Consider the following 113957-nt stretch of genomic DNA (forward strand, 5'->3'; position numbering starts at 1 on the left):
CGGTCGACGGCAGCGAGCCCGGCGCGGGCGCGGGAGCCGGGGCGGGTGCGGGCGGGCGGCCCGGCGGGGTGACGCCCGGGCGCGAGACCCGGCGGGCGTCGATGTCGTAGCGCCAGTTGCGGTCGCCGAGCGACCCGAGCGTGTAGTACGGGTAGAGCCCGAGGTACTCCCCGCGCGAGCGCTCCGACCAGGCCCGGCACTCCGGCGCAGCGGTCTTCCAGAAGCTCACGAGGTAGCCGGTCTCGTAGAGCCGCACGACGGTGTAGCCGCCGGGGTACTCCTTGACCGCGCCGCCCTCGAAGAACGGCACGGTGCCGGTCGTGCTCGACGTCGACCGGGTGTTGCGGTGGGTGTGGCCGGCGTAGACCGCGGCGACGTTGTCGCGCCCGGCGAGCAGCGCCCGGAAGGCGGCCGCGTCGGCGCTGTCGAGGTCGCTCGCCACCGGCGGCACGGCGTTGACCGCGCCGAAGTCGCTGGCCGGGTGGTGGAACAGCGGGATGGTCGCCTCTCCGCGGGCGAGCTCGGCCTCGAGGAAGTCGAGCTCCCCCTGGCGCAGCACCCCCGTCTCGGTCGCGTCGTTGCTGTCGAGCCCCACGAAGCGGTAGCGCGCCCGGTCGGTGCCGACCGTCACCGCGAAGTGCGTCGAGCCCGGCACGTAGCCGCCCGCGAAGGCGTCACCGAAGCAGTCCTTGGCCTCCGAACCGCTGCAGCCCTGCCACTCGGCGCCCGCGTGGAAGCGGTCGTGGTTGCCCCGGGTGACGAAGTACGCCGGGGCGTCGCCGGGCGCGACGTGCCCGGCACCCGCGAGCGCCCCGAAGGTGTCGAGGGTCGCCCGGGCCTCGAGCACCTCGGCCGGCCGTGCCTCCGCGGTGACGTCGCCGTTGGCGAGCAGCAGCGTGCAGCCGCGGGCCCTCGCCTCGGCGACAGCCGCACGGGCCATGAAGCGCCAGTAGGGGTCGTCGGGGTCGGCCGCGAAGCCGGGCGGCAGCCCGCCGGCCTCGGACGTGACGAGCCCGCTGACCGACTCCCCGAAGTGCAGGTCGTTCAGCCACGCAACCCGCCCGACCTCCCTGCCGGGCGGCGGCACGAGCGTGGTGAACGAGGGCGGCGCGGCCAGCGGTGGCTCGGCCCGCGGGAAGCCCTGGTTGGGGATCGTCGTCGGCACGGCCGGGATGCCACCGGACTCGGCGCGCCAGTAGTACGTCGTACCCGGCTTGAGTCCTGCGATCTCGACGTAGTGGTACGGCGTGGGCTCGTGGGCACCCACCTCGACCCAGGTCGTCGGGTCGGGGGTGGTTCCGAGCAGGACCCGGCCCGGGGCGGCGACGGGAGCCGGCCGCCCGAAGGAGTCCGGCGCGGTGACGTCACCGGTGAACCACGTGATGACCGCTTCGGTGTCGGTGACCGTGACGAGCTCGAGGTGCATCGGCACGGCCGGAGCGGCCGCGGAGGCGCGCTGCGAGAGCAGGACCCCGCCGGCGGGGAAGGTCGCGGCCACCAGCGCGCCGTAGCGGGCGAGCTGGCGGCGGGTCAGGAGGCTGTCGCACACGCGTCGCAGTCTGCCCGCCCGAGGTGTCTCGTGGGCGGACCCGTCGTAGCCGGGAGGTGGACGGGCCGCCCGCCCTGGCTAGCCTCTCGCGCATGGACGACGTCGAGCCCTGGGTGATTCTGCTGTCCGTCCTCACCGTGGTCGCGGTCTTCGCGGCCCTGGCCGCCCTGCAGCTGCGGGCCGTGCGCCGGATGGACGCCCCGGGGGAGGAGGGCCGGCAGGCGCGGCTCCGCTACGCGCGCCGCAGCTACGCCGCTGTCGTCGTACCCCTCGTCGAGGATCTGCAGGACCGGGTCGCGGCGCTCGAGCAGGAGGTGGACCGGCTCACCCGGAGCAAGCACTGGCCTGTCGCCTAGCCGACAGACGGACTGCGCGGTCGGGCAGCAGAGTGCGGGCACACCTCACCGACTGAAGGGCCCCCACCGATGAGCCTGCTCTCCCGCAAGCACTCCTACGACAAGCTCGCCGAGATCCCGTTCTTCGACGGGTGGACCAAGGACGAGCTCGGGCACGTCGACCGGGTGGCGGAGTGGGTGGGCTACGACCCGCTCGAGGTCCTCATCAAGCAGGGTTCCGTCGGCTACGAGTTCATCGTCATCCTGGCGGGCGAGGTCGACGTCATCATCGACGGCCAGGTCATCGCCTCGCTCGGCCCCGGCGACCACGTCGGCGAGATGGCGCTGCTCGACGGCAAGCCGCGCAACGCCAGCGTCGTCGCGAAGACCCCGGTGCGGGCGCTGCTCGTCGCGAGCCGCGAGTTCCGCGCGCTGGTCGACCAGGTCCCGTCGCTGGACCGCAAGCTGCTCGTCAGCCTCACCCGCCGCCTGCGCGGCGCGGAGTAGCTACAGCGCGTCGTCCTCGGGCAGCAGGTCCGGGTAGACCGGCGCCCGGCCCTCGGCCTTGGCGGTGAACGCCTCCGCCATGTCCGAGGGCTGGAACATGCCGGTCTGCCAGAAGCCGATCTGCTGCAGGCCGTCCTCGACGGAGTGGTCGCGGGCGAAGTTCATCGCGACCTTCGTGCCCCACACCGCGAGCGGGGACTGCGCGGCGATCTCGCGCGCGGTGGCCAGGGCCCCCTCGACGAGCGCCTCGTGGTCGGCGAAGACCTGCTGCACGAGCCCGGCCTCGTAGGCGCGCTGCGCCGGCACCCGCCGGCCGGTGTAGGCCATCTCGCGGGCGAAGCCCTCCGGGACGACCTTGCCGAGGCGCTGCAGGGTGCCGAGGTCGGCGGTCATGCCGAGGTTGGTCTCCATGACGCAGAAGAACGCGTCGGCGCTCGCGTAGCGGACGTCGCACGCCGTCACGAGGTCGACCGCGCCGCCGATGACGCCGCCCTGGCAGGCCACGATCACGGGCACGCGGGCCTGCTCGAGGGCGCTGAAGGCGTGCTGCAGGTGGCGGACCGTCGACAGCAGCGCGGCGTTGGCCCGCCCTGTCTCGGCGCCGCCGCGACCGCGGTCGGCTCCGGTGAAGACAGACAGGTCCATCCCGGCGCTGAAGTGCCGACCGGTGCTCGACAGCACGACGGCCCGGGCCTCCGCCCGTCGCGACAGACCGGTGACGATCTCGGGCAGCTCGCGGTAGAAGTCGGCCGTCATCGTGTTGAGCTCGTCCGGGCGGGAGAGCACGACGTGGGCGACGTTGTCGGTGATCGTGACGTCGAAGCAGCGGTGGGGCATCCGTCGATCCTGCCGCAGGGCGGTCTACGGTCGACAGGTGGCTGTGCTGACGATGTCCGGGGTCGCCGTTGTCCGTGAGGGCGCGACGCTGCTCGCCGATGTCGACTGGCGGGTGTCCGAGGGTGAGCGCTGGGTCGTCCTCGGCCCCAACGGTGCCGGCAAGAGCACCCTGCTGCAGGTCGCGAGCGCCTCGCTGTTCCCGAGCCGCGGCAGCGTCACGCTGCTCGGCGAGCGCTTCGGCGAGGTCGACCTCGGCGAGCTGCGCACCCGGGTCGGCCTGTCGAGCGCGCTGCTCGCCGACCGTGTCCCCCCGCACGAGCGCGCGGTCGACGTCGTCGTGACCGCCTCCTGGGGGGTCGTCGGGAGGTGGCGCGAGGCGTACGACGACGCCGACACGTCCCGCGCCGTCGACCTGCTCGGGCGGGTGGGGTTGCGGGCCTTCACCGACCGCCGGTTCGGCTCGCTGTCGGAGGGTGAGCGCAAGCGGGTGCTGCTGGCCCGCGCGCTGATGGCCGACCCGGAGCTGCTGCTGCTCGACGAGCCGGCTGCCGGGCTCGACCTCGGCGCCCGCGAGGCGCTGCTGCGGCTGCTCACCCGGCTCGGCTCGGACCCGGGGGCGGCGCCGACCGTGCTCGTCACCCACCACGTCGAGGAGGTCCCCGTCGGGACCACCCACGCCCTGCTGCTGTCACGCGGGCGGGTCGTCGCGCAGGGCCCTGTCGGGCAGGTCCTCACCGGCCCGCTGCTGTCGCAGGCGTTCGGGCTGCCGCTCGTCGTGGAGGCCCGCGACGAGCGCTACACGGCCCGCGCCGTCCTGGCCTGAGCCGGGCGGGACGCGGACAGCCGCCGTCCCGAGGGGACAGCGGCTGTCAGGGTGAAGCGGGAGAGGCCGGGATCAGGCCGGGATCGTCGCGGTCTCGTCGACCCACTCGACGGCAGCGGCGCGGACCTTGTCCTCGTGCTGCTTGGCGTGGTGGGCGCAGAACAGCAGGTCACCGGAGGCGAGGACAGCGCGGACGTAGGCCTGGGCACCGCAGCGGTCGCAGCGGTCGGCAGCGGTCAGAGTCGGGGTCAGGGCAGGGGTCACGGTGCTGGTCACGTCTGTCACAACACCACAATGCTCCGACACGTTCCCCACCGGGGGAGGATGTGCGGTGTGTCGCCCAACCGTGATGTCCCATCCGTCACTCCTGTCACAGACGGTGCCGCCCGTGCTGCAGGGCCGTTGCACGGCCTGCTCGTGGCCGACTTCAGCCGGGTCCTGGCCGGTCCGTTCGCGACGATGATGCTGGCCGACCTCGGGGCCCGCGTCGTCAAGGTCGAGCGCCCCGGCACGGGCGACGACTCGCGGACCTACGGCCCCTTCCTCGCGGGCCGGTCGCTCTACTTCGCGCGGGTCAACCGCGGCAAGGAGTCGGTCGCGCTCGACCTCAAGGACCCGGTCGACCTCGACGTCGCCCGCGGGCTGGTCGCGGCGGCCGACGTCGTGGTCGAGAACTACCGCCCAGGCGTCATGGACCGGCTCGGCCTGGGTCACGAGGCCGTCGCGGCGGTCAACCCCCGGGTCGTCTACTGCTCGATCTCGGGCTTCGGCCACACCGGCCCGTGGTCGCAGCGCCCGGCCTACGACGCGGTCGTGCAGGGCATGAGCGGGATCATGGGCATCACCGGCCCGCCCGACGGCCCGCCGGTCAAGCCCGGCATCCCGGTCGCGGACCTCTCCGCGGGCCTCTACGCCTTCGGCGCGATCACCAGCGCGCTGCTCGGCACGGCCCGCACCGGCCGCGGCACCCACCTCGACATCGCGATGTACGACGCGACGGTGAGCCTGCTTGAGGGCGCGGCGCTCTCCTACCTGGCGACCGGGCAGGACCCGGGGCGGATCGGCAACGCCCACTTCGCGATCGCGCCGTTCGACACCTTCGCCTGCGCCGACCGCGACATCACGGTCTGTGCGGCCAACGACGCGCAGTTCGCCGCGCTAGCGGCCGCCCTCGGCGTACCCGCTCTGGCTGTCGACCCTCGCTACGCGACCAATGCGGCCCGCCACGAGCACCGAGCGCCCATGAAGGCCGCGCTCGAGGCGCGGCTGCGGGAGCACCCGGCGGAGCACTGGCTGGCCGAGCTCGACCTCGTCGGGGTGCCGTGCGGGCCGATCGCCGACGTCGCGGAGTCGATGTCGTCGGAGCAGGTGAAGGTCCGGCGGATGGTCGTCGACGCGGGCGGCCTGCCGGTGCCCGGCAACCCGGTGAAGGCCTCGGCCTACGACGACCCGACCGTGCGTCCCGCAGCGCCGCTGCTCGACGAGCACGGCCCGGCCGTGCGCGCGGAGTTCGGGCCGTGACCGGCCAGTCGACGTTGCTGCTCGTGCTCGACCTGCTGGGCGTCTTCGTCTTCGCGCTGTCGGGCGCGCTGGTGGGGGTGCAGCGCCGCCTCGACGTCTTCGGCGTGCTCGTCCTCGGGGTCGTCGCGGCGCTGGGCGGTGGGGTCGCCCGCGACCTGCTCATCGGGGTGCCGCCCGCCGCGCTGCGCGACGACCGCTACCTGCTGGCCGCTGTCGTCGGGGGCGTGGTCGTCTTCTTCGGCAGCCGTCACGTCGAGCGGCTGGCCGGCGCGGTGCGGCTGTTCGACGCGGCGGGGCTCGGGCTGTTCGTCGCGTCGGGCACCTCTAAGGCGCTCGACGCCGGGCTCGGTGCGGTGCCGGCCGTCGCGGTGGGCTGCCTCACCGGCATCGGCGGCGGGGTGGTCCGCGACGTGCTCGTCGCCGACGTGCCGCTGGTGCTGCGCCGGGAGGTCTACGCCGTGCCCGCCCTGCTCGGTGCCGCGGTGGTCTGCCTCGCCGACGGGACGGGGGCGCCGGACGGGCCCTCGACGGCGGTCGCCGCGGTGCTCGTCTTCGCGCTGCGGATGCTCGCGGTGGCCAGGGACTGGCACGCGCCCGTCGCCCGCCGCCACGGCGACTCGCCCCTCCCCGGCTGATCTTCGCCTTCTTGCGGGGCGCCGAGCGTGGCGCATCGCAACGGGGCGAAGATCAGCCGGGGGGTGGGGGCGGGGGCGACTGGCGTGGCGGGGGCGGGGCGGGGCGGGTCAGCCGAGGAGGCGGACGAGGACGCGCACGCGTCGGGACCGCAGCTGCTCCTCGAGCGTCGTCCGGCCAGACACGAGCCGGACGAACAGCTCCCACATCCCCGGCAGCCAGCGCATCACGAGGTGCACCGCACCGGGGCGCTTCGTGAAGACCCGCAGTGCGACCCGGCCCGCCATCACCTCCGGGCCCAGCTGGGCGAGGACGGCAGCGTCGTACGACGTGGGGTCGGTCGCCGCGGCGGTGCCGGCGAGCGCCCCGCTGCGCAGCGCGAAGGAGATGCCCTCGCGGGTCCACGGCTCGAGCAGGCCCGCGGCGTCGCCGGCGACGAGGACGGCGCCGCGCCGGACGGGGGAGTCGTCGGCGCGGACCCGGGTGAGGTGGCCGCCGTCGTGCACCGCGGAAGCGAGGTCGAGCCCGAGGGAGGCGACGAAGGACCGGTAGTAGTCGCGGACGGCGTCGCCGTGCTCGCGCGCGCCGATGACGCCGACGGTGAGGGTGTCGCCCTTGGGGAAGACCCAGCCGTAGGAGCCGGGGACCGGTCCCCAGTCGAGCAGCACGTGGCCGTCCCAGTCGGAGCCGGGCGGGGTCGGCAGCTCCGCCTCCATGCCGAGGTCGACCTGGTCGCAGACGACCCCGACGTAGGCCGCGGCGCGGCTGCTCGAGCCATCGGCGCCGACGACCGCGCGCGCCCACACCGGGCCGGTCGAGGTGCCGAGCGTGATGACGCCGTCGGCCTCCGCCAGCGCCCCGACGAGCACCCCGGTGCGGACCGTGGCGCCGGCGGTCACGGCGGCGTCCACCAGCGCGGCGTCCATCTCGGAGCGCAGCACCATCGGCAGGAACGCCTCGGTGGAGCGGGTGAAGCGGCGCCGGCCGCGGGACGTGAAGGTGACCCTGCCGACGTGGTCGCGCGACAGCGCCGTGACGTCGACACCGGTGGCGGCGAGCACCTGCTGCGACACCCCGATGAGGCCGCCACCGCAGCGCTTGTAGCGGGGGAGCGCGGCCCGCTCGAGCAGCAGCGTGCGGGCACCGGCCTCGGCGGCGGCGCGGGCGGCCGCTGCCCCTGCCGGTCCGGAGCCGATCACGACGACGTCCCAGACGTCCCTCACGGGAGGAGGTGCACGGGGACGTCGACGTGACGGGACCGGAGGTACTCCCCGAGCCCCTTGGCCTGCGGGTCGAACCGGGTTGAGGATGCGACGCCCTCGCCGAGCAGCCCGTGGACCACCACGTTGACGGCGCGCAGGTTCGGCAGCGCGAAGACCTGGACCGCGAGCCCGTCGGCCTCGGGCAGGAGCACCCGCAGCTGGGCCTCGTCGAGCCAGCCGAGCAGCCAGTCCGCGGCGGCGTCGGTGCGGGCCCAGAGCCCGATGTTGGCGTTGCCGCCCTTGTCACCGGACCGCGCGCCGACGACTGTCCCGAGCGGCACCCGCCGGGTCGGGCCGCCCGCGGCGACGGGTGCGGGCGCGGGGGAGGAGGTGGTTGTCGTCGTACGCCCCGGGGTGTGTGCGACCAGCTCGCGGCGGCCGTCGTGGTGGACCACGACGTGCTCGACCAGGGGCGCGTGCGAGGCGGGCACGAGCAGCGGGACGTAGACGCCGTAGGGCTGCGCGTCGCCGGGCGGGGCGGTGAGCGTGAAGCCGGGGTAGCTGCCGAGCGCGAGCTCGACGGCGGCAGAGGAGAAGGCCCGGCCGACCGGGTCCGCAGACGGGTCCTTCGCGCTGACCCGCAGCAGCGCGACGGCCTGCTCGTTGGTGGGCGCGTCCTCGCGATCCAGCCGCACGAGCCGGTGCTCCAGGACGGCGGGCGCCACCGGGAGGGCATCGCGCAGGCCGGCCATCGCGAGCTCAGCCTTGGCCTCCACGTCGAGGCCGGTGAGGACGAGGTCCATCCGGTTGCGGAAACCCCCGAGGGCGTTGACGCAGACCTTCAGCGCACCGGTCGGGGGCTGGCCGCGGACCCCGCTGAGGCGGACCCGGTCGGGCCCGTCGTCGGTGACCGCGATCGTCGAGAAGTCGGTGACCACGTCGGGTCCGGCGTAGAGGGGGGAGGAGATCTCGTAGAGCAGTTGGGCGGTGACGGTGCCGACCGTGACGGCCCCGCCGGTGCCGGGGTGCTTGGTGACGACCGCGCTGCCGTCGGCGGCGACCTCCGCGACGGGGAAGCCCATCCGCAGCGGCTGCGCGACCTCCTCGGTGACGAAGGAGTAGTTGCCGCCGGTGGCCTGGGTGCCGCACTCCAGGACGTGGCCGATGACGACCGCGCCGGCGAGGCGGTCCCAGTCGTCGCGCGCCCAGCCGAAGTGCGAGGCCGCGGGCCCGACGACCAGCGAGGCGTCGGTGACGCGCCCGGTGACGACGACCTGGGCGCCCGCGTCGAGCGCTGTCGCGATGCCCCAGGCGCCGAGGTAGGTGTTGGCCGTGAGGGCCTGCCGGCCGTCGAGCGTGACGGCGTCCATCGCCTGCAGGTCGAGCTCCGCGAGGCGCTCGAGGACGTCGTCGCCCTCGACGTGCGACACGGCCAGAGGTACGCCGAGGCGCTCCGCGAGCGCGCGCACCGCGTCGGCGCACGCGGCCGGGGCGAGCCCTCCGGCGTTGACGACGACGCGGGTGCCCCGGTCCGCCACGGTGCCGAGGACGCCCTCGAGCTGGCGCAGGAAAGTCGTCGCGTAGCCCTTCGCGGGGTCCTTGAGGCGCGAGCGCCACAGGATGAGCATGGTCAGCTCCGCCAGGTAGTCACCCGTCACCACATCGACCGGCCCGTCGTTGACCACCTCCGAGAGCGCGGACAGCCGGTCGCCGTAGAAGCCGGAGCAGTTCGCGATGCGCAAGACGTCCACCCCGTGTGGATAGCAGACGAGTGGGTAGGGCAAACGGATCGGCTGCACCCAGGCGGTCGACGAGACGGAGGTGCAGCGCGTGCGGGCTCGTGTCGTCGCGCTGGGCCTGGCTCTCACCGCCTGCGGTGGTGTGGTGACCGCGACCCGCGGCCTGCCCGTCACCACCGTCCCCTCGAGCCTCGCCGTCCAGCCTCCGATGGAGGTGGCGGCCGAGGCGCAGGTCGCCCCCTCGGCGGTCCCCCTCGCCCCCTCGGTGGCTCCGCTGCGGACCCTGCGGACCCCTGACCTCGTCGTCACCGTCGTGCGCCCCTTGACCGCCGCCCAGGCCGCCCGGCTGCGTGCGATCACCGGGGTCCGAGGCCTCACCGTCGCCGACATCGGCACCGTCCAGCTCGCCGGCCGTGGCGCCCGGGTCCTCGGCGTCGACCCGTCCCAGCTGCGCCAGTTCACCCCCCGGGAGACCGCGACGTCGGACCCGCTGTGGCAGGCCGTCGCCCGCGGTGAGGTCGTCGCGTCCTACTCCGCGCTGCGCGCCCGCGGGCTGTCGCTCGGCGGGGAGGTCGGGCTCGCCGGGCGCACCACAGTGCGTGAGCGCATCGGCGGTGTCGCAGCCCTCGGGCTCCCCGGCGTCGACCTCGTGACTGACCGCCGCTCGACCCGCGCGCTCGGGGTCGTGCGCGACAGCGCCGTCGTCCTCGACGCCCCCTCCCGACGCGTCACCGGGCTGGTCCGAGACGTGCGCCGGGTCGTCGGCGCCGACGCCCGCGTCGACGTGCTGCGACCCGAGCCGGTGCGCGCCTCGCGCAGCCGCCCGTCGAGCTACCGCGAGCTCTACCAGCGCTCCGCGGCGCTCTGCCCGGGCCTGCCGTGGCAGGTCCTCTCCGCGGTCGGAGAGGTCGAGTCCGGCCACGGCCGCAACAACGGACCGTCGTCGGCGGGCGCCCTCGGACCGATGCAGTTCCTGCCGGCCACCTGGGCGGCGTACGGCGTCGACGGTGACGGTGACCGCCGGGCGGACGTCATGAGCCCCTACGACGCGGTGCCCGCTGCCGCGCTCTACCTGTGCCGCAACGGTGGCGGTCAGGGGCCTGACGGGCTCTACGACGCGCTGTTCGCCTACAACCACGCCGACTGGTACGTCCGCAAGGTCCTGGCGACGGCCGAGCGCTACTGACCGGCAGGCACCAGGACGCGTGCGTCGGGCTCACCGGCCAGCGCCGGCGAGGCGTCGCGCGAGGCCCACACGGCCTCGCGCAGGAAGCCGAGGAAGGCGGTCGCTGCCGCGGCGTCGTCGAAGTCCAGGTCGACAACGACCCACCTCGGGTCGTCGACCGGTTGAGCGATGCGCTGGGCTCGCACTCCTGCGCCCTCGCGCGCCCCCTCGAAGCGGTCGAAGGCGGTGCGCCACTCGGCGTACCCGGTGATGGCGTGCTGGATGTGCAGGGTTGCGGTCATGTCTGGCGACGGTAGGCAGCGGCTCGTGTCGTGACCATCCCAGAAGGGTGGGATCGTCGTCTGCCCTCGCGCAGCCGTAGGGTCCGCTGCGTGCCGCAGCGTGCCGTCGTCCGCGCCGTCGAGCGACTGTGCCGTGACGCGGTGGACGAGCGCGCGCTGCGGGTGGCCGTCCTCGACCTCCTCGTCCCGGAGCTGCGGCTCGACGCGTGGGCCTGGCTGCTGACCGATCCCGTCACAGCCGTCGGAACCTCGCCGGTGGCGGTGGTGCCGTGGTTCTCCGAACTGCCTGCGCAGGTGCGCTGGAAGTACCTCTCTCCCGTCAACCGCTGGACAGGCCTGCGGGGTGCCGTCGCGCGCCTGCACGACGCGACCGGGGGCGACCTGGCTCAGAGCGATGTGTGGCGGGAGGTCCTGCGCAGCCACGGGGTCGTCGATGCAGCCTCGGTCGTGCTGCAGGACAGGTGGGGCACCTGGGGGTTCCTCGAGCTGTGGCGCTGCGCCCCGACCGCGCCGTTCGACCCACACGACGCGGCTCTGCTGACCGAGGTCGCCCCCGTCCTGACGGCCGCGCTGCGGCGGCTTGTGGCGACTGCGTTCGACGGACCGACTGACAGCGCGGCCGCGCCCGTGGTGCTCGTCCTCGACGATCAGCTGGACGTCCGGGCGCAGACGCCGCAGACCGAGGCCCTGCTGCGACGGCTGCTCCCGGTGCCGCCTGGTGCAGCGCCTGTCCCCGCCGTCGCCTACAACGCCGCCGCGCAGCTGCTCGCCCTGGAGGCCGGGGTCGACGTCGGGGCGGCCAGCGCACGGCTCGGTGTCGGCGAGGGTCGATGGATCACGGCGCGCGCGACGCGGCTGGGGTCGGACATCGCGGTCGTCCTGTCACCCGCGACGGGTGCGGAGCGGCTGGAGGTCTTCGTGCGAGCGACCGGCCTGTCGGACCGCGAGGGCGAGCTGGTGGGTCACCTCGTCGAGGGCTGCGACACCCGGGAGGTGGCTGCGCGCATGGTGCTGTCGGAGCACACCGTCCAGGACCACCTCAAGGCGGTCTTTGACAAGAGCGGTGTCCGTAGCCGCCGCGCGCTCCTCGCCCGCGCACTGGGGGCGTGACTCAGCCCGCGAGCAGCCCGGGCTGAACGGCGAGGCGGGTTCGCGTCGACGCGGTGGCTCGGTGGACCACCTCGTCGAGGTGGGTTATCCGCATCGGGTTGACGCCCATCACCTCGAGGTCGGCGCGTCCGGGCTGGAGGACCACGACGCGTGAGCCGGCCCGGCGCAGCCGACGCACCTCGAGGGCGAGCACCTGGCGGATCGCCATCCGGACGCCCAGGTCGACCGGCGGCCGGCCGACCCGCCGGCGGACAGGGCGGGCGACCGACATCGGGCTGACGACGACGACCAGGTCGAGCCGGTCGTGGACGAGGACGTCGGCGTTGGAGGGGGAGTGCATCCCGCCGTCGACCCAGGTCTCGCCCCCGAAGCGCACGGGCGAGAAGTACGCCGGGATCGCGCACGACGCCGCGACCGCTGTGCCGACGTCGACCGGCGGTGCGCCCGGGGTGCCGAGCACGATGCGGCGGGCGTCGCGGGCCCGCACGACGCACAGCCGCAGGTCCCGGTCGGGCCAGTGGTCGCCGTGCAGGTGGCGCACCCCGCGGGCGATCGGCTCGGTGTCGATGCGGCCGGCGGGCAGCAGGCTGCTCACCACGGACGCGGGCCGCACCGCCCAGGGGCGACGGGCCGCCGACAGCAGCGCGCCAGGGGCGAGCGGCCTGCGGCTCGCCGCGACGGCCTCGATCGGGAGTCGGGAGACCGACGTCTGGCGGGTGGACCGGAGGCGACGGCCCTCGTCGGACAGCGCCTCCCCGAGCAGCTCGGCGGCGAGGTCGGGAGCGGACAGCCCGCCCGCGAGGCCGGCCGCGACGAGCGAGCCGGCCGAGCTGCCGACGAGCACGTCGGCGTCGCGGGAGTCGAAGCCCTGCTCGTGGAGTGCGGTGAGCACGCCGAGGTGGAACGCCTGACCGACGAGACCGCCGGCGCCGAGCACGAGTCCGATACGCACGGCGTGATCATTACCCGTCTTCGGGCGTTCGACGCTCAGCAGGGCAAGGAGGCGTACGGCGACACCGGCACCGTGCCGTCGACGACTCGCTCGCCGCAGGTGACCTTGCCGGTCTCGTAGATCTTCGCCAGGGCCGCGAAGCCTGCGTTGCCCACGTCGTGGGTCTCGCTCGCCTCGCTGGCATGCCCGGCGAAGGGCGACTGCTGACCGGTGGGGGCGTAGCCGTCGATCGTCGTGCCCGCCTCGCTGCCGCTCGAGCGCGTCACGAACGCCGTCATGTCGACCGGCACGCCTTCGGCCAGCAGCAGCGCCTGGAGCTGGCGGCTCTCGTCGTGGGTGACGAGGCCGTCGGCGACGCCGTGGACCATGACGACGCCCTTCACCCCGCTGGCGGCGATGTCGTCGACGCGGTTGACCACGGTGCGCTCGGCGTAGACGTCGGGCACCTCCTCGAGGCTGCCGCCGAAGGCCTCCTCGATGTCGGCAACGGCGTTGGCGGCGAAGGTGTTGACCAGGGCGAGCTGACGCGCCACGAGGTAGGTCTCGGTGACGTTGGCCGCGCCCTCGACGTCGACCCAGTAGTCGAACAGCGGCTTGCCCTTCAGGTCCTTCGGCTGCGCGGCGAGCACCAGGCCGCTCGTGTTGCCGCCCATGCTCACGCCGTAGATGACGTTGATCCCGGTGGGTGTGCAGACGCGCTCGAAGTGCTGGGCGACGGCGATGCTGTCCTCGGCGCCCTCCTGGACACGCCAACCCCGGCTGGTGGGGAGCGGCTTGGCCGACAGGTCGTTGCGCTGACCGCGGTAGTCGGGGGTCACGGCGATGACGCCGAGCTGCGCCGCGATCCGCGACATGTGGCGGTCCCAGCTGCGCATGGTGTGGCTGTAGCCGTGGTCGAACACGACGATGCCGCGCGGGGTGCCGCGGGGGACCGCGTAGCGCGCGTCGGCCGGCTGGCCCTTGACCGTGAGACGGAGCGAGCGCACCGCGCCGGGGTCTCCCTTGCAGGGGTCGACGGCGGCGGGCCGGGCGGGCTTGGGCCCCTGGTGGCCACGGCCCTTCCCTCGGTCGTGGTCCGCGAAGGAAGGGGTCGCCGCGACGACGACGGCGGCGAGGGCGATCGGGAGCAGGCGCATGGGGGACCTCCGGGTGAGCACTGGGTTGCCGTGAGGTTTCGCCACGGTGCCGCCGACTCCTGCCGTGCGGTAGGAAGCAGGGGTGACCGACCAGCCGACCGACCAGCCCAGCGCCTTCGCCGAGTTCCAGAACGAGGTCTACCTCAAGGGCCTGTTCGGCGAGCAGCCGACGCTCCCCTTCGGGTGGCGCGAGGTCGAGGCCGCGGCCCGTGAGGTGATGACGCCCGAGGCCGTCGGATACGTCTACGGCGGGGCCGGTGGCGAGGAGACGATGCGGGCCAACCGCGAGGCCTTCGACCGGTGGCGCATCGTGCCGCGGATGCTGCGCGGCATCCCCGCCAAGCGAGACCTCACGACCACGCTGCTCGGCACCCCGATGGCCGCGCCGGTGCTGCTCGCGCCGGTCGGCGTCCTGTCCATCGTGCACCCCGATGGAGAGCTCGCGGTCGCCCGCGCGGCAGCCTCGCTCGGGCTGACGATGTGCGCCAGCACCGCGGCGTCGTACCCGATGGAGGAGATCGCGGCGCAGGCCCCTGACGCGCATCGCTGGTACCAGCTCTACTGGCCGGCCGATCGCGACCTTGCCGCGTCGTTCGTCCTGCGGGCCGAGGCCGCGGGCTACGAGGCGCTCGTGCTGACGCTTGACACCTGGCAGCTGGGCTGGCGGCCGCGCGACCTCGACGCGGCGTACCTGCCCTTCCTGCAGTCGATCGGCATCGCCAACTACCTCACCGACCCGGTCTTCCAGCGCGACCTCCCCGAGGGCGACACGGGGGCGGCCGTGCTGAAGTTCGTCGGGCTCTTCAACAACCCCGCGCTGACCTGGGACGACCTCGCCTGGCTGCGCGCGCAGACGTCGATGCCCGTGGTGCTCAAGGGGGTCCAGCACCCCGACGACGTACGCCGGGCGCAGGACGCGGGGGTGCAGGCCGTCGTGTGCAGCAACCACGGGGGGCGGCAGGTCGACGGCGCGGTCGGGTCGCTCGACGTGCTGCCCGCACTGGTCGAGGCGGCCGGTGACCTGCCGGTGCTCTTCGACAGCGGGGTCCGGTCGGGTGCCGACGTGGTCAAGGCGCTGGCGCTCGGCGCCGCCGCGGTGCTGCTCGGGCGGCCCTTCGTCCACGGCTTGGCGCTGGCCGGCGAGGAGGGCGTGCGCCACGTGCTGCGGTGCCTGCTGGCCGACCTCGACCTGCAGGCGGGCCTGTCGGGTCACGCCGCGCTGGCCGAGCTGTCGAGCTCCTCGCTCGCGCGGACCTAGGGCCCTTGTGGCGAGGCCGGGTGACGACGGTGGTGGACAAGTCGGCGCGGTCGTCGTACTGCCCGTGATCGTCAGGTGGTCTGCACGGGACACGCCGGCGAGTTGCGTGCAAACCACCTGATGATCATGGGAGCGGCCTCGGGCTCAGAGGGTCGGGACGGCGGTGGGGTCGAGGGCACCGGCCGGGGAGCCGTCCTCGGCCTTCGGCCCCGGGATCCCGCGGAAGCGGTAGACGGTCACGTCGTGCCCGGCCTGCAGCAGCCAGGCCTGCCCGGTCTCGCCGGAGTCGATGATCTCGAGCACCGAGCGGCCGGCCTTGTCGACCGGGATGATCGGGACCCCGCTGCCGACGAGGTGCTCCTTGATGTCGGTGATGATCCGCGTCTCGGCGAAGCCCGGGCAGAAGGCGTTGACCCGGATCCCCTCGTGCGCGAGCGCCTGTCCCATGGCGCGCACCAGCCCGACGACGGCGTGCTTGTTGGCGCCGTAGACCGGGTCGAACGGCACGCCGGTCAGGCCCGCCATCGACGCGGTCGCGACGATGGAGCCCCCGCCGGCGCGCCGCAGCGCCGGGATCGCGGCGTGCATCCCGAAGACGACCCCGTCGAGGTTGACGCCGTTGGCCTTGCGGTAGCGCTCGACGTCGAAGTCGTCACCCAGGCCGAAGCCGGTCGAGATCCCGGCGTTGAGGAAGGCGACGTCGAGGCCACCGAGGATGTCCTCCGCGCGGGCTGTCGTGGCGAGCACCTCGTCGTACGACGACACGTCGGCGTGCAGGAAGTGCTGGCCGAGCTCGTCGGCCACCGCCTGACCGCGCGCGGCGTCGACGTCGACGAGGACGCAGCTGTCACCGCGCCGGACGAGCTGGCGGGCGACCTCCTCGCCGAAGCCGGAGCCACCACCGGTGATGAGGGCCCGCAGGCTCACGCGACGCCCGACGCCATGCCGGCCGACTCGTGGCCCGTCGCACCGTCGTGGGTCGGGTGCGGCCCGTCGACGAGCAGCGCGGCGATGCGCTCGCGGTGCTGGGAGGCGTCGCCGTAGGCGTACTGCAGGCGCTTGGCGCGCTTGAAGTAGATGTGGCTGTCGTGCTCCCAGGTGTAGCCGATGCCGCCGTGGTACTGGATCATCGCGCCGACCGCGTCGCCGGCAGTGTCGCTCGCCTTGGACTTCGCGATGGAGACCGCGACCCGTGCGTCGGGGCGCCCGCTGTCGAGCGCGTGCGCGGCGTAGGTCGCGGCGTGCTCGGCGAAGGTCACGGCGATGTGCAGGTCGGCCAGGTCGTGCTTGATGGCCTGGAAGGACCCGACCGGCTTGCCGAACTGCACGCGGGTCTTGTCGTACTCCACGGTGTCCATGACGGCCTTGCGGGCGATGCCGACGAGGTCGTTGGCGGTGAGTACCGCGGCCCGGTCGAGCAGCTCCTGCAGCACCTCGGGGGAGGAGCCCTCGAGCCGCTCGCCGGATGCACCGTCGAGGACGATCGACGACAGCCGGCTGGTGCGGTCGAGCGTCTCGTGGGCGGTGACGGTGACGCCGGCCGAGGCAGGGTCGACGAGGTAGAGGCTGCCGTCGGTGGCCGCGACGAGCAGGACGTCGGCGACGCCCGCGTGCTCGACCAGCTCGAGCCGACCCGACAGCGTCGCGCCCGCGGTGACAGGCGCGCCGGCCGGCGACGGGGACGAGCCGGGGGAGAGCAGCGCGACGGCCGCCTTCACCTCGCCCGCGGCGATGCCGGGCAGGTGGGCCTTCTTCTGCGCGTCGCTGCCGGCCAGGCGCAGGGCCTCGCCGAGCAGGACCGTCGACAGCCACGGACCGGGCACCGTGCCGGCCCCGAAGGCCCGCGCGATGACGGAGGCGTCGAGCAGGCCGAGGCCGATGCCGTCGTGCTCCTCCGGGACGAGGACGGCGAGCCACCCCTGCTCCCCGATCGCCTTCCAGAGGTCCGCGGGCACGCCGTCGGACTCGGGTGCGTCGTACAACGCCCTGACCTGGGCCGGGCCGAAGCGGTCCCGCAGGTAGCTGCGGACAGCGTCCTGCAGGGCGCGCTGCTCGTCGGTGAGCTGGAACTTCACGAGACTCCTAGCGGGGGAGGCCGAGCACGCGCTCGGCGACGACGTTGCGCTGGACCTGCTGGGAACCGCCCCAGATCGTGCAGCTGCGCGACCACATGGCCATGGTCGTCAGCTCCTGCAGGGACAGGTCGGGCTGCGGGTCCGGGACCTGGAAGCCCTGGCCGAGCACCGCCTCGTAGGCGTCGGACACCCGGCGGAACGTCTCCGACCACATGATCTTGGTCATCGACGCCTCGAAGCCGAGGTCCTTGCCCTGCTGGGTCTGGGTGAGGACGTGCCACGAGTGGTACTTCAGGCACTCGAGCTCGACCAGCGCCGCGGCGAGCTGCTGGCGCAGGACCGGGTCCTTGGCCGCCTTGCTGCCGTCGCGGTCGAGCGTGCCGGCCAGCTCGACGACCTGGTCCCACTGGTGCTTGAACTCGGTGTACTGCCCGATCGCGGAGGAGCCGCGCTCGAACGACAGCAGCAGCATCGCGGTCGCCCAGCCGTTGCCCTCGCCGCCGAGGATCTCCTCGACGGGGCACAGCGCGTCGGTGAAGAAGACCTCGCCGAACTCCGCCTCGCCGGTCATCTGCGCGAGCGGGCGCGCCTCGACACCGGGCTGGTGCATGTCGACGAGCAGCATCGAGATGCCCGCGTGGCGCTTGCCGCCCTCGGGGCTGCTCGTGCGGGCGAGGGTGAAGACCTTGTCGCCGTGCATGGCGTTGGTGGTCCAGATCTTCTGGCCGTTGAGGACGTAGTGGTCGCCCTGCGGCTCGGCCTTCATCTGCAGCGCCGCGAGGTCGGAGCCTGCGCCCGGCTCGGAGAAGCCCTGGCACCAGATCGTCTCGCAGTGCAGCAGCGGCTTGATGATGTCGCGCTTCTGCTCGTCGGTGCCGATCGCCATCACGGTCGGGCCGAGGAAGGCCAGGCCGAGCGGGTTGACGGTGCGGGGAGCGTTGGCCTTGGCCATCTCCTCGTCGTAGATCGCCTTCATCGTCGGCGTGCCGCCGCGACCGCCGAACTCCACCGGCCACTGGATGCCGCAGAAGCCGGCCTTGGCCTTGCCCTGCTCCCAGGTGCGACGCGTCTCGAACTGCTCGTCGTCGGAGAGGTCGCGCCAGAAGGCGGGCTCGCGCATCTCCTGGGGGAGGTGGGTGTCGAGCCACGAGCGCAGCTCACGGCGGAAGTCCTCATCCGCCTCGCTGAAGTGCAGGTCCACGGGTGTGCGTCCTCTCGGCAGGGAAACCGAACCACGTTCTACTAGAGGGAGTGTGCCTGGCGCCACACGAGGGGCGTACGCCGGGGTCGTGCCCGCGGCGACGACGTCCTGGGCGAGGATCGGCCCGTGACCACACCGGACCGCGACGCCCTGCTCGACCTCGCCACCGACCTCGCCCGCGAGGCCGGTGCCCTCGCGCTGCGGATGCGCGAGGGCATCGAGGTCGACGAGACGAAGTCCTCGCCGACCGACGTCGTCACCGCCGCCGACAAGGCGGTCGAGCGGCTGCTCGTGGACGGGATCCGCGCGGCCCGGCCCGACGACGGGCTGCTGGGGGAGGAGGGGGCCGCCACCGACGGGACCACCGGGGTGCGGTGGGTCGTCGACCCGATCGACGGCACGGTCAACTACCTCTACGGCATCCCGCAGTGGGCGGTCTCGATCGGCGTCGAGGTCGCGGGAGTGCGCACGGTCGGTGTCGTCTTCGACCCCGCGAAGGACGAGCTGTGGCAGGCGGTCCTCGGGTCGGGGTCGACCCTCAACGGCCGGTCGCTGCGGGTCACCGCGTGCACCTCGCTCGACCAGGCCCTCGTCGGGACAGGCTTCGGCTACGACGCCCGCCGCCGCGCCGCGCAGTCCGCGCTGCTGCCGACGCTGCTGCCCGCGGTCCGCGACATCCGGCGGGCGGGGGCCGGTGCCCTCGACCTCTGCTCGGTCGCCGCGGGGCGGCTCGACGCCTACTACGAGCAGGGGCTCTCGCCCTGGGACCTCTCGGCCGGGGGACTGGTCGCGACGGAGGCCGGCGCGCTCGTCACGGGCCTGCGGGGGCGGGACGCGGGCTACGACCTGGTCCTCGCCGCGACCCCCGGGGTGCATGCCGCGCTGCACGACCTGCTGGTCGCTGGCGACGCGGACCGCGCGCCCTTCTGACCTGACCGTCGACCCGACCGAGGCGGGGGCCCGCAGTTGGTCGGGGGGATCGCACTTCGGCAGGCTGGGCCGGGGGTATACCGAGACAGAGCACCGCACAGCTGGGTCAGACGACCCGAGGGCGGCCTTGACCTTGCCCCCAGGGGGACCCGTGAGCAGCGCCGAGAGCGACCCGTCCGACCCCACCCATGCCGCGCAGACGCGCGTCACCGAGGCCTACGCCGCGGCGCGCCGCGGCGTCTACGACCTGCTGCCGAGCGGCGCCATCGCGATGGACCTGCTCAGCAGTGCGCAGCGCGGCATGCTCGTCGAGCTCGAGGCCGCGGAGCAGCACCTGCTGGTGATGCGGTACGGCATCCCGCATCCCCGCTGAGGACTACGGCAGCAGGTCGCGCACCACGCTGACGGGGCAGGTCGGGGCCGCGTAGCCGGGGTTGAAGGGGTCGTAGACCGTCACGCAGGGCTCGGGTGCGGCCATCGCGGCGGGGGCGAGCGCCACCGTCGCGGCCACAGTGGCGAGGGTGAGGGACAGGACGCGGGTCACGCGCACCGGTGCTCCAAGGGGTGAGGGGCTGGTCGTGGCGCGGAAAAGTAGCAGCGCCCGCCGAACGAGGCGTGCACCCTGCCCGCTACGTTGCGCGGATGAGCCTCGACCCGCTCGTCCAGCGGCTGCTGGACCGGACCGCCGCCTTCGGCCTCGCGCCGTTCGCCGAGGTGGGTGCTGTGGCGGCCCGCGAGCAGACGGAGCTCGTCGCCGGCATCCGGCGCAGGCGGGCGGTGCTGCCCGAGCTCGCGTCCTACGAGCACGGCACCGTCGCCGGCCGGCCGGCGGTCACCGCGACCCCGCTCGGTGACGGCCCCTTCCCGGTCGTGCTGCACCTGCACGGCGGCGGCTGGGTCGTCGGCAGCCTCGCCAGCTACGAGGTCGACATCCGCCGGCTCGCAGCCGACCTCGGCGCGGTCGTCGTGGCGCTCGACTACCGGCTCGCTCCGGAGCACCCGTGGCCGGCGGCGGTCGACGACGCGTGGGCTGCCCTGCTGGAGCTGACCGCCACCCACGACCGGGTCGCGGTGGCCGGCGACAGTGCGGGCGGCAATCTCGCCGCGGTCTGCGCTCGCCGGGCCCGTGACGCCGGCATCGCGCTCTCGGGACAGCTCCTCGTCTACCCGGCGACGAGCCAGGCCAGGCACTTCCCGTCGTACGACGAGAACGGTGTCGGCCTGCTGCTCGACCGCGACACGATGCGTTTCTTCTCCTCCTGCTACCTGCCCCCCGGTGCCGACCGCACCGATCCCGACCTGTCGCCTCTCGAGGCCGATGACGTCGCGGGCGTGGCGCCGGCGGTGGTGACGGTGGCCTCGCATGACCCGCTGCGCGACGAGGGCCTGGCCTACGCCGAGAGGCTCCGCGACGCGAGTGTCGCCGTGACGGTCGTCGTCGCGGACGGGCAGGTGCACGGCTACGAGGCGTTCGCCCCGGACATCCCCGGGGCGGAGAGGGCAGTCGTCGCGTCGCGCGACGCGTTCAGGGGGTTGTTGTCGTGACGGAGCTGGCCGGCTGGGACCTCGGGTCCTTCACCGACGGGGGCACCACCTACCCGACCTACCGTCGCGGCAGCGGGCCGGGCGTCGTCGTCATCCACGAGATCCCCGGGATCACCCCGCTGGTGAAGGGGTTCGCCGAGGAGGTCGTCGACAGCGGCTTCACCGTCGTCATGCCGTCGCTGACCGGCACGCCGGGTGAGGCGACCACGCTGCTCAACACCCTGTCGTCGCTTCGGACCGTCTGCGTCAGCAGGGAGTTCGCGACGCTGGCCTCGGGGCAGACCTCGCGGATCGCGGTCTGGCTGCGGGCGCTGGCCAAGCAGCTCCACGGCGAGCTCGGCGGCCCCGGTGTCGGCGCGCTCGGCATGTGCTTCTCCGGCGGCTTCGCGCTGGCGATGATGGTCGAGGAGCACACCGTCGCTCCGGTGCTCAGCCAGCCGTCGCTGCCCTTCCCCGTCGGCAGGAAGCTGGCGGCCGACGTCAACCTCTCGCCGGAGGACCTCGCGGCTGTGAAGGCGCGCACCGACTGCCCGGTGCTGGGTCTGCGCTACACCGGCGACAAGGCCGTCGGCACCCGCTTCGACACCTTGCGCGCCGAGCTCGGCGACCGCTTCCGGGCGGTGGAGTTCGAGGGGCGCAAGCACTCAGTCGTCACGATGCACCGGCAGGACAGCGCGGTCGAGGCGGTCCTCGCCTTCTTCCACGAGCGGCTCGATCAGAGCACCGAGCGGTAGACCTCCACGGTCTGCTCGGCGATCGCGCGCCACCCGAAGCTCTCGACGGCGCGGGCACGGCCGGCGGCACCCATGGCGGCCGCCCGAGAGGGGTCCTCGAGCAACTCCGTCAGGGCGCGGGTCAGGGCCGCCTCGAAGGCTGCGGTGTCGTCGGCGTCGTAGTGGACGAGCAGCCCGGTGACGCCGTCGTCGACGACCTCGGGGATGCCGCCGACGTCGGAGGCAACGACCGCCGTGCCGCAGGCCATCGCCTCGAGGTTGACGATGCCGAGCGGCTCGTAGACCGACGGGCACGCGAAGACGGTCGCGTGCGACAGCAGCTGCGCGACGTCGGCCTTGGGGAGCATCTCGCTGAGGAGCACCACGCCGTCGCGGCGCTCACGCAGCGCGGCGACCAGGGCGTCGGTCTCCGCGGCGATCTCCGGGGTGTCCGGGGCCCCGGCGCACAGCACCAGCTGGCCGGGCAGGTCCGCGGCCGCGCGCAGCAGGTGCGCGAGCCCCTTCTGCCGGGTGATGCGACCGACGAAGACGGCGTAGGGGACTGCCGGGTCCACGCCGTGGCGCTCCAGCACGTCAGTCGCCCCGACGGGGGAGTAGGCCACCGGGTCGATGCCGTTGTAGACGACGTGCACCCGGTCCGGGTCGAGCCGGGGGTAGGCGTCGAGGACGTCGCGACGCATCCCCTGCGACACCGCGATGACGGCGTCCGCCGCGTGCACCGCGACCGACTCGGCCCACGACGACACGGCGTAGCCGCCCCCGAGCTGCTCGGCCTTCCACGGCCGGTGCGGCTCGAGCGAGTGCGTCGTCACGACGTGCGGGACGCCGTGCAGCAGCCCACCGAGGTGGCCCGCCAGGTCGGCGTACCAGGTGTGGCTGTGCAGCACGTCGCAGCCGCCGAGGGCCGCCGCGACCCGCAGGTCGGTCGACAGGACCTGCAGCGCCGCGTTGGCGCCGTCGAGCCCCGGGTCGCTGCCGTGGGCCGTCGCGTCGGCCCGCGGGCCCCCGAAGCAGTGGACGTCGACGTCGACCAGCGCCCTCAGCTGGGCGGCCAGGTGCTCGACATGGACCCCCGCTCCGCCGTAGACCTCAGGTGGCCACTCGCGCGTGATCAGACCGACTCGCATGGTTCGACGCTAGTGGGACAGGATGAGGGTCATGAGATCGACTCCGCGCGTGCTCGGGATCGTCCTCGCCGGTGGGGAGGGCAAGCGCCTTGCGCCCCTCACCGCCGACCGTGCGAAGCCGGCGGTGCCCTTCGCGGGCATCTACCGGCTCGTCGACTTCGTGCTGTCCAACCTCGTCAACGCCGACTACCTGCGCATCGTCGTGCTGACGCAGTACAAGTCGCACTCGCTGGACCGGCACATCACGACGACGTGGCGCATGTCGACGCTGCTCGGCAACTACGTCACGCCGGTGCCGGCACAGCAGCGCCTCGGTCCGCAGTGGTTCGCCGGCTCCGCCGACGCCATCCACCAGAGCCTCAACCTGGTGTACGACGAGAAGCCCGACCACGTGGTCGTGTTCGGGGCGGACCACGTCTACCGCATGGACCCGGCGCAGATGGTGGAGCAGCACATCGCCTCGGGGGCGGGCGTCACCGTCGCCGGGATCCGCGTCCCGCGGTCGGAGGCGTCGGGGTTCGGGGTCATCCAGACCGGGTCGGACGGGCGCACGATCGAGGCGTTCCTCGAGAAGCCGACCGACCCGCCCGGCCTGCCCGACGACCCCAACACGGTCTACGCCTCCATGGGCAACTACGTCTTCACGACCGAGGCGCTGCTCGAGGCCGTGAAGATCGATGCCGACGACGTCGGGTCGGTGCACGACATGGGCGGCAACATCATCCCGATGCTCACCTCGAAGGGCATGGCGCAGGTCTACGACTTCAGCGACAACGTCGTGCCGGGGGCGACCGAGCGCGACCGCGGCTACTGGCGCGACGTCGGGACGCTCGACTCCTACTACGACGCCCACATGGACCTCGTCTCGATCCACCCGGTGTTCAACCTCTACAACCGGCAGTGGCCGATCCTCACCAGCGCGCCGTCGCTGCCGCCCGCGAAGTTCGTCTTCGAGGAGGCCGGCCGCACCGGCCACGCCGTTGACTCGCTGGTCAGCCAGGGCGTGATCCTGTCCGGGGGCACCGTGCGCAAGTCGGTCGTCAGCCCGGGGGTGCGGGTGCACTCCGGTGCCGAGGCCAGCGGCAGCGTCCTGCTGCACAACGTCGACATCGGCCGGGGCGCCCGGGTGCAGCGGGCCATCCTCGACAAGAACGTCGTCGTCGAGCCGGGCGCCAAGGTCGGCTTCGACCCGGAGCACGACCGGGCCCGAGGCCTGAAGGTCACCGACTCCGGGGTCGCCGTCGCCGGCAAGGGCCTGTTCATCCCCGTGTGACGCCCGTGCCCGTGCCCGTGCCCGTGCCCGCAACCTCTCCGCAAACTCCGCCTCCGCCTCCGCCTCCGCCACCGCATCCGCCACCGCATCCGCCACCGCATCCGCCACCGCATCCGCCACCGCATCCGCCACCGCATCCGCCACCGCATCCGCCACCGCATCCGCCTCCGCCGGATGTGGCGATCACGAAGGGGGCCCGAAACATCAGTGATCGCCACATCTGCCGGGGGCGCTGTCTGGGACGCCCGCGCCAGGCTGGGTTGTGGCGATCACGGTGAGGGGCGTGAGCGTGCGTGATCGCCACATCTGTCGGCGACGCGGTCTGCCGCGCCAGCCCCAGACGTGGATCTGGCGATCATGGTGGGGGCGTGAGCGTGCGTGATCGCCACATCGTCGAGGGAGGAAGGGCCGGCGGCAGGCGGGGCGCGGCGGAGTCGGGTGGGGACGGCCAGCCTGGGCTTACGGGGGCTTCACGCACCGGTACCTACGGTCGGGTCCGTGCGCACCACCGCGCTGGCTCTCGCTGGCTCTCGCTGCCCTCGCTGCCCTCGCTGCCCTCGCCGCCCTGGCCGTGACCGGCTGCTCCGCCGACCAGCCCGACCCCTCCGGCATCGAGGGTCTGCAGCTGGTCGAGGTGACGGAGCAGTCCTCGACCGAGCGGCACACGACCGAGCGGGGTAGCGACTACCTCACGACGCCGCCGGCTGGCGGCCGGCACTGGCCGGCCAACGCCCCCGACGTCGCGCCTGGCGTGCTCGGCTGGCTGCGCTGCGGGGTCTACACCGCGCCGGTGCCGTCGGAGTTCGCGGTGCACTCCCAGGAGCACGGGGCGGTCTGGCTGACCTACCGTCCCGGCGCGACGCCCGCGGACGTCACCACCTTCACGGGGCTCGCCGCACGCGACCCGGCGTACGTCCTGGTGTCGCCCTTCCCCGGCCAACCGGGGGCGTGGACCGCCTCGACCTGGGGCGCGCAGCTCACCGTCGAGGCTCCCGACGACCCGCGGCTCGCGGAGTTCGTGCGGGTCTACGCCGGCGGTGGCCAGGGCGGGGAGAAGGGCGCGGACTGCGTGGGCGGGACGCTGCCGGACGTGGCCGAGGCCGCGCTCGCGGCGGCTGAGCGCAAGGCCGCCGGCTGACTCAGGCGGGCAGCGGGTGCCGCAGCCGCGCGGTCAACGAGGAGGGGTCGAGCTCGGCGGCGTCGGTGGTCGCGAGCCAGTCCTGCAGGACGGCGGCGAGCCGACCCGGCTCGGTGAGGTGCGGGAAGTGGCCGCTCTGCTCGAACACCTCGAGACGCGCGGTCGGCACCGACGCGCAGAGCGCGCGGCCGTGCTCGGCCGGGATGATCGCGTCCTTGGCTCCCCACACGACGAGCAGCGGGAGGTCGACGGCGAGGTAGAGCCGGTCGCGGGCGTCGACGCGCTGGCCCCGGACGTCGAGCACGGAGCGGCAGGTGTGGACGAAGGCCTGCCGGGTCGCCGGGTCGCCGAGCGAGGCGAAGCCGACCAGCGCCTCGGCGACACCGGCAGGGACGGTCACCCCGGCCTTGGCCAGCAGTCGACCGACCGCCGCGCCGGTCGCGCGCACGGGGGAGGAGGCGATGACGGGCAGCACGAGCTCGGAGCCGGGCAGGGTCGCGGCCCGCAGGAAGGGCGAGACGTCGGGGCCGAGACCGCCGGCGCACACCAGCGCGAGGCGCTCGACGCGCTCCGGGAACTGGTAGGCGAACTGCATCGCGATGCCGCCGCCGAGGGAGTGGCCGACCAGGGTGACGCGGTCGTGGCCGAGCGCCGCGAGCAGGTCGCGGATGCCGCAGGCGTGGGCGCCGAGGGAGTAGTCGCCGCGCGGCTTGGCGGACTCGCCGTGGCCGAGCAGGTCGGGTGCGATGACGCGGTGGGTCCGGCCGAGCACCGCCATCACCTGCTCCCACTGCTTCGCGCGGGAGGCGATGCCGTGGACGAGCACGACGACCGGGCCGCTGTCGCCGGCGGTGGCGTAGCGCACGAGGTTGCCGTGGACGGGCAGCGCGTCGTAGCGGACGGTCGCAGCGAGGGAGGTCATGGCTCAAGTGTTACCCGCGGTAACACCGATGCACAACGGGTCGCGGACGTGACGCGCGTCCCGCTTGACAGCAGACCACCGGCACCCGACTGTTACCGGCGGTAACACCCCTGACCCGTGGAGGCTGAGTGACCGCGCTCGACGACCGCCCCCCGGTCGCGCTGCCCGCGTTCGCCGACGCCGTCGGGGTCGGCACGGCGATCGACTCCTTCGCCGGCACCGCGCGAGCCGCCTCCTACGGCGCCCAGCTCCGGCGGGTCCGCGAGGCCGCGGTCGGCTTCCGCAGCGACTTCGCCGCCACCGGCACCCCCACGAGCGTCAGCACCCACGACCTCGTCACGCTGCCCTACCCGACCCGCTTCGGGCTGTGGCGCGCGGCGCTGACGCCGTCGCCGTACCTCTCGATCACCAACCGGATGCTGGTCGTGCGCTGGGACGAGGGCGGGCGCACCCGCACGCTGGTCTTCGAGCCGAGCGACCACGAGCTCGGCGAGGCGACGCCGTTCTTCCGCGACCTCACCGCGAAGACGCCCGGCTTCGTGCAGGACAAGATCGTGACCCGCCACGGCACCGCGCTGACCCACCTCGCCGCGCTCGGGATCGCACCGGAGGAGGTCGACTACCTCGTCTTCGACCACCTGCACACCCAGGACGTCCGGCGCTGGGTCGGCACGACCCGTCCGCAGGCCGACCTCGGTGAGGTGAGCGCTGCGTTCCCGAACGCCGTGCTGCTCGTCCAGCGCGAGGAGCTCGACGCGCTCGCCGACCTCGCGCCCCTGCAGCTGCCGTGGTACCAGCCGGAGACCTACCGCGACCTGCCGCCTGAGTCGGTGCGCGCCCTGGACGGCGACGTGCTGCTCGGGCCGGGGGTCGCGCTGCTCGCCACACCGGGCCACACCCTCGGCAACCAGTCCCTCTTCCTCAACACCGGCACCGGCATCTGGGCGGTCAGCGAGGACGTCATCGCCGTCGAGGCGATGGTGCCGGAGCACTCGACGATCCCCGGCGTTGCGCGGAGCGCCGCCAAGTGGGGCCGCGAGGCCATCCTCAACGCCAACACGCCCGAGGCGTTGGCCGACCAGTACACCTCGATCGTGAAGGAGAAGGCGATCGTCGACAGCTCCGTCGTCGACGGCCGCTTCCCGCAGTTCCTCCCCTCCAGCGAGCTCACCGCGAGCCGATGGTTCCCGGGCACCACGCCCACGTTCACGCACCGCCAGATCTCACACAGGAGCAGATGACATGCCCGGCTTCACCCTCGAGCTGACCGAGGACCAGCAGACCCTCCAGAAGTGGCTGCACGAGTTCGCAGAGACCGTCATCCGCCCTGTCGCCGCGGAGTACGACGAGCGGGAGGAGACCCCCTGGCCGGTCATCCAGGAGGCCGCCCGCGCCGGGATCTACTCCCTCGACTTCTTCGCCTCGATCTGGGGCGACGAGACCGGCATCTCGCTGCCGGTCACGATGGAGGAGCTCTTCTGGGGCGACGCCGGCATCGGCCTGTCGATCGTCGGCACGACGCTCGGCCTCGCGGGCATCCTCGCCAACGGCACGCCCGAGCAGCTCGGTGAGTGGGCGCCGCAGTGCTTCGGCACCCCTGACGACGTCAAGCTCTGCGCGCTGGCGGTCTCCGAGCCCAACGCCGGCTCCGACGTCAGCAGCCTGAAGACGCGCGCGGTCTACGACGAGAAGACCGACGAGTGGGTGCTCAACGGCGTCAAGACCTGGATCACCAACGGCGGCATCGCCGACGTCCACGTCGTCGTCGCCTCGGTCGACCCCGAGCTCAAGGCCCGCGGCCAGGCGTCGTTCGTCGTCGGCCCCGACCAGAAGGCCAAGGGCACGCTGCGGCAGGGCCAGAAGTTCCAGAAGCACGGCATCCGCGCGTCCCACACCTCCGAGGTCATCCTCGACGACTGCCGGATCCCCGGCAGCCAGCTGCTCGGCTCCAAGGAGAAGCTCGACGCGCGCCTCGCGAAGGCCCGTGAGCGGGCGGCCGCTGCGGCCCGTGGCGAGTCCGTGGCGACCGCGCGCGAGAAGGGCGGCCAGGCCGCCATGGCGACCTTCGAGGCCTCGCGCCCGTCGGTCGGCGCGCAGGCCGTCGGCATCGCCCGCGCGGCGTACGAGTACGCGCTGGACTACGCCAAGACCCGCGAGCAGTTCGGCCGGCCGATCATCCAGAACCAGGGGATCGCCTTCCAGCTGGCCGACATGAAGACCAAGCTCGACGCGTCGCGCCTGCTGGTGTGGCGGGCCGCCTGGATGGGCCGCAACGGCGTGCCGTTCACCGCGGGTGAGGGCTCGATGTCGAAGCTGTTCGCGGGCGAGGCCGCTGTGGACATCACCGACAGGGCGATCCAGATCCTGGGCGGCAACGGCTACACCCGGGAGTACCCCGTGGAGCGCTGGCACCGCGACGCCAAGATCTACACGATCTTCGAGGGGACCAGCGAGATCCAGCGCCTCATCATCAGCCGCGCGATCTCCGGGATGCAGATCCCGTAGTGACCGTCGCCCCGCTGCAGGACCGCACGGCCCGTCGGGAGGAGCTCCTCGACGCGGCCGATGCGGTCGTGCAGCGGGAGGGGGCCGACGCGTCGATGGCGACGATCGCCGCGGAGGCGGGCATCACCAAGCCCGTCCTCTACCGGCACTTCGGCGACAAGGGCGGGCTCTACGCCGCCCTCGCCGAGCGCCACACGGCCCGCCTGCTCGTGGACCTGCGCGCCGCGCTGGAGTCCGGGGGCACCCGCGAGGAGCGGGTGCGCCGGACGATCGGCGCCTACGTCGCCGCGATCGAGGCCGAGCCGCAGGTCTACCGCTTCCTGGTGCGCTCGACCGAGGTGGCGTCCACCGCGCCGGGCCAGGTGCGCTCCTTCATGGCCGGGGTCGCGGGGCTGCTTGCCCAGGGCCTTGAGCATGAGACCGGGGGAGGCCCGACGCGCAGCGGCGCCTGGGCGCACGGCATCGTCGGCATGGTCCAGGCGGCGGGCGACTGGTGGCTCGAGGAGCGGCCCTGCCCGCGCCAGGAGCTGGTCGACGAGCTCGTCGGCCTCCTGCTCGGGGCCTACGCCGTGGCCTGACCGTCCCGGACGCGGCGGTGAGGTTCACTTCTGGTGTGTCATCTGGCCCGACGCTGCGCCGGAGCCGCCGCCGTGCACCCCGGTGGACGGCGCGGCGCAGGCTGCTCGCCGCGCTGCTGCTGTTCGTCGCGGTAGGGGCGGTCGCGCCCCTGGCGGCGGCCCTCGACCCGGTCACGGAGGGCGTCGACACGCGCGTCGTCCTCGACAGCGGCCGCGCCTACGTCCTGCACGTCCCCCCGGCGCAGCTCGAGCACCCGCGCAGCGGCGACGGCCGGCCGGTCATGGTGGTCGTGCACGGTCTCGACTCCAACCCCGATGACGCGGCCAAGACCACCGGGTTCGACGCCCTCTCGGACCGCGACGGCGTGCTCGTGGCCTATCCCGAGGGCGTGCGGGACTCCTACAACGCCGGGCTGTGCTGCGGGCCGGCCTCGAGGTCGCGGATCGACGACGTCGCCTTCCTGGCCGAGGTCGTCGCGGACCTACGCCGGCGCGGCGCCGGCCGGGTGTCGGTCGTCGGCTTCTCCAACGGCGGGATGATGGCCTACCGCTTCGCCTGCGAGCGCCCCGAGCTCGTCGACACCGTCGGGGTCGTCAGCGGCACGCTGGAGGTGCCGCGCTGCCGCGGGCCGATCAGGGCGCTGCACTTCCACGGCGACGACGACACCTCCGTGCCCTACCGGGGCCGGGTCTACAGCACCCGACTCGAGGCCTTCCTCCGCGACGTGCGCACGATCCCCGCCGCTGCCCCGGGCAGCGACATCACGATCCGGGTCCTGGACCCCTACCCGCACCGCTGGACGCAGCCGGGCGACCCTGTCGACGCCACCGACGAGCTGTGGCGCTTCGCGGAGATGGACCGCTAGTCCAGAGGTGCGGGTGGTCGACATCACCCTGCGGGACACCCGTCCGGTGCCTCTCGCCGCCCGACACAGGGGCTACCCTTCGGCGCTCGTCCAGCAGACCGGCGTCCCGCTGGACGGGTGGGCAGGCCCCTGCGCGGGCAGGCTGGGCACAAGTTCGACGCCCCGTGCGTTGTCCCGCCGGCAGGACGCTGCCAACCGCACTACGACCAGGAAGGGCCCGAGACCATGGCCACCGACTACGACCAGCCCCGACGGTCCGAGGCCGACGACCTCGGTGAGGACTCCCTCGAGGAGCTGAAGGCGCGCCGCGCCGAGGCGCAGGCGAGCAGCGTCGACGTCGACGAGGCCGACCTGGCCGAGGCCCTCGAGCTGCCCGGCGCCGACCTGTCGGGTGAGGAGCTCACCGTGCGCGTGCTGCCCAAGCAGAGCGACGAGTTCACCTGCTCGTCGTGCTTCCTGGTCCACCACCGCAGCCAGCTCGCCTCCGACAAGGGCGGCCGCCTGGTCTGCCGCGAGTGCGCCTGACGCAGACGTGGAGACCGGCGGCGTGAGCGACGCGCAGGACCGCACACGGGACCTGCCCGGCGCGCTCGCCCGGCTCACCGACGACAGCACCGGGCAGCAGGACCGTGCGAGGGCGCTCGTGGCGGTCGCGGGCCTGATCGGCAGCGGAGCGCGCGAGGCGGGGGCGCGCGCGGCCGTCAGCGGGCGCTGGCTCGCCGATCTCGTCGCCGACGTCGCGCCCCACCTGCCGGTCCGGGACCTGCTGACACTGCGCCAGCACCACGGCGGGCTGTCCGGTGACGCCCTCGCGGAGTCGCTCGTGCGCAGCGCGTCACGGGCGACGGCGGCGGTAGGTGCGCTGGGCGGGACCGTGTCTGCCGCCCACCTCGCCGCGCCGCCGACGCTGCTCGCCGCGCCCGCGACGCTCGCGGCCGAGACCCTCGCGGTGGTCGCCGTCGAGCTCAAGCTCGTCGCGGAGCTCCACGTGGTGTTCGGGCGCGCACCGGTCGGGACGCGGGGCCAGGTGGCGACGGCGTACCTCTCGTCGTGGTCGGCGAAGAAGGGCCTCGACGTGCGCGGGGGCGCCCCGGGGCTCGCGACGGTGCTCGGCACCGCGGCGCGGCAGCAGCTGCGGTCCCGGGTTGCCCGCCGACTGGGTCGCAACCTGTCGTCGCTGGCGCCCTTCCTCACCGGCGCGGTCGCGTCGGCGGAGCTCAACAGGCGTGAGACCGTCAAGCTGGGGGACGCGCTGCGGGCTGACCTGCGACCGGTCGAGCCGGCGCCGGGCGGCCGGGCCAAGGGCCTGCTGCGCCGTCGCTAGGCCGCGGGACTGGTCACTTCTGACCAGTGCGGATCACCCCGCGGTGTCAGGTGGAGTGCCGGAAACAGCCCGTACCGTCCCTGTGGGGTCCGCACCGGACCTCGGACGGAGGTGTCATGCCCGCCGCGCTGTCCGCCCCCGCGGACGCCCCCCGCTCCACCGGCCTGCTGCCGGCTGCGCGAGGTGAGGCCGTCGCGATGCTGCTGCGCGCCGCCGTGCTCATGCTCGCGAGCGTCACTCTGCTGCTCGCCGAGCCCGACACCGCTGCGGAGGAGCGCCGCTTCCTGCTCGCTGGTGCCTGGCACCTCGCGGCCATGGTGGCCTGCCTGGGGCTCGCTGCGGCACTGGTCAGGGTGCGCAGCGCCGCGCTGTCGTGGCGGGCGACCCTCGTCTTCGCGCTGCTCGACGTGGCCGCCTACGCGCTCTACAGCGCGCTGTTCCACGACCTGCAGGGCGCGGGGACGACCTACGGCATCTTCGTCCTGCTCATGGCTCCCGTCCGATGGGGGTGGGCCGGTGCGGCGGCCAGCATCCCGGTCGTCAGCGCGATCGTCGCGGTCTGGCCGCAGCGCGAGCCCGACGGACGCCTGATCGCGCCGCTCACCGCGCTCCTGCTCTGCGTGGTCTTCGCCTTCCCGGCCGCCGCCATCAGCACCCTCGTGCGGCGGTGGGCCGCGAGGCTGCGCCAGGCGGAGGGGCTGCTCGCGGGAGCCTTCGCCCATGCCTCGACGGGCATGGCGCTGCTCGACGAGCACGGTGCGCTCCTGCAGGTCAACCACGCCATGGCCCAGCTCCTCGGCGCGGACGAGGCCTCGTTGCAGGGCACGCCGTTCCTGCGGCACGCGCTGGCCGACGACCGCGCCCGCGTGACAGCGGCGCTCGCGACGCTGTCGCCCAGCCGCCGCGGGACGCGCGCCGAGGTCCGGTTGCGGGGGGCGGACGGCACGCTGCGCTGGGTGCTGCTCGCGGCGTCGTGGATGGACGGGCAGGCGGGGGTGCCACCCCGGGTCGTCATACAGCTCGAGAACGTCACGGAGCGCAAGCGGGTGGAGCAGCGCCTCTCCCACCAGGCCAGTCACGACGAGCTGACCGGGCTGCCCAATCGCACCATGCTGCGCGAGCAGCTCGACCTGGCGCTGCGTGCCGGCGAGCACGTTGCGGTGCTCTTCATGGACCTCGACCGCTTCAAGGTCGTCAACGACGGGTTGGGTCATGCCGCCGGGGACCGGCTGCTCGTGCAGGTGGGGCAGCGCCTCGACGCCACCCTGCGACCAGGGGACCTCGTGGCGAGGCTCGGGGGCGACGAGTTCGTCATCATGGCGCGGCGGGTCGAGGGCGAGAGCGACGCGCGGCTGCTCGCCGACCGTGTCCTGGCAGCCCTGCGCTCGCCGATCTCGCTCGGCGACCACCTGGAGGTGGTCAGCGCCAGCATCGGCATCGCGCTGTCCGGCCCGGACACCACCGGCGACGTGTTGCTTCGGGACGCCGACACCGCGATGTACCAGGCGAAGGGTGCGGGCGGCGCGCGCGTTGCGGTCTTCGCACCGCAGATGCGCGAGCAGGCCGTCTCCGCCCACGAGCTCGAGGTCGACCTGCGGCACGCCCTCGCGGCCGGTCGGGTGCGCGTCGTCTACCAGCCCTCGGTCGACCTGGTCACCGGGCGGATCGAGGGCGTGGAGGCGCTGGCCCGGTGGCATGACGACGTGCGTGGCGACGTCCCCCCCGGGGAGTTCATCGCCGTCGCCGAGCAGAGCGAGCTGATCGGCGAGATCGGTCGGTTCGTGCTGCGCCAGTCTCTGCAGGACCTCGTGCGCTGGTCCGGTCGTGGCCTGGCCCACGTGCCGTCGGTCGCGGTCAACGTCTCGGTGCGTCAGCTCACCGACCCGGCGTTCCCGCCGCTCGTGGCCTCCCTGCTCGACGACACCGGTGTGGACCCCGCGAAGCTCTGCCTCGAGGTCACTGAGACGGCGCTGTCGGGTGACGTGGACCCGGTGGTCGCCGCGCTCGCCGCACTGCGCGAGATCGGCGTGAAGCTCTCCATCGACGACTTCGGCACGGGTCACGCGTCGCTGACCTACCTGGCTCGCTTCCCCGTCGATGTCGTGAAGGTGGACCGCACCTTCGTGGTCGGCGTGGGTGTCGACGCCGGCAGCGCGGCCATCGTCGGTGGCGTCGTCGCCATGGCCCACACCTTCGGGCTGAGGGTCGTGGCCGAGGGGCCGGAGACCACCGAGCAGCTCGCGCTGCTGCGCGACCTGGGCTGCGACCAGGCGCAGGGCTTCGCCTACGCCCGGCCGCTCGACATCGACGCGCTGGTCGACCTGCTCGACAGCTCCGGTGCCCGGATGGTGCCCGCGCCGCGGCGCCCCGAGCCGTCCCCGACCCGCTCGGTCGACGAGTCGCGGCGCTACCGCCTGCTGCTGGACGGGGCCCGTGACATCACGGCCTGCCTGCAGGTCGACTCGGTGCTCGAGCGGGCCTTCGTCGTCCTGCGCCGGGTCATCGACTTCACCGGCGGCTCGATCCAGCTCGTCGACGGCGACGTCGTGCGGCTCGCGGCGACCGACCCGCCCGCGACCCCCGAGGCGCTCGGGGCGAGCATCCCGCTCGGCCAGGGAGTCGGCGGCACCATCGCGCAGACCGGTGAGCCCCGCTACCTGCCTGACATCACGGTCGCCTCCACGGTCACGGCCAAGCGGCGTACGACGGGCACCTCGCTCGGCGTGCGCAGCTGGTACGGCGTGCCGCTCGTCGCCGAGGGCCGGGTCATCGGCGTCCTGCAGATCGACTCCACCGAGGTCGACGCCTTCGGTGAGGACGACCGGCTGCTCGTGCTGTCCTTCGCGCCGCTGGTCGCCGCGGGGGTGCAGAACGCGAGGTCGTTCACGAGGGAGCTCAACGCGCTCCAGGAGCGCCCCAGATGAGGCCCCCGGCTACGCCAGCGAGGTGATGAACCCGCGCACCATCGGGTTGAGCACCTCCGGGTGCTCGAACTGCGGCACGTGGCCGCAGTCCTCGAGCACGACCGAGCCGGCGTCGGGCAGCGCGTCGGCGACGTGGCGCGCGAACGACGACGGGACCAGCCGGTCGCGGTCGCCCCACACGAACAGCGCCGGCGGCACCAGCCCGGGCAGTCGGTGCCAGAACCCGGTGCGGCCGTAGGCGTCCTCGAGGTAGATCTGCCGGGCGCACTGGAAGAACGCCACCCGGTGCGACGGCGAGCGCATGACGCGGCGGAACTCGTCGGCGGCAGCGTCGTACCAGGAGCGGGGCAGCCGGTCGGGGACGCTGAACATGCCGCGGATGCCCTCGACGACGAGCCGGTGCGAGACGACGACCGGCAGCCGGGCCAGCTCGGGGGGCATGACGCGCACCAGCGGCACCCACTGGCGCAGTCGCCGGAACGCCGGCGAGGGTGCGAGCAGGACGACACCGCGCACGCTCTTCGGGTGGGTCAGTCCGGCCTCGAGCGCCAGCCGGCCGCCGAGGGAGTTGCCGACGAGGACCGCGCCACGGCTGCGGGTGGCGACCTGGAACTCCTCGAGCCAGGCGGCGAACCACGCCGGGGAGTAGGGGCCGCTCGGGGCGGCGGAGGCGCCGAAGCCGGGGGAGTCGGGGGCGATGACGCGGTGGTCGTGGGCCAGGTCGGCCAGCGTCGGCAGCATGGAGGCGTTGGTGGCGCCGAGGCCGTGCAGCAGGATCACGGGCGGGGCGTCGAGAGGACCTGCCTCGAGGTACGACGTGCGCACCCCCATCGCGCTGACCTGCAGGGCACGCGGGAAGCGGTCCGGCCGGTCCGCTGCGTCCCCACCGGCCTCCCACAGGCCGTCGAGCTGCAACGACAGCGCGAGGTCACCACGGCAGGTCACGCGGCCGTCGAGGAAGGCCTGGACGCCGGACTCCCGGCCCCCAACGATGTCGGCCAGCACCCCCGCGGTACCGCTGATGACCAGGGTCGGGTCGGGGCTGCTGCCGCGCCGGACCGACCCACGGCCCTTGTCGAGGGTCACGGTCCAGACACCGGCGTGACCGGCGTCGAAGACGACCCGCGCGGACCGGCTCGACAGGACGGTGCCGGCCAGACCGCGTCGCAGACGCAGGGAGAGCAGGCTGTCGAGGTCCGCGCCGTGCGACGCGGCGGCGGCCGTCACCAGTGGGTCACCTGCGCATCACGACGCCACGCTACCCACGTCAGAGCACGCGGACCGCCAGCACCACGCCGAAGGCCACCAGCCCCAGCCCCGAGGCGATGTCGACCCCGCGCAGCCCCCGGTCGGTGACCCGCCCGCGCACCAGCCGCACGACTCCGGTGAGGGCGGTGAACCAGATCAGCGTGCCGAGACCGATTCCCAGCAGGAGCAGGCCGGTCCCCGCGGCACCGCGGGTCAGCTCGGCGGTCGTGGTTGCGAGGAAGACCGCGGTCCAGGCGGCGATCGTCATCGGGTTAGACGCGGTGGCGGCGAGGCTGGTGCGTAGGGCACGGGTGGGAGTCGCGATCTCCGCCGGCAGATCGCCGGCGAGCAGCGGCCGGCGGACGGTCTGCAGGGCGCGGAGGCCGAGGACCACCAGCACGGCGGAGCCGAGCAGGCCGAGGGTGGTGCGCAGCGCGGCGACCTCGAGCAGGCCAGCCGCGCCCGCGCTGCCGGCCGCGGCGTAGGCCACGTCGACGACGGCGGCGCCGAGCCCGATCGCCAGCCCTGCGGAGGTCGCGCCCCGCAGCACCGTGCGGACCAGGAGCAGCGAGACCGGGCCGACCTGCGCCGCGACGGCGAGGCCGAGGCCGAGGCCGGTCAGCAGTGCGGTGCTCATGCGCTGATGGTCGTCGGTCGCGCCACCGCTTTCCTCGCGCTGGCCGTGCTGGGTAGATCCGGTGTCAGCCGAGCCGTGTCAGCCGAGCGGGGGCCGTCGGTCGGGGAAGCCCGTCACCCGCTCGACCTGCGCGGCCAGGCCGAGCAGCAGCGCCTCCGAGTCGGGCGGGCCGACCAGCTGGATCGCGAGCGGCACCCCCTCGTGGGTCGACACCGGGACCGAGAGGGCGGGCTGGCCGGTGACGTTCCAGGGCGGGGTGAAGCCGACGATGCGGGGCGCCTTGACGAGGGTGGCGAGGCCGCGCAGCGCCCCGACGGCCACCGGTGGGCGGGCGAGCGTCGGCGTGACCAGCACGTCGGCGCCACCGGGCAGTGTCGCGAGCCGGCGCCCGGCCGCGTCGCCGGCGGCCACTGCCCGACGCAGGGCGCTGTCGCTGACCCGCCGACCGACCGCCGCGACGACCCGGGTGCGGAACTCCGTCGCGGCAGGGTTCGCGAGCGCCGCGTGGTCGTCGGCCGCCCCGCGCAGGAAGCGGGTCGTGAACGACGTCGGGATCCCCTTGTAGGACGGGTCCGCGGCGACGACCTCGTGGCCGAGGTCGCGCAGCAGTGCCAGCCCTGTGCGCAGGGCGCGGTGCACCGCCGGGTCGACCGGGGCGGGGGAGGCGGTGCGGGTCGACCAGGCGATCCGCAGCGGGCCGGGCTCGGTGACCTCCGCCCCGATCGACCCACCGCTCATCACCGACAGGACCAGGGCGTGGTCGGCGACACCGCGGGTCAGGCAACCCATGACGGACAGGCCGTGCCAGTGGGCGGCGTGGAGGTCGTCCTGCGACCCCATCGGCACCCGGTCGCGCTGCGGTTTGAGGCCGACCAGGCCGCAGCAGGCTGCCGGGATGCGGATCGAGCCGCCGCCGTCGGACGCCGTCGCGGCCGCCACCATCCCGGCCGCGACCGCAGCGCCGGAGCCACCCGACGAGCCACCAGGGGTGCGCGAGAGGTCCCACGGGTTGCGGGTCGAGCCCCACATCTGCGACTCGGTGAACGGCCACAGGGCGAGCTCGGGGAGCTTCGTGACGCCGACGACGACCGCGCCCGCGTCGCGCAGCCTGCGCACGACCTCGTCGTCGGCCGCAGCCGGCGGCTCGGCCGACCCGGTGCCGTAGGACGGCGGGTGCCCCTCGACCCGCACGCCGTCCTTCACCGCGACGGGGATGCCGGCCAGCGGGCGGTCGTCGTCGGCCGACAGCGCCGCGGCCTCGGTGCGGGCCCGCTCGCGGAACAGCGTCCGGAAGGCCCCCACGCGACCGTCGAAGCGGTCGATCCTGGCCAGGCTGATCTCGAGCAGCTCGGTGGCGGTCAGCCGGCCGGTGCGGAGCAGGTCGCGCTGGCCGAGCACTCCGGCGTAGGCGATGTCGTCAGGGTCCAGGGAGTCGTCCACGCCGGAACGCTAGTTGCCGACCTCTTCGAGGCCGGGCGGCAGGTGCCCGGTCGTGCGACGCCACGCCCCGGCCGCACCGCGGGTCGCGACCAGCCGCGCCACGGCGACGGCGACCCCGCTGGCCACCGCCCACTGCAGCGCGTCCGGCCAGGACGTGCCGGGGGCGGCGGGGTTGCGCGGCGGCTCACCGCCCTTGGTCGCGGCCCACCCCTTGTCGAGCACCGAGCGGCTCGCCTTCGCCGCGACCAGCCCCGAGCCGACTCCCACGACCTTCCAACCGACCTTCGCGAGCACGTGACCTCCGGCAGCAGAGCCGTACGCCGGACCCGGCGGGCCCGTCTTGACGGGTGACCTTCCCCGGCGCGGGCGTCCGGACACCCGGGCGCCGCTCGGCGGGCGTCGCGCTCAGGCGCGCGGGGCGTCCTCGGGGGACAGCACCTGCGCGAGCGCCTCCGGTCGGCGCGTGGACACGACCCAGTAGGGCGTGTCGTCGGCCGGGTCGTCGAGCTCCACGAGGACGGCCGTCTGCAGGAACCCCTTGCGGGCGAGGAACGCCCACGGGTGGCGCTGCGGACCGGACAGCCGGCGCAGCGACACCGGGTCGAGCGGCACCGCCCGGTCGACGAGCGCGACGGGGACGCGGGCGCCCGGCACGTGCAGCACGCCCTCGGCGACGCGCACGCGGCCGCGCGAGGCGCGCAGCAGCAGGACCACGGTGAGGACGGCCGCGACGACGTAGGGGAGCCACGACCGCACCCCGTCGGCGCCGCTGTGCACCACGGCGGCGAGCAGCAGCAGCATCGCGAGCGTCCCCGGCCACCACCACAGCGGGACGCGGAGCCTTTCGTCGTACTCCCTGGTAGTCCTCGTCATCGTGGGAGGAAGGGGATCTTGACCGGGAGCTTGCGCATGCCCGAGCCGACGCTCTTGAGGTAGTCGGTGACGACGGTGGGGGCGAAGGTCTCGGCGAGGATGCCGCCGACCGCGTCGACGCCGACGACGTAGCGGGCGAGCGGCACCGGGTTGGTCAGGGCGAGGCGGACGGTGCGCGCGACCCAGACCGGGTCGGGCAGCTTGTCGGAGCGGGCACCCAACGCCTCGGCGTGGGCGTAGGCCGCGGCGTAGCGCGAGCTGGTCGGCTCGGGGAAGCCGCCCTCCTTGGCCGCGGACCAGATGTCGGTGCCGAACATCCCGGGCTCGACGAGCACGACGCGGACGCCGTCCTGCTCGACCTCCATCCGCAGCGCGTCGGACAGCGCCTCGAGGGCGTGCTTGGAGGCGCAGTACCAGCCCATCAGCGGCGTGGAGAGCCGGCCGGCGACCGAGCTCATGTTGACGATGCGGCCCTCGCCGCGCTCGCGCATGGTGGGCAGGACGAGGCGGGCGATGCGCATCGGTGCGAGCACGTTGGTCTCGAGCTGGCGGCGGGCGAGCTCGTCGGTGACGTCCTCGACGGCACCGGACTGGGCGTAGCCGGCGTTGTTGACCACGGCCCACGGTCCGCCGTCGGTCATCGTGGCGACCTCGGCGAAGCCGGCCTCGGTGGAGGCGGCGTCATCGACGTCGAGCACCACCGTGCGGACGTCGAGCTCGCGGTCGGATGCAGCCGACAGCACGACGTCGGTCTTCTCGTCGCTGCGGACGGTGCCGATCACGTCGTAGCCGGCGCCGGCGAGCTCGAGCACGGTCACGAGGCCGATGCCGCTGTTGGCACCGGTCACCACGACGGACCGCTGGTGGGGGAGGGGCACGAGGACTCCTTGCGTCGGACCCCACGGTACGTCCGCGCGAGGGCGCTGCGCGGGTAGGGTCTGCACGCCCGTCCGGGCGCGAGCGAGGGAGGGGGTGCGAGCGTGGAGCAGCTGGTCGTGGACCGGGTCAGGGACCTGGTGGTCGAGATCGTGCGGCTGGACCCCGACGTACCCCTGCCGTCCTACGCCCACCCCGGCGACGCGGGCTGCGACCTCGTCACCACGGTCGATGTCGAGCTCGGGCCCGGTGAGCGCGCGCTGGTGCCGACCGGCATCGCGGTGGCGCTGCCCGAGGGCTACGCCGGTTTCGTGCACCCTCGCAGCGGCCTCGCCGCGCGGCACGGCGTCTCGATCGTCAACGCCCCGGGCACCATCGACGCCGGTTACCGCGGTGAGATCCAGGTCTGCCTGGTCAACCACGACCCGCACCAGCGGGTGGTGCTGGCCCGCCTCGACCGGGTCGCGCAGCTGGTCGTGCAGCGGGTCGAGCACGTCGCCTGGCGCGAGGCCGAGACGCTGTCCGACAGCGTCCGGGGTGCGGGTGGCCACGGCTCCACGGGGCTGGGGCAGGGACAGGGTCGGGCAGAGCAGGACGTCCAGCAGGAGCACAGGGAGTGAGCGTGTTCGGTCGCAAGAAGCAGGTCACCTTCGAGCCGGTCGACCCGGACGACTTCGTCGACGACCTCGACGAGGAGGACCGCGCGTTCGAGGACGCCGAGCTGCTCGCCGAGATCGAGCGGCTCGAGCGCGACGAGGCGCGGCAGTCCGTGCCCCGTCCGCAGGGTCCGTGGGACGCCCACGACGCGCCGGAGCGGCCGGCCGACCAGCCGCTGCTCGACCTCGGCGGCCTGCTCGTGCCGGTGCCGCCGGACTGCGAGGTGCGCGTCGACGTCAGCCCCGAGGGCGAGGTCGTCGCGGCGACCGTCGTGCGGGGCGAGTCGGCGCTGCAGGTCAACGCCTTCGCCGCTCCCAAGACCGAGGGCATCTGGGGCGAGGTCCGCGCCGAGATCGCTGAGGCGCTCAGTGGCGGTGGCGGCCGCGCGGAGGTCGCCGACGGGCCCTTCGGTCCCGAGCTGCGTGCCGCGGTCCCGACGGAGGTGCCGGGCCAGGGCGTCGTGCTCGCCGACGCGCGCTTCCTCGGCGTCGACGGCCCGCGCTGGTTCCTGCGTGGCCTCATCACCGGTCCTGCGGCCACCGACAGCGCCCTCGCTGCACCGCTCGAGGGCGCGCTGCGCGACATCGTCGTGGTGCGCGGCAACGACCCGATGGCGGTGCGTGACGCGCTGCCGCTGCGGCTGCCGCGCGACGTCCAGGACCAGGCCGCCGCTGAGTTGGGCGACGGGCTCGCCGATGACGCGTCGGACGCCTCCTCGGACGCCGGACCGTCGAGTGGCCACGCCGAGCGCATCGACAGCGACTCGCCCGGCGGGCTCGCGATGCCCGAGCGGGGTCCGGAGATCACCGAGATCCGCTAGCCGCCCTGGCCTACGCTGGGCGATGTGAGCACCAGCCCCGGTCGTCTGAAGCGCGCCCTCACCCGCCTCACCGCGGACCCCGAGGACCTTGCCGCCGCCGACCTGCAGCAGGACGTCGTGTCCGCGGGCGCGACCTCGGTGAGCACCTGCCGGGTCGGTCAGCCGGTCTGCGTCGCGGGCACGCTGCGCCAGGTGGTCCTGCGCCCGCGCGCGGGAGTGCCAACGCTCGAGGCCGAGGTCTACGACGGCTCCGGCACGGTCACGCTCGTCTGGCTGGGCCGCCGCCGCATCGGTGGCATCGAGCCGGGCCGCTCCCTCGTGGCGCGCGGACGGCTCACCATGCACGACGGCCGCCCGACGATCTACAACGCCGCCTACGAACTCAAGCCCGCCAGTGCCTGAGGACCGCACGGCCCCACCGGCCCCGACGACCAGCACCTTCGCTGAGGCCATCGGAGGCACCCGGGGCGTCATCGACAGCGCGCTGCCGGCGACGGCCTTCGTGCTCACCCGGCTCGCCACCGACAGCCTCAACACGGCGATCGTGGTCGCGCTCGTCGTCGGCGTCGGGCTGCTCGCCTTGCGCACCCGCCGCGGCGAGCCGCTCACCCAGGTGTGGAGCGGCTTCTTCGGTCTGGTCATCGCGGTGCTCTTCGCCCGCGCGACCGGCACCGGGGAGGGCTTCTTCATCCCCGGGATCATCATGACCGGTCTGACCGGCGTCGGGTTCACTGTCTCGCTGCTGGTCGGCCGACCGGCCGTCGGACTGGTCCTGGCCGCCTTCGACGAGAAGTACGCCGGTTGGCGGGACCACCCCGGACTGTTCCGCGCCTGCCAGCTGGCCACTGCCGTCTGGACGGTCACCTTCTTCATCCGCGCGGGAGTCGCTGAAACCGTGCGCCGCGGTGAGGGTGACAACGACGGCCAGTTGTTCCTCGTCATCAACGTCGTGAAGTACGCCTGCATCGCGGTCGCCGCGGTCGTGTCGGTGGTGCTGGTCCGGCGCTCCGGTTTCACCGCGCCGCAGCCCGCCGTGGACGACGACGCCCTTGTCGAACCGGCAGCGGAGCCCGACCCCCACTGACCGGTAGGTGGGCGCACCCCGAACCGCGCGTCCCGACCGGCCCGCCCCGGGATGTGGCGATCATGCGAGCGTGACGGCGCGGGGGTGATCGCCACATCTGCGCCACGGGCCGTCGTCGCTGCGGCCTCGCCCAGGGGATGTGGCGATCATGCGAGCGTGGCCCCGCGCGGGTGATCGCCACATCCGCGTGAGGCGGCCGGCGGGACGGGTCCCGGAGCCCGCTGAGCGCCCGCGACGGGGGCGCGTCGGTCAGCGCACCTTGCCGCCGAGCAGGCGGTCGAGCTCCTCCTCGACCTCGGACGTCGCGACGAGGAGCAGCTCGTCGCCGCCCTCCATCGCGATGTCCGGACCCGGCAGGATGACCCGGCCGTCACGCAGGATCGCGACGAGCGCGGAGTCCTGCGGCCAGGGCGTCTCCCCGACCAGCGAGCCGACCAGCGGGGCGTCCTTGGCGAGGGTGAGCTCGACGAGGTTCGCGCCGCCCTGGCGGAAGGTCAGCAGCCGGACGAGGTCGCCGACCGACACCGCCTCCTCGACCACGGCGGCGAGCAGGCGCGGGCTCGACACCGAGACGTCGACGCCCCAGGACTCGTTGAACAGCCACTCGTTCTTCGGGTGGTTGACCCGTGCGACGACGCGGTCCACACCGAACTCCGTCTTGGCGAGCAGCGACACGACCAGGTTGACCTTGTCGTCGCCGGTGGCCGCCACGACGACGTCGCAGGCGTCGAGGCGGGCCTGCACCAGGGTGTCGAGCTCGCAGGCGTCGGCGAGCAGCCACTCGGCGGCCGGGACGGTGTCGAGCTTCATGGCCCGGGGGTCGCGCTCGACGAGCAGCACCTCGTGACCGTTGCCGAGCAGCTCGGCGGCGATGGAGCGACCGACGTTGCCGGCCCCGGCGATGGCGACGCGCATCAGTGGTCCCCTGCCATGGGGGCGGCGGCCATGACGGCCGCGACCCGGTCGATGTCGTCGGTGCGCATCACGGCGTGGAGCAAATCGCCCTCCTGCAGCACGGTGTCGGGGCCGGGCAGCAGGCCGTCGCCGAGCCGGGTGAGCATCGCGACGCGGGCGCCGCTCGCGGCCTCGGCCGCCGTGACCCGGTGCCCGATCCACTGCGGGGCGAAGGCGATCTCGGCGAGCACGATGGCGCCGCTGGGGTCGCGCCACTCGGTCGCCGCGCCGGCGGGAAGCAGCCGCCGGATGACCTGGTCGGCGGTCCAGCGCACGGTCGCGACCGTGGGGATGCCGAGCTTCTGGTAGACCTCGGCGCGGCGCGCGTCGTAGATGCGGGCGACGACGTTGTCGATGCCGAAGGTCTCGCGGGCGACCCGCGCGGCGATGATGTTGGAGTTGTCGCCCGAGCTCACCGCCGCGAAGGCGTCGGCCCGCTCGATGCCGGCCTCGACGAGGGTGTCGCGGTCGAATCCGACGCCCGTCACGCGGCTGCCGGAGAAGCTGCTCGACAGCCGGCGGAAGGCGCCCGCGTCGCGGTCGATCACCGCCACCGAGTGGTCGAGCGCCTCGAGGCTCTTGGCCAGCGCGGAGCCGACGCGTCCGCATCCCATGATCACCACATGCACGGGGAGTGACGCTACACGCGCGGCGCGGGCGGAGCGGGAGCGTCTGCGTCGTACGCTCTGCCCTCGTGGCCCGTCCCGGTGATGTCCTCAAGCGCGTCTTCCTCGGCAGGGCGCTCGCCAGCAACCGCCTCGGCGAGACGCTGCTCCCCAAGCGGATCGCGCTGCCGGTCTTCGCGAGCGACGCGCTGTCGTCGGTGGCCTACGCACCGGACGAGATCTTCCTGACCCTGTCGATCGCGGGCCTCGCGGCGTACTCCTTCTCCTGGAAGGTCGGCCTCGCGGTCGTCGTCGTGATGCTGACCGTGGTGGCGTCCTACCGGCAGAACGTGCACGCCTACCCGAGCGGCGGCGGCGACTACGAGGTCGCCACGGTCAACCTCGGCCCGAAGTGGGGGCTGACGGTCGCGGCCGCCCTGCTCGTCGACTACACGCTGACCGTGGCGGTGTCGATCTCGGCAGGGGTGCAGAACGCCAGTTCCGTCATCCCGTCGGTCGAAGGCCACGAGGTCTCGCTCGCGATGGGGCTGATCGCGTTCCTCACCGCGATCAACCTGCGCGGCATCCGGGAGTCGGGGGCGGCCTTCGCCATCCCGACGTACGGCTTCATGATCGCCATCATCGGTATGACGGCCTACGGGCTGTTCCAGAAGGCGACCGGTGACCTCGCCCGGGCCGAGAGCGCGCAGTACACGATCGCCGCCGAGCACGGCTTCACCGAGGGCTTCATGGGGCTCGGGGCGGCGTTCCTGCTGCTGCGGACCTTCTCCTCCGGCTGCGCCGCGCTGACCGGGGTCGAGGCGATCAGCAACGGCGTCCCGTCGTTCCAGAAGCCGAAGTCGAAGAACGCCGCGACCACGTTGCTGCTGATGGGCACGATCGCCGTCACCATGCTGATGGGCATCATCAAGCTCGGTGACTGGACAGGCATCCGCTTCGCCGAGAACCCCGAGGAGCAGCTGCTGCTCGACGGCGTCCCCGTGGGTGCGGGCTTCAGCCAGGAGACCGTGATCGCGCAGCTCGCGCAGACCGTCTACGGCGAGGGAGTCATCGCCTTCGCCACCGTGGCGTTCACGGTCGTGATCCTGGTGCTGGCCGCCAACACGGCCTACAACGGCTTCCCCGTCCTCGGCTCGATCCTGGCCCGCGACGGCTTCCTGCCGCGCCAGCTCCACACGCGTGGCGACCGGCTCGCCTACAGCAACGGCATCGTGCTGCTGGCAGCGTTCGCCGCACTGCTCGTCGTGGCGTACGACGCGAAGGTCACCTCGCTCATCCAGCTCTACATCGTGGGCGTCTTCATCTCGTTCAACCTCAGCCAGGCCGGCATGATCCGGCACTGGAACCGCCACCTGCGGTCCGAGACCGACCCTGCCGCGCGTGCCCGCATGAAGCGCTCGCGGGCGATCAACTCCTTCGGCCTGGCCATGACGGCGGTCGTGCTCGTCGTCGTCCTCATCACGAAGTTCACCCAGGGAGCCTGGATCGCGCTCGTCGCGATGGGCGTCCTCTACGTGCTCATGCGCGGGATCAAGGGCCACTACGACCGGGTCCGCACCGAGCTGGCTCCGCCCGACGAGGTCATGGCGCAGCCGTCCCGCAACCACGCGGTGGTCCTGGTGTCGAAGATCCACGCCCCGACGCTGCGCGCGCTGGCCTACGCCAAGGCGACCCGACCGCACGACATCACCGCGCTGACCGTGTCGGTCGACAAGGAGGAGTCCGAGCGGCTGCTGGCCGAGTGGGACGCCCGCGGCATCGACATCCCGCTGACCATCATCGACTCGCCCTTCCGCGAGGTGACCCGGCCCGTCCTCGACTACGTGCGCAGGATCCGCCTGGACTCGCCGCGCGACGTGGTCAGCGTCTACATCCCGGAGTACGTCGTCGGGCACTGGTGGGAGCAGCTGCTCCACAACCAGAGCGCCCTGCGGCTCAAGGGTCGGCTGCTCTACCAGCCCGGTGTGATGGTCACCTCTGTGCCGTGGCAGCTCGAGTCGTCGGAGCGCCGCAAGGACGACGACCTGGAGCTGCGGTGACCCGCCCGTGATCGTCGAGGTCGGCGCCCCCGCAGCCGGGGGCTCGTTCGTCGCGCGCGCCGACGACGGCCGGGTGGTCTTCGTCCGGCACGCGCTGCCGGGGGAGCGAGTCCGGGTCGAGATCACCGGTGAGGCCAAGGCGTTCCTGCGCGCCGACGCCGTCGAGGTCCTCGAGCCCTCACCCGACCGGGTCGAGGCGCCCTGTCCCTTCGCGGGGCCGGGGCGCTGCGGCGGGTGCGACTACCAGCACGTCACCCTCGCCGCGCAGCGCCGCATCAAGGCGCTGCTCGTCGAGGAGCAGCTGCGGCGGCTCGCCGGCGTGGAGCGCACGGTCGTGGTCGAGGGGCTGTCAGACGACGCCCTCGGCTGGCGCAGCCGGGTCTCCTTCGCGGCCGACGGGGACGGCCGGCTCGGCCTGCACCGCCACCGCAGCGACGAGCTCGTCCTGGTCGACCGCTGCCTCATCGCCGACCCAGCAGTCTCCGAGGCCGTCACGGCGACCTGGCCCGGCGCGGCGTCCGTCGAGGTCGCGGTCGAGGGCTCGCAGCGGGTCGCGACCGTGCAGGCGCGCGGTCGCACGGGCGTCACCGTGCCCGACCTCGACACCGGCGTCGTCCTCAACGGCAGGCCGGTCGCCGTCCCTCACGGGCTGCGCCACGAGGTCCTCGGCCGCTCCTTCGAGGTGTCCGCGGGCGGCTTCTGGCAGGTGCACCCGCTCGCCGCGACCGCCCTTGCACAGGCCGTCCTCGACGGTCTCGACCCGCAGCCCGGCGAGAGCGTCGCCGACCTCTACGCCGGGGCGGGGCTGTTCGCCGCGCTGCTCGGCGAGCGGGTCGGTCCGACCGGCTCGGTGACCGCTGTCGAGGGCGACCCCCGGGCCTGCGCCGACGCGTCCCGCAACACCGCCGACCAGCCGTGGGTGCGGATCCGCACGACCCCGGTGACGGCCGCCCTGGTGACGGGGCTGCGCGCTGACCTCGTCGTGCTCGACCCGCCGCGGGCCGGCGCCGGTCTCGACGTGACGCGCGCACTGGCGGCCTCACCCGCCCGCGCGCTGGTCTACGTCGCCTGCGACCCGGCGTCGTTCGCGCGCGACCTCGCGGTGCTGCGCGAGGCAGGGTGGGAGCTCGCGGACCTGCGGGCCCTGGACCTCTTCCCCATGACCGAGCACGTGGAGCTCGTGGCGGTCCTGCGGCGCTGACGCGTCAGCGGGCCGGGAGCAGCACCCGCAGCGCTCCCGGCCGCACGGTCACCGTGCAGGGCAGCGACGCGACAGGGTCGCCATCGGCGAAGACCCGGAACGGGCGGTCGGCGTCGAGCCGCACCTCCCGGGCGCGGGTGACCGACACCGACTCCTCGTGGACGTGGGTGCCGGAGAAGACCTTCGGCAGCGACCGCAGGAAGCGCAGGCGCGAGGTCGCCGACGTGGACACGACGTCGAGCAGGCCGTCGGTGACCGAGGCATCGGGGGCGAGCTTCATGCCGCCGCCGTAGACACCCGTGTTGGCCACCGCCACGGACCAGCCGCGGACCTCGAGCGGGGCGCCGTCGACCGTGCACGAGAAGGTCGCGGGTCGCCATGAGGCGACGGTGGCGAGCGAGCCGTAGAGGTAGACCAGCTGACCCAGCGGAAGGCGGCTGGTGAGGACCCGCTCCTGCACGTCGCTGTCGAAGCCGACCGACGCGATGCCGATGAAGGCGGTGCCGTCGACGTCGCCGAGGTCGATGCGGGTCTCGACCCCCGTCAGCATCGCCGCGCAGGCAGCGGTGACGTCGCGCGGGATGCCGACGGACCGGGCGAAGTCGTTGCCGCGCCCGCCGGGCAGCACCCCGAGGACGCCGTCGGCTGCCGCGACCGCGCCGGCGACCCGCCCGACGATGCCGTCGCCGCCCATCGCGACGACGACGCGGTCGTCGGCCACGGCCTCGGCGGCGAGCGCCTCGGCGTGCTCGAGCGAGCGGGTCGGTGTGACCCGCAGGTCGTGACCGGCCAGTGTGGCCTCGACCGCCGGGAGCAGTCGGGTCGCGCGCCCCCCGCCCGCGGCCGGGTTGACCACCAGCTGCAGCCGCATCACGCCTCCGGGAGGAGCTTGCCGGGGTTGAGCACCCCAGCGGGGTCGAGCACCGCCTTGACCGCCCGCAGGACCTCGACCCCGAGCGCCCCGACCTCGTCGACGAGGTGCGCCCGGTGGTCGGTGCCGACCGCGTGGTGGTGGGTGATGGTGGCACCTGTGGCCACGATCGCCGCGCAGGCGTCGTCCTTGGCACGCTGCCACTGCCCGACCGGGTCGGTGTCGGACTGCCGCGCGAGGACCGTGAAGTAGAGCGAGGCGCCGTGCGGGTAGACGTGGCTGACGTGGCACATGACGACCGGGCCGGGGCCGGTGCCGCTGCCCGACAGGCTGTCGGTGAGAGCCGCGCGCACCGCGTCCCAGGTCTGCGCAAGCCGCGACCAGGTCGCGGAGGTCTCCAGGGTCTCGACCAGCACACCGGCGTCGAGCAGGTCGTCGCGCAGGTAGGGCCCCTCGAAGCGTCCGTGGGCCCAGCGCTCACCCACTGACGCACCGACCGCCTGGCCGCCGTGCCGTCGTACGACGCCAAGAGCGGCGCTGCGTCGGCGCGCGACCTCGTCGGCGGGCCCGTCCCACCCGAGGACCGCGAGGCAGCCCTGGCCGTAGCCGCGGGTCCGCAGGAACAGCCGGCCGGCTCGTCCCTTCAGGCCCCCGGTGCCGGCGAGCGCGAGCTGGACCCGTGTCTCGTCGGGGTCGGACAGTCGCAGCACGTCGGGGGCCAGGCCGGTCTGCTCGAGCTCGCGCAGGGCGGCGGTCCCCTCGGCCCAGCTGCGGAAGAAGGCCCCCTCGAAGCGCTGCGTCTCGGGCCGACGGCGGACCTTCAGCTCGACCTCGGTGATGACGCCGAAGGCCCCCTCGGAGCCCACGACCAGCGCCCGCAGGTCGGGTCCCGCGGCCGACGCCGCGCCGCGGCCGAGCCGGAGCTCGCCCGCGGGGGTCTGCACGACGAGGGACACGACGAGGTCGTCGAAGCGGCCGTAGCCGCTGGAGGCCTGGCCGGCGCTGCGGGTGGCGGCGTAGCCCCCGATCGAGGCGTGCTCGTAGGACTGCGGGAAGTGGCCGAGGGTGAGGCCGTGGGCCTGGAGCAGCCGCTCGGCCGCGGGCCCCCGCAGCCCCGGCTGGAAGACCGCGGTCAGGGAGTCCTGGTCGACCGACAGGAGGCGGTCGAGGCGGCGCAGGTCGAGGGCCACGACGGCGGCGAAGCGGCCGCGCAACGGGCTCACCCCGCCCACCACCGAGGTGCCGCCACCGAAGGGCACGACCGCGACGGCGTGCTGCGCGCACAGCCGCAGCACCGTCGCGACCTCCTCGGCGGTGCCGGGCAGCACCACCGCGTCCGGAGCCGCGACCTCCCCGCCGGCACGCAGCCGCAGCAGGTCGAGGTAGCTCTTGCCCGCGGCGTGCAGCAGCCGGGTCGCGTCGTCGGTGGCCACGTGGGTCGCACCGACCGCGGCCGCGAGCGCCGCCCGGACGTCGTCGGGGAGCCGGCCCGGGGTGGCGGTGACCGGTGCGGGTGCGGAGGGTCGGCCGGGACCGACCTCCTTGGCCAGCCAGGTGGCGGCGTGCGCCGGCAGGCCGGTCCTGCGCGCCGGGTCGCCCCAGCCGGTGAGGGTCATGTCCGTCGTCATGGGTTACAGTGTGACACATGACGTCAGACCGTCACACCGACCTGCTGCTCGCTGCGGCCCACGACTGCGTCATGGACGTGGGCCTCAAGCGCACGACGCTGGCCGACGTCGCCCGCCGCGCAGGGGTCAGCAGGATGACCGTCTACCGCCAGTGGGGCGACCTGGAGGCGATCGTCAGCGCCCTGCTCACCTCCGAGCTGGTCGCGCTGGTGCAGGAGTGCGGCGCGGCCGTGCAGGCGCTGCCCACCGCGCGCGAGCGCCTCGTCGAGGCCGGCGTGCGGACCGTCGAGCAGCTCGTCCACCACCCGCTCTACCGCCGGGTCCTCGACCTCGACCCGGAGCTGCTGCTGCCGCTCGTCGTCGACCGCTTCGGCTCCACGCAGCGCGCGGTGATCGCGCTGGTGGCGGAGCAGGTGGCGCAGGGCCAGCGCGACGGCAGCGTCCGCGAGGGCGACCCCGGCCTGCTGGCCACCTGCCTGCTGCTCACCGCGCAGTCGTTCGTCTTCAGCGCCCGCGTCGTCGAGTCCGACCACAAGGCCGACGCGGTGGGGGCCGAGCTGCGGCTGCTGCTCGACGGCTACCTGCGACCGGGGGCGGCGACATGATCGGGGGTGCCGGGCGGCTGACCGCGGCGACCCGAGCGCAGGCGCTCGACGCGCTGACCTCGGAGGTCGTCGACGTGCTCGTCGTCGGAGGCGGTGTCACCGGCACAGGGATCGCCCTCGACGCCGCCTCGCGCGGGCTGTCGGTCGCGCTGGTCGAGAAGTCCGACCTCGCTCACGGCACCAGCCGCTGGTCGTCGAAGCTGGTCCACGGCGGGCTGCGCTACCTCGCGTCCTACGACTGGGACCTCGTGCTCGAGAGCGCCCGCGAGCGTCACGTCCTGCTCACCCGCACCGCCCCGCACCTCGTGCGGCCGCTGCCGATGGTCGTGCCGCTGTCGGTCGACGTGCCGCGCCGCGACGCGCTGCTCATCGATGTCGGGCAGCGCCTGGCGGAGGGGTTCCGACTGTGGGCCGGGACCAGGCCCCGGCACCTGCCCCGACCGAGCCGGATGTCGGTCGAGCAGACCGTGCGGGCGCTGCCGGCGGTCCGCCGGGACGGCCTGCGGGGTGGCCTGTGCAACTGGGACGGCCAGCTCGAGGACGACGCCCGGCTGGTCGTCGCGCTCGCCCGCACGGCCGCGGCCCACGGAGCCCGGATCGTCACGCGGGCCCGGGCCGAGTCCGTCGACGGCACGGGGGCCACGGTCGTCGACGAGCTGACCGGGGCCACGCTGCGGATCGCCGCGCGCCACGTCGTCAACGCCACCGGGGTCTGGGCCGACGTGCTCTCGCCCGGCACCCGGCTCGCGCCGTCCAAGGGCACCCACGTCGTGCTGCCGGCGGCGGTGCTCGGCCATCCCACCGCGGCCATGACCGTGCCGGTGCCGGGCGAGAGCAACCGCTACGTCTTCGCGCTCCCGCACGGCGACGGCATCGTGCACGTCGGTCTGACCGACGACCCGATCGCGTCGGTCCCCGACGTGCCACGGGCCGAGGAGCACGAGATCCGCTTCCTGCTGGAGGTCCTGTCCCACGGCCTGGAGGTGCCGCTGTCGCGCAGTGACGTCATCGGCTCCTTCGCCGGGGTGCGCCCACTGCTCGCCGGCGCTGAGGGGCCGACCGCCGACCTGTCGCGCCGTCACGCCGTGGTGCGCGGCGACCACGGGGCCTGGACCGTGCTGGGCGGCAAGCTCACGACCTACCGACGGATGGCGCAGGACGCCGTCGACCTGCTCACCGACGCCCCCTGCCGCACCGCCGACCTGCCGCTGCTCGGAGCCGTGGGCAGCGCGCCCGCGGGGGTCCCGGCCCGGCTGGTGCGTCGCTACGGCGCAGAGGCGGGCGACGTGGCGGCGCTCGCCGGCGCGGACGGGTCGCTGCTGGAGCCGGTCGCCCCCGGCGTACCCGTCCTGGGGGTGGAGCTGGTCTGGGGCGTCGTGGCCGAGGGAGCGCTCGACGTCGAGGACCTGCTCGAGCGCCGCACCCGGCTCTCGCTCGTCGACGGCTGGGCAGAGGCAGGTCGTCCGGCGGCAGAGCGCGCCCTGGCGGAGACCGCGGTCAGTCGCTGAGCGCCGGCACCCGCCAGCGCAGGAAGGGCACCCGCTCGAGCAGGGCCGTGCCGGCGCGCTGCACGGCGATGGCGTCGCGGGTGACCAGCCAGCTCCACAGGTCGGCGGAGCCGGGCTCGCGACGGGCGATGAAGGCGACGCGCCGCTGCGGCCCGCAGGCGACGAGCGCCCACTCCTGCGCCAGTGCGTCGTCGCCGCGCAGCGGCACCGTGGCGGGCTCGGAGAGGGTGTGCGCTCCCGTCGGGGGGACGGAGCGGGGCATATCCGGACCGAGCAGGACGACGCGGGCGCCGGTGGTGACGAGCTGCTGCATCGAGGCCAGCAGCTCCGCCGGCACGGCCCCGCGGGTCGGTAGGACGACCAGGGCCATCGCGGTGCCTGGCAGCAGCGCGGAGGTCTCCACGGAGCGGAAGCGCCCGGCGAGCACCTCGCGGGTCGCCGGCGGGTGGACGTCGTCGGGCACGGCGCGGGCCGCGCGCCCGTAGACCGAGGTGGTCGGGGCGGGGGCACGTGTGGCCGTCTCCGGCGCCTTCAGTGCCTGCACGGCAGCGCGCAGCGCGGCAGCGTGCTCCTCGACGGTCCCCCCGGACATGTCGTCTCCTCGTCTCAGCCGTCACCCAGGTCAGGGGGGACGGTCACGGTCACGTCATCGACAGGTCGGGCAGACTCCTTGACGTGTCCGGGCGTGATCGTGATCTGGTGCCGCCGGACTGGCCCGTCGAGGTGCTGCCGCCGCAGGCACCGGACTGGGAGCGGAGCGCGGTGGCCTGGCTGTTCGACCTCTGCCCTCCCGACTACCGCGCCCACGAGGTGCTGCGGGCCCACCCCGTGGTCCTGGCGCGGTTCGCCGCCGGTCACGTCGCCGCGGCCGTCCAAGCGGCGCGCGACGGGATCGCGACTGCTCGCGCCGACCTGCGCGGCGTGGTGCCGCCCGACGTGGTCGAGGCCGCGCTCGCGGCCTACGACAGGGAGGGTCGCCGGCTGGTGCGGGCCGGGCGGCAGGTGGCGCTGGTCGACGCGGCGTTGCGCGGCGAGCGCTGGGTGCCCCGCCTGTAGCCGATCCGCACGGCCCCCGTGTGCGAACGCTGTGTGGACCTCGTGTGCCGGCGCGCCGCGTCGGGCCGCCGCGTCTAGGCTCGACCCCATGGAGGACGGCGTGCAGGACCCCACCGGAGCGGACGCATGAGCCTGCTCGAGGGCGTGAGCTCCCCGGCTGACCTCAAGCGCCTGCCGGCCGACCAGCTGCCGCTGCTCGCGGCGGAGATCCGCGACCTCATGGTCGACGCGGTCTCGCGCACCGGCGGCCACCTCGGCCCGAGCCTCGGCGTCGTGGAGACCACGCTCGCGCTGCACCGGGTCTTCGACTCGCCGCGCGACAAGGTCCTCTGGGACACGGGGCACCAAGCCTACGTCCACAAGATCCTCACCGGCCGGGCCGACCGCTTCGACACGCTGCGCCGCCGCGGTGGGCTGTCGGGCTACCCGTCGCGTGCCGAGTCCGAGCACGACCTGGTCGAGAACAGCCACGCCTCGACCGCGCTGTCCTACGCCGACGGCCTGTCCAAGGCCTACGCGCTGCGGGGTGAGAAGCGCCACGTCGTGGCCGTCGTCGGCGACGGCGCGCTCACCGGCGGCATGTGCTGGGAGGCGCTCAACAACATCGCGTCGGGGCACCTGCCGGTCGTCATCGTCGTCAACGACAACGGCCGCTCCTACTCACCGACCATCGGCGGGCTCGCCGAACACCTCGCGTCGCTGCGGATGACCCCGCAGTACGAGCAGGCCCTCGACGTCGTCAAGACCGTGCTCGCCAAGACACCGCTGGTCGGCCCGCCGCTCTACGAAGCGCTGCACGGCCTCAAGCGCGGACTCAAGGACCTGCTCCAGCCGCAGGTGCTCTTCGAGGACCTGGGCCTGAAGTACGTCGGACCCGTCGACGGTCACGACACCGCCGCGATGGAGTCGGCGCTGCGGCGCGCCAAGGACTTCGGCGGCCCGGTCATCGTGCACGCGGTCACGGTCAAGGGCTTCGGCTACCAACCGGCCGTCGACGACGAGGCGGACTGCCTGCACGCCGTCGGCCCCGGCACCGACCCGCTCACCGGCAAGGCGCTCGTCGCCGGCGCGCGGTCGTGGACCAACGTCTTCTCCGAGGAGGTCGTCGCGATCGGGGCCGAGCGCCCCGACGTCGTCGCGCTGACCGCCGCCATGCTCCAGCCGGTGGGGCTGCACGCCTTCTCGCAGGCCTACCCCGACCGCACCTTCGACGTCGGCATCGCCGAGCAGCACGCGGTCACCTCCGCGGCCGGGCTGGCGATGGGCGGCATGCACCCGCTGGTCTGCATCTACGCGACCTTCCTCAACCGGGCCTTCGACCAGGCGCTCATGGACGTCGCGCTGCACTCCCTGCCCGTCACCCTGGTCCTGGACCGCGCCGGCATCACCGGCGACGACGGGGCATCCCACAACGGCATGTGGGACCTCTCGATCCTGCAGGTCGTTCCCGGTCTGCGCATCGCCGCGCCGCGTGACGGCGCGACCCTGCGCGAGGCGCTGCGCGAGGCCGTCGCGGTCTCTGACGGCCCAACGGCCCTGCGCTTCCCCAAGGGCGCCGTCGGTGACGACATCCAGGCGCTGGAGCGCCGGGGCACCGTCGACGTCCTGCGCCAGGCCGCCCCCGCCGGTGACGTCCTGATCGTCGCGGTCGGCGCCACCGCCCGGATGGCGCTCGACGTCGCGGACCGCTGCGCCGACCAGGGCATCGGCGTCACCGTGGTCGACCCGCGTTGGGTGGCCCCCGTGCCCCCCGAGCTCGTCGCGCTGGCCGCCGCGCACCGCCTCGTCGTCACCGTCGAGGACGGCGGCCGGGTCGGCGGCGTCGGCACCCAGGTCGCCCAAGCCCTGTCTGATGCCGGCGTCGACGTCCCCACCCGCCAGGTCGGCATCCCGCGGCGCTTCCTCGACCACGGCACCCGGGCGGAGGTGCTCGTCGAGATCGGGCTCACCGCGCAGGACGTCGCACGCACCGTCGTCGAGACGATGGCGCGCCTCGAGCCGGAGTCCGCGGAGGTCCGGTCGTCCCTCGACGACGCCGACCAGCGCTGACCTACCGGTAGAGCACGTCCCTCACCCAGGGGGCGTCGGCCGCGGGGTCGCGCAGCACGACGTCAGCGGTGCCGCCCTCGGGCACCAGAGCGAGCTCGTCGGCGGTGATGAGCAGCGGTCGCGGGAAGCCGCGGTCCTCGACAGGGGTGGCCGCCGCCGCCGCGGCCCCGAAGGCCGGGTCGATGAGGGCCAGACGGGTCCACCCGCGTCGTCGCATCGGCACGACGGCGGCCCCGAGCCCGCCCGCGTCGGCAGCGAGGGCGGCGCGCAGCGAGCGCGCGCCGAGCAACGTCACGACGTCGCAGTCCCCGAAGGGCTTGAGCTGCCCCTTCGCATCGAGCCGCACCCGCTCGGCCGCGAGGCCGCCGAGGTCCTCGAGGATCTGGCGGGCGCGGTCCCACTCGTGGGAGGGGTCGAGGCCGAGCGCGTCGAGGACCGGCACCGGCAGCAGCACCACGCGGTCCGGGTCGGCCGGGTCGAGGTCCACCGCCCCGAGTCCGAGGTCCAGCGCGTCGCCGAGCACCCGGTCGCGCACCCAGTCGAGGCCGGGGTGCAGCACGTGCTCCAGGGGCAGGCCGACGGGCCGGAGCCGCTCGCGCACGGCGTCCGCACCCCGGTCAGCGGCCCAGCGCCGAGCCAGCAGCCAGGCGGCCAGGCGGGTCCTGCCGGTGATGTGCTCCGGGTCGTGCCCTGCGAGCGCGCGACGGCACTCGCCCCAGGGCACCCACACGGTGGGGGAGCCGGGCAGCGTCACGCCGAGCTTGGCCGGCTCGATGTCGAGGTCGTGCAGGACGCTCACCGCGAGCACGCCGCGGCGCAGCTCGACGGGGCTGGGTGCCTGCATGCGTTGACGCTACCCGCGAAGCACACACCTGGCACCTGGCAGACGGGTGACTCACGGGGGCTTCACGGCTGCTCCACTAGCGTCGGTCCCGTGCGTGTTCTGGTGGTGGAGGACGAGCAGCCGCTCGCTGACGCGGTCGCCCGGGGGCTGCGTCGCGAGGGGATGGCCGTCGACGTCTCCTACGACGGAGACGACGGGCTGGAGAAGGCCCTCATGACGAGGTACGACGTCCTCGTGCTCGACCGGGACCTGCCCTCGAGGTCCGGCGACGACCTCCTGCGGGCCCTCGTCGCGGAGGGGGCGCTCACCCGGGTGCTCATGCTCACGGCCGCGACGGGGGTGCGCGACCGGGTCGGAGGGCTCGAGCTCGGCGCCGACGACTACCTCGGCAAGCCGTTCGCCTTCGAGGAGCTCGTCGCCCGGGTGCGTGCGCTGGGGCGCCGGGCGACCCCGCCCGCACCGCCCGTCCTCATCGGTCCGGGCGGGATCGTGGTCGACCCGGCCAAGCGCACCGCGACCCGCGACGGCGTCGACCTCGAGCTGACCCGCAAGGAGCTCGGGGTGCTCGAGGAGCTGCTGCGCGCCGACGGCGCGGTCGTGTCCAGCGAGGAGCTGCTCGAGCGGGTCTGGGACGAGCACGCCGACCCCTTCACCACCACGGTGCGGGTGACGGTCATGACCCTGCGCAAGAAGCTCGGGGACCCGCCGGTCATCACCACCGTCGTCGGCTCCGGCTACAAGGTCGGAGCATGACCAGTCGTACGACGCTGCGCTGGCGGCTGACGATCGTCTACGGCGCGGTGGCCGTCGCGGTCGGGGTTGTGCTGCTGCTGCTCGCGCTGCTGCTCGTGGACCGGGCGCTGTCGGGGGCGAAGGTCTCGGACCCGCGGCTGATCGTGCCGCTGGCAGACGGCCGTTCGCTGACCCTCGGGCAGTACCAGGACCTCCTGCGCCAGGACACCCTGGAGCGGCTGTTGCGCCAGGGCCTGCTGCTGCTCGCCCTCATCGGGCTCGCGGGCGTCGGGGTCGCCTACTACCTCGCCGGCCGGGTGCTCACGCCGCTGCAGCAGATCACCTCGACCGCCCGCCGGCTGTCGGCCGAGCAGCTCGACGCCCGCATCGGGCTCGGTGGTCCCGACGACGAGCTGAAGGAGCTGGCAGACACCTTCGACGCGATGCTCGAGCGCCTCGAGAAGGCCTTCGAGGCGCAGCGCCGCTTCGTCGCCGACGCCTCCCACGAGCTGCGCACCCCGCTCGCCGTCATGCGCACGGAGGTCGACGTGGCGCTGGCCGACCCGGCGGCCACGAAGGCCGACCTGCGGGCCGCGGCGCTCGTGGTCCGCGACGCCACCGAGCGCGCGGACCGGCTGCTCGAGAGCCTGCTGCTGCTGGCCCGCTCCGACCGGCTGTCGGTCGACGGCCTGCCGGTCACCGAGGTCGTCGACCTGCCGGCCGTGTGCGACGCGGCCCTCGCCGCGGTCGCGGTCGAGGTCAAGGCGAAGGGCCTGCAGGTCGCGGTGTCCCTCGCCCCCGCGGCGGTCCGCGGCGACGCCGGCCTGCTCGAGCGGCTGGCGGGCAACCTCGTCGAGAACGCCGTGCGCCACAACCTGCCCGGTGGGTGGGTCCGGGTCGACACCGGCACCGTCGACGGTCGGGCGCGCCTGCAGGTCGCGAGCACCGGCGCTGACGTGCCGTCGGACCAGGTCGAGGCGCTGTTCGAGCCCTTCCGCCGCCACGGCACGGCCCGCACAGCCCGCCGCGGGGCCGGCCTTGGCCTCGCCATCGTGCGGGCGGTCGCCACCGTCCACGGAGGCAGCGTGCACGCCGAGGCGCGGCCCGGCGGGGGTCTCGTCGTCACCGCTGACCTGCCCGCTGCCGCCGATCCTGCCCCCTGATCCGCCCCCCTGTTACGGCCCCCCGTAGTCACTCCGGGTCATCTTGCGCACGACTTGGCCGAATCGACTGCGGCCACCGCGGCGATCGCGAAGAGTCACCGGTGAGGGCGGCGCTCGCGTCGTCCCCGAGTCGGTGGGTGGCTGGTGATCCGAGGGGGGTCGCTGGTCACCCACCCCCGGACCGTCTGCGCGCTCTGAGGGGGGTGCGCAGCAGGTCACGGGGGGATGAGCGGCCGCGGGCCTCGTCGAGGCCCGCGGCGCCTCTCACCGCTAGCCCTAGCATCGGCCGCGTGGTGCAGCAGATCGTCACCGTCGTCACGCTCGGGGTCAGCGACGTCGCCCGCAGCCGCGGCTTCTACGCCGATGGCCTCGGTTGGCCGGTGGTGCTCGACGTACCCGGTGAGGTCTGCTTCCTGCAGGTCGGCCACGGCCTTGTGCTGTCCCTCTACTCCGCGGCCGACCAGGACCGCGACAGCGGGAGCGGCCCGTCGACGGGTCCGGGCAACGTCGTGCCGGCCTGCAACGTCGGCAGCGACGACGAGGTGCTGGCCCTCACCGAGCGGTTCCGGGACGCGGGCGCGACCGTCCTCGTCGAGCCCCGGCGGGCGGCCTGGGGCGGCTACTACGCGTTCTGCGCCGACCCGGACGGCATCCGCTGGGAGATCGCCCACAACGCGGGCCTCGTCACCGCCCCCGACGGGAGGGTGACGATCGGCCCCGCCTAGCGGCACTCACCGGGACGCATCCTGACGTGGGACCGGGCTCCGGATAGCGTCCGCGCCCATGAGCGAGCAGACCGCAGGGGAGCCGTCGGGACCGGTGGTCGGCAGGACGGTGGCGGGCAGTCGGCCGCACTGGCCGGAGCGGCCGCGCCCCCGGCGTACCCCTGGTGCCACCAACGTCGTGGTCGTGCTCGCCGACGACCTCGGCTTCGCCGACCTCGGCTGCTACGGCTCGGAGATCGCGACGCCGCACCTCGACCGGTTGGCGGCGGAGGGGCTGCGGTTCACCGGTTTCCACGTCACGCCGATGTGCTCGCCGACCCGCGCCGCGCTGCTCACCGGGCGCGACCCGCACAGCGTCGGGGTCGGCCACGTCGCGCACTCCGACAGCGGCTTCCCGGGCTACGCGATGGAGCTCGCCGGTGACGTCGCGACCCTCGCGGAGGTGCTGCGCGACGCGGGGTGGTCGACGCTCATGGCCGGCAAGTGGCACCTCGCGAAGGACAGCGACTGCGGCGACGCGGGGCCACGCCACTCCTGGCCGTGCCAGCGCGGCTTCGACCGCTTCTACGGCTTCCTCGACGGCTTCACCAACCTGCACCACCCGCATCGGCTGGTCCGCGACAACAGCCCCGTGGAGGTCGACGCGTACCCCGAGGGCTACCACCTCACCGACGACCTCACCGACCAGGCGATCGCGATGGTCAAGGCCGCCAAGGCGAGCGACCCGGGCAAGCCCTTCTTCCTCTACCTCGCCCACGGCGCCGTGCACGCGCCGCTGCACGCCGTCGCCGAGGACATCGCCCGCTACGCCGACCGCTACGGCAGCGGCTGGGACCAGCTGCGCGAGGAGCGCTTCGCCCGCCAGCGCGAGCTCGGTGTCGTCGAGCCGCACACCCAGCTCGCGCCCCGCAACCCCGAGCGCGGCGACGACGTGCCGCCCTGGGACGACCTCGCGCCCGAGCTGCAGCGGCTCTACGCCCGCTACATGGCCGTCTACGCCGCGATGGTCGACCGGGTCGACCAGCAGTTCGGCCGGCTCCGCCAGGCCCTGGAGGACCTGGGGGAGTGGGACGACACGGTCGTGCTGTTCACCTCCGACAACGGCGCCTCGCGCGAGGGCGAGGCCGAGGGCACGACCGCCTACTACCAGCACCTGCTGGGGACGACCGACCTCGCCGCGGACCTCGCCCGCTTCGACGAGATCGGCGGGCCGACGACGACGCCGCACTACCCGCGCGGCTGGGCGATGGCCTCGGGCACCCCGTTCCGGCTCTACAAGATCAACACCCACGCCGGTGGGCACTCGGTCCCGATGGTCCTCAAGGCCCCGGGTGCCCCGGACCCCGGCGGGATCCGCCGGCAGTGGCAGCACGTCACCGACGTCCTGCCGACCGTCCTCGAGCTGCTCGGCGTCACCCCACCGCAGGAGCGGGGAGGTACGACGCTCCGGCCTCCCACCGGGACGTCGTTCGCCCCGGTGATCGCGTCCGCGTCGACGGCGTCGACCCACCCCGAGCAGCTGTTCGAGATGGTCGGCCACCGCGGCTACTACCGCGACGGCTGGGAGGTCGTCACCCGCCACCGTCCGCTCACCGCCTTCACCGACGACGAGTGGGAGCTCTACGACCTCACCACCGACCCCACCGAGCTGCGCGACCTCTCGGCCGAGCACCCCGAGCGGCGGCAGGAGCTCATCGACGCGTGGGAGGCGGGGGCGCGGGCCGGGCAGGTCTACCCGCTCGACGAGGGCTCCGGCGTGAAGTTCCTGCAGCGCCCGGAGCGGTCCGCGGTCTTCTCCGAGCCGGTCCGACTGCTGCCGGGCACGCCGACGCTGGAGCGCTGGCGGTCGCAGCAGCTCATCGCCAACCGCGCGTTCACCGTCACCGTCGAGGTCGACGAGCCGGGGGAGGGGGTGCTCGTCGCCCACGGCGACCAGGGCGGCGGCTACGTCCTCTACGTCCTCGACGGTGTGCTGCGGCTGGCCCACAACGACGGTCGCGGCCGGTTGCGGGTCGTCGAGGGCGGCGCTCCCGGTGAGGTCTGCGAGGCCCGCTTCACCGCGCCCGGCGGCGGGACCTGGTCGGTCGCGCTCGTCGTCGACGGCGAGGAGCGGGGCAGTGCCGACGGCCTGCCGCTGCTCTACCCGATGGCGCCCTTCGAGGGCATCGACGTCGGCATCGACCGCCGGTCACCGGTGTCGTGGGAGCTGTCCCAGGCGCACGGGCCCTTCCCGTTCAGCGGCCGGCTGCGCGCCGTCACCTACGAGCCGGGCGCGCACGCCCCCGACTCGCCGGTCGCCATGCTGCCGATGCTGCGCGACCTCGGCGCCCGCTTCGAGTGAGCACCGAGTAGGCAGGCACGCAGAAGGGCCCCGGCGCGAACGCCGGGGCCCTTCGGTTGCGCGGTCTGACTAGATCGCGCGGACGTTCTCCGCCTGCGGGCCCTTCTGGCCCTGGGTGATGTCGAACTCCACGCGCTGGTTCTCGTCGAGCGACTTGTAGCCGTCACCCTGGATAGCGCTGAAGTGGCAGAAGACGTCGGCGCCGCCGCCGTCCTGGGCGATGAACCCGAAGCCCTTCTCGGCGTTGAACCACTTGACGGTGCCCTGAGCCATGCTGATCTCCTCATACCTGGTGCAGCTCCGCGGTCGCGGAGCCTGGTGCCACTAACAGCTAACGCGGCGTCCAGGACGAGCGAGAGTGCAAGCAACTGCGCACAGGCTACCCGTCAGAGGGGCGATCCGTACACAGTCAATGCGGCGCGTTGCGATCCGCACGTGATTCGGCCCTCAGCACAGCCGTGAAGGTGGCGCCCGCGCCAGGTGCCGCGAGCCGGGTCATCGGACCATCCGGAGGTACGGCCCTGCGTAAGAGGCAGCCGCTTCGTCCGCAGCCGCCTGCGCGAAACCGAGGCGGCGGAGCAGCCGTAGGGACGCCTCGTTGCCGGGCAGGACGTCGGCGGTGAGCCGGGTGACCCCGGGCTGGGCCGCGGCCCAGGTGCACAGCACCGCGACGGCCTCCGTGCCGAGGCCCTGACCGCGGGCCGACGGGGCGAGCCCGTAGCCGATCTCCACGTCACCGCCGGGTGCCGGCCCGCCGAGCCAGCCGCAGTCACCGACGACCGTCCCGTCCCGCGGGCTCCCGAGCACGACGAGCCAACCGCCGTCGTCACCGGGAGCGCCGTACTCGGCCAGGGGTCGCAGCGCGTCGGGGGTGTCGGCGTGCGGCCAGTCCGGCGCCGCCGTCAGGGGAGCGAGCGCGGCGTCGAGGCCCTGGCCGGCCAGCACGGCGTACGCGACGGCGTGGCTGACGGGCACGAGCGAGACCCGCTCGCTGGACAGGACCGGCAGGCTCACGCCTGCGTCACGGCGCCGGGCGCTCGGTGTCGGTGGCGTCGGCGTCGGTGTCGTCGGTGGCAGGGGTGGGACTGGCTGCGGGCGGTGGGAGCAGCGCGTCGGCGAGCGGGCCGGCGACCAGCGCGACCTGCCAGGCCCGGGCGCCGGAGGCGGTGAGCGCGGCGGCGACCGATGCTGGCGTCACGTCGGCCGGGGGCTGCCAGGCGAGCCGGCGGACCGCGTCGGGCTGCGCGAGGTTCTCGGCCGGGATGCGGTGCTGCTCGGTCAGGGTGGCGTTGGCGGCGCGGGCGGCGGCGAGCCGACGGGCGGCGACCGGGTCGCGCTCGGCCCAGCGGTTGGGCGGCGGCGGTCCGTCGCCGGTCGGCACCGGCAGCGGCAGCTCGCTCTCAGGGAGCTGCGTGGCCGACCGCAGCGCGGCGAACCACGTGTCGACGTGGCGGCGGGTCGAGCGGCCGCCGAAGACGGGGACCTCGAGCAGGTCGGCTGAGGTCGCGGGCGCCGCGGCGACGGCCGCGACGATCGCCGAGTCGGGCAGCACGCGACCGGGGGCGACGTCGCGGCGGCGGGCCATCGCGTCGCGGACCTCCCACATCGCGCGCACCCCCGCGAGCTGGCGGCGGCTGCGCAGCTTGTGCATCCCTGACGTGCGGCGCCACGGGTCCTGGCGCGGTCCCGGCGCGGGGGCGCGTCGTACCGCCTCGAACTCCTCGTGGGCCCAGGCGAGCTTGCCCTGCTCCTCGAGCTCGGCCTCGAGCTCGTCGCGCAGCTCGAGCAGCACCTCGACGTCGAGCGCGGCGTAGACGAGCCACGACTCGGGCAGCGGGCGCGTCGACCAGTCCGCGGCGCTGTGGCCCTTCTCCAGGCGCAGGCCGAGGACGTTCTCGACCATGGCGCCGAGGCCGACCCGCTCGAAGCCCGCGATCCGACCGGCGAGCTCGGTGTCGAAGACCCGCGGCGGGACCATCCCAATCTCGTCGAGGCAGGCGAGGTCCTGCGACGCGGCGTGCAGGACCCACTCGCAGTCCTGCAGGACGTCGGACAGCGTCGACAGGTCGGGGCAGCCGATCGGGTCGATCAGCGCCGAGCCGCTGCCGGCGCGACGGAGCTGGACGAGGTAGGCGCGCTGGGAGTAGCGGTAGCCGGACGCGCGCTCAGCGTCGACGGCGACCGGACCGGTGCCGGCTGCGAAGCGGGCGACGACCTCGGCGAGGGCCGCGCCGGTCTCGGTGACCGGGGGGACCCCCTCGCGGGGGACGAGCAGGGCGGTGGGCTCGGGGGCGCTCCCGGGGGTGCCATCGGGAGCACCGGCACCGGAGGGGTCGTCTGAGCCGGTCACCCCCCCTTCGTGACCCGGCAGGGTCGTCGTCACACAGGAGAGAGTACGGCGAAACGACGACCGCCGTGGGCGTTTCGCCCGCGTCGGGGGTGTTGCGGTGGCGCTGCTGCCCGAATGGTCCAGTTAGCGGATGACGCCGGCGCGCATCGCGAGCGCGACCATCTCGGCGCGGTCGCCGGTGCCGAGCTTGCGGGCGATCCGGGCGAGGTGGGACTTCACGGTCAGCGCGGACAGGCCGAGCTCGTCACCGATCTGCTTGTTGCTCTGGCCGTCGGCGACGAGGCGCAGGACCTCGACCTCGCGGCCGGAGAGCTCGGAGACGCCGCTGTCGACCGGACCGCCGCGCAGACCGGCAGCGAGCAGCGAGGCGACCGACGGGTCGGCGTAGACGCCGCCGTCGAGGACCCGGCGCACGCCGTCGGCGACGACGACGGGGGAGGCGGACTTGAGCAGGTAGCCCTGGGCGCCGGCGACGAAGGCCGCACGCACGCTGTAGGGGTCGTCGGCCGCGGACAGCACGACGAGGCGCTGCCAGCCGGCGGCGCGCAGGTCGGCGAGCAGGTCGAGGCCGGAGCCGTCGGGCAGGCCGAGGTCGAGCACGCAGAGCTCACGCGGGCCGGAGAGGTTGGCGCGGGCGCGGGCCTCGCCGATCGTGGCGGCCTCGACGACCTCACGGGCACCCATCATCCGCAGCCGGTTGACCATCGACTCCCGCACGAGCGGGTGGTCGTCGACGACCATGGCGCTGAAGCCGGGCGTCTCTGTCGCCGTAGCGGAGCTCCCGGCCTGCGCCGGGATGCTCTCGATCGCGCTCTCAAGACCGGCTGCCACCGCGTCCTCCACCTCAGTCACGTCCTTCCCGGCGAGCGAACGTGCCGCTCCGGTTCGACAACTGCTTCGGCGCGTGGACGACTGTGCTGTAGCCCGACCGCCGCGCAACCTCGTGGCCCGCTGCTCCGACCGGCGCAACGCCACGCCCACTGCTCCGTTCGGGCGGTTGTGAGGGCTGGTGCTGAAGTAGCGCTCCGCGCATGCCGACCCCCTCAACACGGCCCACCCCTCGGGGCTGTCGCGCCCCTGCGCGCCCCTCACCGCACCGGAGGCACCCTTGACCCGTACCGGCCGCCCCACCGTCGTCCCCGCGCTCGCCGTGGCGGGCTGCCTCGCGGCGTCGCTGCAGGTCGTGGCGGTCGGGCCCGCGCTGGCTGCGGTCGTGTCGTACTCGGGCGCGCTGCCCGTGGTCGCGGGCGTCGAGGTCGTCGACCGCTTCCCGGCGGTGGGTGCCGCCCTCGTCCGCGGTGACGCCGGCGCCCTCTCGCGGCTGGCCCGCTCGGCCGGGGTGCGGGGGATCTCACCCGACGCACCGGTGACGATGGCCGGGTCCAAGGCGGCGACCCGCGACGGCGGTGGTGTCTACGCCAGCGAGGGGCTCGACGGGCAGGCCGGCTCGCCGCACGCCGGACGAGGGGTCCGGGTCGCGGTGGTCGACACGGGCGTGTCCGACTCCTCCGTCCTCAGCCGGGCGGACGGGCGGCTCGTGGACGCTGCCGACACCTCGGCGGTCGGTGACGGCGGCGAGGTCCGCACCGAGGGCCGCTTCACCGACGGCTTCGGCCACGGGACCTTCATGGCCTCGCTCATCGCGGGCGGCTCGGTGGACGGCAAGGGCCCCCGCACCGGCGTCGCACCGGGCGCGCAGGTCCTCGTCGTGCGGGTGTCCCGCCCCGACGGGACGAGCTCGCTGTCGAAGGTCGTCGCCGGCCTCGACTGGCTCGCGGCCCACCCGTCGCGCGTCGACGTCGCCAACCTGTCCTTCGCACACACCAGGCCGATGGAGGCCTACGGAGCCGACCCGCTGACCGACGCGGTCGAGCGGGTCCGCGACGCCGGCGTCACCGTGGTCGTGGCCGCGGGCAACACCCCGGACGAGGTCGGCGACCCCGGCTTCCTCCCGCGCGCACTGACGGTGGGGGCCGCCGACCTCACGGACACGCGCGCCTCCGTCGCGTCGTTCAGCGGGTCTGCGACGATCCACGGTGTCCGCAAGCCGGACGTCGTCGCGAGCGGGGTGGGGGTCCTGGGCGTGCTGCCTGCTGACTCGGTCATCGCGCGCTCCTCGACGTCCACGCGCACCGACGGCCTGTGGAAGGGCAGCGGCACCAGCCAGGCCACGGCCGTCACGAGCGGTCTCGCTGCGCTGCTGCTCGCGCGCCACCCGTCGGCGACGCCGGCGCAGGTCAAGGCGTCGCTGCGCGCGGCGGCCGACGACCTCGAGGGACGTCGCGACGGCGCCGGTCTCGTCTCCACCACGACCCGGCTCGTCAGCGGCCCCGACGGCGAGGCGCTCGACGGCTCCGGCGACGACCTGACGGGCGAGGGCTCCTTCCAGGCCAGCACCTGGGGTGCGAGCTCCTGGGGCGCGAGTTCCTGGGGCGCGAGCACCTGGGCGCGCGCGAGCACGTGGGCGGCCAGCACCTGGGCCGCGAGCACCTGGGCCACGGGTCGCTTCCGTCCCGCCGACGACAGCGACGCCTCATGACGGCGAAGGACCCCTTGCGCGTCCTCCGCGCAGTCGCCGCGGGCTGCCTGGCGGTGGCTGCCGTCGTGGCGCCGATGCTCGGCTGGGGCGACGTCACGTGGTGGGCGGTTCCCGCTCTGGCCGTCGCGGTCGCGATGTCGGAGAGCGCCGTCGTCTACCTCACCTTCGGGCGGCAGCGCTGGCAGTTCTCACTGACCGAAGCGGCGATCGGTGTCGCCTGGGTCGTCAGCACCGGCGCATGGACCGTGGTGGCTGCCGTCGTCGGCGTCGCCGCCGCGCAGGCGCTGCGCCAGCAGCCCCGGCTCAAGCTCGTCTTCAACTCCGCGACCTTCGCGGTCGCCACCTCTGCGGGGTCGGCGGTCGCCAGTGCGCTCGGCGGGGGCATCTACGGCGCGTCGCTCGGGATGGTGGCCTTCTGGCTGCTCAACCACGGCCTCGTGGCGCTCGCGGTCGCCCTCACCAGCAGGCGCAGCGTCGTAGGGCTGCTGCTGTCGTCGGCACCCATGTCGCTCGTGCACACCGCCGGCAACTCCTCGATCGGGCTGCTGGCGGCCTTCCTCGCCATGGAGGCGCCGCTCGGGCTGCTCGGCCTGCTCGTGCCGCTGGCGCTGCTGTGGACCTCCTACGACCAGCAGACCCGGCGCAGCGCGGAGGCCGGGCTGTTCGCCGAGCTCGCCCGTGGGCAGGAGCAGGCCACCGGCCGCTCCGCCGACGTCTCCGCCCAGGTCGTCGTCACCGCGGCCGCCCGGCTGCTCGGCGGTGCCGACGTCGAGATGGTGCTGCTCGCCGCCGACGGGCCGGTCCGCTACGCCGGTGACGAGACCGGGGTCACGCAACGCAGACGGGTCGTCGCCGACGCCTTCGACGAGCCCTGGGTCCTGCGTGCCCTCGGCGAGCGCGGGGTCGCCTCGGGCAGCGACGACGGCAGGCCGTTCGTGTCCGCCGTGCTCGGCCAGGCGGACTCCCCGCTCGCCGTGCTGCGCGCCTGTCGGCCGCGCGGTGCCGCCGGCTTCGGTCGTCGCGAGGTGCGACTCGCCCAGGTCCTCGTCGGACAGGCCGAGGCGTGGCTGTCTGTCGCGGAGCTGTCCACCCGCCAGCGCCTCGTCGAGGAGCAGGTCGAGGCAGCCGGTGACTCCGCCCGCGCCCTGGGTGACCTCGGGGCCGCGACCGCCCCCGCCCTCACCGTCCTGCGCGAGTCCGCCGACCGGCTGGCCCGCCTCGCGGAGTCCTCCGGCGGGGTCGACGACATCGTCGAGGAGCTCCACCTCGTCGAGCGGGCGGTGGCCTCGCTCCTCGGCGCGATCGCCCTGGCCGCCGAGCCCGACCTGCTCGGGGGCGCGTCCGACACGGCGCTGCCCCCGCCGGTCCGCCCCGCGACGGACTGGACCACGACCGGCGTGCTGCGGTAGGCCGGGACATGACCTCGCGACCGTCGCGCCAGAGCGGCCTGCCCCTTGCGGTGTGGGCGGGTCTGCTGTGCGGTGGTGCGGTCGTCACGGTCGTCGGCATCACGGCCGCGTTCCTGCGGGCGCGCGGCGCCCTCGACGCCACCGCCGCCGAGGCGCTCGGGCTCGGGGCCAGCGCGGGTCTCCTGCTCGCGCTCACGGCCGTCGTCGGCGCGTCCCGCGTCGCCGCCGGGCTGCGGGGGCTGCACTCCGACGCTGTCGAGCGACTCACCGACCCGAGCGCCCCCGTGGGCCGTCCCGGTTCGCGCCGGCTCGCGGCGCGGGCCTCCACCGAGCTCGCGGAGCTGGCCCGGGTGCTCGACGCGCTGCACCTGCGGGTGCGTGTCGCGGACGACCTCGGGGAGCGTCACCGCCGCGACGCCGAGACCGCCGGGGCGGGCGTCTTCGAGCTGCTGTCCGGCCTGGTCGCCGCGGAGGAGGGCGCCCGCGGGCAGCTCGCCGCGGAACTCCACGACACCGTGGCCCAGTCGCTGATGATCGCGCGCGGGCTGCTCGCAGGGAAGCCGACCGAGCCCCACGAGATCGCCAAGCTGACCGACTACGTCGAGGACGCCGAGGAGCAGGTCCGCGCTGTCATGGCGCGCACCCGCCCGCCGGCGCTGCGCGAGGGCGACCTCGCCTCGGCGGTCGGCGGCCTGCGCCTGGACATGGAGGCGCGCTACGGCCTACAGGTCGCGGTCACGTGGCCGGAGTCGGCGTACCCCTTGCCCCTGGCCAGTGCCGTGACGGTCTACCGCTTCTTCCAGGAGGCGCTGCTCAACGTCGTCAAGCACGCCGACGTCGACGACGCCGCTGTGTCGCTCGTCGTCGACGAGGACTGCGTCGTGGCGTCGGTGCGCGACGAGGGGCCGGGCTTCGACCCGGCCTCGGTGCGCCCGGACCGCGGGCGTCACGTCGGTCTGGGTCTGCTGCGCGAGCGGGCCCGGCTCTCGGGCGGGAGCCTCGAGGTCGACGCGGCGCCCGGGGCGGGTACGACGTTGACGCTGCGGCTGCCGCGCCCGTCGTCGGCGGTCGCCCCGCCGGAGCTCGCGGTGCCGGTGCCGACGCAGGCCGAGCCGGTCGACCGGCGCAACCGGGTGCGTCTCTAGCGCTCGGCCAGTCCGTGATCAGCGCGCGGTTCCGCTCGGTACCCGTGGGGCGGTACCGCGCGGTTCCGCGCGGTGATCACGAGAGCGCGGCTAGCGGCGCAGTGCGGTGACGCCGACCGGCGGGAGGCCGGCCGTGGAGCTGAGCAGGTCGCACCACGCCCGCAGGTGGCGGCCCAGCTCGACCGCGCCGGATGGCCCGGCGACCGCGGTCCACGAGGCGCGGACCTCGACCTCGTTGGTCTCGTCGGGCTCCTCGAGCTGGCCGAAGCGGCGCGACGAGGTGCGGGTCACGGTGCCGCCGGCGGCGGTGTGGGCCGCGCCGCGCTCGACGAGAGCCTCCTCGAGCCACTGCCACCCGACGCCCGCGAGGGCAGGGTCCGCGGCCATCTCGGCGTCGACGTCGGCGGAGACGAAGGCCACGACGCGGGTGTCGCCCCGCCAGCCCTCCTGGCCCGCCGGGTCGTGCAGCACGACGAAGCGGCCGCTCGCGACCTCCTCGCCGTCGCGGGTGACCTCGGCAGACAGCGCCAGGGCGTGCGGAGCGAGCTTGCGGGGGGCGGGCACCTCGGTGATGACCAGGCCCGGGCGCGTCGCGTCGGGGATCGCGCCGAAGACGCCGTCACGCAGCCCCGCGAAGGGGTCGACCGGCTCGACGGGGAGTGCCACCCTGGAAGCGTAGGTCGCCGTCGCGATCACGGCACGCACCTAGGCTTCGCCGCGTGTCGGCTGCCCTCGCTCTGCTCTCCAGCCTCCTGTGGGGCACCAGCGACTACCTCGGCGGCGCGGCCAGCCGCCGGCTGCCCATCCCGAGCGTCCTCGGGCTCGCCCAGCTCGTCGCGTTGCTCGGTCTGGTGCCGCTCGCCGTCGTGACCGGTGAGCTCACCGCGGAGCGGTCCTACGCCGCGCCCGCCATCGGTGCCGGGCTCGTCGGCGTCGTCGCGCTCGGGGCGTTCTACCGTGCGCTGGCCGTCGGCACGATGGGCGTCGTCGCCCCCATCGCGGCCCTCGGCGTGGTCGTCCCCGTCGTCGCCGGCCTGCTCGACGGCGAGCGCCCGAGCACGCTCCAGATCGCGGGCATCCTGGTCGCCGTCGCGGGCGTGGTCCTCGCGAGCGGCCCGGAGCTCTCCTGCAAGGCGGGCCTCGAACCCCTCCTGCTCGCCGCGCTCGCGGCGGTCGGCTTCGGTGTCGTGCTGCTGCTCGTCGCGCAGGGCTCCGAGGACGGCGGCTCGGTCGTCATGGTGCTGCTCACGATGCGGCTCACCGTGGTGCTGCTGCTCACCGTCCTGCTCGTCGCGCTGGTGCTGTCGCGCCGCCGGACCTGGGAGCTCGGGGTGCGCCGGGGCGACCTCGGGCTGCTCGTCGCGATCGGCATCGGTGACGTCGCGGCCAACGGTGCCTACGCCGTCGCGAGCCAGTCCTCGCTGGTCAGCGTCACGGCCGTGCTCGCCTCGCTCTACCCGGTCATGACCGCCCTGCTGGCCTACCGCTTCGACGGCGAGCGCCTGCGGCCGATCCAGGTCGGGGGGACGGCCCTCGCACTGGCCGGGGTGGTCCTGCTCGCCGCGGGCTGATCCGTCAGGCGCTGCGACGGACGGCGTGGCGGGTGACGGACGTCGTCTCGAGCAGGACCCCGGCGACGAGCGCGAGGCCGCACTCCACGCAGGCGAGGTCGAGGCAGTCGAGACCGTGACCGTCCTCGCACGGCGGCGCCTCGAAGGGCGTGTCGGTCTCGCAACCCGCGCACCAGCGGAACTTCAGCACGGTCACTCACCTCCTGTCCCACGGGCCGTCCGGCCCGCGGTCACCACCGTCGCACCGACCTCCGACAAAGCCGGTCAGGCGCGCCGTGGGAGGCTCGTCGCGATGACCGCCACCCCCCACGACTCCACCTTCCTGCGCGCCTGCCGCCGCGAGCCCGTCGAGCACACCCCGGTGTGGTTCATGCGCCAGGCCGGCCGTGCGCTGCCGGAGTACCGCGCGCTCCGCGAGGGCACCGGGATGCTCGAGTCCTGCTTCCGCCCCGACATGGTCACAGAGATCACCCTGCAGCCCGTACGCCGCTTCGGCGTCGACGCGGCCATCTTCTTCAGCGACATCGTGGTGCCCCTCAAGGCGATCGGGGTCGACCTCGACATCGTGGCCGGCGTCGGACCGGTCGTCGCGGAGCCCTTCCGCACCCGCGCGGACCTCGACCGGCTGCCCGAGCTCGTCGACGTCCCCGAGGTCGCCGAGGCCGTCCGACTGCTCGTCGCGGAGCTCGGCGCGACGCCGCTCATCGGCTTCGCCGGCGCGCCGTTCACGCTCGCGTCGTACCTGGTCGAGGGTGGACCGTCGAAGGACCAGTGCAGGACCAAGGCCCTGATGTACGGCGACCCCGCCCTGTGGGACGCCCTCATGGAGCGGCTGGCGCAGATCGCCCTGGCGTTCCTGCGCGTGCAGGTCGACGCCGGCGCGAGCGCGGTGCAGCTGTTCGACTCGTGGGTGGGCGCGCTGCCTGCCGCGGACTACCGCCGCTACGTCGCGCCGCACTCGCAGCGCATCCTCGCGGGTGTCGCGGACGTGCCGCGGATCCACTTCGGCGTCGGCACGGGTGAGCTGCTGCACGACATGGGCGCGGTCGGCGCGGACGTCGTCGGCGTCGACTGGCGGGTGCCGCTCGACGAGGCGGTGCGCCGGGTCGGCCCGGGCAAGGCCGTGCAGGGCAACCTCGACCCGACGCTGGTCTTCGCGCCGTGGGAGGTCCTGGAGGCCAAGGTCCGCGAGACGGTGGCGCTGGGCCGGGCCGCGGAGGGGCACGTGTTCAACCTGGGCCACGGCGTGCTGCCGGAGACCGACCCCGACGTACTCACCCGCGTCGTCGAGACCGTCCACGGGGCGTAGCGCCAGACGGTGCCGGGGCCGCAGCGGGCCTGGTCCCCAGCACACCGCGGGCCTGGTCCCCAGCACACCGGTGGGGCGCCTTGCTGCACTGCACGCCCTCCGCGTGCACTGCACAACCCGCACTATCCGAGTGCAGCGTGCGCACTGCACGCTGCCCGCGTGCAGTGCAGCAAGGCGCCGGGTCGGTGTGTCGGGGCCGGCAACGCCGGTGCGGCGCCGGGACCGCGGCCTGGTCGGACCCAAGACGTCCAGGTGCCGTGGTGGGAGCGTGCGCCACGAGGCGGACACGCGGCCGACCCGGTGCGGGCGGGTGAGGTGGACGTCGTGGGTCCGGTCACCGGTGAGCGGGCCCCGCCCCCCGGGTCAGCGGGCGCGCATCGTCCGGGCGGCGACCGCGGCGGACAGCAGCAGCACCGCAGCCGCACCGACCAGTGCGGCCCGCGTCGACCCGACGAAGGACGCCTCGGCCGCGGTCCGCAGCTGCAGCAGGGCCTCGAGCGCGACCGTCCCCCCAGTGGCCGCGAGCACCCCGTCGGTGGAGGTCTCGCCGCGCAGCACCGTGTCGACGACGACCTCGGCGGGGCCGGGGGAGACCCCCAGCGCGAGCAGCCGTGACGTCAGGTCCGCGGCGAGGCGCGAGACGACCAGCGCGCCGAGGCCGGCGACCGCGACGACCCCACCGAGCTCGCGCGCGACGTTGACGGTCGCGGCGCCGAGCCCGGAGCGGTCCACCGAGACCGCGTCGAGGCTCTGCGCGACGACGGGCGCGCCGGTCAGCCCGAGCCCGACCCCCGTGATGCCGAGCGTCACCGCGAGCGGGACCGTCCCGACCTCGGGGCTCAGGACGACCGCGGTCGCGGCCACACCGGCAGCCGCGACGACCAGACCCGCGACGACCGGCAGGCGCGGCCCGCGGGCGACGGCGAGCCGGGCGGCGGCGGGCGCGACCACGACCAGGCCGACGGTGAGCGGCAGCAGGCGCAGCGCCGTGGGGAGCGCCTCGAGGTCGACGACGAGCTGCAGGAACAGGCTGACGAAGACCAGCAGCACGAAGACCGCGAGCGAGGCCGCGAAGGCCGCGGTCGTCGCGCCGACGAACGGCCGGTCGCGCAGGAGCCCGAGCGGCAGCAGCGGGTCGGCGGTGCGTCGCTCGACGACGGCGAAGGCGACCAGCAGCAGGACCCCGGCGACGGCGGGCAGGACCGCGTCACCGAGCCCGTCGCGGCCGAGCCGGACCACGGCGTAGGTCAGCGCCGCCAGCCCGCCCGCGGCCAGCACCTGCCCGGGCACGTCGAGCCGCCGGCCCGGCGTCGCGGGCTCGCTCGGTGCGGTCGCGGCGATGACCGCGACCCCCGCGCACAGCGGCAGGTTGACCCAGAACACCCACGGCCAGCCGCGCGCCTCGACCAGCAGCCCGCCGACGATCGGCCCCGCGACGAGGGCCAGTGCGCCGGTGGCCGCCCACACGCCGACGGCGCGGCCACGACGGGCAGGGTCGGGGTACGCCGAGGCCAGCACCGCGAGCGCCCCCGGCAGCACGAGCGCGGCCCCCGCGCCCTGCAGGGCCCGCCAGCCGATGAGCGCCGACGCGCTGTCAGCCGTCGCGCACAGGGCGCTCGCGGCGGAGAAGACGACCAGCCCGGCCAGCAGCGTGCGCCGCCGCCCGAGGACGTCGGCGAGCGCCCCGCCGGTGAGCAGCAGCGCCGCGAGCGCGACGGTGTAGGAGGTGACGACCCCCTGCAGTCCCGAGACGCCGACGTCGAGGTCGCGCTGCACGTCGCGCAGGGCCACCGACACGACGGTGTTGTCGAGCGTCGCCGTGAAGGCCGCGAGGGACGTCGCGACGAGGACGAGGCTGGGGCGGGCGCGCACCCGCCGGACGCTATGCCCTGGTGTCGACCGCTGGCGCGACGACCGTCCCACGCGTCGTCCAACGGCGGGCCGCCCACGCCGCGAGGAGCACGAAGGGCAGGAACGGCAGCAGCGCCCCGGCGGTCGCGGCCACGACCCGGGCCGTCGACGTGAAGGCGTCCCAGCCGTTGCGCAGCCCGCCGGTGAAGCCGAGCTGCTCCTCGGGGTCGCTCGGCAGCGTGGTGCCGTCGCCGACCAGCGTCAGGGTGACCGTCGACATCGCGACCCGGTCCTCGACCGCGCGCATCCGGGCCGTCAACGACTCGAGCTCTGCCTCCCGCTTGGCGAGCTCGCCTTCGATCTTCACGACGTCGCCGAGGCCCGACGCCCGCTCGAGCAGCGCCCGGACCCGTGCGACCGAGGCGCGCTGCGTCGCGACCCGGCTGTCGAGGTCGACGAGCTCCTCGGTGACGTCAGCGCTCGTCACTGCCCGCTCCCGCTCGTCGCCGAGAGCCGCCAGCTTGTCGACGGTGGCGTCGAGCGTGGTGCCCGGGACCCGCAGGGTGAGCACCGACCGCGCGTCGTCCGCCCCGGCCGTGCTCTGCTCGCCGGCCAGCTCGCCGCCGGCTCCCTGGGCCAGGGTCCGCGCCGAGTCGGCCGCTTTGCGGACGTCCTCGACCTCGACGACGAGCGTGGCGGTGCGCACGACGGCGCGCAGGACGGCGCTGACCCGCCCGCGGTCAGCGGTGCTCCCGCCCGTGGTGCCACCCGTCGTCGCGCCTCCGGTCGACCCGCTGCTCCCACCGTCACCGGGAGCCTTGGCGGCCCCGTTGGCGACGGGAGCGGCGCCGGACATGCCGGTCGCCGACTCATCGCTGCTGTCGGCGGAGCAGCCGGCGAGGACCAGCACCAGCAGGGGGGCGAGCAGGGCGGCAGCGGGTCGTCTCACGAGGGCCTCCGAGGGCGTTACCGGCCGGGTCCGGTGCTGCTGCGACGCAGCGCGCGCAGCCCCGGTTGCAGCACGCCGGTCACGGATGCGTCTCGGCCTCTAGGGTCGGTCTGTGCCCACGCCCCCGACCGTCGCCGTCGTCGGTGGCGGGATGGCCGGCCTGGCCGCAGCCGCCGAGCTGACCGCAGCCGGCGCGCGCGTGATCGTCCTCGAGGCCTCCGGAAGGGTCGGCGGCAAGCTGCGCAGCTCCGAGGTCGGCGGGCTCGTCGTCGACGAGGGCGCGGACGCGTTCCTGCTGCGGGTGCCCGAGGCCGCGGAGCTCGCGGCGTACGCCGGGGTCGAGGTCACGAGCCCCGCCACCGCAGAGGCGGCCGTGTGGTCGCGCGGGCGGATGTGCCCGCTGCCGACCGGGACCCTGCTGGGCATCCCGGCCGACCTCGCGAGCCTGGCCCGCTCGGAGCTGCTGAGTGCCCGCGGGCTCGCCCGCGTCCCGCTCGACCTCGCCCTGCCCGGCGCGCCTGTCGTGGACGACGTGAGCGTCGGCGAGCTCGTCGCGAAGCGGCTCGGTCGCGAGGTCGTCGAGCGGCTCGTCGACCCGCTGCTCGGCGGGGTCTACGCCGGCCGCGCCGACCGGATCTCGCTGCAGGCCGCGCTGCCCCAGCTCGTCGCGCCGCTGCTGAGGCACCGCTCGCTGCTGCTCGCCGCGCGCGAGGTCACTACCGCGCCGAAGGGGGCCGGCCCGGTCTTCGGCGGCGTCGTCGGCGGGATGGGCCTGCTGCCCGCGGCCGTCGCGCGCGCGACCGGCGCCGAGGTCCGGTTGCAGACCGTCGTGCGGAGCCTCGAGCGCACCCCGACCGGCTGGCGGCTCGAGACCGGCAGTGCGGCCGATCCCCAGCACCTCGACGTCGACGCCGTCGTCCTCGCCGTCCCGGCTGCGGCGGCCGCCAGGCTGCTGCGCGACGTCGTCCCGACCGCCGCCGCCGAGCTCGCCACCGTCGAGTCCGCCAGCGTCGGCATCGTCACGCTCGTCCTCGACGGGCCGACGCCCGGCCGGGGGAGCGGCTACCTCGTGCCCGCCGTCGACGGCCGCACCACCAAGGCCGTGACCTTCACCAGCCGCAAGTGGGCCCACCTCGCCGGAGACCTCTGCGTCGTACGCGCCTCGGTCGGTCGTCACGGCGACGAGGTCGAGCTGCAGCGCGACGACGCCGAGCTCGTCGCGATCGTCCGCCAGGAGCTCCAGGACGCCGTCGGGCCGCTGCCGCCGGTGGTCGACAGTCGAGTCACGAGGTGGGGCGGCGGGCTCCCGCAGTACGCCGTCGGCCACCTCGACAAGGTCGCCCGGGTCCGCCGCGCCGTCGCCGCGCGCCCGGGTCTCGCGGTGGGCGGAGCGGCGTACGACGGGGTCGGTGTGCCGGCCGTCGTGCGCAGTGGCCGGGCCGCGGCGCGGGCCGCGCTGGCCTCCCTCACAATGGGGTCATGACCGAGTCGACCGCGCCCTCGCCCGCATCGGCCAAGGAGCTCAACGAGCAGCTCCTCTACACGATGTACGCCGTCTTCCGCGCCGAGACGCGGCTGCCCGACGAGGCGCGTCAGGAGCTGGCCGCGGAGGCGCAGACGTTCCTCGACGAGGCGCTGCACAAGGACGTCTACACCCGCGGGACCTACGACGTGTCGGGCTACAAGGGCGACGCCGACCTGCTCGTGTGGTGGACCTGCCCGGACCCCGACGTGCTGCAGGACACCTACGCGCGGTTCCGCCAGACGGGTCTCGGTCGCCACCTGGCGCCGGTCTGGTCGAGCGTCGGCCTGCACCGGCCGGCGGAGTTCAACCGCAACCACATCCCGGCCTACGTCCGGCGCGAGGACCCCAAGCGCTACGTCTGCGTCTACCCCTTCAACCGCTCGCTCGACTGGTACCTCCTGCCCGACTACGAGCGCCGCGGCATGCTCGCCGAGCACGGCCTGCAGGGACGCGAGTTCGAGGACGTGCGGGCCAACACCGTCGCGGCCTTCGGCCTCGGTGACTACGAGTGGCTGCTGGCCTTCGAGGCCGACGAGCTGCACCGCATCGTCGACTGCCTGCGCCACCTGCGCTCGTCGCGGGCCCGGCTGCACACCAAGCTCGAGACCCCGTTCTTCAGCGGGGTCAGCAAGCCGCTCGCCGACCTGGTCCGCTCCCTGCCCTGACACCCCGAGCGTCCACAGGACTAGCGGTCGGCGACCTCGAGCTCGACGGACTCCGACAGCGAGCGCAGCGCGGCCGGGTCGGTGGGCAGCTCGAACCAGATCCCCTTCGCCCGGCCCCGCAGGCCGTCGGTCCCGGTCGGACCCCACCGGGTGGCGAGCGCCTCGACCATGCCGAGGCCGCGGCCGGTCGCGGCCTCGAGCCGGTTGACGCGGCGGTGGACCTTGACGGGGGAGTCGTCGAGCACGCTGAAGCGCACGGCCCCCTCGACGACGGCGACCTCGACGCGGTAGCCGCTGCGGGCGTGCAGGACGGCGTTGGTCGCCACCTCGCTGATGAGCAGCAGCGCGGTGTCGACGAGGTCGTCGAGCTCGCCGAGCTCGGCGGCCTCCAGCGAGGCGCGCACGAAGCGGCGCGCGGTACGGACGCTCGAGGGGTCGCCCGGCAGGTCGACGGCCTGCACCACCTCAGACCTCCCGCTCGTCAAGGGCCGCGACGCGGCGATCCGCGTCCACCTTGCAGTGTCCCGCTGCGGCCCGCGACCGGACTGCTCCGTTCGGCGTAACGCTACTCGGCAGGCGCGAGCCGGATCGAGACGCTGTTGATGCAGTAGCGGTCGCCCGTGGGGGTCTGCGGTGCGTCGTCGAAGACGTGCCCGAGGTGGCTGCCGCAGGACGCGCAGCGGACCTCGACGCGGGTCATTCCCAGGGTGCGGTCCTCGATCAGCTCGACCTTGTCGCCCTCCTGGGGCTCGTAGAACGACGGCCAGCCGCAGTGCGAGTCGAACTTCGCCTCCGAGGTGAACAGCTCCTCGCCGCAGGCCCGGCAGCTGTAGGTCCCGAGCGTCTTCGTGTCGGTGTACTCACCGACCCAGGGCCGCTCGGTCCCGGCGCGCCGCAGCACGGCGTACTCCTCGGGGCTGAGCTCCGCGCGCCACTGCTCGTCGGTCTTCGTCACGGGGTACACCCGGGTGCTCTCCACGGAACTCCTCCTCAGCCAGCTCATGGTCAGCACAGCGTGCCCCGGCCGCCAGGGATTCCGCGCGCCGGGATGACGATCCCGTGACGCGGCTGCGGGATAGCGTCCGGCCATGGCTGCCAGCCCCTTCGTCGAGCTCGAGATCGACACCCCGACCGGCGAGCGCGTCGTGAAGGTCACCAACCCCGAGAAGACCTACTTCAGCGGGCTGCCCGAGGGCCGCGGCCGCAAGCTCGACCTCGTCGAGTACTACCTGTCGGTCGCCGACGGTGTCGTGCGCGCGCTGCGGGAGCGGCCCACTGTCCTCAAGCGCCACCCCGACGGGGCGGAGGGCGAGGCGATCTACCAGAAGCGGGTGCCCGAGAAGCGGCCCGAGTGGATCGAGACCGCGACCGTCCACTTCCCGAGCGGCCGCAGCGCCACCGAGCTCTGCCCCGTCGACGTCGCCCACGTCGCGTGGGCCGCCAACCTCGGGACGCTGGACTTCCACCCCTGGCCGTCGCGCCGCGCCGACACCGAGAGCCCCGACGAGCTGCGGATCGACCTCGACCCGATGCCCGGCACCGGCTGGGACGACGTCGTCGAGACCGCGCTCGAGCTCAAGGCGCTCTACGACGAGCTCGGCATCCTGAGCTTCCCGAAGACCAGCGGGTCCAAGGGCCTGCACGTCTACACCCGCATCCGCCCCGACCACCCCTTCCTCGACGTCCGCCACGCCGCGGTCGGCATCGCCCGCGAGCTCGAGCGCCGCCGGCCCGACCTGTGCACCTCGAAGTGGTGGAAGGAGGAGCGCGGCGAGCGGATCTTCATCGACTACAACCGGATGGCCCGCGACCAGACCATCGCGAGCGCCTACAGCGTCCGCGCCCGCCCGCAGGCGACCGTGAGCGCGCCGCTGACCTGGGACGAGGTCCCGAGCGCGCAGATCGCCGACTTCGACATCTGGACGATGCGTGAGCGGTTCGCCACGCTCGGTGACGTCCACGCGGCGATCGACGACGTCGCGCACGACCTCGCGCCGCTGATCGAGCTCTACGAGCGCTCCGGGGAGGGCGAGGCGCCCTTCCCACCGTCGTTCGCGCTGCAGCCCGGTGAGCCCAAGCGGGTCCAGCCGAGTCGGGACCGGGACCGGGAACGCAAGGCCGACGAGGGCGAGCCGGCCTGAGGCGGCGCTGGCGCAGCGCCTGTGGACGACACTGGCGGCGCTGTTCCTACCCGGTTATACTTTCGGTGTGAAGACGGCCATCTCCGTTCCTGACGACACCTTCGAGCAGGTGGACCGACGAGCCGCCGAGCTGGGGGTGAGCCGCTCGCAGTTCTACGCCACCGCGGCCACGCGCTACCTCGAGGAGCTTGACCGCTCCTCCCTGACGGCCCGCATCAACGACGCGCTCGACCTCGTCGGTGAGGACGACGACAGTGCGGCCGCGGTCGCGCACGGACGTGGCCGACTTGCCCAGGACGAGGACTGGTGATCAGCCGGGGCAGCGTGTGCTGGGTAGAGCTCGGCCCGACCCGGGGGAGTCGGCCTGCCAAGACCCGGCCGGTCCTCGTGGTCCAGGACGACGCCGTCAACGCCAGTCGGCTCGCCACGACGATCGTCGCCGTCATCACGTCCAACACCGCGCAGGCGGCAGTGGGAGGCAACGTCTTCGTGCCCGCTGCCTCCAGCGGGCTGCTGAAAGACTCGGTCGTCAACGTGAGCGCGCTGCTCACCCTCGACAAGTCCGACCTCGCCCCACCGGTGGGTCGCCTCCCCGGCTACCTCATGGACGAGATCGACCAGGGGCTCCGCCTCGTCCTGGGCTTGTAGGCGCTGACCTCCCGCGTACGACGCGCCCGGTCCCGAGGGACAAGCAGGACATCTAGGACGTACGCCGAACAGAGGGCTGTGCGTCGTACCCCTCTGCTGCCCCTGATCGCCCTCCCTCTCGCCGCTGCCCTCGCGCTCGGCTCGGGATCGACCCCGACGGCTGCTCCCGCGCCGGTCGAGCAGGTGTCGAGCGTCCCGCTCGGCATCACCTCGACCGGGCTCGACGCGCTGCTCGACCCCGGGCAGGAGCCCGGTGACGCGATGCTGAGCCGGGTCGGCGGGACCGTGCCGCCCGGCGCCTGGGCGCGTGCCAACGCGCAGGCGAAGGCAGCGGCGGTCCGCACCGCGGCGGTCGACCCCGCGCTGGCCGCGGCCGAGTGGGAGCTGCGCGGCCCGACCAACATCGGTGGGCGGCTGCTCGACGTCGTCGTCGACCCGCGCAAGGTCGACAGCGTCTTCGTCGCGGCGGCCTCCGGCGGCATCTGGCACACCGAGGACGGCGGCAAGACCTTCGAGCCGGCCTGGCCGGCCGACAACAACCAGGCGGTCGGCGCGCTCGCGATCAGCCCGAAGGGCGTGCTCTGGGCGGGCACCGGCGAGGCCGGCCCCGGCGGCGGCTCGATCACCTACGGCGGTGACGGCATCTGGCGCTCCGACGACTTCGGCAAGACCTGGCGCAACGTCGGCCTGAAGCTCTCCGAGCGGATCGGGCGCATCGTCGTCGACCCGACCGACGAGGACGTCGTGTGGGTCGCCTCCAACGGCTCGCTGTTCCGTGGCGGCGGTGAGGACCGCGGCCTCTACCGCACCAGCGACGGCGGTCAGACCTGGGAGCTGATGCTCGCCGGCGAGACGCCGACGACCGGTGCGGTCGACGTCGCGCTCGACCCGAAGACCCCGTCGACGATCTACATGACGATGTGGGACCGCATCCGCGAGCCCGACCGGCGCATCTACACCGGCGTCGGCACGGGCGCCTTCAAGTCCACCGACAACGGCAAGACCTGGGCCCGCATCGGGCTGCCGCTCCTCGCCCCCAACCCGCCCCTCGGTCGCCTCGGTATCGCGGTCGCGCCGAGCGACCCCAACCGCGTCTACATCCTCGCCTCCACCGAGGCCGGGCTGACCGCGGGCCTGGCCCGCTCCGAGGACGGCGGCGCGACCTTCACCCCCGCCGTCGACATCCCGCTCGTCACCGGCGGCTTCGTCTACGCCTGGTGGTTCGGCCGGGTCTATGTCGACCCGCTCGACCCCGACCACGTCTTCGCGACCGGCGTCAACATGAGCGAGTCCTTCGACGGCGGCGTCACCTTCTCGGCCTCCGGTGGCCTGCACGCCGACCAGCACGCGATGGCCTGGGACCTGCGCATCCCGGGTCGCGTCTACGTCGGCAACGACGGCGGCTTCTACCGCTCCGACGACAACGGCACGACCTTCGAGCACGGCGAGTACATGCCGTGGAACCAGCTGTTCAGCGTCGACGTGTCGCAGCAGGACTCGACCAAGGTCCTCGGAGGTCTGCAGGACAACGGCGGGGTCCGCAACTACACCTCCGAGGAGGACCCCGCCGCCGACGGCTTCAACGACATCACCGGTGGTGACGGCACCGAGATGGCCTTCGCGCCGCACAACGACGAGTTCGTCTACGGCTGCAGCCAGTACGGCGTGTGCGCTCGCAGCACCAACGGCGGCGGCAACATGAGCAGCTTTGAGAACGAGATCCTCGGTGTCCGCAAGAACTGGCTGACGCCGATCGAGTTCGACCCCAACGACTCCAGCCTCGTCTACACCGCGAGCGAGATCGTGCACCGCTCGACCGACGAGGGTGCGTCCTGGACCCCGATCAGCCCCGACCTCACCAGCGGCTTCGGGCGCGAGACCAACCCGCTGTTCCGCAACTACGGCACGGTGACGACGATCGCGGCCGCCGAGGGCGCGTCGGAGACCCCGACGATCTACGCCGGCACCGACGACGGGCGCCTCTGGTACACCCACAGCGGCGGCGGGCTCGTCCCCGGCGCGTGGACCGAGGCCACCGGCCTGCCCGGCGACTGGGTGACGTCGGTCGCGATCGACTACCGCGACTCGAGCAACGTCGCCTACGCGACCTTCTCCGGCTTCCGCTCCGGCAACCAGAAGTCGATGGTCTACCGCACCGTCGACGGCGGCGTGACCTGGACCGACATCAGCGGCGACCTGCCGCAGGCGCCGGTCAACGACGTCCTGCCCGTCGGTGACGACGTCGTCGTCGCGACCGACGTCGGCGTCTTCGTCTCCCGCGCGATGTCGAAGGGCCCGTCGGGCCAGTGGCTCAAGGTCGGCGGCAACCTGCCCGCCGCGCCGATCACCGACGTGAAGTGGCACGTGAAGGACACGCTGCTGTTCGCGGCCAACTTCGGTCGCGGTGCCTTCGCGATCTCGCTGCCGCAGCTCGGCATGCTCGGCCCGATCACGGCCGCCCCGCCGGTCGTCACGCCGCCCGTCGTCGCCCCGCCGGTCGATGCCGCGCCGCTGCCCGCGACGGGTCTGCCGACCGGCCTCGCCGTCCTCGGCCTCACGGTCATGGGCGCCGCCGTCCTCACCCGCCGCCGCCTCCGCACCTGACGGCTCGTCCCGGGTTCCGGCCGGGCGAGATGACCTGATCGGGTGACCGGGGCGGGGCGTCACGCCCCGATCACCCGTGCATGGGACGCCGTCGCACCGCCGCGCGCTGTGCGGCCTGGGCGGTGTCGGCGCTGCTCGTCGGGCTCCCGCTGCTGCCCGCCGGCGCGACGGCGGCGGTTCCGGAGGTGCGCATCAGCGGCGACGTCCAGGGCTTGCGCCCGGGAGCGGCCGGCCGACTGGTGCTCACGTTGACGAGCCCGGCCGAGGCCGTGGTCACCTCGCTGTCGGCCCGCGTGACCGGGGTCTCGCCCGGGTGCGAGCAGGGTGCGCTGACGGTCGAGCCGTGGACGGGCCGTGTCGTCGTACCCGCTGGTGGGTCTGTCGCGCAGCCGCTGGTGCTGCACGTGGCCGACGTCGCCGGGTGCGACGGGGCGACCTGGCAGCTCGCCTACTCCGCGAGCTGAGCTACGTCAGGTCGAAGGTCTCGGCGATCTGCTGGCGCGGTGGCGGCATCGTGTCGAGGTCCATGCCGAAGCGCTCGGCCACGACGGCGAGCGCCGGCTGCAGCCGGTCGTGCTCGAAGGCGTAGAAGTCGGCCTCGCAGTCACACACGTCGACGACGCGGATGCCCTCGGGGGTCTCGGTGGCGGTGTGCAGGACGAGCCCGCGCGGCCGGTCGACGTCGATGTGGAGCTCGGCGTTGACGGCCTCGATCATCTCCTTGGTCGCGCCGGGCATGTCCTGGGTGAGCACGATCGACATGGCTGCTCCTTCGCTCCGGGGAGCTCCGAGCAGACTCCTGGCGCGGAGGCGGGTCAATGGCCCGTCGTGACTGACCCGTCGGGTCAGGGCTGCCGCGGCATGCGGATCAGACCCTCTTGTACGACGCTGACCGCGAGGTCGCCGTCCTGGGTGAAGATCTGCCCCGTGGCGAGGCCACGGCCCGCACCGGTGCGCGGCGAGCGCTGGGAGTAGAGGAACCACTCGTCCGCGCGGAACGGCCGGTGGAACCACATCGCGTGGTCGAGGCTCGCCCCGACGACGTCGTCCGGACCCCAGCTGCGGCCGTGCGCCGACAGCGTCGAGTCGAGCAGGGTCATGTCGCTGGCGAACGCGACCGCGCAGACGTGCAGCAGCGGGTCGTCGGGCAGTGTGCCGTTGGCGCGCATCCAGACCTTCTGCTCGGCGATGCGCAGGCCCTTCTCCTTCGCGACCCGCGGGTGGGTGCCGGCGTGGCGGATCTCGATGGGGCGCGGCCGCGCGACCCAGGCCATCAGCGGGTCGTCGAGGTAGGGCTCGAGGACCTGGGCGAGGGTCGGCAGCTCGTCGGGGGGAGCGACCTCGGGCATCGGGTCGGAGTGGGTGTAGCCCTCCTCGAGGACCTGGAACGACGCCGACATCGTGAAGATGGCCTTGCCGTGCTGGATCGCGACGACCCGGCGGGTGCTGAAGCTCCTGCCGTCACGGATGCGGTCGACCTCGTAGACGATCGGCACGCTCGGGTCGCCGGGCCGTAGGAAGTAGGCGTGCAGGCTGTGCACCGGCCGGTCCTCCGGAGCCGTGCGCCCGGCGGCCACCAGCGCCTGCCCCGCGACCTGCCCGCCGAAGACCCGCAGCAGCGACTCCTCGGGCTGGCTGCCCCTGAAGATGTCGACCTCGATGCGCTCGAGGTCGAGCAGGGCGATGAGTCGGTCGAGCGCTTCCTGGGTCACCGGGCGATCCTCCCAGTCGGGCTCGTGCGCGCTGCGGAGTGGTCAATCTCGGACAACCCGTGATGGATCAAGCCACCCGCGGCTAGTCATTTCGGGTGGTGCGCCTGGGGACGATCGGTCGGCAGGGGCTGACCGGTCGTGCGATGTGACCGCCGTGGTTCACCCGGCACTGTCTCCTCACCGGCCCCACGAGGGGCCTCCCGGCCGGACAGGCCGGCCGGACCGCAAGGCCCCTCACTCCACAGGAGACATCATGCGCAAGCTCACCACGGCTCAGAAGGCCACCGCCGCCATCGCCATCGGCGCGCTCGGTGTGGCCGGCTCCGGCATCGCCTACGCGTACTGGACCACCAGCGGTTCCGGATCGGGCTCGGCTTCCGCGCAGGCCAGCAACGGCACCGTTCGCATTACGAGCACCTCGCCCGCGGCCCTCGCGCCGGGAGAGTCCGAGACCTTCACCATTAAGGGCGACACGACCAGCGCTACCGACCTGCGGGTCACCACGGTCCAGACCGCGGTGACGACCCCGACGGTTTCGGCCTGCGCGCAGTGGTTCTCCGTCGCTGACGTCGACGCCAGCGCGGTGACCGTGCCGCACGGCGATGGGACTGCGGCCGGTGCAACCGTCGACCTCGGGACGGCGACCCTGGTCTTCGCCAACTCGCCCACCGTCAGCCAGGACGCGTGCAAGAGCGTCGCGGTAGTGCTCACCTTCAACACTGTCAGCACGGTCTGACGCCGCCGGCGCGGGCGGGACACTCAGTCCCGCCCGCGCCGTCGTCTGCACCTGACCCACACATTCTGGAGAGAAGGCGTCGTGAAGAAGCAGCCCGCCGTCTACTGGGTCGTCGCCGCCGGCGCCCTCTTGACGTCGGGTGCCGCGATCACCGCAGCCCAGTTCGTCAGCGCCGCAACGACGAGCTCCAGTGGTGGAACGGTCACAGCGGCGAAGGCGACACCCAAGCCGACCAAGTCTCCAACTGCCGATCCTCCGCCCAAGGCGCTGACGCTCGGGGGCGCACTCACGATCCAGGGCCTTGCCCCTGGGATCAGCGTGACCCGGATGCTCACAATCGAGAACACCAACAACCAGGACGTGGAGCTCACCTCGGTGCGCACCGTCCTCACAGGCCCGTCACCGGCGCCGACGAGCGGCAGCTGCACCACCCCGGCCGACTTCGAGGTCCTTGTCGCCGGGTACAACGCCACGACGGGAGCCGGTGCGACCGTGACGATCCGCCGGAACGGCACCGCGACGCTCCCGGTCACCGTGCGGCTGAACAACAGCTCGACCCGCAACCAGGACGCGTGCAAGTCAAGGTCGTGGTCGTTCACCTTCACTGCCACAGCGAACAGCAAGTAGGCCCTCCATGACCTTCACCCAGCGCTCCTGGTCCGACAAGCCGACCAGCCGAAGCCTTCCCGCCATCCCCGATCGGAAGATGACCATGTCGAAGAACTCGAAGGCCCGCAGCCTCACCGTTGTCGCCGCTACTGGCGCAGCCGTCGTGATGGCAACCGGCATCGGCTATGCCTTCTGGTCCGCATCCGGGACTGGCGTCGGATCTGCTGCGGCGGGGACTGTCGTGCCGGTGACCGCCAACGTCACCACGGTGCAGAGCAGCGCGACGCTGCTCTACCCCGGTGTCAGCGTCCCCGCGACCATCAACGTCCACAACCCGAACCCCGTAGCCGTGAAGGTCACCGGCTACACGCTTGCGACCGCGACCCAGCCAACTGGTGTCAGCAACCCCTCGAACGCCTCCTGCACCGTGACGAGCGCGCTGGTCAGTGCGGCAACTGCCACTGCCTCGGGCCTGAACGTGAGCATCCCGGCCAACAGCGATATCACGATCACCCCTGCCGGCAACCTAATCACCATGGGCGCCAACTCTGACAGCGGATGCCAGGGTGCCACCTTCACGTTCAGCGGCGTGACAGTCGTCGCCCAGGTCGGCTAGATCAACCAACGTCCCCGCCACCACTCACGAGAACAGGTCTGAGATGCTCCTCCGCCGCCTGCTCCTTCCGATCGGCACGCTCGTGCTGGTTGCGAGCGCGCCCGGCCTGGCTGCGGCCGCGTGGAGCGCTTCGGGGTCGGGGTCGGCGGCGGCAACGGCGGCGACGCTCACTGCCCCGACCGGGGTGAACATCACGGCCTGCTCGACCACGAACAAGTCGTCGAGCATCATGACGGGCACAGTCACGATGAGCTGGACAGTCAGTGCCGGGCCGAATGTGACAGGGCAGCGGACGTACATCGGGAGCGGTTCGCCGACCCCCACCTACACCCAGAACGGCACGGCGATCGCGAACAACACCACCGCGACACGTGTGCTTTCGTTCAGCCTCGGCGCCGGCACGTACCGCGTGGGTGTGACGGGCACTCGAACCAACTGGGTGAGCACTGTCGCTGGCTCCAATGACAGCTTCACGGTGACGACCTCTGGCTCGAACGGATCCTGCTCCAACACCTGAGCGGTGCGCGCCGCCGTCCGTTGGTGCTACTGGCACAGGAAGGCAGTTCGGCCATCAGGGATGTTGGGATGCAGTTACAACGCGAGTAGTCGATCCACGTTGACTGCATCGAGTAGGCGGCGGTCGTGGGTGACCAGCACAAGGGTCCCCTCGTAAGCATCTAGCGCTGACTCGAGCTGCTCGATCGCCGGCAGGTCGAGGTGGTTGGTGGGTTCGTCGAGCACCAGCAGATTGACGCCGATCGCCTGCAGTAGGGCCAACGAGGCCCGAGTCCGCTCGCCAGGCGACAGCGAGGACCCGGGACGGTTCACGTGGTCACCGCGCAGACCGAACTTCGCGAGCAGGGTGCGGACCTCGCCGGCCGGCCACTCGGTGCGGGCCTCGACCACCTCGACGACCGTTGACGATCCGGCAAAAGCAGAGCGCGCCTGGTCGATCTCGCCGAGGCGGACGCCCGAGCCCAGGGTCTGGGCGCCGGAGACGAGAGGGAGTCGGCCGAGCAGCGCCTCGAGCAGGGTGGTCTTGCCGGAGCCGTTGGGGCCCACGAGCGCGACGCGGTCGCCGTAGGCGATCTGCAGTGAGATCGGCCCGAGGGTGAAGGTGCCGCGCTGGACGACGGCGTCGGAGAGGACCGCGACGATGTCGCCGGAGCGGGGCGCGGCGGCGATCGACATCTGCAGCTGCCACTCCTTGCGGGGCTCGTCGACCTCGTCGAGGCGGTTGAGCTGCGACTCGATGCCGCGCACGCGCGACGCGGCGTGCGTGGCCGCCTCGATGCGAGCGCCCCGCGCGGCCCGGTCGTTGTCGGGGCGCTTGCGCTTGGCGCGCAGCGCACCGCGGACAGACTGCTCGCGCTGCTTCTGGGCCTGGGTGACGAGGGAGGCGCGCTTGTCGTCGTACTCCTCGTAGGCCTCCCGGGCCTGCTGGCGGGCGAGCGCGCGCATGTCGAGGTAGGCGTCCCAGCCGCCGTTGTAGAGGCGCGCGGTGCGCAGCGGCCCGTCGATGTCGAGGACGGAGGTGATGGTGCGCGAGAGGAACTCGCGGTCGTGCGACACCACCACGAGACCGGCCGACAGACCGAGGACGAAGGACTCGAGCTGCTCCAGTCCCGCGAAGTCGAGATCGTTGGTCGGCTCGTCGAGCAGGAAGACGTCGAAGCGCGACAGCAGGATGGAGGCGAGTGACGCGCGGGCGGCCTGGCCACCGGACAGCGTCGTCATCTCGGCCGCGAGCAGCGCGGGGGACAGGCCGATGTCGGCGCAGACCTCCTCGGCGCGCACCTCGAGGTCGGCGCCGCCGAGGTCGAGCCAGCGCTCGAGCGCGGTGGAGTAGGCGTCGTCGGCTCCCGCGGCCCCCACCGTCAGCGCCTCGGTCGCGGCATCCAGCGCGGCCTGCGCCGCCGTCACCCCCGTGCGGCGCAGCAGGAACGCCGACACGGTCTCGCCTGGGAGGCGCTCCGGCTCCTGGGGGAGCAGCCCGACGTTGGCGGTCGGCGGCGCGAGCGCGAGCGTCCCCGAGTCAGGCGTCAAAGCGCCGGACAGGCACGCCAGCAGCGTGGACTTGCCGACACCGTTGGGCCCGACGACGCCGATGCGGCTCCCGGGCGCGACGGTGAGCGAGATCCCGGCGAGCACGAGCAGAGGACCGCGTACGACGGTGACGTCGCTCGCGACGAGGGTGGCGGACACGAGGCTCCACGCTAGTGGGGGAGCGCCACCGGGTTGTCAGCCGCGCAGGACGTCGGCGAGGTCGAAGCGGACCGGCCGGTCGAGCTGGTCGTAGGTGCACGACTCCGCCGTCCGGTCCGGGCGCCAGTGCTTGAACTGCGCGGTGTGGCGGAAGCGGGTGCCCTCCATCGCGTCGTAGCCGACCTCGGCGACGAGCTCGGGGCGCAGCGGGACGAAGGACAGGTCCTTGCCGGAGTTCCACCGCGACCCTGCCGACTGGCCGGGGTTGCGCTCGGGGACGGCGTCGCCGACCCACGGGTGCGGACCGTCGGTGCGGAAGGGCTCGAGCTCGTCGATGAGCTCGGCCCGCCGGGCGGCCGTGAAGGACGCCGCGACGCCGACGTGCTGCAGGGCGCCGGCGTCGTCGTAGAGACCGAGCACCAGCGACCCCACGACCGGACCCGACTTGTGCAGCCGGTAGCCCGCAACGACGACGTCGCAGGTCCGCGCGTGCTTGACCTTGAGCATCACGCGCTTGTCCTGCTGGTAGGTCTGGGCGACCGGCTTGGCCATCACCCCGTCGAGCCCCGCGCCCTCGAAGACCTTGAACCACTCACCCGCGACGGCAGGGTCTGCGGTGACCGGCGTGAGGTGCACCGGCGGCTGCGCTCCCGCCAGTGCCTGCTCGAGCAGCACCCGTCGCTCCGCCTGCGGCCGACCGGTCAGGTCGTCGTCGCCGAGCGCGACCAGGTCGAAGGCGATGAAGCTGGCCGGGGTCGTCTCGGCCAGCATCCGCACCCGGCTGTCGGCGGGGTGGACGCGCTGCAGCAGGGTCACGAAGTCGAGGCCCTTGCCTGACACGATGACGATCTCGCCGTCGACGACGCACCGCTGTGGCAGTTGGGCCTTGAGAGCCTCGACGACCTCGGGGAAGTAGCGGGTCAGCGGCTTCTCGTTGCGCGAGCCGAGCTCGACGGAGTCACCGTCGCGGAAGACGATGCAGCGGAAGCCGTCCCACTTCGGCTCGTAGAGGTAGTCGCCCTCGGGTACGTCCGGCACCGACTTCGCGAGCATCGGCTTCACCGGCGGCATGACAGGCAGCTGCATCGGCCCATCCTCCCGCACGTCCACACACGTGCGGTGCCTGACGTCGACCCCTCGACGGCCATACCCGTTGTCGCAACCACTGGAGGTGGTCATGGCCATCACTGCGAGCGTCGCGCGGAAGTCCCTCATCTCGCTGATCGAGCAGGTCAACGACGACCACGTACCTGTGGAGATCCTGTCCAAGTGCGGCAGCGCCGTCCTCATGTCCCTCGAGGACTACCAGGCCCTGCAGGAGACTGCGCACCTGCTGCGCGTCCCGGCGAACGCGCGTCGGCTGCTCGAAAGCCTGGCCCAGGCCCAGTCCGGTCGCCGCGAGGACTGCGAGCTCGATCGCTGAGATCAGGCCGGGGCGAAGAGCTTCTGGGCGTGCTCGCTGAAGGCGCGCATCTCGGCGACCGGCCCGATCTCGAGGAAGACGCAGGCCTCCGACGTGGTGCCGGTGTGACCGGCCGGCCAGTGGTAGACCTCGCCGGCCCGCGCGGTCTCGAGCGAGCCGTCGGCGTGCTCAATGGTGATGGAGCCCTCGAGCACGATGCCCCAGTGCGGGCTCGGACAGCGGTCGCCGGGCAGGCCCTGCAGGACCGGTCCCATGTCGGTGCCGGCGGGCAGGCGCACGTGGCGGATCGCCATCGCACCCATCTCGGCGTACCTCGTCTCGAGCTCGCCCTGCGCGACCTCGACGGGGAGCTCGCTGATCGGTGTGGCCATGACGTCAGTCCTCTCGTGAGAGCGCGCAGCCCGCTGCCGCGCGCCAGTGGTCGTCGTCCCCGGGGCCGATCCGTGCCGCCCCCTCCACGGCACGGACCTGGTCCGGGGTGCGCACGGCGATGACGCAGAACTCGTTGCCGAACGGGTCCTGCATCACCGCCCAGTCGATGCGGGGCTGCTCGCCCGGGTAGGAGCCCGGCCGCGGGTAGAGCGCAGGAGGCTTCTTCAGCCGCCCGCCGATCGCCTCGACCTCGGCGATGGACGTCGACACCGAGCGCACCCAGATGTCGATGTGGCCGCGGTTGGCCTCGGCCCCCTTGGTGGTCGACACCTTGTGCAGGATCAGCTCGTGGTCCCAGGGGTCGGGCCGGCCGAGGTAGGAGTAGCGCCCCGGGAAGACCGACGGGATGACCGCGAGCCCGGTGAGGGCGCTGTAGAAGGCCTCCGCGACCGCGAGGTCCTCGACGTCCACGACGCTGCACCGCAGCTTCCCGATCCCCATGTGGCGGACACTACTCACATTGCGAGTAGTCTGACAAGGGTGAACGCCTCATCCGCCACCTACGGCGTCCTCGGCATGCTCGCCACCCGGCCCTGGACGGGCTACGAGCTCACCCAGCAGGTACGACGCAGCCTGCGCTTCGTGTGGCCCGTGTCCGAGGGGCACCTCTACCGCGAGCAGGGGCGGCTGGTGGAGCTCGGCTGGGCGACCGTCACCGAGGAGGCGGCCGGCAAGCGGTCGCGCAAGCGCTACGCCATCACCGACGCCGGGCGCGTTGCCCTCGCCGACTGGCTCGCGACGCCCCCGGAGGAGCCGCACCTGCAGGTCGAGGGCGTCCTGCGCGCCTTCTACGCCGACCACGGCACGGTCGCCGACCTCGAGCAGTCGCTGCGCGCGACCGCCGACGGTGCGCGGGCGATGCTCGACGACCTGCGCGCGATCGTGGGGGAGTACCTCGACGACGACGGTCCGCTCACGCTGCTCGAGTCAGGGCAGGGCGGTCCGGGTGACCGCCGCGAGTTCCACGGCCGACCGATGTACCCCGAGCGGCTGCCGGTCGTCGCCCTCGCCATCGACGCGACGACCCGTCTGCTGGCCGAGCTTGACGGCTTCTTCGCCGAGGCCGCGGACGAGGTGGCGTCGTGGGCTTCCACCCACGACGCCACCCTCGCTGCGACGACCCGGGCCCGGCTGGAGACCGTCCGGGACCGCTGACGGCTAGCGCATCAGGTCCTCGACCTGGTCCCACGTCCGCACGCTGACCGGCCGACCGGTCGGCAGCGCCGGCGGGGGAGGGGTCGTCACGGGCAGCCCGCCGGGGCTGTTGCGCTCCAGCACCTCGAGCTCCATCTCGCCGGCGGGGATGCGGCCCTTCATCAGCAGCGTGCGCTGCGCGTCTGCGGTGTCGATGCCCACGACGTACGCCGTGACGTCGGCGTGGGTCGGCGTCAGATCGACGACGGTGTAGCCGTGGCGGGTCCAGTTCCACAGTCGCATGTGGGGGTTGAGCGCGAACTGCGTCGCCTCGATGGCCTCCTCGGCCCCGGGGGTCTCCTCGGCCGCGAAGAACAGACCGGTCGACGTGACGCCCGACGTCATGACCTCGAACGCGACCTTCTGACCGCCGACGAGACCCTCGGCGCCGTAGCTGTCCTGGACGAAGCCCCAGACGAAGGCGTGCATGTCGCCGGTGAGGATGAGGTTGCCCTTCGGTCGCGCGGCGAACGCGGCCACGATGGAGTCGCGCTCGTCGCGGTAGCCGTCCCAGGCGTCCATGTTGATGTAGGCGCGTGACGGGCCGGGCAGCATCGCGCCCCACGGCTGGAAGATGGTCTGGTTGCCGAGCACCCGCCAGGTCGCCTTCGACGCCCGGATCTGCGTGGCCAGCCAATTGGCCTGGTCCTTGCCGAGCATCGTCGAGGTCTGCGACGCCGACGACGTGCCCTCGACGTTCTCCGCGCCGGTGTCCGGCTGGGCCTCGCGGTACCACCGCCCGTCGACCATGAGCAGGTCGGCGAGGTCGCCGAGCCGCACCGCGCGGTAGAGGCGCCAGGAGGAGTGCGGGTCGGTCCCGGTACGGACGAGCTTCGCGCGCACCGGCATCCAGTCGAAGTACGCCGCGGCCGCCTCGAGGGCGTACTTCCGCATGAAGGCTGCGTCGTCACCGCGCGGGTGGCTGCCGCTGGCGTGCGCCTTCGCGTCGTAGTCGTAGTAGGGGTTGTTGACGATCTCGTGGTCGTCCCAGGTCGCGATGATGGTGTGCTGCTCCATCGCGCGCTGCAGGTCCGGGTCGCTGCGGTAGGAGCGGTGCACGGTGTAGCAGTCGGCGAGACTGCTCATGACGGTCGCGCCGCTGGGCAGCGCGACGTCGCGGCCGTTGGCGTTGCCGACGTCGTTGCCCTCGTAGATGAAGTCGCCGACGTGGACGAGGTAGTCGAGCTTGTCGGTCATCGCGTGGCGGTAGGCGCCGTAGAACCCGGCGGCGAACTGTTGGCAGGAGAAGACGCCGAGCCGCAGGCTCTTCACATCCTGGCCGACGGCCGGCGCGGTGCGGGCCCGGCCCGTCCGCGATGCGACACCGCGGTAGACGAAGCGGAAGAAGTAGAAGCGGTTGGCCTTCAGCAGTCCGTCGACGTCGACCCGCACGGTGCCGTCGCGGTCCTTGCGGACGTCCTTGGCGGCGATGCTGCGGCGCAGCACGACCTTCTTCATCGCCGCGTCGGTCGCCACCTCGAGCACGAGGACGTCGCGACCGGTGATGCGCGCCGGGTCGACGCGGGTCCAGAGGATCACGCCGCTCGCGGTCGGGTCACCCGAGGCGACGCTCTGCGGGAAGACCTTCCCGTCGTCGACCTTGCTGATGCGGGGTGCGCTGCCGAGCGGGCTGGAGGGCGTGGCGGCGAAGGCGCCGTCGAGCGCGACGCCGACACCGGCGGCGGTGGCGCCAAGCAGGAGTGAGCGACGGGAGATGCTGGGCACGGGTGAGTCCTCCGGGACGTGGGACGAGACGGCTGTCCCGGTCCACGTTGGCGGCTCCGGCGGCCCTTCCCTGCCTCGCGGCGTCGTTGTTCACGCAACGCTCACCCGGGTCGTCGGGTGGCCGCCGTGCGTTCACCGTCGAGGTGAGCGCCCTCACAGCGGCGGGGCTGGAGGAGGCCTCAGCGCAGGGGTGCGAAGCGGCGTACGCCGGTCCCCTCCTCGGTGGTCACACCTGTCTCCGGGTCGACCCAGCCGGCGAAGTCCTCGAGGGTGCGCACCGCGAAGGGCGGGCCGTCGACGGGGTAGAGCGGCAGGTAGACGACTGTCGTGCGGTCGGCGTCGTTGGCGTCGTGGCCGAGGCCGAGCACGAGGTACTGCGGCCCCTTCCAGTGCTGGTAGGTCCCGGGGATCACGTCCATGCCCGCGACCCTAGGGTGATCACGTGTCCCGACTGCGCGCCGCCTCGCCCTACCTGCTCGCCGCCCTGCTCCTCGGCGCGGGCACGACCCACTTCGTCCAGCCGTCGTTCTACGACCCGATGATCCCGGAGGCGCTGCCCGGGACGGCCCGGCAGTGGACCTACGGCAGCGGGGTCGTCGAGCTGCTGCTCGGCGCGCTCGTCGCCGTCCCGCGCACCCGCCGGCCCGCGGCGCTGGCGAGCGCGGGGCTTTTCGTCGCGGTCTTCCCCGGCAACATCAAGGGCGCGCTCGACGCCGACACCACCGTCGAGCAGGTCGTGACGATCGCGCGGCTGCCGCTGCAGGTCCCGCTGGTGCTGTGGGCGTGGAAGGTCTCGCGCCGCAGCTAGTGCACGACCCCGTCGGCCAGGGTCGCGCGGCCGAGCTCGACGAGCGGCCCCACGACCGCGTCGTAGCCGTCGAAGCCCTCCCCGACCATCGCGCCGGCCTTGGACCGGGCGGCGATGCCGGCGCAGACGACGGCCAGCTTGAAGAAGCCGAAGCTCACGTACCAGGGCAGGGTCGACACGTCGAGTCCGGAGCGCTGCGCGTAGAGCTCCACGACCTCGTTGCGGGTCAGGCAGCCCTCCAGGCCGGTGACCTGCGGGACGATGACGCCCTGCTTGCGCAGGCCGGTCTCGTCGCCCTCGCCCCAGTAGACGAGCAGGATGCCGAGGTCGGCGAGCGGGTCGCCCAGCGTCGACATCTCCCAGTCGAGGACGGCGACGACGGTGCCCGGGTCGGTCGGGTGCAGCATCGTGTTGTCGAGGCGGTAGTCACCGTGGACGATCGTGTGGCGCTGCGTCTCGGGGCGCTGCTCGGCGAGCTGGGTCGCGAGCGCGTCGAGGGCCTCCATGCCGTCGAGGCGGGTCGCCTCCCACTGCTTGCCCCAGCGCGAGACCTGACGCGCGAGGTAGCCGTCGGGCCGGCCGAAGGACCCGAGCCCCACGGCCTCGTAGTCGACCTCGTGCAGCGTCGCGAGCACCCCGACGAGGCCCTCGCAGACCGCGCGGCGCTGTGACGGCTGGTCGGCGTAGCCGGGCGGGAAGGCCTCCTTGACGATGTGGCCCTCGACGAGGTCCATCACGTAGAACGGCTGCCCGAGGACCTCGGGGTCGGTGCACAGGTGGCGCATCCTCGGCACGGGTACGCCGGACCCCGCGAGGCCGGCCATCACGGTGTGCTCGCGCGCCATGTCGTGGGCCGTCGGCAGGATCGACCCGAGTGGCGGGCGGCGCAGGACGACCTGCCCCGCCCCGCTCGAGACGCGGTAGGTGAGGTTGGACTTGCCGCCGGCGATGAGGCTGACCTCGCAGTCCGTCCAGGCCGGGTCGCCGAGGACGTCCGCGAGGTAGGGACCGACGACCGACGGGTCCGCGCCCGCCACCGCTTCGCTCATGCGACCGACCCTAGTGCCGCGCTCTCCTAGGCTCGCCGGGTGCCCGTCCGCCTCGTCGACCGCTCGCCGGTGGTGCCCGCCGAGGAGCTCGTCGCGTCCCTCGTCCCGCCGCCGCGCTTCGCCGGCGCCCGCTTCGGGACCTACCTGCCCGACCCGGCGCAGCCGTCGCAGGCCGCCGCGGTCACCGCGCTGCAGGCCTTCGCCGCGTCGCTGACCCCGCCGCCGAAGCGGCTGTTCCGTCGCGAGCCGCCCCCCGGGTTCGCCGGGGTCTACCTCGACGGCGGCTACGGCGTCGGCAAGACCCACCTGCTGGCGTCGCTCTGGCACGCCGCACCCGGCCCGAAGGCCTACGGCACCTTCGTCGAGCTCACCCACCTCGTCGGCGCCCTCGGCTTCGCGACCGCGGTCGAGGCGCTGTCCGGTCACCGGCTGCTGTGCATCGACGAGTTCGAGCTCGACGACCCGGGCGACACCGTCCTCGTCAGCACCCTGCTCGCCCGCCTCGTCGACGCCGGCGTCCGGGTCGCTGCCACCAGCAACACCCTGCCCGGCGCGCTGGGGGAGGGCCGCTTCGCCGCGAGTGACTTCCTGCGCGAGATCCAGGGCCTGTCGGCCCACTTCTCGTCACTGCGCGTCGACGGCGAGGACTACCGCCACCGCGGCCTGCCCGCCGCCCCCGACCCGCTGCCCGACGAGGAGGTGCGACGACGCGCGGACACGACCACAGGGGCGTCGTACGACGACTTCGGTGCGCTGCTCGACCACCTCGCCGCGCTGCACCCGAGTCGCTACGGCGGTCTGCTCGACGGGCTGGAGCTGGTCTGCCTGAGCGGGGTCCGGCCCGTCACCGACCAGGCGGTCGCCTTGCGCCTCGTCGTCCTGGCCGACCGGCTCTACGACCGCGACCTGCCGGTGGTCGCGAGCGGGGTGCCCCTCGGGGAGCTCTTCCCCGACGACCTGCTGCGCGGCGGCTATCGCAAGAAGTACCTCCGGGCGGTGTCGCGTCTGACAGCGCTGGCCAGGCAGGCCACGTCGACCTGACCCGGGGGACGCCGCCCTGGTGTCACGGACCTGGTCCTTATGGGTTGTGGACCTGGGCAGTTCTGACTGACTTCGCGACCTGGCGTCAGGGCGAGCGGCTCGGCTGCCGACAAGCAGGCTGACGGGTTCCGAGGCGAAGGGTTGTGCGGTGGACGGCACGCGGGCCGAGGCCTGGGTCCCACAGGCGCGCACAGCGCAGTGGGAGCCCGGTGCACAGCAGGTCCTGGACGCCTTCCCGGACTCCACGGCGGTACTCGACGCCGACGGCGTCGTGATTGCGGTCAACCGCGCGTGGCGGATGTTCGCGCTGGACAACGCAGGCTCGGAGGCCGCGACATCGACGGGCGTGAGCTACCTCGAGGTGTGCGAACGCGCCTCGGCCTCTGGGTGCGCGGACGCTGCGGTAGCCGCGAGCGGTCTGCGCGCTGTGCTCGCAGGTGACAGCGTGGAGAGCGAGCTGTCCTATGCCTGCCCCAGTCCCACCTTCGGCAGGTGGTTCCTGTTGAGGATCACTCCCCTGGACGGTGAGCGGTCCGGGGCTCTCGTGTCGCACGTGAACGTCACGCGGCTGAAGTCGGCGGAGCAGGAGCTCGAGCGCAGAGCCTCGCAGGACCCGCTGACCGGCCTGGCCAACCGCACCCTGCTGCACAGTCAGCTCGGGCAGGCGCTCGTCCCACGCGGAAGCCGACGAAGCCCTGAGGTCGGGGTCCTCGTCATCGACCTCGACGCCTTCAAGCCGGTCAACGACACCTTCGGTCACGCGGCCGGCGACGAGGTGCTGCTCGAGGTGGCACATCGGCTGCGTACGGTCGTGCGCCCGACGGACACGGTGGCTCGCACGGGCGGCGACGAGTTCGCCATCGTCGCCCCGGGCATCAGTGACGAGGGCCTCTACGAGATGGAGCGCCGCATCTCGCAGGTCCTGGCGCCTCCGCACCAGATCCATGGGCGGCGCCTCGAGGTCGGGGCCAGCATCGGTGCCCACCTGGCGACCCCTGGTGACGCGCCCGCCGACGCGCTCGCGGTCGCCGACGCGCTGATGTACGACGACAAGCGGTCAGCGCGTGCCCGGGCCTGAGCAGGCCCGCCCCGGCCGCTCTGCCGACTGCCGGTGATCAGGGTTGGCCGGGGCTCGCGACCGGTAGCCCGATGCTCGTGGCGGCGTCGGCGAGGCGTTGGTCGTAGGTGACGAAGGCGTCCAGGCGAGTCCCGAAGACCGCGCTCGCGGTCGCGAGGTGGATCGCGTCGAGACTGCGCAGGTTCGGATCGGGATACGCGGCCGCGGTGGCGCGCACAACCTCGTCGATCTCGTAACGGGCGAGCCGGGCGATGACGGCGGGTACACCACCGAGCAGCGCCGGGTCGCTGCGGCGCAGCGCGCGGGGTAGTTCGACCTCTACCACCACCGAGGACACCCACGGCGCGGGAGAGCGCGCGTCCAGCCAGTCAGCCAATGCCTCGGACTCCCGCTCCGGGCGCACCAACTTCACCAGGGCTGCCGTGTCCAGGTAGAGCATCAGTAGCGCTCGTCGTCGCGGAGTCGGCGCAACAGCTCGCCCGCTTCGTTGTCGGTGCGGACCGGTCCCGGCGGCCGAGGCGCCGGCCCGGAGGTGGTGGCTGGGCGCAGCCGTCCCGTGCCGATCAGCTCGGCCAAGGGGTGGTTCTCCGCCGGGATCAACCGCGCGATGACCGTGCCGCGCTCGGTCACGTCGATCGCCTCGCCACGCTTGACTCGCGCCAGCACCCCGGCGGTGTCCTGGTTGAGCTCGCGCACGGGGACCTCGGTCATGATCTGAGGGTAGTACAAAAATCTAGTACATGGTACGGGCGGCCAGTGGCTCGTCCCCGTACAGCGCCAGGACGCTCGTGGGTGCCAGTCGTCAGGAGAGGGCCACGACGGTGGCCGACTCGCCGGCGACCGCCACCGCCCCGTCGACCACCGACACGGGCCCGCTGGCAAGCAGCACCGCGTCGACCTGACCGCGCACGGGCACCTGCAGGTCGCCGCTGCCGAGGTTGCAGACCAGCGCGACGCCGCCTCGCCGGACGACGACCCAGCGGGCGTCCTCGTCGTAGCTCACCTGCACGAGGTCGCGGCGGCCGTCCGCGAGGTCCGGGCGCGTGCGACGCAGGGCGAGCAGATCGCGATACCACCCGAGCAGCGACTGGGCTCGTGCGCTCTCGAGCTCCGACCAGTCGAGCTGCGAGGCGCGGAAGGTCGACTCGGCCTGCGGGTCGGGGACCGCCTCGACGTCCCAGCCGTGCCGGCCGAACTCCTCACGGCGGCCGTTGCGCACGGCGTCGCCGAGATCACCGGAGTGGTCGCTGAAGAACTGCCAGGGCGTCTGCGCGCCCCACTCCTCGCCCATGAACAGCATCGGAGTGCAGGGTGAGAGCAGGACGAGAGCGGCCCCGATCCGGAGCAGTCCGTCGGGCAGCGTCTGGGAGAGCCGGTCGCCGACGGCGCGGTTGCCGACCTGGTCGTGGTCCTGCAGGTAGGTGACGAAGCGCCAGCCCTCGAGGTCGTCGGGCACCGGCCGACCGTGGGAGCGGCCGCGGAAGCTCGACCAGCAGCCGTCGTGCACGAAGACGCCCCTCAGCGCCTTCGCGAGGGTCGGCAGGGAGCCGAAGTCGCCGTAGTAGCCCGAACGCTCACCGGTCACGAGCGCGTGCACGGCGTGGTGGACGTCGTCGGCCCACTGGCCATCGAGGCCGAGCCCGCCCTGCACACGCGGGGTGACGGTGCGCGGGTCGTTGCGGTCGGACTCCGCGACGAGGAACAGCGGTCGGCCCACCTCCCGCCCCAGCTGCTCGACCTCGACCGCGAGCTCCTCGAGCAGGTGCACCGCACGGTCGTCGACGAGAGCGTGCACGGCGTCGAGGCGCAGCCCGTCGCAGTGGAAGTCGCGCAGCCAGGCGACGCACACGTCGAGCAGGAAGCGCCGGACCTCGTCGCTGCCCGGCTGGTCGAGGTTGACCGCCGAGCCCCACGGCGTCGTGTGGGCGTCGGTGAGGTAGGGGCCGAGCTCGGGAAGGTAGTTGCCGGCCGGCCCGAGGTGGTTGAGCACGACGTCCATGACGACGCCGAGCCCGCGTGCGTGGCAGGCGTCGACGAAGCGCTTGAGTGCGTCGGGCCCGCCGTAGGGCTCATGGACGGCCATCAGCGCGACCCCGTCGTAGCCCCAGCCCCAGCGGCCGTCGAAGGCGTTGCAGGGCAGCAGCTCGACGGCCGTGATCCCGAGGTCCACGAGGTGGTCGAGCCTCCCCGCGGCGGCGTCGAAGGTGCCCTCTCGGGTGAAGGTGCCGACGTGCAGCTCGTAGAGGACGGCCACCTCGAGAGCGACGCCGGACCAGGTGGCGTCGGTCCAGGCGAACTCCCCGTGGTCGTAGCCGCGGCTCGGGCCGTGGACTCCGTGCGGGAGCCAGGTCGCGCGCGGGTCGGGTCGGACCGGTCCGCCGTCGAGGGAGAAGCCGTAGTCGCTGCCGGGGGTGAGCGCCGGACCGGACCACCAGCCGTCCTCGGCAAAGGTCATCGGGAGCCGCTCCTCACCCCGGACCAGGGCGACCGAGGTGGCCCGCGGTGCCCACAGCCGCGTCATGCGCGGACCAGCAGCGCCACGGGGGAGTCGGTGAGCAGGTCGGCCAGGCGCACGCTGCCGCCGTCGTGCTCGGCATCGGTGAGCAGGTCGTGCCACCGACCCGGCGGGAGCTCCACCGCCTCGTCGCCCCAGCCGTCCCGGGCCACCGACACGGCGCGGACCGGCACGACCGTGACGACCTCCTCGCCGCGGCAGAAGGCCAGCGCGCGCAGCCCTGCGGGCAGCGGCGTGTAGCTCCCGCGCAGGAAGGTCTCGGGCCGGTCGCGCCGCAGCCGCAGGGACGTCGCGAGCAGGCGCAGCTTGGGATCAGCGCTGCCGAGGTCGGCGAGCTGGCGGCGCCGCTCGTCGAAGTCGACCGGCCGCCGGTTGTCGGGGTCGACGAGGGACAGGTCCGCGAGCTCGGTGCCCTGGTAGGTGTCGGCGACCCCGGGCATCGTCAGCTGCACGAGCTTCTGGGCGAGCGACGTCGTGCGCCACGGGCCGTCGAGCCGCGCGACCAGGTCCTCGACCTCGGCGACCAGGTCTCGGTCGGCCAGGACCGCGCGGGCGACGCGCTGCAGGCTCTCGTCGTACGCCGGAGCGGGGTCCACCCAGCTGGTGCTGGCCTTGGCCTCCCGGGTCGCCTTCTCGAGGTAGGCCCCGAGCCGCTCGGGGGCGAGGGGCCACGCCCCGACGAGGGTCTGCCAGACGAGGTAGCGGGTGGGCGCGTCGAGGTCGGGGTGGCGGGCGTCCCACCGGGCTGCGACGGCACCCCACTCGTCGGGCATCTCCGACAGCAGCACCAGTCGGGCGCGGACGTCCTCGGAGCGCTTCGTGTCGTGGGTCGAGAGCGTCGTCATCGACAGCGGCCAGTCGTCGGCCTGCTCGACACAGGCCCGGTGGAAGTCGGCAGGCAGGACGCCGAAGGTGCCTGGATCGCCGCCGACCTCGCACAGCGCCGTGAGCCGCAGGTAGCGGTAGAAGGCGGTGTCCTCGACGCCCTTGGCCATCACCGGCCCGCAGGTCTGCTGGAACCGCGTGACGAGCTCGGGAGCCCCGCCCTCGCCGAGCACGAGGCCCCGCCACAGGTGCAGGTCGTCGGCGAGGTCGGGTCGCCGCGAGCGGGCCAGGGCGACGGCGTGGTCGACGTGGCCGCGGGCGGCCTCGTCCGCGGGGCCGTCGGGCGGGAGGTAGGCGCGGTAGACGCCGAAGGCGACGAGCAGCTCGACGAGCGGGGGCTCGAGTCGTTCGGTGGGAAGCCCGGTGGCGTCCTGGGCGAGCCGGACGAGACGGTGCACCTCGGGTCGCAGCACCTCCGACAGGACCAGACGCTTCGACTGCTCGACGACCTCGTCGTAGGGCAGCGGGTCGCGCTCGCGCCACAGCGCGGTCAGCCGCTGCTCGCCGAGGGGATCGACGAAGAGCCCGAGCAGCCGGTTGAGCGCGTCATAGCCGGTCGTGCCCGCGGTGTCCCACGTCGAGGGCAGCTCCTCACCGGGCTCGAGGATCTTCTCCACGACCACCCACGAGCCGCCCGAGGCCTCGGCCAGGCGGCGGAGGTAGCCCTCCGGGTCGGCGAGACCGTCGGGGTGGTCCACCCGAAGCCCGTCGACGACGCCGTCACGCAGCTGCTGCAGCACGAGGGCATGGGTCGCGTCGAAGACCTCCGGCACCTCGACCCGCAGCCCCGCCAGTGTCGTCACGTCGAAGAAGCGGCGGTAGTCGAGGGAGTCGGCCGCGTCGCGCCAGTGTGCGAGGCGATAGTGCTGCGCCTGCAGGGTCGCGAGCGGGTCGCCCTCGACGAAGGTGCCCGGCGCGACCGGCAGCACGTGCTCGTAGTAGGTGACCGACTCGGGCGTCACGACCAGCTCGTCCAGCGACAGCTCGAGCGGCTTGCCGAGGACGGGCACCAGCACCTTGCCGGGGTTGTCGGGAGACGCCCAGTCGACGTCGAACCACGAGGCGTACGCCGAGGACGGCCCGTCGCGCAGCACCGAGGTCCAGGCGGCGTTCTGCTGCTCGGGCTCGCTGACGGCCATGTGGTTGGGCACGATGTCGAGCACGACACCGAGGCCCGCCTCGGCGCAGGCCTCGACGAGGCGGAGGTAGTCGACCGGACCACCGAGGTCGCTGTCGAGCCGGTCGTGGTCGACGACGTCGTAGCCGTGCTGGGAGCCCGGTGCGGACTGCAGGTAGGGCGAGCAGTAGAGGTGCGTGACCCCGAGCTCGGCCAGGTACGGCACGACCGCAGCGGCGTCGGCGAACCCGAACGACGGTGTCAGCTGGACCCGGTAGGTCGAGACCGGGACGGGCCGACCGGCAGCGGGCAGGTGGGGCACTCAGAACTCCGCGCGGAGCACGAGCACGGAGCGTCCCTCGACCTCGACCGCGTCGCCGATCTTGATGTTGCGACGGTCCGCCTCGTCGCGCATCGGCGCGGCGGTGTCGAGCTCCACGACCCAGCTCTCACCTGCACCGAGCTCGGGCAGCACGAAGTCGAGCGGCTCGTGGTGGCCGTTGAGGAGGAGGAAGAACGAGTCGTCGACGACCGGCTCGCCACGCGGGTCGGGCTCGCGGATGCCCTTGCCGTTGAGGAAGACCGAGACCGACTTCGCAAAGCCGGACTCCCAGTCCTCGTCGGACATCCAGTCGCCGGCAGGGGTGAACCAGCCGATGTCGCCGAGCTCGGAGCCCTTGACCGCTCGGCCCTTGAAGTGCCGGCGCCGTCGGAAGACGGGGTGCTCCCTGCGCAGTCGGGCGAGGCTTGCCGTGAAGTCGGTGAGGACCTCGAAGTCGCGGGCCCGCTCCCAGTCGACCCACGCGATCTCGCTGTCCTGGGCGTAGACGTTGTTGTTGCCGAGCTGGGTGCGGCCGAGCTCGTCGCCGTGCAACAGCATCGGGACGCCCTGGCTCAGGAACAGCGTGGTGAGGAAGTTGCGCTTCTGCTGCTCGCGCAGGGCCACGACGTCGAGGTCGTCGGTCTCGCCCTCCACACCGCAGTTCCAGGACGAGTTGTGGCTCTCCCCGTCCTTGCCGTCCTCGCCGTTGGCCTCGTTGTGCTTGTCGTTGTAGGACACCAGGTCGTGCATCGTGAAGCCGTCGTGCGCGGTGACGAAGTTGATGGAGGCGAAGGGTCGGCGGCCGTCGTTCTCGTAGAGGTCCGCCGAGCCCGTGAGCCGTGACGCGAACTCGGCGAGCGTGGCCGGCTCACCGCGCCAGTAGTCGCGGACCGTGTCGCGGTACTTGCCGTTCCACTCGGTCCACAGGGGAGGGAAACCACCCACGTTGTAGCCGTCGTGGCCGATGTCCCAGGGCTCGGCGATGAGCTTGGCCTGGCTGACGACGGGATCCTGGTGCACGAGGTCGAAGAAGGCCGACAGCCGGTCGACCTCGTGGAACTGCCGGGCGAGGCTGCTCGCGAGGTCGAAGCGGTAGCCGTCGACGTGCATCTCCGTGACCCAGTACCGCAACGAGTCCATGATCAGCTGCAGCACGTGCGGGCTGCGCATCAGCAGGGTGTTCCCGGTGCCGGTCGTGTCGTAGTAGTGCTCCTGGTCGCCGTCGACGAGCCGGTAGTAGTTGGCGTTGTCGATGCCGCGGAACGACAGCGTCGGCCCCAGCTGGTTTCCCTCCGCGGTGTGGTTGTAGACGACGTCGAGGATGACCTCGAGCCCCTCGGCGTGCAGGGCCTTCACCATCGCCTTGAACTCCTGGACCTGCTCGCCGCGCTGCCCGCGCGAGGAGTAGGCGTTGTGGGGGGCCAGGAAGCCGATGGTGTTGTAGCCCCAGTAGTTGCGCTGCCCGCGCTCGGCGAGGTGGCTGTCGTGCACGAACTGGTGGACCGGCATGAGCTCGATCGCAGTCACGCCGATGCGCTTGTAGTGCTCGAGCATCACCGGGTGCGCGACGGCGGCGTAGGTCCCGCGGATCTCCTCGGGGATGCCCGGGTGGGTCTGCGTCAGACCCTTCACGTGCGCCTCGTAGATCACGGTCTCGTTGTACGGCGTACGCGGGTGTCGGTCGTTGTCCCAGTCGAAGAAGGGGCTGATCACCACCGACTTCGGCATGTGCGGGCCCGAGTCGGCGTCGTTGAACGAGCCGTCGGACCAGGAGTAGCTGAAGCAGGCCTCGCTCCAGTCGACCTCGCCGTCGACCGCCTTCGCATAGGGGTCGAGCAGCAGCTTCGACGGGTTGCAGCGGTGGCCGTTGGCCGGGTCGAACGGGCCGTGGACCCGGAAGCCGTAGCGCTGGCCGGGGCCGACGCTCGGGAGGTAGCCGTGCCAGACGAAGCCGTCGCGCTCCCTCAGGTCGATCCGCACCTCGGAGCCCTCGTCGTCGAACAGGCAGAGCTCGACGCGCTGCGCGACCTCGCTGAACAACGCGATGTTGGTACCGCTGCCGTCGAACGTGGCACCGAGCGGGTAGGGCGAGCCGGGCCAGATGCGCAAGGTGGTCCTCCGAACGGTGGCAGTATCCGAGGGTCTGCCTACCCCGCCTGCTCCTCCCGCAACTCCTCGCCAGGTGTGAGCGCCGCCACGAACAACCGGGTCAGCTCGCCCACGATGGGCTCGACGTCGGGCCGCGGCTCCGGCTGCTGCACCCAGTCGGCCAGCACCTCGGAGACAGCACCCGCGAGGGCGAGGGCGATGGTCCGGTCCCCGGCATCGCTGCGGCGGCGCAACGACCTCGTCTCGGACTGGATGTGCGCGGCGAAACCCGCCAGCGCCGCGGCCCGGTCGCTCTTCATCAAGGGAGTGCTGCGGGCCTCGCTGCTGACGACCAGCGCGCGCCGCGGGTCATCGGTGAGGAAGCGGACGTAGGTGCCGAGCCCGGCCCGGGTCCGGGCCTCGAGGTCGTGCGGGGCCTTGGCGACAGCGTCCAGGCACAGCTGGGTGGCTTCCGTGACGAGCCGGTCGTAGACGGCGCGCAGCAGGTGCTCGCGGGTCTCGTACTCCTCGTAGAAGGAGCGCGTCGCCACGGCGGCGACCTGGCAGAGGCGCTCGATGCTGGCCCCCGACCAGCCCACCGTGCCGAACAGCGCCAGGCCGGCGTCCTCGAGTCGCTGTCGACGGTCGGCCCTGCGCTCGGCCTCCGAGCGCCCTCCGTAGACCCGCCCGACTTGTGTCATCTTGGTCACACTAGCGGGCATACGTCGGCCCGGCCCGTCTGTCATACGAGACAGCGTGCCCGGCCCAGGCTCACTCGATGCGTCGTACGCCGTGCTCCTGCTGGGTGCGCAGCCGACGCACGCCGGCCACCGACGCCATGGCCATCGAGGCGAGCAGGACGACCTGCGCGCCCCGCTCGCGGCGGCTCTGCCGGTCGACCATGGCCAGCTCGGTGTCGTCGGTCGGTCGCTCGGTGCCGTTGAGGGCGAGCGCGAGCTGGAGCTGCTCCTGCTGCTCGAGCATCGCGGCCGTCATCGGGTTGACCTGGACCTGGACCTGCGCCTGGGGCTGGACCTGCGGCTGCGCCGCGGGGGCCGGGGGAGCGGGCGGAGGCAGCGCGGGCTGGACCGGCTGCGGCGGCGGCGCGATCGCGGGCTCGACCTCCGGCAGCGGCCGGATCACCCGGGCGGCGGCCTTGACGCACCTGAGGTTGGTGCGCGTGACCGCGACCTTGGTGCCGCGCAGCCGGCTCTCGAGCGTCGTGAGGTACTTCCCCGGGGGGATGTCGGCGCAGCTGTAGGTCACCGAGAAGCGCAGCGTGTTGTCCACCGACACGTTGACGCCCTTGAGCCCGGCCGCCGAGATCGAGCCGACGGCGTTGCTGCCGGTGGTGGTGTTGAGGGTGACATCCTGGCGGTCGACCAGGCCCTTGAGCAGGGAGACGAGCGCGTCGCGGAAGTCGCTCGCGCTGCCGCAGACCAGCGGGTCGCCCTCGAGGGTGCGCACCCCGGTCTTGGGGTCGCAGACCGCGCCGCCCTTCGGGGCCACCGTCCCGGTGCCCAGGGCGACGCGCTTGAGGTCGCTGATGGCCTCTTTGCCGCTCGGGTCGATGCCCAGGTGCAGGACCTTCTGCTCTTTGAGGTCGTCGATGACCTTCTGCACGTCGAGCTCGCCGGCGGCGGTCTCCGGGCTGCCGGCGGGCCACTCGGGACGCTCGTTCTTGTTGACGAAGGGCTCGTCGGTCGCGTGGACGATCACGCGGCGGATGAAGCGGTTCTGCCGCCAACCGGCCCTCTGCCCCGGGTCGATCGTCAGGGCACCCTGCGACTCGACGATGTCGACGCCCTCGCCGTTGAGGAGCTGGTCGAGCGCGAGGACCTGCGCCTCGTTGGCGTTGAAGGCGGTGCCCTTGTTGACCGTCGCGGTGCTGGGGACGCAGCGCACGCGCAGCTGGTTGACCTTCGCGGCGAAGTCCGGCCCGGGCTCGCTGATGCGCGCGAGCAGCTTAAAGACCTCGGGCTTGACGTAGGGCAGCTCGGTGTCGCCTTCGTCGCAGGTCTTGCCGGGGTCGACGACCGGGTAGGGGGCGCTGCCGCGCGAGGGCCCGGTGGTGAAGAACGCCAGCCCGACATTGACGTCGATCTTGTCGCGGGCGAGTGCGTTGGTGATGGCGTTGGTGTTCTCCCGCAGCGCCTTGATGTAGGGCAGCATCGTCGGCGAGGTGTCGACGAGGTACATCACGTCGAGCGGGGTGGGGTTCTCCGGCAGGGTCAGCACGTAGTCGACCTTGCGGCTGTCGCCCTGCTCCAACTCGAGCTGCGCGCTCGGCGGAGAGATCGACCCCGCCCGCGGGGGAGTGGGTGGCACGTTGCCCTGCGGCGGCGGCACGGTCACCGGGTCGGTGCCCGGCGGCAGGGGGTCGACGTAGCGGATGAGCGTGTGACCCGCGATGGCGTGAAAGGTCGAGTCGCCGCTCTGGTCGCCCGTGAGCGTGCCGGCGCGCGGCGGGGTCTTGGCCTTGGCCGGGATCGTGGCGCCGGTGCGCGGGTCGACCAGCGCCACGTCGCCGTCGGACTCGACCGCGACGAGGTCCGAGCCGTCGCGGTACGCGGCCGAGGTGATGCCGCCAGGCACCGGGGTCCGGCTGGTGGTCGCCATGCCGTCGCTGGAGTAGGTGGCCGACCCGTCGGCCCCGAAGGCCGCGGCCTCGCCCGGGTCCATGGCGACGACGGCGGTGCGGCCGCTCGCGCCGGCCACGGCCTCGAAGGTGCGGGCGCCGTCGTCGGAGCGCAGCAGCTGCCCGCCCGCGATCGCGTAGACGAGGTCGGGGTCGCGGCGGTCGACAGCCATGTCGGTGATCGCGCGGTCACCGCCGGGCAGGTCACCGGCCTCGGTGCGGACGCCCCAGGTGCGGCCACCGTCGGTGCTGGCGTAGACGAGGCCGGGGGTGGGGACCTGACCGCCGGGGACGCCGGGCAGCGGCGGGAGCGTGCCCCCGCCGTCGTCGCCGCCCGCTCCGGTGGGGCTGATGGAGAGGTAGACGGTGCGGCCGTTGTCGGCCGGCGCGAGCACGCCGGGGGAGCCCTGCGCGGGCAGGCCCTGCTCGGACGTGGCCCAACCACCGCCCGTGCCGTCGCTGGCCCCGAGCACCCGCGGTCGGCTGCTGGCGCCGCTGCCCTCACGGACCGCCAGCAGGCCGCGGCCGCCCTTGAGCAGGGCGGCCGCCGTGATGCGCGCCGTCACCGCGGACAGCCCGCCGACGCCCGGCTCCGGCGTGAAGGTGAAGGACTCCTGCCACGAGCAGCCGTTTGTGGTGGAGGACTGGACGGTCACGCCGTTGGTGACGAGCTGTCGCCGGGCGGACTCGGACTGGACGGCGTAGTTGGCGATCCGGTCGCTGGCGCCGCTGCCCTCGACCCCGCGGAACGCGGGCACGTCGGTGGCCTGCCAGGGCAGGTCCTCCGTGGCCGTGCCGCAGGTGAGGGCGCCGGTCTTCGCGTACGACGACACCGACGGGGCGGTCCAGGGCGCGACCGCGGGGACGACGGCCGCGAGGGCCGCCGCTCCCGCGATCGCGCGCCAGCGAGCAGCAGGCACCGTCAGGCCCGGTCCTTGGTCCGCGCCGTGACGGTCTTCGGGGCGGGCGCCGTCGCGGCGCTGACCTTGACCTTGCGGGTCTTGGCGGCGGCCGTGCCCGTCCTGCGCACGGTGCGCTGCGCCGGGGTGCGGGAGGCGATCTGCTTCATCAGCGGCGCGAGGGCGTCGTGCAGGACCTGGTCCTCGAGGGTCTCCTCGGCGTCGAGCCGCGCCGCGAGGGCGTCGAGCTCGCCGCGGTGGGCCCGCAGGATGGCCGTCGCCTCGGCCTGGGCGTCGTCGATGAGGGTGCGGATGGCCGCCTCGACCTCGCGCTGGGTCTCGTCGGACAGGTCGATGAGCGAGTTGTCGTCGCCGAGGAAGCCCTCGCCGGCCTTGACCTGCAGGCGCACCCGACCGACGGCGTCGCTCATGCCGTAGCGGGTCACCATGTCGCGGGCCAGGTCGGTGGCGTGCTCGAGGTCCTGCTCGGCACCGGTCGAGGGCTCGCCGAGCACGAGCTCCTCGGCGGCCATGCCGCCCAGGGTCGCGACCAGCTGCTTGTGCAGGTCGCTGCGGGTCAGCAGGGTGGCCTCGCTGTCGCCGAAGGTGGCGGCGGCCAGCGTGCGGCCACGGCCGAGCACGGTGACGCGGTGGAGGTCCTCGAGCCGGCCGAGGGTCGCAGCCACGACGACGTGGCCGATCTCGTGGTACGCCGCGCGCAGGCGCTCCTCGGCGGTGAGGACGCGACCGCGGCGCTGCGGGCCCTCGAGGACGCGGACGATCGCGTCCTCGAGCTCGCGCTGGTGGATCTGCGAGCCCTTCTGGCGGATGGTGAGCAGGGCGGCCTCGTTGACGACGGACGCGAGGTCGGCTCCGGTGAAGCCGGGGGTCCGCTGGGCGACGCGCTCAAGGTCCACGTCGGGCGCCAGCGGCTTCTTGCCGGCGTGGATCTTGAGGATCCGCTCGCGGCCCTCGGCGTCCGGGCGCTCGACGGTGATGTGGCGGTCGAAGCGACCCGGGCGCATCAGCGCTGGGTCGAGGATGTCGGGACGGTTGGTGGCCGCGATGACCACGACGCCGGTCGAGACGTCGAAGCCGTCCATCTCGACGAGCAGCTGGTTGAGGGTCTGCTCGCGCTCGTCCGACCCACCGCCGCCACCGCCGGAGCCGCGCTTGCGGCCGGCGGCGTCCAGCTCGTCGATGAAGACGATCGCGGGAGCGACGGCGTTGACGCGCTTGAACAGGTCGCGGATGCGGGCCGCGCCGACACCGACGAGCGACTCGACGAACTCCGCACCGGCGACGGAGAAGAACGGCACGCCGGCCTCGCCGGCGACGGCGCGGGCGAGCAGGGTCTTGCCCGTCCCGGGCGGGCCGAACAGCAGGACGCCCTTGGGCGGGGTGGCGCCGAGTGCCTTGTACTTCGCCGGGTCCTTGAGGTAGTCGCGGACCTCGGCCAGCTCGACGACGGCCTCGTCGGCGCCGCCGACGTCGGCGAAGGTCACCGAGGAGCCGCCGGTGCGGCTGCCGTCGTCGACCTTGCCGAAGTTGGTGACCTCACCGATCGCGGAGCCGCCCGAGCCCTTGCCGACGAACAGCAGGCCGAACAGGTTGGCCAGGATCAGCACCGGGAGCAGGAACTCCGTGACGGTGCGCAGCCGCTTCTTGCCGGTCTGCTCGTCGGTGGAGTAGGAGGCTCCGGAGGCCTTGAGGGTGTCGGTGACGCGGCCGGTCTGGGCACCGCCCGAGGTGAAGTTGACGAACACCTCGGCGCGGCCGTCAGGCACGTTGATGACCTGCGGCGTGATGGCGTCCTTGCGGTCCGCGGCCAGGACGAGGGCGTCCTCGGTGGTGCGCAGCTGCAGCAGCACGGCGCTGTCCTCGTCGAGGATCGTCGCCTTCTCGATGCGGTTGCCCAGGGCGAGGGCGTCGAACTGCGAGGTGGTGATCTCGCGCACGTCCGGGCCGGAGTTGACGTGGATCAGCGAGGTGATGAAGAGCAGGAACAGCGCGACCAGGGTGGCGACGAGGGTGAAGAACAGCCCCTTGCCGCCCGGGCCCTTGGTGGCGGCGCGCTTGCGCTTCCACGCGGCGTAGCTGGCCTTGAGGCGCTCGACGCGCCCCTCGGGCACGACCTTCTGCGCGGGCTCCGAGACCGATGCGGCGGTGGGCACCGCCGGGCTCTCTGTGGGCTCGGCAGTGGCGCCGCTGGTGGGGCTGGCCACGGGACCTCCTCGCCGGTGCGGTGGGCGCCCGGCATCGATGCGTGCGTTGGGGGGACGCGGGCGCGCCCTGCTTTGAGGAGTCAGGAGGCCCGTGCCGGGTTCACGGGGCAGAACAGGTCGTGCTGAGGGGTGGTGTCACAGTTCGCCGTCCGGGGCAGACATCCTGCTCCCGGGGGAGGCCGACATTGTGACGCACAGCACCTCGAACGGGGCAAGCGTGTCACGTCACGGTCGTGTGAACTCTTCCGGCACCGGCTCTCGGCGGACGGTCAGCCCGTGGCGCCGAGGACCGTCCACCCGGACAGCAGGTCCGCGAGGTCGGTGACGTCCAGCGTCGCGGCCTCACTCTGCGCGGTGGCCTGCGCGGCCGCCGTGCGCTCCTTCTCGTCCCGTGCTGCAGCCCGCAGCGCCGCACGCTCAGCGGCGGCAGTACTGGGGGTGGTGCTGGCAGTGGTGCCGGCGGCTTGTGCCGATCGCGCCGCCCGGGCAGCAGCCCCCACGGCACGCCGCTCCATCTCCGCGCGCACGGGCCGCGCGGCCCGTGCGCGCTCGGCCTGGAAGGTCCCGGCGAGCGACTGGAAGGCATCGGTCGGGTCGACGACCTGCGTCCCGCGCGTGTACTGGCGTTGCCCGCAGCGCGAGCAGCGGTGCAGCACCACTCCCGGGCCGGCCGGACCGGGGGAGGACAGGACGATCTCCTGGAGCACCGCCCCGCAGCAGCTGTCGCCCATGTTCGTCCCTATGCGCCCTGTGCGGACCCGTGTCCGCTTCGCCCTTGAGCCTGGCCGAGCAGAGCGGTCCGCGCCATGGTCACCTCGGGCCAGATCCGGTGCGACCGCCTGCGCGTGGCGCTGCTCCGTCTGGGTCAAGCGCCCGCTGGTGGAACGGCCGGTAACGCGAAGAACCGCCGGTCACCGACCGGCGGTTCTCGAACGAGTGGACGATACAGGACTTGAACCTGTGACCTCTTCCGTGTCAAGGAAGCGCGCTACCAGACTGCGCCAATCGTCCGAGCTGTGCAGTTGTGGTGCGGGGCCTACGAGGCCGGGGCGGGAATCGAACCCGCGTACAGGGATTTGCAGTCCCTTGCCTAAGCCACTCGGCCACCCGGCCGGGACCGGCGCCGCGAGGCGCCGGCACCAGCGACAGCGCCCGAGGGGCGCTCACCGAGCGGACGACGGGATTCGAACCCGCGACCCCAACCTTGGCAAGGTTGTGCTCTACCAACTGAGCCACGTCCGCGTGCGACACGGTGTCGTGGGGCAGGCCCCACAGCATCGTCCGCCGATCGAGAAACCTAGCAGATGCGCGGCCGGGTCGAGTGCCGTGTCAGGTCTCCGGCTCGGCCCACAGCAGCAGGGCGAGCTCGGCGTCGACGTCGACGTGGTCACCCTCGGTGCCGGTGGGGACGGCCTCGTAGGTCTGGCCGAGGAACTCGACGAGCTCCGGCAGCGGCACCTCGAACAGCGCGCGCCCCGAGGGCGACGACAGCGACAGGCACACGATGGCCTGCGAGGGGGTGCCAGCCTGGGAGGCGGGACCCGGAGCGGTCGGCCAGACCTGCACGTCACCCTCCCCGACGGGCCCGGCGACGCCGTCGGTGAGCAACTGGCGGGCGAAGGTCCACTCCACGACGTCGGTGCCTGAGCCCTCGGACCCACTGGTGTGGAAGGCGACGGAGACCGCGTAGGGGTCTGCGACGTCGTAGCGCAGGTCCGCCCGAACGGGCAGGGAGGTCGCGCCGGGCACGACGAGGCGCAACTGCAACTCGGTGCTGACGGTGACGGGACGGGCCGTCATCTGGTGACCTCCGGGTGACTGCGGGTCGTGCCGACCCTCTCGCCAGTGTGGTCCCCCGCGCGGTCGCGGCTCAACCACCCTCACCCGTTCGGCGGCACAGGGACCGGGCAAACAGGACGAAACAGACATCAGGGCAGGGAGTACGACGAGAGCGACTCCCGCGTCGGCCTCGTTCGGGTGAGGCCGGGGACACGGAGCGTGCAGACCGCGCGCCGCGGCGCGGCCGCGGGTACTTTCGGGAGACCGTAGGCAGGCATCCCATCCGGGACGGCCTGTCGTGCGAACGCCTGATGTGAGGACAACGTTGACGCTGCCGCGCAGCCGGCCAGCCGCCGAGGGCACCAGCCCCCGAGCGGCCGCGCAGTCACGTGTGCGCGACGACGCCGCTGATGTCTACGCCGGCCTGGACGACCGCGGACTCGTCGCCCGGGTCACCGAGGGCGACGGTGGGGCCCTCGAAGCGCTCTACGGTCGTTACGGACGGGCCTGCTACGGCCTGGCCCGCCGGATCCTCGCCGACGAGCAGTTCGCCCAGGACGTCGTGCAGGAGGTCTTCCTCACGGTGTGGCGCGACGCCTCGCGCTTCGACTCCGCCCGCGGGGGCTTCTCGACCTGGCTGCTGTCCATGACCCACCACAAGGCCGTCGACGCCGTGCGCCGCGAGGAGAACCTCCGCAAGCGCCGGACCACCGCCGAGGTCCTCGAGGGCCGGCAGACCGACGGCCCCGACGTGGAGGACGAGGTGTGGTCGCTGCTGCGCCGCACCCGCGTCCGCGCCGCCCTGCAGACCCTGCCCGCGCCGCAGCGCGAGGCGCTCACCCTGGCGTACTTCGGTGGCTACACGCAGCGTGAGATCGCCGGCATCACGAGTACGCCGCTGGGCACCGTGAAGACGCGGATGCTCGCGGGCATGCGCCGGCTGCGCGACAGCCTCGAGGGGATCTCCGAGGCCGGCACCTCCGCAGCGACCGACCTCGATGACGCCGCACTCGGCTCCAGCGCCCCTCTCGATCCACCGAAGGACCTCTCGTGAGCACCCCCGACCTGCACCAGCGCTTCGACGAGCTCGCCGTCGGGCACGCGCTGGGTGCGCTCGAGCCGGGTGACGAGCAGGACTTCCTGCGGCACGCGGCCTCCTGCGCGCGCTGCGACCGGGCCGTCCTCGCTCACCTCGAGACGCTCGGCCACCTGGCCTACGCGAGCGACCCGGCGACGCCGCCGGCGTCGCTGTGGGACGCCGTGCGGGCCGGGGTCGACGCCTCCGATCGGGCCGTGTCCTGGCCCGGCGACGCGGTCGTGCCTCCTGCCGGCACGGACGAGCTCGCAGCGGCCCGGACGCGCCGTGACGGCCGTCGCGACAGCCGCAGCGTGCTCAAGCGGGTCGCGGCTGCCTCGTCGGTCGCCGCCGGCTTCGTGCTCGTCGCGAGCCTGGTTGTGCAGAACGTCTCGCTGCGCGAGCAGCAGCAGGACCAGCTCGCCCTGACCCAGTCGATGGAGAAGGTCCTGTCGACCTACGACGGCGCCGGTGTCCGTCGGGTGCTGCTCACGGCCGAGGGCGAGGAGCAGCCCGCGGCGGTCGCGGTCGTCGACGGCGCCCGCCTGCACCTGGTCGTGGACTCCCTCAAGCCCAACGACGCGCGCGCCACGACCTACGTCCTGTGGGAGCGCACCGTCGCGGGTGACGTGCGCGCTGTCGGCACCTTCGACGTCACCGGCGACCACGACGTCGAGGTCGTCGCCGACCTGGTCCTGCCCGACGCCGAGCAGCTCAAGGCCCTGATGGTCACCCACGAGCAGGGGCGCAAGGCTCCCGCGTCGTCGACGCAACGCGCTGTCGTCGCCGGCACGCTGGCCTGACACGCGCGGCTCCGCACGGCATCATGGGGGACGTGCCGGACCATCGCCGCGAGCGCGCCGTCTCCGACCGTGCGCGTGACAGCGCAGACGACCGTGACGGGGACGGTGACGTCGAGTTCGACGACCGCCTGGAGCGCGAGCTCGAGGAGTTCCTCGAGCCGCACGGCCGCGCCGGCCGCATCCCGCAGACCGGCTGGCGGGCGCGCCTTCGGCGTACCCGTGGTGGGTCTGTCGCCCTCAAGACCGGTGTCTTCCTGCTGGGACTGGTGTTCATCGGGATCGGGGCGGCCGCGGTGGTGCTGCCGGGGCCGCTGACGATCCCGCCGATGCTGCTTGGGCTGTGGATCTGGGCGTCGGAGTTCGAGTGGGCGGACGCGCTGTTCCAGCGAGCGAAGAAGAGCGGGCTCGAGGCCTGGGAGCAGGCGAAGAAGCGGCCGCTGCTGTCGGCCGTCTCGACCGTCGGTGGTCTCGTCGCGGTGGGGGCGCTGCTCTGGGCCGCGAGCCACTACGGCTGGGTCGACAGCGCCCGGGACGCGGTCGGCCTGTAGCCGTCCGCTCTAGTACGCTGCCGGACCGCGGGGCGTATAGCTCAGTTGGTTAGAGCGCACGCTTCACACGCGTGAGGTCACAGGTTCGAGTCCTGTTACGCCCACCCCGCGTCCAAGGCCAGCCAAACGGTGTGTCGTGCCACGTGTCATCGGTTGCGGAGCGAGACCCGAGACGCGGGTAGCCGCGGCTGTCACGAACGTGACCGGGGCCACACGCGACACTCGGGCCCGTCAGTCGTTGGAGTGATTGATGTGGCGCTTCGGTCATGTCGGAGCTGGGGAGCCACGTGACGCCCGCCGATGACCTGCCCTTCGTCAGCGTCGCCGCGGCCCCCGTCGCACGAGCAAGTGATCTTCGCCAGGCGTCTCGTGTGGCTCGGAGCTACCAGATCAGTCCCGGTCCTCTGCGCACGGTCCAGGCGCAGGCCATGCTCGATGACCTGGCGCAGGAGTGGTCGCTGCCGACGTTTCGTGCCCGGCGGTGGCTCGCCGCGGCCGATGTCCTGACGGGCCCGAGCCCTCTCGAGATGTACGTGCAGATCGACTACATCACGAACCTGTTCACACTCGAGCTATGGGCTTACGGACGGGTCGTGTTCGGCATCGACGACTGGCTGGGTCTCTGAACGTCCACCGATGCGCCGCACAAGCGATTACTCGACTGTGAGGGTAAGGACGGGCGTCTCAGCGCGACAGGTGTGAGCCGCGCCCCCACTTTCGGAGCGCCTACGTGGTGGAAGACCCCGGAGGCGTGCCGTCGACAAGGCCGGCCGTCGGCTTCTCGACCTCGTGCGCTCTAATGCCCACGCCTGAAGCGTAGGCAGGCGCGCATAACGAGGAGCAGCGCCTCCTCTGGGCGCCTCGATGCGGCATTTGCTACATCCAGCGACGGTGCAGGTTCGCCCGGCTGGCGTAATGCCAGGGATGCCGGACGGGCAGGGCGTAGGGCGCGTCCCGGCCATCGCCAGAGAGGTTCGTCGTGAGTTCGAGCAAGCAGATGAACGATCACCCAGCTACGGCGGCTTGGGTGACTGCCGCGGAGGAGCACCGTACGAGCGACGTCACCAACGCGCGACTCAGGGCTGCTTACCAGCGGTACGAGCCGCTTGCCGGCGCCGGTGTCGCCCGACCAGGCACCCGCGCGGCGGTGGACCTCGCCACGGCGAGGATCGACGTCGTCCTCCTGTTGGCCGACGCGGGGGAGGAACTCCCAGAGATCGTCATCCAACAGTGCGTGGCGGATGCTGAGCTCATGGTGAAGAGCGCCTCGCTCTGACTAATGGTGTGTCGCGCATTTGAGTAACTAGTTCTGCGATAGTGTTCGTAGATGACCGCAGCTGCCGATTCGTTGGTGATGTCGCAGGGCCAGCGAGAGTCGCTGGAGAAGGTCGCGAAGTCCAAGACTGCGGCGCATCGTGAGGTGCTGCGGGCGCGGGTGCTGTTGGCTGCGGCGGACGGCGTCGCGAACAGCGCGATCGCCTCCGAGCAAGGTGTGACGCCGGTGACGGTGCGATCCTGGCGCAGGTCGTTTGAGGCCGACG

At 73.4% G+C, this 113957-nt stretch carries 117 protein-coding genes and 4 tRNA genes; 63 read left to right on the plus strand and 58 right to left on the minus strand.

Annotated elements, in window-relative coordinates; all coding sequences use genetic code 11:
• Positions 1-1549 (minus strand): metallophosphoesterase family protein (locus tag Q8R60_09235; GenBank protein MDP3712653.1); only part of this gene is annotated, 1549 nt, incomplete at its 3' end.
• Between the two features lie 92 nt (positions 1550-1641).
• On the opposite strand from Q8R60_09235, the gene Q8R60_09240 reads away from it, so the two are divergent.
• Complete coding sequence (locus tag Q8R60_09240; GenBank protein MDP3712654.1) at positions 1642-1905, plus strand: hypothetical protein; 264 nt, start codon at positions 1642-1644, stop codon at positions 1903-1905.
• Between the two features lie 69 nt (positions 1906-1974).
• A complete protein-coding gene (locus Q8R60_09245) occupies positions 1975-2391 on the plus strand; it encodes a cyclic nucleotide-binding domain-containing protein (GenBank protein MDP3712655.1) in 417 nt (138 codons plus the stop codon).
• Here Q8R60_09245 and Q8R60_09250 read toward each other — a convergent pair whose 3' ends face one another.
• On the minus strand, positions 2392-3228 hold the full coding sequence (locus tag Q8R60_09250) for an enoyl-CoA hydratase-related protein (protein ID MDP3712656.1): 837 nt from the start codon (positions 3226-3228) through the stop codon (positions 2392-2394). It abuts the gene before it with no gap.
• 52 nt (positions 3229-3280) lie between these two features.
• Between Q8R60_09250 and Q8R60_09255 the strand changes: the two genes are divergently transcribed.
• Positions 3281-4051 (plus strand): ABC transporter ATP-binding protein, encoded by a 771-nt coding sequence (locus Q8R60_09255; protein MDP3712657.1) that lies wholly within the window; start codon positions 3281-3283, stop codon positions 4049-4051.
• Between the two features lie 72 nt (positions 4052-4123).
• Here the strand turns inward: Q8R60_09255 and Q8R60_09260 are convergent, their stop codons facing one another.
• Positions 4124-4327, minus strand: coding sequence for a hypothetical protein (locus Q8R60_09260; GenBank protein MDP3712658.1), 204 nt, complete (start codon positions 4325-4327; stop codon positions 4124-4126).
• A 48-nt stretch (positions 4328-4375) separates the two neighbouring features.
• On the opposite strand from Q8R60_09260, the gene Q8R60_09265 reads away from it, so the two are divergent.
• Together Q8R60_09265 and Q8R60_09270 are read left to right on the plus strand one after the other, a co-directional pair.
• Entirely contained in the window at positions 4376-5572 is a 1197-nt protein-coding gene (locus Q8R60_09265) for a CoA transferase (protein MDP3712659.1), read from the plus strand.
• A complete protein-coding gene (locus Q8R60_09270) occupies positions 5569-6207 on the plus strand; it encodes a TRIC cation channel family protein (GenBank protein MDP3712660.1) in 639 nt (212 codons plus the stop codon). The genes Q8R60_09265 and Q8R60_09270 overlap by 4 nt, the downstream gene beginning before the upstream one ends.
• A 108-nt stretch (positions 6208-6315) precedes the next feature.
• Here the strand turns inward: Q8R60_09270 and Q8R60_09275 are convergent, their stop codons facing one another.
• Together Q8R60_09275 and Q8R60_09280 are read right to left on the minus strand one after the other, a co-directional pair.
• The gene (locus Q8R60_09275) at positions 6316-7428 is read right to left on the minus strand and encodes a geranylgeranyl reductase family protein (GenBank protein MDP3712661.1); all 1113 of its coding nucleotides are present in this window, start codon (positions 7426-7428) and stop codon (positions 6316-6318) included.
• Positions 7425-9158: an acyclic terpene utilization AtuA family protein gene (locus Q8R60_09280; protein ID MDP3712662.1), complete on the minus strand. Its 1734-nt coding sequence runs from the start codon at positions 9156-9158 to the stop codon at positions 7425-7427. Before Q8R60_09280 ends, Q8R60_09275 begins: the two co-directional genes overlap by 4 nt.
• A gap of 79 nt (positions 9159-9237) precedes the next feature.
• On the opposite strand from Q8R60_09280, the gene Q8R60_09285 reads away from it, so the two are divergent.
• Positions 9238-10332, plus strand: coding sequence for a lytic transglycosylase domain-containing protein (locus Q8R60_09285; GenBank protein MDP3712663.1), 1095 nt, complete (start codon positions 9238-9240; stop codon positions 10330-10332).
• Here the strand turns inward: Q8R60_09285 and Q8R60_09290 are convergent.
• A complete protein-coding gene (locus Q8R60_09290; GenBank protein MDP3712664.1) occupies positions 10326-10613 on the minus strand; it encodes a hypothetical protein in 288 nt (95 codons plus the stop codon). The two genes, Q8R60_09285 and Q8R60_09290, sit on opposite strands and share 7 nt — an antisense overlap.
• Positions 10614-10703: 90 nt before the next feature.
• Here Q8R60_09290 and Q8R60_09295 point away from each other — a divergent pair, with 90 nt between their 5' ends.
• On the plus strand, positions 10704-11723 hold the full coding sequence (locus tag Q8R60_09295; protein ID MDP3712665.1) for a helix-turn-helix transcriptional regulator: 1020 nt from the start codon (positions 10704-10706) through the stop codon (positions 11721-11723).
• Between the two features lies 1 nt (position 11724).
• Here the strand turns inward: Q8R60_09295 and Q8R60_09300 are convergent, their stop codons facing one another.
• Complete coding sequence (locus Q8R60_09300) at positions 11725-12675, minus strand: patatin-like phospholipase family protein (GenBank protein MDP3712666.1); 951 nt, start codon at positions 12673-12675, stop codon at positions 11725-11727.
• Between the two features lie 35 nt (positions 12676-12710).
• Complete coding sequence (locus Q8R60_09305) at positions 12711-13811, minus strand: prolyl oligopeptidase family serine peptidase (GenBank protein ID MDP3712667.1); 1101 nt, start codon at positions 13809-13811, stop codon at positions 12711-12713.
• A gap of 82 nt (positions 13812-13893) precedes the next feature.
• Here Q8R60_09305 and Q8R60_09310 point away from each other — a divergent pair, with 82 nt between their 5' ends.
• Positions 13894-15069, plus strand: coding sequence for an alpha-hydroxy-acid oxidizing protein (locus Q8R60_09310; protein ID MDP3712668.1), 1176 nt, complete (start codon positions 13894-13896; stop codon positions 15067-15069).
• Positions 15070-15213: 144 nt separating this feature from the next.
• On the opposite strand, the gene Q8R60_09315 is transcribed toward Q8R60_09310, so the two are convergent.
• The 3 genes from Q8R60_09315 to Q8R60_09325 are packed head-to-tail and all read right to left on the minus strand — an operon-like array spanning position 15214 to position 18345.
• The gene (locus Q8R60_09315) at positions 15214-15996 is read right to left on the minus strand and encodes an SDR family NAD(P)-dependent oxidoreductase (protein MDP3712669.1); all 783 of its coding nucleotides are present in this window, start codon (positions 15994-15996) and stop codon (positions 15214-15216) included.
• Entirely contained in the window at positions 15993-17144 is a 1152-nt protein-coding gene (locus Q8R60_09320; GenBank protein MDP3712670.1) for an acyl-CoA dehydrogenase family protein, read from the minus strand. Before Q8R60_09320 ends, Q8R60_09315 begins: the two co-directional genes overlap by 4 nt.
• Before the next feature lie 7 nt (positions 17145-17151).
• Positions 17152-18345, minus strand: a complete 1194-nt coding sequence (locus Q8R60_09325) for an acyl-CoA dehydrogenase family protein (GenBank protein ID MDP3712671.1) — start codon at positions 18343-18345, stop codon at positions 17152-17154.
• A gap of 126 nt (positions 18346-18471) precedes the next feature.
• On the opposite strand from Q8R60_09325, the gene Q8R60_09330 reads away from it, so the two are divergent.
• Positions 18472-19275, plus strand: a complete 804-nt coding sequence (locus Q8R60_09330) for an inositol monophosphatase family protein (GenBank protein MDP3712672.1) — start codon at positions 18472-18474, stop codon at positions 19273-19275.
• A gap of 151 nt (positions 19276-19426) precedes the next feature.
• Positions 19427-19648, plus strand: coding sequence for a hypothetical protein (locus tag Q8R60_09335; GenBank protein MDP3712673.1), 222 nt, complete (start codon positions 19427-19429; stop codon positions 19646-19648).
• Between the two features lie 3 nt (positions 19649-19651).
• Here Q8R60_09335 and Q8R60_09340 read toward each other — a convergent pair whose 3' ends face one another.
• Positions 19652-19825 carry a hypothetical protein gene (locus Q8R60_09340; GenBank protein MDP3712674.1) on the minus strand — a complete coding sequence of 58 codons (174 nt, stop codon included), beginning with the start codon at positions 19823-19825 and terminating at the stop codon, positions 19652-19654.
• A 92-nt stretch (positions 19826-19917) separates the two neighbouring features.
• Between Q8R60_09340 and Q8R60_09345 the strand changes: the two genes are divergently transcribed.
• Together Q8R60_09345 and Q8R60_09350 are read left to right on the plus strand one after the other, a co-directional pair.
• Positions 19918-20820, plus strand: a complete 903-nt coding sequence (locus Q8R60_09345) for an alpha/beta hydrolase (GenBank protein ID MDP3712675.1) — start codon at positions 19918-19920, stop codon at positions 20818-20820.
• A complete protein-coding gene (locus Q8R60_09350; protein ID MDP3712676.1) occupies positions 20817-21554 on the plus strand; it encodes a dienelactone hydrolase family protein in 738 nt (245 codons plus the stop codon). Before Q8R60_09345 ends, Q8R60_09350 begins: the two co-directional genes overlap by 4 nt.
• Here the strand turns inward: Q8R60_09350 and glgA are convergent.
• Positions 21536-22681, minus strand: a complete 1146-nt coding sequence (gene glgA, locus Q8R60_09355) for a glycogen synthase (GenBank protein MDP3712677.1) — start codon at positions 22679-22681, stop codon at positions 21536-21538. The genes Q8R60_09350 and glgA overlap by 19 nt on opposite strands.
• A 31-nt stretch (positions 22682-22712) precedes the next feature.
• On the opposite strand from glgA, the gene glgC reads away from it, so the two are divergent.
• Together glgC and Q8R60_09365 are read left to right on the plus strand one after the other, a co-directional pair.
• On the plus strand, positions 22713-23954 hold the full coding sequence (gene glgC, locus Q8R60_09360; protein MDP3712678.1) for a glucose-1-phosphate adenylyltransferase: 1242 nt from the start codon (positions 22713-22715) through the stop codon (positions 23952-23954).
• 571 nt (positions 23955-24525) lie between these two features.
• Positions 24526-25092, plus strand: a complete 567-nt coding sequence (locus Q8R60_09365) for a DUF3105 domain-containing protein (protein ID MDP3712679.1) — start codon at positions 24526-24528, stop codon at positions 25090-25092.
• 1 nt (position 25093) lies between these two features.
• Here the strand turns inward: Q8R60_09365 and Q8R60_09370 are convergent, their stop codons facing one another.
• The gene (locus tag Q8R60_09370) at positions 25094-26014 is read right to left on the minus strand and encodes an alpha/beta fold hydrolase (protein MDP3712680.1); all 921 of its coding nucleotides are present in this window, start codon (positions 26012-26014) and stop codon (positions 25094-25096) included.
• Between the two features lie 128 nt (positions 26015-26142).
• Between Q8R60_09370 and Q8R60_09375 the strand changes: the two genes are divergently transcribed.
• The 7 genes from Q8R60_09375 (at position 26143) to Q8R60_09405 (ending at position 34211) form a co-directional block, all read left to right on the plus strand.
• Positions 26143-27255: a hypothetical protein gene (locus Q8R60_09375; GenBank protein ID MDP3712681.1), complete on the plus strand. Its 1113-nt coding sequence runs from the start codon at positions 26143-26145 to the stop codon at positions 27253-27255.
• A 1-nt stretch (position 27256) separates the two neighbouring features.
• Complete coding sequence (locus Q8R60_09380; protein MDP3712682.1) at positions 27257-28519, plus strand: acyl-CoA dehydrogenase family protein; 1263 nt, start codon at positions 27257-27259, stop codon at positions 28517-28519.
• Positions 28519-29097, plus strand: coding sequence for a TetR/AcrR family transcriptional regulator (locus tag Q8R60_09385; protein ID MDP3712683.1), 579 nt, complete (start codon positions 28519-28521; stop codon positions 29095-29097). The genes Q8R60_09380 and Q8R60_09385 overlap by 1 nt, the downstream gene beginning before the upstream one ends.
• A gap of 35 nt (positions 29098-29132) precedes the next feature.
• Positions 29133-29963, plus strand: a complete 831-nt coding sequence (locus tag Q8R60_09390) for a PHB depolymerase family esterase (protein ID MDP3712684.1) — start codon at positions 29133-29135, stop codon at positions 29961-29963.
• 225 nt (positions 29964-30188) lie between these two features.
• Positions 30189-30488: a DUF4193 domain-containing protein gene (locus Q8R60_09395; GenBank protein MDP3712685.1), complete on the plus strand. Its 300-nt coding sequence runs from the start codon at positions 30189-30191 to the stop codon at positions 30486-30488.
• Between the two features lie 22 nt (positions 30489-30510).
• A complete protein-coding gene (locus tag Q8R60_09400; GenBank protein ID MDP3712686.1) occupies positions 30511-31287 on the plus strand; it encodes a hypothetical protein in 777 nt (258 codons plus the stop codon).
• A 116-nt stretch (positions 31288-31403) separates the two neighbouring features.
• Complete coding sequence (locus Q8R60_09405; protein ID MDP3712687.1) at positions 31404-34211, plus strand: EAL domain-containing protein; 2808 nt, start codon at positions 31404-31406, stop codon at positions 34209-34211.
• Between the two features lie 9 nt (positions 34212-34220).
• Here Q8R60_09405 and Q8R60_09410 read toward each other — a convergent pair whose 3' ends face one another.
• The 6 genes from Q8R60_09410 to Q8R60_09435 form a co-directional block, all read right to left on the minus strand.
• Entirely contained in the window at positions 34221-35438 is a 1218-nt protein-coding gene (locus tag Q8R60_09410; protein ID MDP3712688.1) for an alpha/beta fold hydrolase, read from the minus strand.
• Positions 35439-35478: 40 nt separating this feature from the next.
• On the minus strand, positions 35479-36096 hold the full coding sequence (locus Q8R60_09415) for a LysE family transporter (protein ID MDP3712689.1): 618 nt from the start codon (positions 36094-36096) through the stop codon (positions 35479-35481).
• Between the two features lie 78 nt (positions 36097-36174).
• Positions 36175-37536, minus strand: coding sequence for an amidase family protein (locus Q8R60_09420; GenBank protein ID MDP3712690.1), 1362 nt, complete (start codon positions 37534-37536; stop codon positions 36175-36177).
• Positions 37537-37545: 9 nt separating this feature from the next.
• Complete coding sequence (locus tag Q8R60_09425; GenBank protein ID MDP3712691.1) at positions 37546-37830, minus strand: DUF4235 domain-containing protein; 285 nt, start codon at positions 37828-37830, stop codon at positions 37546-37548.
• A gap of 111 nt (positions 37831-37941) precedes the next feature.
• Complete coding sequence (locus tag Q8R60_09430) at positions 37942-38409, minus strand: DUF3093 domain-containing protein (GenBank protein MDP3712692.1); 468 nt, start codon at positions 38407-38409, stop codon at positions 37942-37944.
• On the minus strand, positions 38406-39287 hold the full coding sequence (locus Q8R60_09435) for an SDR family oxidoreductase (protein MDP3712693.1): 882 nt from the start codon (positions 39285-39287) through the stop codon (positions 38406-38408). Before Q8R60_09435 ends, Q8R60_09430 begins: the two co-directional genes overlap by 4 nt.
• 102 nt (positions 39288-39389) lie before the next feature.
• Between Q8R60_09435 and dut the strand changes: the two genes are divergently transcribed.
• From dut to Q8R60_09455, 4 genes are read left to right on the plus strand one after another with little or no spacing between them, the layout of a single operon-like run.
• Complete coding sequence (gene dut, locus Q8R60_09440; GenBank protein ID MDP3712694.1) at positions 39390-39905, plus strand: dUTP diphosphatase; 516 nt, start codon at positions 39390-39392, stop codon at positions 39903-39905.
• The gene (locus Q8R60_09445) at positions 39902-40762 is read left to right on the plus strand and encodes a DUF3710 domain-containing protein (protein ID MDP3712695.1); all 861 of its coding nucleotides are present in this window, start codon (positions 39902-39904) and stop codon (positions 40760-40762) included. The genes dut and Q8R60_09445 overlap by 4 nt, the downstream gene beginning before the upstream one ends.
• 24 nt (positions 40763-40786) lie before the next feature.
• Positions 40787-41164, plus strand: coding sequence for an OB-fold nucleic acid binding domain-containing protein (locus Q8R60_09450; GenBank protein ID MDP3712696.1), 378 nt, complete (start codon positions 40787-40789; stop codon positions 41162-41164).
• Complete coding sequence (locus Q8R60_09455; protein MDP3712697.1) at positions 41157-41846, plus strand: DUF3159 domain-containing protein; 690 nt, start codon at positions 41157-41159, stop codon at positions 41844-41846. Before Q8R60_09450 ends, Q8R60_09455 begins: the two co-directional genes overlap by 8 nt.
• Positions 41847-42095: 249 nt before the next feature.
• Here Q8R60_09455 and Q8R60_09460 read toward each other — a convergent pair whose 3' ends face one another.
• Entirely contained in the window at positions 42096-42761 is a 666-nt protein-coding gene (locus tag Q8R60_09460) for a TrkA family potassium uptake protein (protein MDP3712698.1), read from the minus strand.
• Positions 42761-43429: a TrkA family potassium uptake protein gene (locus Q8R60_09465; GenBank protein ID MDP3712699.1), complete on the minus strand. Its 669-nt coding sequence runs from the start codon at positions 43427-43429 to the stop codon at positions 42761-42763. The genes Q8R60_09460 and Q8R60_09465 overlap by 1 nt, the downstream gene beginning before the upstream one ends.
• Positions 43430-43494: 65 nt before the next feature.
• Between Q8R60_09465 and Q8R60_09470 the strand changes: the two genes are divergently transcribed.
• Both Q8R60_09470 and Q8R60_09475 read left to right on the plus strand, forming a co-directional pair.
• Complete coding sequence (locus Q8R60_09470) at positions 43495-45465, plus strand: APC family permease (GenBank protein MDP3712700.1); 1971 nt, start codon at positions 43495-43497, stop codon at positions 45463-45465.
• 7 nt (positions 45466-45472) lie between these two features.
• Complete coding sequence (locus Q8R60_09475) at positions 45473-46666, plus strand: TRAM domain-containing protein (protein MDP3712701.1); 1194 nt, start codon at positions 45473-45475, stop codon at positions 46664-46666.
• A gap of 4 nt (positions 46667-46670) precedes the next feature.
• Here the strand turns inward: Q8R60_09475 and Q8R60_09480 are convergent, their stop codons facing one another.
• Positions 46671-47537: a diacylglycerol kinase family lipid kinase gene (locus Q8R60_09480; GenBank protein MDP3712702.1), complete on the minus strand. Its 867-nt coding sequence runs from the start codon at positions 47535-47537 to the stop codon at positions 46671-46673.
• On the minus strand, positions 47537-49165 hold the full coding sequence (locus Q8R60_09485) for an FAD-binding oxidoreductase (GenBank protein ID MDP3712703.1): 1629 nt from the start codon (positions 49163-49165) through the stop codon (positions 47537-47539). The genes Q8R60_09480 and Q8R60_09485 overlap by 1 nt, the downstream gene beginning before the upstream one ends.
• A gap of 17 nt (positions 49166-49182) precedes the next feature.
• On the opposite strand from Q8R60_09485, the gene Q8R60_09490 reads away from it, so the two are divergent.
• On the plus strand, positions 49183-49770 hold the full coding sequence (locus Q8R60_09490; protein ID MDP3712704.1) for a TetR/AcrR family transcriptional regulator: 588 nt from the start codon (positions 49183-49185) through the stop codon (positions 49768-49770).
• On the plus strand, positions 49767-51278 hold the full coding sequence (locus Q8R60_09495; protein MDP3712705.1) for a glycerol-3-phosphate dehydrogenase/oxidase: 1512 nt from the start codon (positions 49767-49769) through the stop codon (positions 51276-51278). Before Q8R60_09490 ends, Q8R60_09495 begins: the two co-directional genes overlap by 4 nt.
• On the opposite strand, the gene Q8R60_09500 is transcribed toward Q8R60_09495, so the two are convergent.
• Complete coding sequence (locus Q8R60_09500; GenBank protein ID MDP3712706.1) at positions 51268-51870, minus strand: hypothetical protein; 603 nt, start codon at positions 51868-51870, stop codon at positions 51268-51270. The two genes, Q8R60_09495 and Q8R60_09500, sit on opposite strands and share 11 nt — an antisense overlap.
• An 83-nt stretch (positions 51871-51953) precedes the next feature.
• Here Q8R60_09500 and Q8R60_09505 point away from each other — a divergent pair, with 83 nt between their 5' ends.
• Both Q8R60_09505 and dxs read left to right on the plus strand, forming a co-directional pair.
• Positions 51954-52334 carry a hypothetical protein gene (locus Q8R60_09505; protein MDP3712707.1) on the plus strand — a complete coding sequence of 127 codons (381 nt, stop codon included), beginning with the start codon at positions 51954-51956 and terminating at the stop codon, positions 52332-52334.
• A 126-nt stretch (positions 52335-52460) separates the two neighbouring features.
• Entirely contained in the window at positions 52461-54383 is a 1923-nt protein-coding gene (dxs, locus tag Q8R60_09510) for a 1-deoxy-D-xylulose-5-phosphate synthase (GenBank protein ID MDP3712708.1), read from the plus strand.
• A 1-nt stretch (position 54384) separates the two neighbouring features.
• On the opposite strand, the gene Q8R60_09515 is transcribed toward dxs, so the two are convergent.
• Positions 54385-55227 (minus strand): hypothetical protein, encoded by an 843-nt coding sequence (locus Q8R60_09515; GenBank protein ID MDP3712709.1) that lies wholly within the window; start codon positions 55225-55227, stop codon positions 54385-54387.
• 90 nt (positions 55228-55317) lie between these two features.
• Between Q8R60_09515 and Q8R60_09520 the strand changes: the two genes are divergently transcribed.
• The 4 genes from Q8R60_09520 to Q8R60_09535 all read left to right on the plus strand — a co-directional run bounded on the left by Q8R60_09520 (position 55318) and on the right by Q8R60_09535 (position 60188).
• Complete coding sequence (locus tag Q8R60_09520; GenBank protein ID MDP3712710.1) at positions 55318-55980, plus strand: response regulator transcription factor; 663 nt, start codon at positions 55318-55320, stop codon at positions 55978-55980.
• On the plus strand, positions 55977-57122 hold the full coding sequence (locus Q8R60_09525; protein MDP3712711.1) for a HAMP domain-containing sensor histidine kinase: 1146 nt from the start codon (positions 55977-55979) through the stop codon (positions 57120-57122). Before Q8R60_09520 ends, Q8R60_09525 begins: the two co-directional genes overlap by 4 nt.
• 290 nt (positions 57123-57412) lie before the next feature.
• Positions 57413-57847: a VOC family protein gene (locus tag Q8R60_09530; GenBank protein MDP3712712.1), complete on the plus strand. Its 435-nt coding sequence runs from the start codon at positions 57413-57415 to the stop codon at positions 57845-57847.
• A 58-nt stretch (positions 57848-57905) separates the two neighbouring features.
• The gene (locus Q8R60_09535) at positions 57906-60188 is read left to right on the plus strand and encodes an arylsulfatase (protein MDP3712713.1); all 2283 of its coding nucleotides are present in this window, start codon (positions 57906-57908) and stop codon (positions 60186-60188) included.
• A gap of 69 nt (positions 60189-60257) precedes the next feature.
• On the opposite strand, the gene Q8R60_09540 is transcribed toward Q8R60_09535, so the two are convergent.
• From Q8R60_09540 to Q8R60_09555, 4 genes are all read right to left on the minus strand, one after another.
• Positions 60258-60461, minus strand: coding sequence for a cold-shock protein (locus tag Q8R60_09540; protein MDP3712714.1), 204 nt, complete (start codon positions 60459-60461; stop codon positions 60258-60260).
• A gap of 222 nt (positions 60462-60683) precedes the next feature.
• Complete coding sequence (locus Q8R60_09545; protein ID MDP3712715.1) at positions 60684-61202, minus strand: GNAT family N-acetyltransferase; 519 nt, start codon at positions 61200-61202, stop codon at positions 60684-60686.
• A 7-nt stretch (positions 61203-61209) separates the two neighbouring features.
• Complete coding sequence (locus Q8R60_09550; protein ID MDP3712716.1) at positions 61210-62538, minus strand: ribonuclease D; 1329 nt, start codon at positions 62536-62538, stop codon at positions 61210-61212.
• Between the two features lie 123 nt (positions 62539-62661).
• Entirely contained in the window at positions 62662-63336 is a 675-nt protein-coding gene (locus tag Q8R60_09555; GenBank protein ID MDP3712717.1) for a response regulator transcription factor, read from the minus strand.
• A gap of 310 nt (positions 63337-63646) precedes the next feature.
• Here Q8R60_09555 and Q8R60_09560 point away from each other — a divergent pair, with 310 nt between their 5' ends.
• From Q8R60_09560 to Q8R60_09570, 3 genes are read left to right on the plus strand one after another with little or no spacing between them, the layout of a single operon-like run.
• Positions 63647-65077 (plus strand): S8 family serine peptidase, encoded by a 1431-nt coding sequence (locus tag Q8R60_09560; protein ID MDP3712718.1) that lies wholly within the window; start codon positions 63647-63649, stop codon positions 65075-65077.
• Positions 65074-66486 carry a hypothetical protein gene (locus Q8R60_09565; protein ID MDP3712719.1) on the plus strand — a complete coding sequence of 471 codons (1413 nt, stop codon included), beginning with the start codon at positions 65074-65076 and terminating at the stop codon, positions 66484-66486. The genes Q8R60_09560 and Q8R60_09565 overlap by 4 nt, the downstream gene beginning before the upstream one ends.
• An 8-nt stretch (positions 66487-66494) precedes the next feature.
• Positions 66495-67631 carry an ATP-binding protein gene (locus tag Q8R60_09570; GenBank protein MDP3712720.1) on the plus strand — a complete coding sequence of 379 codons (1137 nt, stop codon included), beginning with the start codon at positions 66495-66497 and terminating at the stop codon, positions 67629-67631.
• 90 nt (positions 67632-67721) lie between these two features.
• Here Q8R60_09570 and Q8R60_09575 read toward each other — a convergent pair whose 3' ends face one another.
• Positions 67722-68297 carry a DUF3000 domain-containing protein gene (locus Q8R60_09575; protein ID MDP3712721.1) on the minus strand — a complete coding sequence of 192 codons (576 nt, stop codon included), beginning with the start codon at positions 68295-68297 and terminating at the stop codon, positions 67722-67724.
• A 53-nt stretch (positions 68298-68350) separates the two neighbouring features.
• On the opposite strand from Q8R60_09575, the gene Q8R60_09580 reads away from it, so the two are divergent.
• Positions 68351-69202, plus strand: coding sequence for a DMT family transporter (locus Q8R60_09580; protein MDP3712722.1), 852 nt, complete (start codon positions 68351-68353; stop codon positions 69200-69202).
• A gap of 4 nt (positions 69203-69206) precedes the next feature.
• On the opposite strand, the gene Q8R60_09585 is transcribed toward Q8R60_09580, so the two are convergent.
• Complete coding sequence (locus Q8R60_09585; protein ID MDP3712723.1) at positions 69207-69398, minus strand: hypothetical protein; 192 nt, start codon at positions 69396-69398, stop codon at positions 69207-69209.
• A 96-nt stretch (positions 69399-69494) separates the two neighbouring features.
• On the opposite strand from Q8R60_09585, the gene hemE reads away from it, so the two are divergent.
• Positions 69495-70511, plus strand: coding sequence for a uroporphyrinogen decarboxylase (hemE, locus tag Q8R60_09590; protein MDP3712724.1), 1017 nt, complete (start codon positions 69495-69497; stop codon positions 70509-70511).
• Between the two features lie 363 nt (positions 70512-70874).
• Here hemE and Q8R60_09595 read toward each other — a convergent pair whose 3' ends face one another.
• Both Q8R60_09595 and Q8R60_09600 read right to left on the minus strand, forming a co-directional pair.
• A complete protein-coding gene (locus Q8R60_09595; GenBank protein ID MDP3712725.1) occupies positions 70875-72383 on the minus strand; it encodes an MFS transporter in 1509 nt (502 codons plus the stop codon).
• 10 nt (positions 72384-72393) lie between these two features.
• Complete coding sequence (locus Q8R60_09600; GenBank protein ID MDP3712726.1) at positions 72394-73311, minus strand: DUF4349 domain-containing protein; 918 nt, start codon at positions 73309-73311, stop codon at positions 72394-72396.
• 112 nt (positions 73312-73423) lie between these two features.
• Here Q8R60_09600 and hemG point away from each other — a divergent pair, with 112 nt between their 5' ends.
• Together hemG and Q8R60_09610 are read left to right on the plus strand one after the other, a co-directional pair.
• On the plus strand, positions 73424-74794 hold the full coding sequence (gene hemG / locus Q8R60_09605) for a protoporphyrinogen oxidase (protein ID MDP3712727.1): 1371 nt from the start codon (positions 73424-73426) through the stop codon (positions 74792-74794).
• Positions 74791-75501, plus strand: coding sequence for a chlorite dismutase family protein (locus tag Q8R60_09610; GenBank protein ID MDP3712728.1), 711 nt, complete (start codon positions 74791-74793; stop codon positions 75499-75501). The genes hemG and Q8R60_09610 overlap by 4 nt, the downstream gene beginning before the upstream one ends.
• 20 nt (positions 75502-75521) lie before the next feature.
• Here Q8R60_09610 and Q8R60_09615 read toward each other — a convergent pair whose 3' ends face one another.
• On the minus strand, positions 75522-75965 hold the full coding sequence (locus Q8R60_09615; protein ID MDP3712729.1) for an ATP-binding protein: 444 nt from the start codon (positions 75963-75965) through the stop codon (positions 75522-75524).
• A 101-nt stretch (positions 75966-76066) separates the two neighbouring features.
• Complete coding sequence (msrB, locus tag Q8R60_09620) at positions 76067-76456, minus strand: peptide-methionine (R)-S-oxide reductase MsrB (GenBank protein ID MDP3712730.1); 390 nt, start codon at positions 76454-76456, stop codon at positions 76067-76069.
• 133 nt (positions 76457-76589) lie between these two features.
• Here msrB and ligD point away from each other — a divergent pair, with 133 nt between their 5' ends.
• The 5 genes from ligD (at position 76590) to Q8R60_09645 (ending at position 81358) form a co-directional block, all read left to right on the plus strand.
• On the plus strand, positions 76590-77642 hold the full coding sequence (gene ligD, locus Q8R60_09625) for a non-homologous end-joining DNA ligase (GenBank protein ID MDP3712731.1): 1053 nt from the start codon (positions 76590-76592) through the stop codon (positions 77640-77642).
• Between the two features lie 67 nt (positions 77643-77709).
• Positions 77710-77952: a ribbon-helix-helix protein, CopG family gene (locus tag Q8R60_09630; protein MDP3712732.1), complete on the plus strand. Its 243-nt coding sequence runs from the start codon at positions 77710-77712 to the stop codon at positions 77950-77952.
• Positions 77946-78290 carry a type II toxin-antitoxin system PemK/MazF family toxin gene (locus tag Q8R60_09635; GenBank protein ID MDP3712733.1) on the plus strand — a complete coding sequence of 115 codons (345 nt, stop codon included), beginning with the start codon at positions 77946-77948 and terminating at the stop codon, positions 78288-78290. The genes Q8R60_09630 and Q8R60_09635 overlap by 7 nt, the downstream gene beginning before the upstream one ends.
• A gap of 78 nt (positions 78291-78368) precedes the next feature.
• Complete coding sequence (locus Q8R60_09640) at positions 78369-80894, plus strand: hypothetical protein (GenBank protein ID MDP3712734.1); 2526 nt, start codon at positions 78369-78371, stop codon at positions 80892-80894.
• Positions 80895-80974: 80 nt separating this feature from the next.
• Entirely contained in the window at positions 80975-81358 is a 384-nt protein-coding gene (locus Q8R60_09645) for a hypothetical protein (protein MDP3712735.1), read from the plus strand.
• 1 nt (position 81359) lies between these two features.
• On the opposite strand, the gene Q8R60_09650 is transcribed toward Q8R60_09645, so the two are convergent.
• Together Q8R60_09650 and tesB are read right to left on the minus strand one after the other, a co-directional pair.
• Positions 81360-81656, minus strand: a complete 297-nt coding sequence (locus Q8R60_09650; protein MDP3712736.1) for a hypothetical protein — start codon at positions 81654-81656, stop codon at positions 81360-81362.
• An 83-nt stretch (positions 81657-81739) separates the two neighbouring features.
• On the minus strand, positions 81740-82606 hold the full coding sequence (gene tesB, locus Q8R60_09655) for an acyl-CoA thioesterase II (protein MDP3712737.1): 867 nt from the start codon (positions 82604-82606) through the stop codon (positions 81740-81742).
• Between the two features lie 253 nt (positions 82607-82859).
• On the opposite strand from tesB, the gene Q8R60_09660 reads away from it, so the two are divergent.
• The 4 genes from Q8R60_09660 to Q8R60_09675 all read left to right on the plus strand — a co-directional run bounded on the left by Q8R60_09660 (position 82860) and on the right by Q8R60_09675 (position 85084).
• Complete coding sequence (locus Q8R60_09660; protein ID MDP3712738.1) at positions 82860-83342, plus strand: hypothetical protein; 483 nt, start codon at positions 82860-82862, stop codon at positions 83340-83342.
• Between the two features lie 81 nt (positions 83343-83423).
• Positions 83424-83969, plus strand: a complete 546-nt coding sequence (locus Q8R60_09665; GenBank protein MDP3712739.1) for a hypothetical protein — start codon at positions 83424-83426, stop codon at positions 83967-83969.
• Positions 83970-83976: 7 nt separating this feature from the next.
• Positions 83977-84567: a hypothetical protein gene (locus tag Q8R60_09670; GenBank protein ID MDP3712740.1), complete on the plus strand. Its 591-nt coding sequence runs from the start codon at positions 83977-83979 to the stop codon at positions 84565-84567.
• A gap of 43 nt (positions 84568-84610) precedes the next feature.
• Positions 84611-85084 (plus strand): hypothetical protein, encoded by a 474-nt coding sequence (locus Q8R60_09675; protein MDP3712741.1) that lies wholly within the window; start codon positions 84611-84613, stop codon positions 85082-85084.
• Between the two features lie 74 nt (positions 85085-85158).
• Here the strand turns inward: Q8R60_09675 and Q8R60_09680 are convergent, their stop codons facing one another.
• Entirely contained in the window at positions 85159-86772 is a 1614-nt protein-coding gene (locus tag Q8R60_09680) for an ABC-F family ATP-binding cassette domain-containing protein (protein MDP3712742.1), read from the minus strand.
• A 36-nt stretch (positions 86773-86808) separates the two neighbouring features.
• Positions 86809-87858 carry an ATP-dependent DNA ligase gene (locus tag Q8R60_09685; GenBank protein ID MDP3712743.1) on the minus strand — a complete coding sequence of 350 codons (1050 nt, stop codon included), beginning with the start codon at positions 87856-87858 and terminating at the stop codon, positions 86809-86811.
• Positions 87859-87949: 91 nt separating this feature from the next.
• On the opposite strand from Q8R60_09685, the gene Q8R60_09690 reads away from it, so the two are divergent.
• On the plus strand, positions 87950-88195 hold the full coding sequence (locus Q8R60_09690; GenBank protein ID MDP3712744.1) for a type II toxin-antitoxin system prevent-host-death family antitoxin: 246 nt from the start codon (positions 87950-87952) through the stop codon (positions 88193-88195).
• A gap of 2 nt (positions 88196-88197) precedes the next feature.
• On the opposite strand, the gene Q8R60_09695 is transcribed toward Q8R60_09690, so the two are convergent.
• Positions 88198-88566 carry a cupin domain-containing protein gene (locus tag Q8R60_09695; GenBank protein MDP3712745.1) on the minus strand — a complete coding sequence of 123 codons (369 nt, stop codon included), beginning with the start codon at positions 88564-88566 and terminating at the stop codon, positions 88198-88200.
• A 4-nt stretch (positions 88567-88570) separates the two neighbouring features.
• Positions 88571-89068, minus strand: a complete 498-nt coding sequence (locus Q8R60_09700) for a VOC family protein (protein ID MDP3712746.1) — start codon at positions 89066-89068, stop codon at positions 88571-88573.
• A gap of 39 nt (positions 89069-89107) precedes the next feature.
• Between Q8R60_09700 and Q8R60_09705 the strand changes: the two genes are divergently transcribed.
• Positions 89108-89782, plus strand: a complete 675-nt coding sequence (locus Q8R60_09705) for a PadR family transcriptional regulator (GenBank protein MDP3712747.1) — start codon at positions 89108-89110, stop codon at positions 89780-89782.
• 3 nt (positions 89783-89785) lie between these two features.
• On the opposite strand, the gene Q8R60_09710 is transcribed toward Q8R60_09705, so the two are convergent.
• A complete protein-coding gene (locus Q8R60_09710) occupies positions 89786-91546 on the minus strand; it encodes an alkaline phosphatase D family protein (GenBank protein ID MDP3712748.1) in 1761 nt (586 codons plus the stop codon).
• Positions 91547-91725: 179 nt separating this feature from the next.
• Complete coding sequence (locus tag Q8R60_09715; protein ID MDP3712749.1) at positions 91726-91965, minus strand: DUF1653 domain-containing protein; 240 nt, start codon at positions 91963-91965, stop codon at positions 91726-91728.
• A 23-nt stretch (positions 91966-91988) separates the two neighbouring features.
• Between Q8R60_09715 and Q8R60_09720 the strand changes: the two genes are divergently transcribed.
• Positions 91989-92354: a hypothetical protein gene (locus tag Q8R60_09720; protein ID MDP3712750.1), complete on the plus strand. Its 366-nt coding sequence runs from the start codon at positions 91989-91991 to the stop codon at positions 92352-92354.
• On the opposite strand, the gene Q8R60_09725 is transcribed toward Q8R60_09720, so the two are convergent.
• On the minus strand, positions 92351-93403 hold the full coding sequence (locus Q8R60_09725) for a phosphotransferase family protein (GenBank protein ID MDP3712751.1): 1053 nt from the start codon (positions 93401-93403) through the stop codon (positions 92351-92353). The genes Q8R60_09720 and Q8R60_09725 overlap by 4 nt on opposite strands.
• A gap of 39 nt (positions 93404-93442) precedes the next feature.
• On the opposite strand from Q8R60_09725, the gene zapE reads away from it, so the two are divergent.
• Positions 93443-94444 carry a cell division protein ZapE gene (gene zapE, locus Q8R60_09730; protein MDP3712752.1) on the plus strand — a complete coding sequence of 334 codons (1002 nt, stop codon included), beginning with the start codon at positions 93443-93445 and terminating at the stop codon, positions 94442-94444.
• Between the two features lie 148 nt (positions 94445-94592).
• Positions 94593-95522, plus strand: coding sequence for a diguanylate cyclase (locus Q8R60_09735; protein MDP3712753.1), 930 nt, complete (start codon positions 94593-94595; stop codon positions 95520-95522).
• 37 nt (positions 95523-95559) lie between these two features.
• Here the strand turns inward: Q8R60_09735 and Q8R60_09740 are convergent, their stop codons facing one another.
• The 13 genes from Q8R60_09740 to Q8R60_09800 all read right to left on the minus strand — a co-directional run bounded on the left by Q8R60_09740 (position 95560) and on the right by Q8R60_09800 (position 110011).
• Positions 95560-95961 (minus strand): type II toxin-antitoxin system VapC family toxin, encoded by a 402-nt coding sequence (locus tag Q8R60_09740; GenBank protein ID MDP3712754.1) that lies wholly within the window; start codon positions 95959-95961, stop codon positions 95560-95562.
• Entirely contained in the window at positions 95961-96233 is a 273-nt protein-coding gene (locus tag Q8R60_09745; GenBank protein MDP3712755.1) for a type II toxin-antitoxin system prevent-host-death family antitoxin, read from the minus strand. The genes Q8R60_09740 and Q8R60_09745 overlap by 1 nt, the downstream gene beginning before the upstream one ends.
• 91 nt (positions 96234-96324) lie before the next feature.
• Entirely contained in the window at positions 96325-98043 is a 1719-nt protein-coding gene (treZ, locus tag Q8R60_09750; protein ID MDP3712756.1) for a malto-oligosyltrehalose trehalohydrolase, read from the minus strand.
• On the minus strand, positions 98040-100361 hold the full coding sequence (gene treY, locus Q8R60_09755) for a malto-oligosyltrehalose synthase (protein ID MDP3712757.1): 2322 nt from the start codon (positions 100359-100361) through the stop codon (positions 98040-98042). Before treY ends, treZ begins: the two co-directional genes overlap by 4 nt.
• A complete protein-coding gene (glgX, locus tag Q8R60_09760) occupies positions 100362-102470 on the minus strand; it encodes a glycogen debranching protein GlgX (protein ID MDP3712758.1) in 2109 nt (702 codons plus the stop codon).
• A 38-nt stretch (positions 102471-102508) separates the two neighbouring features.
• A complete protein-coding gene (locus Q8R60_09765; protein ID MDP3712759.1) occupies positions 102509-103150 on the minus strand; it encodes a TetR family transcriptional regulator in 642 nt (213 codons plus the stop codon).
• A gap of 70 nt (positions 103151-103220) precedes the next feature.
• Complete coding sequence (locus Q8R60_09770; protein MDP3712760.1) at positions 103221-106007, minus strand: hypothetical protein; 2787 nt, start codon at positions 106005-106007, stop codon at positions 103221-103223.
• A 2-nt stretch (positions 106008-106009) separates the two neighbouring features.
• On the minus strand, positions 106010-108211 hold the full coding sequence (ftsH, locus tag Q8R60_09775) for an ATP-dependent zinc metalloprotease FtsH (protein ID MDP3712761.1): 2202 nt from the start codon (positions 108209-108211) through the stop codon (positions 106010-106012).
• A 269-nt stretch (positions 108212-108480) separates the two neighbouring features.
• Positions 108481-108942, minus strand: a complete 462-nt coding sequence (locus Q8R60_09780) for a hypothetical protein (GenBank protein ID MDP3712762.1) — start codon at positions 108940-108942, stop codon at positions 108481-108483.
• Positions 108943-109148: 206 nt separating this feature from the next.
• Positions 109149-109222 (minus strand) — tRNA-Val (locus Q8R60_09785).
• 30 nt (positions 109223-109252) lie between these two features.
• Positions 109253-109324: transfer RNA gene (locus Q8R60_09790), tRNA-Cys, on the minus strand.
• A gap of 56 nt (positions 109325-109380) precedes the next feature.
• A tRNA-Gly gene (locus tag Q8R60_09795) sits at positions 109381-109453 on the minus strand.
• An 87-nt stretch (positions 109454-109540) separates the two neighbouring features.
• Entirely contained in the window at positions 109541-110011 is a 471-nt protein-coding gene (locus tag Q8R60_09800) for an SsgA family sporulation/cell division regulator (GenBank protein ID MDP3712763.1), read from the minus strand.
• Positions 110012-110381: 370 nt separating this feature from the next.
• Here Q8R60_09800 and Q8R60_09805 point away from each other — a divergent pair, with 370 nt between their 5' ends.
• From Q8R60_09805 to Q8R60_09835, 7 genes are all read left to right on the plus strand, one after another.
• Positions 110382-111044 (plus strand): sigma-70 family RNA polymerase sigma factor, encoded by a 663-nt coding sequence (locus Q8R60_09805; protein MDP3712764.1) that lies wholly within the window; start codon positions 110382-110384, stop codon positions 111042-111044.
• The gene (locus Q8R60_09810) at positions 111041-111868 is read left to right on the plus strand and encodes an anti-sigma factor (GenBank protein ID MDP3712765.1); all 828 of its coding nucleotides are present in this window, start codon (positions 111041-111043) and stop codon (positions 111866-111868) included. Before Q8R60_09805 ends, Q8R60_09810 begins: the two co-directional genes overlap by 4 nt.
• Before the next feature lie 32 nt (positions 111869-111900).
• Positions 111901-112416, plus strand: a complete 516-nt coding sequence (locus Q8R60_09815) for a PGPGW domain-containing protein (GenBank protein MDP3712766.1) — start codon at positions 111901-111903, stop codon at positions 112414-112416.
• Between the two features lie 30 nt (positions 112417-112446).
• Positions 112447-112520, plus strand: a tRNA-Val gene (locus Q8R60_09820).
• 183 nt (positions 112521-112703) lie between these two features.
• Positions 112704-113042 (plus strand): hypothetical protein, encoded by a 339-nt coding sequence (locus Q8R60_09825; GenBank protein ID MDP3712767.1) that lies wholly within the window; start codon positions 112704-112706, stop codon positions 113040-113042.
• Between the two features lie 353 nt (positions 113043-113395).
• Complete coding sequence (locus Q8R60_09830) at positions 113396-113692, plus strand: hypothetical protein (protein MDP3712768.1); 297 nt, start codon at positions 113396-113398, stop codon at positions 113690-113692.
• 51 nt (positions 113693-113743) lie between these two features.
• Positions 113744-113957, plus strand: a 214-nt coding sequence (locus tag Q8R60_09835; protein MDP3712769.1) for a helix-turn-helix domain-containing protein, incomplete at its 3' end; no start/stop codon positions are given.

This window comes from Mycobacteriales bacterium (assembly GCA_030697205.1).
In the GTDB taxonomy this organism is placed as follows: domain Bacteria; phylum Actinomycetota; class Actinomycetes; order Mycobacteriales; family SCTD01; genus JAUYQP01.

Bases quoted from the DNA above. Each gene is read 5' to 3' on its own strand.
- Q8R60_09610 (MDP3712728.1), top strand. From the start codon at position 74,791: ATGACCGAGTCGACCGCGCCCTCGCCCGCATCGGCCAAGGAGCTCAAC.
- Q8R60_09685 (MDP3712743.1), bottom strand. From the start codon at position 87,858: ATGCAGCTGCCTGTCATGCCGCCGGTGAAGCCGATGCTCGCGAAGTCG.
- Q8R60_09305 (MDP3712667.1), bottom strand. From the start codon at position 13,811: ATGCGCCTGCTCCCGATCGCCCTCGCCGCCGTCGTCGTCGCGGCGACC.
- glgC (MDP3712678.1), top strand. From the start codon at position 22,713: ATGAGATCGACTCCGCGCGTGCTCGGGATCGTCCTCGCCGGTGGGGAG.
- Q8R60_09745 (MDP3712755.1), bottom strand. From the start codon at position 96,233: ATGACCGAGGTCCCCGTGCGCGAGCTCAACCAGGACACCGCCGGGGTG.
- Q8R60_09540 (MDP3712714.1), bottom strand. From the start codon at position 60,461: ATGGCTCAGGGCACCGTCAAGTGGTTCAACGCCGAGAAGGGCTTCGGG.
- Q8R60_09245 (MDP3712655.1), top strand. From the start codon at position 1,975: ATGAGCCTGCTCTCCCGCAAGCACTCCTACGACAAGCTCGCCGAGATC.
- Q8R60_09430 (MDP3712692.1), bottom strand. From the start codon at position 38,409: ATGACGAGGACTACCAGGGAGTACGACGAAAGGCTCCGCGTCCCGCTG.
- Q8R60_09405 (MDP3712687.1), top strand. From the start codon at position 31,404: ATGCCCGCCGCGCTGTCCGCCCCCGCGGACGCCCCCCGCTCCACCGGC.
- Q8R60_09675 (MDP3712741.1), top strand. From the start codon at position 84,611: ATGCTCCTCCGCCGCCTGCTCCTTCCGATCGGCACGCTCGTGCTGGTT.
- Q8R60_09565 (MDP3712719.1), top strand. From the start codon at position 65,074: ATGACGGCGAAGGACCCCTTGCGCGTCCTCCGCGCAGTCGCCGCGGGC.
- glgA (MDP3712677.1), bottom strand. From the start codon at position 22,681: ATGCGAGTCGGTCTGATCACGCGCGAGTGGCCACCTGAGGTCTACGGC.
- Q8R60_09415 (MDP3712689.1), bottom strand. From the start codon at position 36,096: ATGAGCACCGCACTGCTGACCGGCCTCGGCCTCGGCCTCGCCGTCGCG.
- Q8R60_09495 (MDP3712705.1), top strand. From the start codon at position 49,767: ATGATCGGGGGTGCCGGGCGGCTGACCGCGGCGACCCGAGCGCAGGCG.
- Q8R60_09660 (MDP3712738.1), top strand. From the start codon at position 82,860: ATGCGCAAGCTCACCACGGCTCAGAAGGCCACCGCCGCCATCGCCATC.
- Q8R60_09765 (MDP3712759.1), bottom strand. From the start codon at position 103,150: ATGACACAAGTCGGGCGGGTCTACGGAGGGCGCTCGGAGGCCGAGCGC.
- Q8R60_09345 (MDP3712675.1), top strand. From the start codon at position 19,918: ATGAGCCTCGACCCGCTCGTCCAGCGGCTGCTGGACCGGACCGCCGCC.
- Q8R60_09490 (MDP3712704.1), top strand. From the start codon at position 49,183: ATGACGTCAGACCGTCACACCGACCTGCTGCTCGCTGCGGCCCACGAC.
- ligD (MDP3712731.1), top strand. From the start codon at position 76,590: ATGGCTGCCAGCCCCTTCGTCGAGCTCGAGATCGACACCCCGACCGGC.
- Q8R60_09800 (MDP3712763.1), bottom strand. From the start codon at position 110,011: ATGACGGCCCGTCCCGTCACCGTCAGCACCGAGTTGCAGTTGCGCCTC.
- Q8R60_09265 (MDP3712659.1), top strand. From the start codon at position 4,376: ATGTGCGGTGTGTCGCCCAACCGTGATGTCCCATCCGTCACTCCTGTC.
- Q8R60_09290 (MDP3712664.1), bottom strand. From the start codon at position 10,613: ATGACCGCAACCCTGCACATCCAGCACGCCATCACCGGGTACGCCGAG.
- Q8R60_09370 (MDP3712680.1), bottom strand. From the start codon at position 26,014: ATGACCTCCCTCGCTGCGACCGTCCGCTACGACGCGCTGCCCGTCCAC.
- treZ (MDP3712756.1), bottom strand. From the start codon at position 98,043: ATGACGCGGCTGTGGGCACCGCGGGCCACCTCGGTCGCCCTGGTCCGG.
- Q8R60_09715 (MDP3712749.1), bottom strand. From the start codon at position 91,965: ATGGACGTGATCCCCGGGACCTACCAGCACTGGAAGGGGCCGCAGTAC.
- Q8R60_09780 (MDP3712762.1), bottom strand. From the start codon at position 108,942: ATGGGCGACAGCTGCTGCGGGGCGGTGCTCCAGGAGATCGTCCTGTCC.
- Q8R60_09240 (MDP3712654.1), top strand. From the start codon at position 1,642: ATGGACGACGTCGAGCCCTGGGTGATTCTGCTGTCCGTCCTCACCGTG.
- Q8R60_09670 (MDP3712740.1), top strand. From the start codon at position 83,977: ATGACCTTCACCCAGCGCTCCTGGTCCGACAAGCCGACCAGCCGAAGC.
- Q8R60_09515 (MDP3712709.1), bottom strand. From the start codon at position 55,227: ATGCAGGCACCCAGCCCCGTCGAGCTGCGCCGCGGCGTGCTCGCGGTG.
- Q8R60_09645 (MDP3712735.1), top strand. From the start codon at position 80,975: ATGGGACGCCGTCGCACCGCCGCGCGCTGTGCGGCCTGGGCGGTGTCG.
- Q8R60_09570 (MDP3712720.1), top strand. From the start codon at position 66,495: ATGACCTCGCGACCGTCGCGCCAGAGCGGCCTGCCCCTTGCGGTGTGG.
- Q8R60_09725 (MDP3712751.1), bottom strand. From the start codon at position 93,403: ATGAGCGAAGCGGTGGCGGGCGCGGACCCGTCGGTCGTCGGTCCCTAC.
- Q8R60_09525 (MDP3712711.1), top strand. From the start codon at position 55,977: ATGACCAGTCGTACGACGCTGCGCTGGCGGCTGACGATCGTCTACGGC.
- Q8R60_09250 (MDP3712656.1), bottom strand. From the start codon at position 3,228: ATGCCCCACCGCTGCTTCGACGTCACGATCACCGACAACGTCGCCCAC.
- Q8R60_09650 (MDP3712736.1), bottom strand. From the start codon at position 81,656: ATGTCGATCGTGCTCACCCAGGACATGCCCGGCGCGACCAAGGAGATG.
- Q8R60_09395 (MDP3712685.1), top strand. From the start codon at position 30,189: ATGGCCACCGACTACGACCAGCCCCGACGGTCCGAGGCCGACGACCTC.
- Q8R60_09740 (MDP3712754.1), bottom strand. From the start codon at position 95,961: ATGCTCTACCTGGACACGGCAGCCCTGGTGAAGTTGGTGCGCCCGGAG.
- Q8R60_09535 (MDP3712713.1), top strand. From the start codon at position 57,906: ATGAGCGAGCAGACCGCAGGGGAGCCGTCGGGACCGGTGGTCGGCAGG.
- Q8R60_09500 (MDP3712706.1), bottom strand. From the start codon at position 51,870: ATGTCCGGGGGGACCGTCGAGGAGCACGCTGCCGCGCTGCGCGCTGCC.
- Q8R60_09460 (MDP3712698.1), bottom strand. From the start codon at position 42,761: ATGCGCGTCGCCATCGCCGGGGCCGGCAACGTCGGTCGCTCCATCGCC.
- Q8R60_09255 (MDP3712657.1), top strand. From the start codon at position 3,281: ATGTCCGGGGTCGCCGTTGTCCGTGAGGGCGCGACGCTGCTCGCCGAT.
- Q8R60_09690 (MDP3712744.1), top strand. From the start codon at position 87,950: ATGGCCATCACTGCGAGCGTCGCGCGGAAGTCCCTCATCTCGCTGATC.
- Q8R60_09485 (MDP3712703.1), bottom strand. From the start codon at position 49,165: ATGACGACGGACATGACCCTCACCGGCTGGGGCGACCCGGCGCGCAGG.
- hemE (MDP3712724.1), top strand. From the start codon at position 69,495: ATGACCGCCACCCCCCACGACTCCACCTTCCTGCGCGCCTGCCGCCGC.
- Q8R60_09695 (MDP3712745.1), bottom strand. From the start codon at position 88,566: ATGGCCACACCGATCAGCGAGCTCCCCGTCGAGGTCGCGCAGGGCGAG.
- dxs (MDP3712708.1), top strand. From the start codon at position 52,461: ATGAGCCTGCTCGAGGGCGTGAGCTCCCCGGCTGACCTCAAGCGCCTG.
- Q8R60_09380 (MDP3712682.1), top strand. From the start codon at position 27,257: ATGCCCGGCTTCACCCTCGAGCTGACCGAGGACCAGCAGACCCTCCAG.
- Q8R60_09480 (MDP3712702.1), bottom strand. From the start codon at position 47,537: ATGCGGCTGCAGCTGGTGGTCAACCCGGCCGCGGGCGGGGGGCGCGCG.
- Q8R60_09700 (MDP3712746.1), bottom strand. From the start codon at position 89,068: ATGGGGATCGGGAAGCTGCGGTGCAGCGTCGTGGACGTCGAGGACCTC.